Origin of the sequence: Pseudomonas sp. efr-133-TYG-103a, assembly GCF_030209235.1 — a bacterium.
In the GTDB taxonomy this organism is placed as follows: domain Bacteria; phylum Pseudomonadota; class Gammaproteobacteria; order Pseudomonadales; family Pseudomonadaceae; genus Aquipseudomonas.
Genome location: NZ_JARVSK010000012.1, coordinates 57,672 through 140,946 on the forward strand (window position 1 = coordinate 57,672; position 83,275 = coordinate 140,946).

Annotated in this window: 74 protein-coding genes; 30 read left to right on the plus strand and 44 right to left on the minus strand. The window is 61.5% G+C overall.

The window, feature by feature from the left end:
* Positions 1-108 precede the first annotated feature (108 nt).
* On the minus strand, positions 109-741 hold the full coding sequence (locus tag QRN36_RS11025) for a TetR family transcriptional regulator (RefSeq protein WP_093464970.1): 633 nt from the start codon (positions 739-741) through the stop codon (positions 109-111).
* A gap of 127 nt (positions 742-868) precedes the next feature.
* A complete protein-coding gene (locus tag QRN36_RS11030) occupies positions 869-1,138 on the minus strand; it encodes a hypothetical protein (RefSeq protein ID WP_285424111.1) in 270 nt (89 codons plus the stop codon).
* Between the two features lie 306 nt (positions 1,139-1,444).
* On the opposite strand from QRN36_RS11030, the gene QRN36_RS11035 reads away from it, so the two are divergent.
* Positions 1,445-3,511, plus strand: a complete 2,067-nt coding sequence (locus QRN36_RS11035) for an AsmA family protein (protein ID WP_285424112.1) — start codon at positions 1,445-1,447, stop codon at positions 3,509-3,511.
* A gap of 680 nt (positions 3,512-4,191) precedes the next feature.
* Here the strand turns inward: QRN36_RS11035 and QRN36_RS11040 are convergent.
* Together QRN36_RS11040 and osmE are read right to left on the minus strand one after the other, a co-directional pair.
* Entirely contained in the window at positions 4,192-4,728 is a 537-nt protein-coding gene (locus QRN36_RS11040) for a bacterioferritin (protein ID WP_373568733.1), read from the minus strand.
* A gap of 176 nt (positions 4,729-4,904) precedes the next feature.
* Positions 4,905-5,243, minus strand: a complete 339-nt coding sequence (gene osmE / locus QRN36_RS11045; protein ID WP_093464959.1) for an osmotically-inducible lipoprotein OsmE — start codon at positions 5,241-5,243, stop codon at positions 4,905-4,907.
* Between the two features lie 252 nt (positions 5,244-5,495).
* Here osmE and QRN36_RS11050 point away from each other — a divergent pair, with 252 nt between their 5' ends.
* Positions 5,496-6,386: a triacylglycerol lipase gene (locus QRN36_RS11050; protein WP_285424170.1), complete on the plus strand. Its 891-nt coding sequence runs from the start codon at positions 5,496-5,498 to the stop codon at positions 6,384-6,386.
* Positions 6,387-6,445: 59 nt separating this feature from the next.
* Positions 6,446-6,682, plus strand: coding sequence for a hypothetical protein (locus tag QRN36_RS11055; RefSeq protein WP_285424114.1), 237 nt, complete (start codon positions 6,446-6,448; stop codon positions 6,680-6,682).
* On the opposite strand, the gene QRN36_RS11060 is transcribed toward QRN36_RS11055, so the two are convergent.
* Complete coding sequence (locus QRN36_RS11060; RefSeq protein WP_285424115.1) at positions 6,683-7,576, minus strand: DMT family transporter; 894 nt, start codon at positions 7,574-7,576, stop codon at positions 6,683-6,685.
* Positions 7,577-7,725: 149 nt separating this feature from the next.
* Between QRN36_RS11060 and QRN36_RS11065 the strand changes: the two genes are divergently transcribed.
* Positions 7,726-8,016 (plus strand): PsiF family protein, encoded by a 291-nt coding sequence (locus QRN36_RS11065; RefSeq protein WP_285424116.1) that lies wholly within the window; start codon positions 7,726-7,728, stop codon positions 8,014-8,016.
* Positions 8,017-8,251: 235 nt separating this feature from the next.
* Positions 8,252-9,262: an AI-2E family transporter gene (locus tag QRN36_RS11070; protein WP_093464944.1), complete on the plus strand. Its 1,011-nt coding sequence runs from the start codon at positions 8,252-8,254 to the stop codon at positions 9,260-9,262.
* A gap of 126 nt (positions 9,263-9,388) precedes the next feature.
* On the opposite strand, the gene QRN36_RS11075 is transcribed toward QRN36_RS11070, so the two are convergent.
* Positions 9,389-10,654, minus strand: coding sequence for an Hsp70 family protein (locus QRN36_RS11075; RefSeq protein WP_285424117.1), 1,266 nt, complete (start codon positions 10,652-10,654; stop codon positions 9,389-9,391).
* Positions 10,655-10,952: 298 nt separating this feature from the next.
* On the opposite strand from QRN36_RS11075, the gene cbpA reads away from it, so the two are divergent.
* Positions 10,953-11,903, plus strand: coding sequence for a curved DNA-binding protein (cbpA, locus tag QRN36_RS11080; RefSeq protein WP_285424118.1), 951 nt, complete (start codon positions 10,953-10,955; stop codon positions 11,901-11,903).
* 2 nt (positions 11,904-11,905) lie between these two features.
* Positions 11,906-12,205: a chaperone modulator CbpM gene (locus QRN36_RS11085; RefSeq protein WP_285424119.1), complete on the plus strand. Its 300-nt coding sequence runs from the start codon at positions 11,906-11,908 to the stop codon at positions 12,203-12,205.
* Positions 12,206-12,686: 481 nt separating this feature from the next.
* Here the strand turns inward: QRN36_RS11085 and QRN36_RS11090 are convergent, their stop codons facing one another.
* From QRN36_RS11090 to cbiE, 21 genes are all read right to left on the minus strand, one after another.
* Positions 12,687-13,820: a sensor histidine kinase KdpD gene (locus QRN36_RS11090; RefSeq protein ID WP_285424120.1), complete on the minus strand. Its 1,134-nt coding sequence runs from the start codon at positions 13,818-13,820 to the stop codon at positions 12,687-12,689.
* A 200-nt stretch (positions 13,821-14,020) separates the two neighbouring features.
* Positions 14,021-15,721, minus strand: a complete 1,701-nt coding sequence (ureC, locus tag QRN36_RS11095) for an urease subunit alpha (protein WP_285424121.1) — start codon at positions 15,719-15,721, stop codon at positions 14,021-14,023.
* Positions 15,722-15,847: 126 nt separating this feature from the next.
* Positions 15,848-16,153, minus strand: a complete 306-nt coding sequence (locus QRN36_RS11100; protein WP_110951083.1) for an urease subunit beta — start codon at positions 16,151-16,153, stop codon at positions 15,848-15,850.
* Positions 16,150-16,686: a GNAT family N-acetyltransferase gene (locus QRN36_RS11105; RefSeq protein ID WP_285424122.1), complete on the minus strand. Its 537-nt coding sequence runs from the start codon at positions 16,684-16,686 to the stop codon at positions 16,150-16,152. Before QRN36_RS11105 ends, QRN36_RS11100 begins: the two co-directional genes overlap by 4 nt.
* Before the next feature lie 29 nt (positions 16,687-16,715).
* Positions 16,716-17,258, minus strand: a complete 543-nt coding sequence (locus tag QRN36_RS11110; protein ID WP_285424123.1) for a GNAT family N-acetyltransferase — start codon at positions 17,256-17,258, stop codon at positions 16,716-16,718.
* 28 nt (positions 17,259-17,286) lie between these two features.
* Entirely contained in the window at positions 17,287-17,589 is a 303-nt protein-coding gene (locus QRN36_RS11115) for an urease subunit gamma (RefSeq protein WP_093464911.1), read from the minus strand.
* A gap of 195 nt (positions 17,590-17,784) precedes the next feature.
* Positions 17,785-18,630 (minus strand): urease accessory protein UreD, encoded by an 846-nt coding sequence (locus QRN36_RS11120; protein WP_285424124.1) that lies wholly within the window; start codon positions 18,628-18,630, stop codon positions 17,785-17,787.
* 47 nt (positions 18,631-18,677) lie between these two features.
* Positions 18,678-19,376, minus strand: coding sequence for an urea ABC transporter ATP-binding subunit UrtE (gene urtE / locus QRN36_RS11125; RefSeq protein WP_093464905.1), 699 nt, complete (start codon positions 19,374-19,376; stop codon positions 18,678-18,680).
* A 143-nt stretch (positions 19,377-19,519) separates the two neighbouring features.
* A complete protein-coding gene (gene urtD, locus QRN36_RS11130) occupies positions 19,520-20,374 on the minus strand; it encodes an urea ABC transporter ATP-binding protein UrtD (protein ID WP_093464902.1) in 855 nt (284 codons plus the stop codon).
* Positions 20,371-21,450, minus strand: coding sequence for an urea ABC transporter permease subunit UrtC (gene urtC, locus QRN36_RS11135; protein WP_285424125.1), 1,080 nt, complete (start codon positions 21,448-21,450; stop codon positions 20,371-20,373). Before urtC ends, urtD begins: the two co-directional genes overlap by 4 nt.
* On the minus strand, positions 21,450-23,039 hold the full coding sequence (gene urtB, locus QRN36_RS11140; RefSeq protein WP_285424126.1) for an urea ABC transporter permease subunit UrtB: 1,590 nt from the start codon (positions 23,037-23,039) through the stop codon (positions 21,450-21,452). The genes urtC and urtB overlap by 1 nt, the downstream gene beginning before the upstream one ends.
* A gap of 210 nt (positions 23,040-23,249) precedes the next feature.
* On the minus strand, positions 23,250-24,515 hold the full coding sequence (gene urtA / locus QRN36_RS11145) for an urea ABC transporter substrate-binding protein (RefSeq protein ID WP_093464894.1): 1,266 nt from the start codon (positions 24,513-24,515) through the stop codon (positions 23,250-23,252).
* A gap of 357 nt (positions 24,516-24,872) precedes the next feature.
* Positions 24,873-26,249 (minus strand): PepSY domain-containing protein, encoded by a 1,377-nt coding sequence (locus tag QRN36_RS11150; protein ID WP_285424127.1) that lies wholly within the window; start codon positions 26,247-26,249, stop codon positions 24,873-24,875.
* A gap of 78 nt (positions 26,250-26,327) precedes the next feature.
* Complete coding sequence (locus tag QRN36_RS11155; RefSeq protein WP_285424128.1) at positions 26,328-26,738, minus strand: DUF2946 domain-containing protein; 411 nt, start codon at positions 26,736-26,738, stop codon at positions 26,328-26,330.
* 79 nt (positions 26,739-26,817) lie between these two features.
* Entirely contained in the window at positions 26,818-27,291 is a 474-nt protein-coding gene (locus QRN36_RS11160) for a copper chaperone PCu(A)C (protein ID WP_285424129.1), read from the minus strand.
* Positions 27,292-27,341: 50 nt separating this feature from the next.
* Positions 27,342-27,770 carry a DUF2946 domain-containing protein gene (locus tag QRN36_RS11165; protein WP_285424130.1) on the minus strand — a complete coding sequence of 143 codons (429 nt, stop codon included), beginning with the start codon at positions 27,768-27,770 and terminating at the stop codon, positions 27,342-27,344.
* Positions 27,771-27,829: 59 nt separating this feature from the next.
* The gene (locus QRN36_RS11170; RefSeq protein ID WP_093464882.1) at positions 27,830-28,153 is read right to left on the minus strand and encodes a DNA-binding protein; all 324 of its coding nucleotides are present in this window, start codon (positions 28,151-28,153) and stop codon (positions 27,830-27,832) included.
* Positions 28,153-28,491 (minus strand): type II toxin-antitoxin system RelE/ParE family toxin, encoded by a 339-nt coding sequence (locus tag QRN36_RS11175; RefSeq protein WP_093464880.1) that lies wholly within the window; start codon positions 28,489-28,491, stop codon positions 28,153-28,155. The genes QRN36_RS11170 and QRN36_RS11175 overlap by 1 nt, the downstream gene beginning before the upstream one ends.
* Before the next feature lie 93 nt (positions 28,492-28,584).
* Positions 28,585-29,331 (minus strand): cobalt-precorrin-6A reductase, encoded by a 747-nt coding sequence (locus tag QRN36_RS11180; RefSeq protein ID WP_285424131.1) that lies wholly within the window; start codon positions 29,329-29,331, stop codon positions 28,585-28,587.
* Positions 29,328-30,425: a cobalt-precorrin-5B (C(1))-methyltransferase gene (locus QRN36_RS11185; protein WP_285424132.1), complete on the minus strand. Its 1,098-nt coding sequence runs from the start codon at positions 30,423-30,425 to the stop codon at positions 29,328-29,330. Before QRN36_RS11185 ends, QRN36_RS11180 begins: the two co-directional genes overlap by 4 nt.
* Positions 30,425-31,627 carry a precorrin-6y C5,15-methyltransferase (decarboxylating) subunit CbiE gene (gene cbiE, locus QRN36_RS11190; RefSeq protein WP_285424133.1) on the minus strand — a complete coding sequence of 401 codons (1,203 nt, stop codon included), beginning with the start codon at positions 31,625-31,627 and terminating at the stop codon, positions 30,425-30,427. The genes QRN36_RS11185 and cbiE overlap by 1 nt, the downstream gene beginning before the upstream one ends.
* Before the next feature lie 369 nt (positions 31,628-31,996).
* On the opposite strand from cbiE, the gene cobG reads away from it, so the two are divergent.
* The 6 genes from cobG to QRN36_RS11220 all read left to right on the plus strand — a co-directional run bounded on the left by cobG (position 31,997) and on the right by QRN36_RS11220 (position 38,159).
* Positions 31,997-33,349 (plus strand): precorrin-3B synthase, encoded by a 1,353-nt coding sequence (cobG, locus tag QRN36_RS11195; RefSeq protein ID WP_285424134.1) that lies wholly within the window; start codon positions 31,997-31,999, stop codon positions 33,347-33,349.
* A complete protein-coding gene (locus QRN36_RS11200; RefSeq protein ID WP_285424135.1) occupies positions 33,342-33,968 on the plus strand; it encodes a precorrin-8X methylmutase in 627 nt (208 codons plus the stop codon). Before cobG ends, QRN36_RS11200 begins: the two co-directional genes overlap by 8 nt.
* On the plus strand, positions 33,965-34,699 hold the full coding sequence (locus tag QRN36_RS11205) for a precorrin-2 C(20)-methyltransferase (protein ID WP_373568734.1): 735 nt from the start codon (positions 33,965-33,967) through the stop codon (positions 34,697-34,699). Before QRN36_RS11200 ends, QRN36_RS11205 begins: the two co-directional genes overlap by 4 nt.
* Positions 34,699-36,411: a precorrin-3B C(17)-methyltransferase gene (gene cobJ, locus QRN36_RS11210; RefSeq protein WP_285424136.1), complete on the plus strand. Its 1,713-nt coding sequence runs from the start codon at positions 34,699-34,701 to the stop codon at positions 36,409-36,411. The genes QRN36_RS11205 and cobJ overlap by 1 nt, the downstream gene beginning before the upstream one ends.
* 228 nt (positions 36,412-36,639) lie before the next feature.
* Positions 36,640-37,452: a hypothetical protein gene (locus tag QRN36_RS11215; protein ID WP_285424137.1), complete on the plus strand. Its 813-nt coding sequence runs from the start codon at positions 36,640-36,642 to the stop codon at positions 37,450-37,452.
* Between the two features lie 71 nt (positions 37,453-37,523).
* A complete protein-coding gene (locus QRN36_RS11220) occupies positions 37,524-38,159 on the plus strand; it encodes a hypothetical protein (protein WP_285424138.1) in 636 nt (211 codons plus the stop codon).
* A gap of 1 nt (position 38,160) precedes the next feature.
* On the opposite strand, the gene QRN36_RS11225 is transcribed toward QRN36_RS11220, so the two are convergent.
* The 13 genes from QRN36_RS11225 to QRN36_RS11285 form a co-directional block, all read right to left on the minus strand.
* The gene (locus QRN36_RS11225; RefSeq protein WP_285424139.1) at positions 38,161-38,757 is read right to left on the minus strand and encodes a MarC family protein; all 597 of its coding nucleotides are present in this window, start codon (positions 38,755-38,757) and stop codon (positions 38,161-38,163) included.
* Between the two features lie 66 nt (positions 38,758-38,823).
* Complete coding sequence (locus QRN36_RS11230; RefSeq protein WP_285424140.1) at positions 38,824-41,619, minus strand: hybrid sensor histidine kinase/response regulator; 2,796 nt, start codon at positions 41,617-41,619, stop codon at positions 38,824-38,826.
* A 98-nt stretch (positions 41,620-41,717) separates the two neighbouring features.
* Positions 41,718-43,013 (minus strand): phosphoribosylamine--glycine ligase, encoded by a 1,296-nt coding sequence (gene purD, locus QRN36_RS11235; RefSeq protein ID WP_285424142.1) that lies wholly within the window; start codon positions 43,011-43,013, stop codon positions 41,718-41,720.
* A gap of 175 nt (positions 43,014-43,188) precedes the next feature.
* Entirely contained in the window at positions 43,189-44,796 is a 1,608-nt protein-coding gene (gene purH, locus QRN36_RS11240) for a bifunctional phosphoribosylaminoimidazolecarboxamide formyltransferase/IMP cyclohydrolase (protein ID WP_285424143.1), read from the minus strand.
* A 74-nt stretch (positions 44,797-44,870) separates the two neighbouring features.
* Positions 44,871-45,191, minus strand: coding sequence for a DNA-binding transcriptional regulator Fis (fis, locus tag QRN36_RS11245; protein ID WP_007907419.1), 321 nt, complete (start codon positions 45,189-45,191; stop codon positions 44,871-44,873).
* Complete coding sequence (gene dusB / locus QRN36_RS11250) at positions 45,188-46,201, minus strand: tRNA dihydrouridine synthase DusB (protein WP_285424144.1); 1,014 nt, start codon at positions 46,199-46,201, stop codon at positions 45,188-45,190. Before dusB ends, fis begins: the two co-directional genes overlap by 4 nt.
* A 282-nt stretch (positions 46,202-46,483) precedes the next feature.
* Complete coding sequence (locus QRN36_RS11255; protein ID WP_285424145.1) at positions 46,484-47,845, minus strand: DUF3426 domain-containing protein; 1,362 nt, start codon at positions 47,843-47,845, stop codon at positions 46,484-46,486.
* Between the two features lie 55 nt (positions 47,846-47,900).
* Positions 47,901-48,779, minus strand: a complete 879-nt coding sequence (gene prmA / locus QRN36_RS11260; protein WP_285424146.1) for a 50S ribosomal protein L11 methyltransferase — start codon at positions 48,777-48,779, stop codon at positions 47,901-47,903.
* Positions 48,780-49,082: 303 nt separating this feature from the next.
* Positions 49,083-50,447 (minus strand): acetyl-CoA carboxylase biotin carboxylase subunit, encoded by a 1,365-nt coding sequence (accC, locus tag QRN36_RS11265; protein WP_093464832.1) that lies wholly within the window; start codon positions 50,445-50,447, stop codon positions 49,083-49,085.
* Positions 50,448-50,464: 17 nt separating this feature from the next.
* Positions 50,465-50,926: an acetyl-CoA carboxylase biotin carboxyl carrier protein gene (accB, locus tag QRN36_RS11270; protein WP_093464829.1), complete on the minus strand. Its 462-nt coding sequence runs from the start codon at positions 50,924-50,926 to the stop codon at positions 50,465-50,467.
* Between the two features lie 80 nt (positions 50,927-51,006).
* The gene (gene aroQ, locus QRN36_RS11275; protein WP_074751988.1) at positions 51,007-51,459 is read right to left on the minus strand and encodes a type II 3-dehydroquinate dehydratase; all 453 of its coding nucleotides are present in this window, start codon (positions 51,457-51,459) and stop codon (positions 51,007-51,009) included.
* A gap of 152 nt (positions 51,460-51,611) precedes the next feature.
* The gene (locus tag QRN36_RS11280; protein WP_285424147.1) at positions 51,612-53,414 is read right to left on the minus strand and encodes a protein-disulfide reductase DsbD; all 1,803 of its coding nucleotides are present in this window, start codon (positions 53,412-53,414) and stop codon (positions 51,612-51,614) included.
* A gap of 132 nt (positions 53,415-53,546) precedes the next feature.
* Positions 53,547-55,211, minus strand: a complete 1,665-nt coding sequence (locus tag QRN36_RS11285) for a PleD family two-component system response regulator (RefSeq protein WP_285424148.1) — start codon at positions 55,209-55,211, stop codon at positions 53,547-53,549.
* 448 nt (positions 55,212-55,659) lie between these two features.
* Here QRN36_RS11285 and QRN36_RS11290 point away from each other — a divergent pair, with 448 nt between their 5' ends.
* From QRN36_RS11290 to QRN36_RS11310, 5 genes are all read left to right on the plus strand, one after another.
* Positions 55,660-56,751, plus strand: coding sequence for a DUF2333 family protein (locus tag QRN36_RS11290; RefSeq protein WP_285424149.1), 1,092 nt, complete (start codon positions 55,660-55,662; stop codon positions 56,749-56,751).
* 3 nt (positions 56,752-56,754) lie between these two features.
* Positions 56,755-57,300 (plus strand): NUDIX hydrolase, encoded by a 546-nt coding sequence (locus tag QRN36_RS11295; protein ID WP_285424150.1) that lies wholly within the window; start codon positions 56,755-56,757, stop codon positions 57,298-57,300.
* Positions 57,301-57,485: 185 nt separating this feature from the next.
* Complete coding sequence (locus QRN36_RS11300) at positions 57,486-57,857, plus strand: translation initiation factor Sui1 (RefSeq protein WP_285424151.1); 372 nt, start codon at positions 57,486-57,488, stop codon at positions 57,855-57,857.
* Positions 57,858-58,041: 184 nt separating this feature from the next.
* Positions 58,042-59,955 carry an arginine decarboxylase gene (gene speA / locus QRN36_RS11305; protein ID WP_285424152.1) on the plus strand — a complete coding sequence of 638 codons (1,914 nt, stop codon included), beginning with the start codon at positions 58,042-58,044 and terminating at the stop codon, positions 59,953-59,955.
* A gap of 227 nt (positions 59,956-60,182) precedes the next feature.
* A complete protein-coding gene (locus tag QRN36_RS11310; protein WP_285424153.1) occupies positions 60,183-61,400 on the plus strand; it encodes a contractile injection system protein, VgrG/Pvc8 family in 1,218 nt (405 codons plus the stop codon).
* On the opposite strand, the gene QRN36_RS11315 is transcribed toward QRN36_RS11310, so the two are convergent.
* Complete coding sequence (locus QRN36_RS11315) at positions 61,397-62,734, minus strand: MATE family efflux transporter (protein WP_285424154.1); 1,338 nt, start codon at positions 62,732-62,734, stop codon at positions 61,397-61,399. The genes QRN36_RS11310 and QRN36_RS11315 overlap by 4 nt on opposite strands.
* A gap of 149 nt (positions 62,735-62,883) precedes the next feature.
* Here QRN36_RS11315 and QRN36_RS11320 point away from each other — a divergent pair, with 149 nt between their 5' ends.
* Positions 62,884-67,806 carry an alpha-2-macroglobulin gene (locus QRN36_RS11320; RefSeq protein ID WP_285424155.1) on the plus strand — a complete coding sequence of 1,641 codons (4,923 nt, stop codon included), beginning with the start codon at positions 62,884-62,886 and terminating at the stop codon, positions 67,804-67,806.
* Positions 67,807-67,974: 168 nt separating this feature from the next.
* On the opposite strand, the gene QRN36_RS11325 is transcribed toward QRN36_RS11320, so the two are convergent.
* Positions 67,975-68,268 carry a hypothetical protein gene (locus tag QRN36_RS11325; protein ID WP_093464803.1) on the minus strand — a complete coding sequence of 98 codons (294 nt, stop codon included), beginning with the start codon at positions 68,266-68,268 and terminating at the stop codon, positions 67,975-67,977.
* A gap of 98 nt (positions 68,269-68,366) precedes the next feature.
* Here QRN36_RS11325 and pbpC point away from each other — a divergent pair, with 98 nt between their 5' ends.
* The 3 genes from pbpC to QRN36_RS11340 all read left to right on the plus strand — a co-directional run bounded on the left by pbpC (position 68,367) and on the right by QRN36_RS11340 (position 74,486).
* Positions 68,367-70,745: a peptidoglycan glycosyltransferase PbpC gene (pbpC, locus tag QRN36_RS11330; RefSeq protein ID WP_285424156.1), complete on the plus strand. Its 2,379-nt coding sequence runs from the start codon at positions 68,367-68,369 to the stop codon at positions 70,743-70,745.
* 327 nt (positions 70,746-71,072) lie between these two features.
* On the plus strand, positions 71,073-72,623 hold the full coding sequence (locus tag QRN36_RS11335) for a collagen-like triple helix repeat-containing protein (RefSeq protein WP_285424157.1): 1,551 nt from the start codon (positions 71,073-71,075) through the stop codon (positions 72,621-72,623).
* A gap of 186 nt (positions 72,624-72,809) precedes the next feature.
* Positions 72,810-74,486, plus strand: coding sequence for a ShlB/FhaC/HecB family hemolysin secretion/activation protein (locus tag QRN36_RS11340; protein ID WP_285424158.1), 1,677 nt, complete (start codon positions 72,810-72,812; stop codon positions 74,484-74,486).
* A 90-nt stretch (positions 74,487-74,576) separates the two neighbouring features.
* Here QRN36_RS11340 and QRN36_RS11345 read toward each other — a convergent pair whose 3' ends face one another.
* Positions 74,577-74,987, minus strand: a complete 411-nt coding sequence (locus QRN36_RS11345; RefSeq protein WP_285424159.1) for a response regulator — start codon at positions 74,985-74,987, stop codon at positions 74,577-74,579.
* A 55-nt stretch (positions 74,988-75,042) separates the two neighbouring features.
* Positions 75,043-75,237, minus strand: a complete 195-nt coding sequence (locus QRN36_RS11350) for a Flp family type IVb pilin (protein WP_285424160.1) — start codon at positions 75,235-75,237, stop codon at positions 75,043-75,045.
* 316 nt (positions 75,238-75,553) lie between these two features.
* Here QRN36_RS11350 and cpaB point away from each other — a divergent pair, with 316 nt between their 5' ends.
* Genes cpaB through QRN36_RS11390 form a run of 8 tightly spaced genes read left to right on the plus strand, consistent with a single transcriptional unit; the run spans position 75,554 to position 83,043 of the window.
* Positions 75,554-76,501 carry a Flp pilus assembly protein CpaB gene (cpaB, locus tag QRN36_RS11355; RefSeq protein WP_285424161.1) on the plus strand — a complete coding sequence of 316 codons (948 nt, stop codon included), beginning with the start codon at positions 75,554-75,556 and terminating at the stop codon, positions 76,499-76,501.
* Positions 76,502-76,522: 21 nt separating this feature from the next.
* Positions 76,523-77,779, plus strand: coding sequence for a type II and III secretion system protein family protein (locus tag QRN36_RS11360; RefSeq protein WP_306470336.1), 1,257 nt, complete (start codon positions 76,523-76,525; stop codon positions 77,777-77,779).
* The gene (locus QRN36_RS11365) at positions 77,776-78,972 is read left to right on the plus strand and encodes a pilus assembly protein (RefSeq protein ID WP_285424162.1); all 1,197 of its coding nucleotides are present in this window, start codon (positions 77,776-77,778) and stop codon (positions 78,970-78,972) included. Before QRN36_RS11360 ends, QRN36_RS11365 begins: the two co-directional genes overlap by 4 nt.
* On the plus strand, positions 78,972-80,234 hold the full coding sequence (locus QRN36_RS11370) for a CpaF family protein (protein ID WP_285424163.1): 1,263 nt from the start codon (positions 78,972-78,974) through the stop codon (positions 80,232-80,234). Before QRN36_RS11365 ends, QRN36_RS11370 begins: the two co-directional genes overlap by 1 nt.
* A gap of 19 nt (positions 80,235-80,253) precedes the next feature.
* Positions 80,254-81,138, plus strand: a complete 885-nt coding sequence (locus QRN36_RS11375) for a type II secretion system F family protein (RefSeq protein WP_285424164.1) — start codon at positions 80,254-80,256, stop codon at positions 81,136-81,138.
* Position 81,139: 1 nt separating this feature from the next.
* Positions 81,140-82,027, plus strand: coding sequence for a type II secretion system F family protein (locus tag QRN36_RS11380; RefSeq protein ID WP_285424165.1), 888 nt, complete (start codon positions 81,140-81,142; stop codon positions 82,025-82,027).
* Between the two features lie 9 nt (positions 82,028-82,036).
* A complete protein-coding gene (locus QRN36_RS11385; RefSeq protein WP_285424166.1) occupies positions 82,037-82,765 on the plus strand; it encodes a tetratricopeptide repeat protein in 729 nt (242 codons plus the stop codon).
* On the plus strand, positions 82,762-83,043 hold the full coding sequence (locus QRN36_RS11390; protein ID WP_285424167.1) for a DUF3613 domain-containing protein: 282 nt from the start codon (positions 82,762-82,764) through the stop codon (positions 83,041-83,043). The genes QRN36_RS11385 and QRN36_RS11390 overlap by 4 nt, the downstream gene beginning before the upstream one ends.
* Positions 83,044-83,275 lie beyond the last annotated feature (232 nt).

Genomic DNA, 83,275 nt, shown 5'->3' on the forward strand with positions numbered 1-83,275 from the left:
CGCAGGAGTGGGCTATCTTGGTGCTTTATGAAAACCAACGCACTGATCTGGGGCGATTGCTGAGTGAACGGGATTCACAGACAAGACGCATTGCTGCGACAGGCGGATTTACTCGGTGCTGCCCAACCCCTGCCAGCGCTTGGCGCCTATAAAGATGAAGCGTAACTGCTGGGTGATCTTGGCGCGGGGCGTCAGGTGCTCCGCCAGCGTAAGAGGGGGCGGGTCGATCAGTTCGGGCAGCATTGCGAATACGCTCTTGACCACCAGATCGGCCATCACGGAAAGGTCATCGGTGTTCAGGTGCTGGAACTTGGGCATCGACGCCAGATCGGTCGCCAGGTCGGCAATGATCGCTTCACGCAGCGTACCGAGCGCCTGACGCACCTTGAGCGAGCCGCCATATTGCTCGCGGGCGAGGAACAGAAACTGAGAGCGATTGGCTGCGACCACGTCAAGGAAGATGCGCACCGACGCATCGATGATGCCGCTGTTGATGTTTTCGTTGTGGCGCACCAGGCGAATGGTTTCGCGGAACGTCTGGCCGACCTCGCTGACCAGCGCCAGGCCCAGATGATCCATATCGTCGAAATGCCGATAGAAGCCGGTGGGCACGATCCCGGCGGATTTGGCCACCTCGCGCAGGCTCAGACTGCCGAAGCCTCGCCCGCTCTCCATCAGGCCCCTGGCTGCATCGAGCAGGGCGTGGCGGGTCTGCTGTTTCTGTTCGGCGCGGGGCAACATGAGGCGTGCGTATCTGAAGTAAGGATGGGCAGCACTCTAACAAATGCGTTTGCGCTGCGTCGAACCGGGTTTGTTCAGGCATGAAAAAGCCCGGCACACCGGCCGGGCTTTTCGGGAGACAGCAGACTCAGGAAACGCGCTGATATTGCTGAATCAGGCGATCAGGGCCGTTGTCGGCAACGCGCTGATAACGGCGAGCCAGGTTGTTGCAGTTATCGTCACCCGCAACACGTTGATATTGGTTGATCAAGCGGTCCGGACCTTCCTGAGCCAGGGTTGGCAGGCCAACCTGCTGAGCCGACTTCACTTCGCCGAGCACCGGCTGTTCGCTGGCAGGCATTGCGAATGCGCTCGAGGCGAGAAGTGAGAGGGTCAGGGCGATCAGTTGGCGTTTCATGAATTGGTGTCTCTAAAAGGGTGGTCAGTGAACATGTTGGCAATTTTACCGGGGCACTCCGGATAAAGAAGTTCAAAGAGCTGATGGTGACCATCGATAGAAATGATTCGGCCGCCGAGGCCTTGCAGGACGCGGCTTTCAGCGTTTTTGAAAAGCCCGCCTGGCAGCGGGTCGCGAGCGCGTACGGAACTTTGTGAGCAGTCATTTCCAGATTTCATCAAACCCACAGGGCTTTTGTCAGTCGAAGGGCTTAAGACGTGTAAGACGCAGCCAGGAAGGGGCGTCGGTATTTGGGGAGAAAACGCAATGACGCGAGGCCGTAAGATTTTCGCCTGGACAGCCGCCATTATGGTGCTTTTGCTGGCCATCCTGATCATTGTGATCGCCACTTTCGACTGGAACCGGCTCAAGCCGACCATCAATGAAAAGGTCTCTGCCGAGTTGCATCGACCGTTCGCGATCAATGGCAACCTGGCCGTGCTCTGGCGCCGCGAGCCTGACGAAGGCGGTTGGCGGGCCTGGGTGCCTTGGCCTCACATGTCGGCTGAAGACATTGCGCTGGGTAATCCCGATTGGTCGAAAAATCCGCAAATGGTCACGCTCAAGCGTGTCGAACTGCGCCTCTCGCCCTTGCCGCTGCTTGCCCAGCGCGTGGTGATTCCGCGCATTGATCTGACCGAACCCAACGCCAGAATCGAGCGGCTGGCCGATGGTCGCGCCAACTGGGTATTCGACCTGCCGAAAAGTGACCCGAACGCCGAGCCGTCAAGCTGGGTGCTGGATATCGGCTCGATAGGGTTCGACAAGGGGTTCGTCAGCTACAACGATCAGATGATCAACACCGCGGTCGACGTGGTGATCGATCCATTGGGCAAGCCGATTCCGTTCAGTGACATCGTCGGCAGCAGCGAAGCCAAGAAGGTCCAGGACAAAGGTGCCTCGGCTCAGGACTACGCATTTGGTTTCACCGCCAAAGGTCAGTATCACGGGCAAAAGCTCAACGGCACCGGCAAAGTCGGCGGCCTGCTGGCACTCAAAGATGCAGCCTTGCCTTTCCCGGTCCAGGCGGATGTCAGCGCGGGCAATACGCGCGTTGCAGTGGCCGGCACTGTCACCGACCCGCAAAATCTGGGCGAACTAGACCTGCGGCTGAAGCTCTCCGGCGACAGCCTGGGGAATCTGTACCCCTTGACCGGCGTGACGCTGCCCGATTCCCCACCGTACTCAACCGATGGTCGCTTGATTGCCAAGCTGCACGATGCGGCGGGTGCCTCGTTTCAGTACAAAGGCTTCAACGGCAAGATCGGCGACAGCGACATCCATGGCGATCTCGGGTTCGTCGCCAGTCAGCCACGGCCCAAACTCACGGGCGCCCTGGTTTCAAATCAACTGCTGATGGCTGACCTCAAGCCGCTGATTGGCGCCGATTCCAACGCCGAACAGAAAAGCCGTGGCGGCGAGAGCAAGCAGCCAGCGGACAAAGTCTTGCCTGTGGAAGAGTTCAAGACCGACCGCTGGAGCGCGATGGACGCCGACGTGGAATTTACCGGCAAGAAGATTGTGCAAAGTGCCGAGTTGCCGTTCACCGACCTTTACACCCACGTGGTCCTCAACGACGGGCAGTTGAGCTTGCAGCCACTGCGTTTCGGCGTCGCAGGGGGCAAGCTCGATGCCGATATCAAACTCAACGGCCACACCCAGCCGCTGGAAGGCCGCGCGAAACTGACGGCGCGCAACTTCAAGCTCAAGCAGCTGTTCCCGACGTTCGAGCCGATGAAAACCAGTTTCGGCGAGCTCAACGGCGATGCCGACATCAGTGGCAAGGGCAACTCGGTCGCGGCGTTGCTGGGGACCGCGAACGGCGAGCTGAAGATGCTGGTCAACGATGGTGCGATCAGCCGCGACCTGATGGAGATTGCGGGCCTTAACGTCGGTAATTACATCGTCGGTACGCTGTTCGGCGACAAGGAAGTGAAGATCAACTGCGCGGCATCCGATCTGGGCATCAAGGACGGGCTGGCAACGACCAAGCTGTTCGTGTTCGACACCGAAAACGCGATCATCTATATCGACGGCACAGCCAACATGAAGACTGAGCAACTGGACATGAAAGTCAGTCCCGAGTCCAAAGGCTTCCGCGTGTTCTCGCTGCGCTCGCCGCTGTATGTTCGCGGACCGTTCATCAAACCGAGCGCCGGCGTGCAATCAGGCCCGCTGCTGTTGCGCGGCGCGGGCATGGTTCTGTTGGGCGCAGCGGTAGGCCCTGCTGCCGGCTTGTTGGCGCTGGTCGCGCCGAGCGGCGGCGAACCGAACCAGTGCGCTCCATTGCTCGAGCAAATGCGTTCGGGCAAGGCGCCGAAGACTGTTCAGTAGTTTCGACATGTAGTTTCGACATGCGCCGATCCAGCTTCTGGGACTGAGCCAACTGTCTTACCGTCCCATCGATCGACGACGTACGCCTTCCCGGCTAAAGCCGGTCCTACGAAAAGCTAGCGGCGACCGTAAGACCGACATTAGCCGGGAAGAGCCGGTGCAGGCCGTTGAGATGTGGTTAGAAGTCAATCTTCGTCCGATGGCTGCCCTGATCAAGCTCAATCCCACAAGGGCATTGCGGCATGGCGTGGTCTCGCGCCAGGCACCCGAACCGGTGGGAGCGAGCTTGCTCGCGAGGGTTGACTTCCAGACGCTACATCTCCAACGAATGTACCGGCCTCTTCGCGAGCAGCTCCCCGCCGAGATATGCGGTGTCGGCTAACTCTGCGGACAAGCCGCAGTTGCGCAGGACGAACCAACAGCCGTGAATCCTGGCAGCAAGCCGCTTCTGCCGAAGGCGTAGGAGCGTCGCTTGCCCGCGATCTGCCGGGAACCGGCAGCAAAATCGGTGAATGCTGTTTGTCAGGCGTAATGCCGGGTCTGGTTTACACCTGCTGCGCAGCCGATTGCGGGGGCGTACAAGACAATTGGCTCTCTCCCACACTTTTGCAGCGTGCACATAGTTGCAACCCATAAAAAAGCCAGGACTCAGGTCCTGGCTTTCGCATTGCTGCTCGACGTTACAGACCGTCAAGAATATCCGCCATATCATCGGCGTGTTCTTCTTCCTGCGCCAGGATCTCTTCAAAGATCCGGCGGGTGGTCGGGTCTTTGTCGCCGATGTACTGGATGATCTCGCGATAGCTGTCGATTGCGATACGTTCAGCAATCAAGTCCTCGGTGACCATTTCTTTCAGCGTGTTGCCCGCGACGTATTGCGCGTGGGAGTTCTTCGACAACAGGTCGGGGTTGAGCTCGGGCTCGCCGCCCAGTTGCACGATACGTTCAGCCAGCTTGTCGGCATGCTCGGCTTCCTGCTCGGCGTGCTCCAGAAATTCGGCTGCCGCTACCTGGGCTTTCACACCTTTGGCCATGTAGTAATGGCGCTTGTAGCGGAGCACGCAAACCCATTCGGTCGCCAGCGATGCATTGAGCAGGCGAATGATTTCTTCACGGTCGCCATCGTAGCCTTCGGTCACGGCACCGTTTTCAACGTTGTGGCGCGCGCGCTCTCGCAGGGTGCTGATGTCGGTTAATTGCTGTACTTCGCTCATCATTATCTCCAGGGGCTAATCCGGTTGCCGTCTCGCTCTTGATGCCGCTGTCGTGTGATGCCTGACAGCGGCCCGGCAAGATCGGGTCTTAAGGTGTGAGTGGCGTGCGCGGGCAAAAGTTTTATTTGTTTTCGAGGTCGCCGCCGCGCTGCCACTCCAACCACTGGGCTTGCGTCGCGTTACATCGTTTTCTCGTTGGTTTCACGCTGCTCGCAGGTCATGAAGCCTTTGCTGTCCACGCGGCCATTGGCGTCGAAGTTCACGTAGTAGGCCTGCTGATGACCTTCTTTGTTGAGGATGTAGTTGTTGCAGGTGCCTGGATGCACCTTGCGCTGCAAGCGTGTGGACGGCTCGCCGCCGATGGTCAGAACCTGCTGCTCGGTCATGCCGGTGTCGACTTGCTTGACCAGCGGCTCATTGCGATAGGTCGCGAAGTCCACCGGGTTCTGCAGGGTTGTCGACGTACAGCCGGCCATTGCGGCCATTGCAAACACGACTGCCAGAGATTGCTTGTACATAACCGTCACTCCACAGGAAAGGCCACGTTGGCCGATGCAGTTATGAGCGGCGAGCAAGTGAAAGAGTTCGATCAAATTGATGGCGATGGGGCATTACACGCATTTGTCATCATTGAGGCATGGTTTGCGGCTAGTGTCTGTATGGGCGCGCTTTCTCACGCAGTTGTCGATGCAAGCGCAGCAAGCCGTGGCCGGCCAGAGGCCACCGCGGGCAAGCTCGCTTCTAAAATGCAGCACAAGGATCAGTCGCTCATGACGCAAGAACAGGCCACGCGTTATCCGATCGTGCTGGTGCCAGGTTTGTTGGGATTCGTGAAACTGGTGGTTTACCCCTACTGGTTCGGCATCGTGCCGGCGCTGCGCAAGGGCGGGGCCACGGTGATCCCGGTAATGGTCTCGGCGGTCAACTCCACCGAAATACGCGGCGAGCAACTGTTGGCGCGCGTACAGGAAATCGTCAGGGAAACCGGTGCTGCCAGGGTCAACCTGATCGGCCACAGCCAGGGCGCCCTGACCATCCGCTACGTGGCCGGGGTTCGTCCCGACCTTGTCGCGTCGGTCACTTCCATTGCGGGACCCAACCATGGCTCGGAGCTGGCGGATTATCTGGAAGCGCACTATCCCCCGCACACCGTAAAAGGACGTCTGGTCAACGCAGCGATTCGCCTGACCACTTTGCTCATGGGCCTGCTGGACACCGGCTATCGCGGAACCCGGCTGCCCACCGATGTCGACGCCGCGCATCACTCGCTGACCACACGCGGCGTGGCACGCTTCAACAGGTTGTTTCCTCAGGGGTTGCCGAAAACATGGGGCGGGCAGGGCGCGGAGCTGGTCAACGGCGTGCGCTATTACTCCTGGTCCGGCACCTTGCAGCCAGGGCGAACGGATCGCGGTAAGAACCGGTTCGATACCACTAATCTCACCTGCCGAATATTCGCTCGCACGTTCACGAAAGAGCGGGGTCAATCTGATGGCATGGTCGGGCGATTCAGTTCGCACTTGGGCACTGTCATCGGTGATGACTACCCGCTCGACCATTTCGATATCGTCAACCAGCACCTCGGTCTGGTGGGCAAGGGAGCCAATCCCGTGGGGTTGTTTCTCGAGCACGCCGCACGTTTGAAAGCCGCTGGTCTTTGACATTGCAGCCGTTGTTCGTGATCAGTCGATCCATCAGGGATCGCTAAGGAAGTGAGGCGATGAGCGAAAGAGAAACGTACGAAATCGAATACACACTGGCGGGCGAACATCATGTCGATGTGATCGACGATCTGGATGTGCCCATCATCGAGGTGGTCCACGAGCTGGCGCACAAGCACCATGTTGCGGTCGATGACGATCCGCTGGATGCAGGCAACCCGCACGTGGACCTGCCCCATGTGGCGGGAATCACCGACGTCTCGATTCACGCTGCCGGCAGCGCCGACGAAGCCTGATCATTCAGGGCTGCGGACAGGCTTTGTGCGCAATGGCGTGGTCCAGCGTTCCGCCAGGATCACGCCGCCAAGCGTCAGGGCTCCGCCGATGAAGTGATACGACGCCAGTTGCTCGCCCAGCGCCAGCGCCGCGACCAGCGCGGTAAGGATCGGCACCAGGTTGAAGAACAATGTCGTGCGGCTCGGGCCCAGAATGCCGATGGCCTTCATCCACAGGAACGGCGCCACCATTGATGTCGGGATGCACGCATACAGCACCAGCGGAATGTTGCTGGGGTTGAGCCCGGTTTTTGGCGACAGCGCAAACAGTGGAAACAGCGCGACGATGGCCACCAGTATCTGCAGGTAAAGCAGCTGCAGCGGCGGCAAGCGCAGCTGCCACTTCTTCAGCAGCGTGCTGTAGGTTGCGTAGGCAAGGGTCGCGACCAGCATCATCAGATCACCCAGATTCACGCCGTGCGCGATCAGTACGCCCCAACTCCCCTGAGAAACCACCAGCAAAACGCCTGCAAAAGAGACGATCGCGCCGATCAACGCCCCGGCAGTCAGTGCCGTGCCGAGCGTGGCGATCGACATGCCCAGCGTCATGACGGGCACCAGGGACAAGATGATCCCCATGTTGGTGGCCGTGGTGATGTTGGCGGCGTAGTACGCCAGGCTCTGATAGATCGCCATGCCCAGCACGCCGAGAATCGCGATCTTGCCGATCACCGGTTTGATCTTCGCGCGATTGCGCAGCACAGGTCCGAGAAGGAACGGGGTGAACAGCAAACCGGCCAGCACCCAGCGATAAAATCCGATCTCCGCAGGGAATATTCGACCTGCAGCCGCTTTGGTAATGACGTTATTGCCTGCCCAGATCATGACCGTGAGCAGTGGATAAAGGTATTGCATGGCGGCGCCGCGAGTTGAATGAGGCGCCATTATCGGCTTGTCACAACGGGCGTCCAGTCCAGGGTGCGGATTGCTTGAAATATACCGCAACATTTTTGACTACACTCCTCAGAAAGCTGCGCGGGGCGCGGCGGTCCTGGAGAAAGTCGATGAAAATGCTGCGTGCTCCATTGCTGGTCATGGGCTTGCTGATGTGTGTTCAAGGTTATGCCGCCACCGCGCAACAGCAGAAAATGACCACCTGCAACGCCGATGCGACGGCCAAATCGTTGAAGGGCGATGAACGCAAGGCCTTCATGAGTACCTGCCTGAAGGCCGCGCCAGCGCCCGCCGCGACTCAGCAGGAAAAGATGAAAACCTGCAACGCCACCGCGTCGACACAGGCGTTGAAGGGCGATGAGCGCAAGGCTTTCATGAGCGATTGCCTGAAGAAAAAGTGAGGCATTTGTCACCCGATTATTGCTACGGTGCAGGGGCTGAGAGTGCGAATTCGTTCGCCTGGCGGCATTGAAACCGATGCGGGTGTGTTGCCCGCAATGGCCGATGGCAAATGAAGTCGCGTCCACAGGTCGCTGCATGACAGTCTGTGCGACTAACGACGCGTCTCGACGCTGGTTCTCGACCGGGAAGGCTGGCAGACTGCCCATCTTTTCAAGCCGCTCGTTTTGAGGCTGTATGCCAACGTTTTCGCCGCGTCATGTGTATCTGGCCAGTTGCATCCTGGTGTTCGGTGGTCTGCTGCTGGTGTTACCGCTCAAACTCCTGCCCAGCCTTCTCGCCGGTTTGCTGGTTTACGAACTGGTCGACATGCTCACCCCGCAACTGCAACGTCTGATCGCCGGCGAACGGGCGCGTTGGCTGGCAGTGGCATTGCTGGGCACGCTGGTGGTCAGTGTGCTGGCGTTGCTGTTTGCCGGTGCGATCAGTTTCGTGCTGCACGAAGCCGAGAATCCGGGCGCTTCGCTGGACAAATTCATGATTCTGGTTGATCGCGCACGCGGTCAGCTGCCCCCCTTCATCGACAATTACCTGCCCGCCAGCGCCACCGAATTTCAGGTGTCGCTCAGCGCCTGGCTGACCAAGCACATCGGCGAGTTGCAGTTGCTGGGCAAGGGCGCTGCGCACATGTTCGTCACTCTGCTGATCGGCATGGTGCTGGGCGCAATCATCGCGCTGCAACGCATTCCCGATGTCACCAAACGCAAGCCACTGGCCGCCGCGCTATTCGAGCGTCTGCACCTGCTGAGCCAGGCGTTTCGCAACATCGTTTTTGCACAGATCAAGATATCGCTGCTCAACACCGCGTTCACGTCGGTTTTCCTGGCGGTGATTCTGCCGTTGTGTGGCGTGCACCTGCCGCTGACCAAGACGCTGATCGTCCTGACCTTCCTGCTCGGGCTGCTGCCGGTGGTGGGCAACCTGATGTCCAACACGCTGATTTTCATCGTCGGCATGTCGCTGTCGATCTGGGTCGCGCTCGCGGCGCTGGGTTACCTGATCGTGATCCACAAGGTCGAGTATTTCCTCAACGCACGGATCGTCGGCGGGCAAATCAGCGCCAAGTCGTGGGAGTTGCTGCTGGCGATGTTGATATTCGAGGCAGCGTTCGGCCTGCCGGGCGTAGTGGCCGGGCCGATCTATTACGCGTATCTGAAAAGCGAGTTGCGCAAGGCCGAGCTGGTCTGACTGCCGGATAACACTGCCTGTAGGAGCGCGCTTGCCCGCGGTCGGGTTCTGTCAGGCGACATCCATGTCGCCGGTTCAGACCTCTTCGCGGGCAAGCGCGCTCCTACGGTTCCGTGCAGTGGCGTCTCAGCCGTAGCGCTTCTTCGCTTCGATCGCCAGGCCGCTGCCGATACTGCCGAAGATATTGCCTTCGACATGTCGGGCGTTGGGCAGCATGGCCGACACGCTGTTGCGCAGCGCCGGAATGCCGCTCGAACCGCCGGTGAAGAACACCGTGTCGACATCCGTCACACCCACCCCGGCATCGCCCAGCAGGCGGGTGACGCTCTCGCGCACACGCTCCAGCAACGCATCGATCGATGACTCGAACAGCTCGCGGGTCAAATCGACGTTCAGGCCGGTTTCGATGCGGTCCATCGGCACGACGCGATTGGCAGCGTGGGTGAGCTGAATCTTGGTCTCTTCCACTTCCATCGCCAGCCAGTGCCCGGCGCGCTGTTCGATCAGTTTAAACAGGCGATCGATGCCCAGCGTGTCCTCGATGTCATAGCGCATGCTACCCAGCGCCAGCTGCGACTTCTGCGAGTACACCGAGTTGATGGTGTGCCAGGTGGCCAGGTTCATGTGCGTGCTGGTGGGCATGTAGGCGCCGCTTTTCATCCGGCTGCCGTAACCGAACAGCGGCATTACACCTTGCAGGCTCAGTTGCTTGTCGAAATCGGTTCCGCCGATGTGCACGCCGCCGGTGGCCAGGATATCGCTCTGGCGGTCATCGACCCGCCGACGCTGCGGGGACAGGCGTACCAGCGAGAAGTCCGACGTACCCCCGCCGATGTCGACGATCAGTACGAGCTCTTCACGCTCAAGCGTCGACTCATAGTCGAAAGCCGCCGCAATAGGCTCGAACTGAAACGAGACCTCCTTGAAGCCAATCTTGCGTGCGACCTCGGCCAGGGTGTCCTGGGCTTCCTGATCGGCCGCAGCGTCGTCGTCGACAAAATGCACCGGCCGACCCAGTACCACGTGCTCGAACGACTGACCGGCCGCCGCTTCCGCGCGCTTTTTCAGTTCGCCGATGAACAGCCCGAGCAAGTCCTTGAACGGCATCGCGGTGCCCAGCACGCTGGTGTCGTGCTTGATCAGCTTGGAACCGAGCAAACTCTTGAGCGAGCGCATCAGGCGGCCGTCATACCCTTCCAGGTATTCATGCAGGGCCAGCCGGCCATAGACCGGGCGGCGCTCTTCCATATTGAAGAACACCACCGAAGGCAGGGTGATCTTGTCGTCCTCCAGCGCGATCAGCGTTTCCGCTCCTGGGCGCAGCCAGCCGACCGTGGAGTTGGAGGTGCCGAAGTCGATGCCAAGGGCACGGGCTGGGGATGGGGTGCTCATGTTCTGCGTTCCGGTCAAAAAAACGGCCGCGCAGTGTATGCGAGTGGGCGCCGGATTCGTAGGGCGCGACGTCGGTTTTTCGCGCAACAGGCGTCTATTTCACAACGACAGCTTGAATCAGCGCCTGGCACCCCCAATCTTGCAGGCAACTCTTCATTGCATTCGGCCCGGTTTGAAACCCGTTTCAAGCACGTGAGGCCGTGTGCCGATAACCTTGCAACATTCAGCGCGACCGGCGTTCTCATCTGGTAACGCGGTACGCAACTGTGCTGGATACTCCGGAATGGGTGACCGTTAGATGGACTTCAAAGACTATTACAAGATTCTTGGCGTAGAGCCGACGGCGGACGAGAAAACCATCAAGACCGCCTATCGCAAGCTCGCGCGCAAGTATCACCCCGATGTCAGCAAAGAGCCTGGCGCTGAAGACAAATTCAAAGAAGCGTCCGAGGCCTATGAAGCGCTGAGCGACCCTGAAAAGCGCGCCGAGTACGACGACATCCGCAAGTACGGCCAGCAGGGCCGGTTCCAGCCGCCTCCAGGGTGGCAGGGGCGCGGCGCGGGAGGCGGCGGATTCAACAGCGGCGGTTTCGAGGGCGGAGACTTTTCCGACTTCTTCAGCTCGATCTTCGGCAATCGTGGGCAACAGGGCGGGCGTACGCGCAGCACCGGCCGTAGAGGGCAAGACGTGGAAATGGAACTGGCTATATTTCTTGAGGAAACGCTGTCGACCGAGTCCAAGCAGGTCAGCTTCAAGGTGCCGCAGCACAGTGCCAATGGTCAGCGGATGGCCGATATCACCAAGACCCTGAACGTGAAGATCCCGGCCGGCGTCACCGATGGCGAGCGCATCCGGCTCAAGGGCCAGGGTGCACCGGGCATCGCGGGCGGTGAGAACGGCGACTTGTACCTGACCATCCGATTGGCGCCGCACCCCAAATTCGATGTCGAAGGCCACGACCTGATCATCACGGTGCCCCTGGCGCCGTGGGAAGCGGCGCTGGGCGCGAAAGTGGCGGTGCCGACGCTGACGGGCAAGATCAACCTGACCATTCGTCCGGACAGCCAGAGCGGCCAGCGACTGCGGGTCAAAGGTAACGGTCTGTTGAATAAGCAGGGCCAGCGCGGCGATCTGTTTGCGCAGTTGAAGATCGTCATGCCCAAGTCCACCGATGACGCCACCAAAGCCCTTTGGGAGAAGCTGGCCGACAAGGCCGCATTCGATCCGAGGGCTCACTGGAGTAGCTGATCATGAGCGATACCCTGGTCGTAGACATGCAGGAATTCTGTCAGGTGGTCGATTTGCCGGCCGCCTTCGTCATCGAGATTGTCGAGCACGGCATTCTCGAGCCCCAGGGACAGCGACCGGACGATTGGGTGTTCGACACCTATTCGTTGTCGGTTGCCAAGCGCGCGGTCAAGCTTCACAACGATCTGGAACTGGAATGGGACGGGGTGGCGCTGGCGTTGAATCTGTTGGACGAGCTCGAACAGGTGCGCGCCGAAAACCGCATGCTCAAACAGCGGCTGGGACGGTTTCTGGAAGGCTGAGGCGTTCTGCTTCCTGTCCTGAAGCCGGACCGCCTTCAGCCGGGAAGTGGCCGGTTGGCGCACCCTTATATTCGCGGCGTGACGCCCTGCGCTTTCCCGGCTGAAGCCGGTCCTACAGGTCGAGCACGGTGCTGTTGGATTATGCGGCATAGCACCGCAGTTGTGCGCGGGACATGCGTTGTAGGACCGGCTTCAGCCGGGAAGAGGCCGGTTGGCGCACCATCACATTCGCGGCGTAACGCCCTGCGCTTTCCCGGCTGAAGCCGGTCCTACATTCGAGCGCGGTGCACTTGGGTTACGCGGCATAGCACCGCAGTTGTGCGCGGGACATGCGTTGTAGGACCGGCTTTAGCCGGGAAGAGGCCGGTTGGCGCACCCTCATATTCGCGGCGTGACGCCCTGCGCTTTCCCGGCTAAAGCCGGTCCTACATTCGAGCGCGGTGCACTTGGGTAATGCGGCGCAGAGTGCGCGTTTTCCAGGTCAGGCTCTCTTCGGCAACACCACCATAAAGGTGGTCCCGTCGCCGAAGTTCGACGTCACGGTGATGCTGCCGTTATGAGCGTTGACCACTTCCTTGACGATGTAAAGCCCCAATCCAAGGCTGGTGGAGGGGTTGCGGGTGCCAGCTTCTTCGTTGAGCGAGCGCACCAGCGGATCGAAAATGCTGCCGATCGCCTCTTGAGCGATGGGCTCGCCATCGTTGTGCACTGAAAGGCTGACGTGGCTTTCGCTGCCCACCAAGGACACCGTGATCTTGTGGGTCGAGGCGCCGTGTTGCAGGGCGTTGCCGATCAGGTTCTGCAGCATCTGATCGATCCGTGAGCGGTCCCAGTCGCCTTGAGTGTCGCCGCTGCTGGTGAAATCGGGATCGCAGCCCGGATGCCCCGCGCTGGCTTCATCGATGGCATCGCGGCAGGCCACGGTCATCTCCATCGGCTTGCGCTCGATGGGCAAAGACACGCCCAGTCGACTGCGGACGAACTCCAGCAAGTCGCTGACCATCGTTGCCATGTGTCGGCTGCTGCTCTTGATCCGGGTCACGTACGCCATGTCGGCATCGCTCAAACCGGCTTTGCGCATCAGGATTTCCGACGACATGCTGATGGCCTGCAGGGGCGCGCGCAGGTCGTGACCGAGAATCGCGAGAAAGATGTCCCGAGAGCGCGTGACGCGATCGGCGTAGGCCGCGGTGGATTCGGCCAACGCTTCGTCGATGGCCTCGTTGAACCGGATCATGTCGGAAAAATGGCTGATCTGTGGCGCGCCCAGGCTTTCGACCCAGAAACGAATCACGGTGGCGCGCAAGTGCCGGAACTCGGAAGTCATCTGCACCAGATCAAAACCGACCGTGTGACGAAGCTCGCCATGACTGGCGGCTGCCTGATCCAGCGTGGGCGACTTGCCGACGTCCTCTCCCTGAGCCTTGGCGATCTGTTCGGCCTGGGTCTGGGCGGTATTCATGTCCCGCGCCGCAGCAAGCAGGATCGCCTTGGCGTGGTCGCGCAGCTCCACCGAGCTCATCGAATCGGCAGCCGGCGTCAGCGTTGCGGCAAACGTTTCCCATTCGTCGACGATACGGTCCACGTTCCCAACAATGAAATCGGAAAGACGCATGGGGGACTACCTTGCTGGTGGGGCGATGAGGGGCGAGGCGGCCATCTTAACGCCATGTTGTTGCAGGAAGTACAGGGGATTTGTGCATAACCCCCTACATGCACCTGTAGGCCGCGCTCGCCTGCGAGTCGGACTGTCCTGACATGGACGGTGCCGACTTATCGCCATCGCGGGCAAGCGCTTTTGCAGAGAGCTGAGCGTCAGAACAGAAAGTACCGCTGCGCCATCGGCAGTACGTCAGCAGGCTCACACCACAACAACACGCCATCTGCCTTGACCTGGTAGGTCTGCGGATCGACGTCGATCCTGGGCAGATAATCGTTGTGGATCAGGTCCGCCTTGGTGACGCTGCGGCAGCCTTTGACCACGCCGATCTGTTTCTTCAGGCCCAGTTGCTCGGGAACGCCTGCGTCCATTGCCGCCTGGCTGATGAAGGTGATGCTGCTGGCGTGCAGCGAGCTGCCGTAACTGGCGAACATCGGGCGGTAGTGGACGGGTTGAGGTGTCGGGATCGACGCGTTGGCATCGCCCATCAAACTGGCGGCGATGGAACCCCCTTTGAGGATTAGCGTCGGTTTGACGCCGAAGAACGCCGGGCGCCAGAGCACCAGGTCGGCCCATTTACCGACTTCGATCGAGCCCACTTCGTGACTGATGCCGTGGGTGATTGCCGGGTTGATCGTGTATTTGGCGATGTACCGCTTGGCGCGGAAGTTGTCGTTGCCTTCGCCGTCGCCCGGCAGCGGCCCGCGCTGGCGCTTCATTTTGTCGGCGGTCTGCCAGGTGCGCATGATCACCTCGCCGACGCGGCCCATGGCCTGACTGTCAGAGCTGAGCATCGAGAACGCGCCCAGGTCGTGAAGAATGTCTTCGGCGGCAATGGTTTCCCGACGGATGCGGCTCTCGGCGAAGGCCACGTCCTCGGCGATGCTCGGGTCCAGGTGATGGCAGACCATCAGCATGTCCAGGTGCTCGTCGATGGTGTTGCGGGTGAACGGCCGGGTCGGGTTGGTCGAACTCGGCAGCACGTTGGGGAAGCCGCAGGCCTTGATGATGTCCGGCGCGTGACCGCCACCGGCGCCTTCGGTGTGGTAGGTATGGATGGTGCGATTCTTGAACGCGCCAAGGGTGGTTTCGACGAAGCCGGACTCGTTCAGGGTGTCGGTGTGAATCGCCACCTGAACATCGTATTGATCGGCAACGCTGAGGCAGTTATCGATGGCCGCAGGCGTTGTGCCCCAGTCTTCGTGGAGTTTGAGGCCGATGGCGCCGGCTTTCACCTGCTCGATCAACGGCTCTGGCAGGCTGACGTTGCCCTTGCCGGTGAAGCCGATGTTCATCGGGAAGGCCTCGGCGGCCTGGAGCATGCGTTTCATGTGCCACGGTCCGGGCGTGACGGTCGTTGCGTTGGTGCCGGTTGCCGGCCCCGTGCCGCCGCCGATCATGGTGGTCACGCCACTCATCAGCGCTTCTTCGATCTGCTGCGGGCAGATGAAGTGGATGTGCGTGTCGACGCCGCCTGCGGTGAGGATCATGCCTTCGCCAGCGATGACTTCGGTTGCGGCGCCAATGGCGATCGTGACGTCCGGCTGTATATCGGGGTTGCCCGCTTTGCCGATTGCAGCGATGCGGCCGTCCTTGAGGCCCACGTCAGCTTTGACGATGCCCCAGTGATCGACGATCAGCGCGTTGGTGATCAGTGTGTCGACCACTTCGGCGGCGAGTAACTGGCCTTGGCCCATGCCGTCCCGAATGACTTTGCCGCCGCCGAATTTGACTTCTTCGCCATAGACAGTGAAGTCCTGCTCGACCTCGATCCACAGCTCAGTGTCCGCCAGACGCACACGGTCGCCGACGGTAGGGCCGAACATGTCGGCGTAGGCTTGTCTGGAAATTTTCATGCTGCATCCTTAGATGTGTTCTGGTTGACCGCAGCGCGGCCTATCGCGAGCAAGCTCTCCTACAGGGCGTTATGTGACTTGTAGGAGTGAGCTTGCTCGCGATGACGTCAGTTCAGAGGACGGAGATCAGAGATTCCCCATCACGCGTCCGGCAAAACCGAAAACCCGCCTCAATCCGGCCAGGTCCACCAGCTCGACCTCGCGCGCCTGACCCGGCTCGAAGCGCACGGCGGTGCCGGCGGGAATGTTCAGGCGCATGCCGCGACTGGCCGCTCGGTCGAAGGTCAGCGCGTCGTTGGTTTCGAAAAAATGGAAATGCGAGCCAACCTGGATCGGCCGGTCGCCGCTGTTGGCCACGCTGAGGGTGATTGTCCGGCGTCCGGCGTTGAGCTCGATCTCGCCGGGCTGGATCTGGTATTCACCAGGAATCATGCGCTCTTCCTCGACAGTAACTTGTAGTAAATGGCGGTGGCGTGATATTCGCCGTCCGGGTTGCAGGCGTAGTCCGGGAGTTTGCCGGACAGCTCGTAACCCAGCGCGCGATAGAAATCTTCCGCAGGCGAACCCGCGAGGGTATCCAGATACAACAGGCCGCGCTGGTGCTGCTGCGCGGCCTGCTCGACAGCCTGCATCAGTTGCGTCGCCAGCCCTCGACGGCGCGCGTGATGGAGCACGAGCAATTTCTGCACTTCGGCGCGGTTCAGGCCATTGGCCTTTTGACAGAGGGCCAGTTGCACCGTGGCCAGGACCTGTTCTTCCTGCACCACCACCCACATCAATACCTTGCCGTGTTCCACCTCTGTCTTGATGTCTTCCCACCAGCCATAGGCCTCGTCGGCGCCCAGGTCAGCCATGAAACCGACTGACGCGCCGTGATGCACTGCGTCAAGTAACAGCGCCACCAGGCCGTGGCGATAATGCGCAAAGCTTTCACTGGTGACACGTCGGAGCTGAGCGGCGTTCATGAGCAGAAGTCCTTTCAGAGGGGAACGGATCAGGTGTTTGCAGGGGCCTGCGAAGGCGGGGCGGACGCACCCGGCGACAGGTTCAGTTGCATGAAAGTCAGGTCCAGCCAGCGCCCGAACTTGGTACCGACCTGCGGCATCTGGCCGGTGGTGATGAAGCCCTGGCGTTCGTGCAGGGCGATCGACGCTGCATTCCCGCTTTCGATGGCGGCGACCATCATGTGTTTGTCGCAGGCGCGGGCCCGCTCGATCAGTGCGCTCATCAGCAGCGGACCCAATCCTTTGCCGCGTTGATCGGCGCGCACGTACACCGAATGTTCGACGGTGTGACGAAAGCCCTCAAAGGGGCGCCAGTCGCCGAATGACGAATAACCCACCACCTGTTGAAGGTCATCGATTGCTACCAGAATCGGGTAAGCCTGGGCCTGACGCGCGGCGAACCAGGCCTCGCGATTGGCCAGGTCCACGGGCTGTTCGTTCCAGATCGCGGTGGTGTTGAGAACGGCGTCGTTGTAGATGTCCAGCACGGCAGGCATGTCAGTCAGCAGTGCGTCACGAATCGTATAAGTCATGTTCGTTTTCACTTGTTCCAGAGACGTATCAGGCAATCGGTTGGTGCACGGTGACCAGTTTGGTACCGTCCGGGAAGGTCGCTTCCACCTGAATTTCCGGGATCATTTCAGGGATCCCGTCCATCACTTGTTCGCGGGTCAGCAGCGTGGTGCCGTAGTGCATCAGTTCGGCGACGGTCTGGCCATCGCGCGCGCCTTCCAGCAGGGCTGCGGAAATGAATGCCATCGCTTCCGGGTAATTGAGCTTCAGACCCCGTGCCAGCCGCCGCTCGGCGACCAGGCCGGCGGTGAAAATCAGCATCTTGTCTTTTTCGCGTGGAGTCAGGTCCATGTTGTTTTCCGTTTCAAAACCAAATAAATGAAAGCGCTGCGACCTCTGTAGGAGCGTGGCTTGTCCCGCGATCGGTTGCGAAGCAATCGTAAGTCCTACTGGCCGGGTATGTCTGACACACCGCGCTTTCCGGGCTTGCTGCCGGTCCCCGGCAGATCGTGGGACAAGCCACACTCCTACAAGGGAACGGTGTCGTTACGTACTCCAGATCCTCGGCGCCACCGCCTCCCGGCCCAGCAGGGCAGGGCGCAGCAGCTTCCATAGTTCGATCAGCCAGGCCCGCGCATGGAGGGCTTCGTCGGCCAGACAGCGAGCAACGATCAAGCCCGGCAGCTGGCTCAAGTCACCGCGTACAGGCGAATGGTCAGCCAGCGCGCGGCAACGCTCCATCAATTCAGCATCGATTTCGCCAGTCACGATCAGCGTCGCAAACACCGGTTTACCGCCAAGGCCAACGGGAGAGTCCAGCAGTCCATCGTCGCCGGTGATGCGCTGGCGCTCGTGCCACAGCAACTTGCCGTCGCGGCGAATATCCAGATGCGCCTGAAAGTGGCCCTGATCGAAGCGCTCGCCACTGGCCGGGCGCCCCAGTGCAACCACGTCCCAGTAAAGCAGACGAGCATCGCCCTCAAGATCGATCTGCGTCGTGAGTTCGGCCTTGGCCTGACTGAAAACGATCGTCTCCTGCGGCAGCCATTCCAGCGTCGCGCCCGCGGCCACACGGATGTTCAGTTGTTGATACGCCGGGCCCGCTGCGCGATACCACTTGGCAGCGCCCGGGCTGGTCAGTTGCGCCCAGGCATTGGCGCCGACGCTGGCGCTGATGTCCAGACGGTCGCCACCGGCAATGCCTCCGGGCGGATGGACGATGATGTGCTGACAGACTTCCGGACCTTCGGCGTACAGGTGTTTCTGCACCCGAAGCGGACCTTTGTGGCGACGCTGAACAGGTCGCGTGCTGTCGCCGAAGCGCCCATAGCCCAGCTCCAGCTCGGCATGCCAGCTGGGAGTGAACAGCGCGGTGTGGGCAGGAAGATTCATGGATTCATTATCGTTTTAGCGGGCGTCTACCTTATCCGATCGGCGCGTCAAATGGTGACCAGACCACGCACGCCTTCGGCCTCCATGTTTTCGCCGCGGCCTTGCTGGATGATTTCGCCTCGGGACATGACGATGTACTGATCGGCCAGCTCAGCGGCGAAGTCGTAGAACTGTTCGACCAGCAGAATGGCCATGTCGCCCCGGGCAGCCAGCTTCTTGATCACGGCGCCGATTTCCTTGATGACCGATGGCTGAATCCCTTCGGTGGGCTCATCGAGAATCAGCAAGCGCGGGCGGCTGGCCAATGCGCGACCGATCGCCAGCTGCTGTTGCTGACCCCCTGAAAGGTCGCCGCCACGGCGTTGTTTCATCTGCAAGAGCACGGGAAACAGTTCGTAGATGAACGCCGGGACTTCCTTGGCTTCGGAGCCGGGGAAGCGCGACAGCCCCATCAGCAGGTTTTCCTCGACGGTCAGGCGACCGAAGATTTCACGCCCTTGCGGCACGTAGGCAATGCCCGACTGCACGCGCTGATGCGGCTTGAAACCGGTAATCGGCTTGCCTTCCCATTGCACCACGCCTTCCTTGGCGGGCAGCAGGCCCATCAACACCTTGAGCAGCGTGGTCTTGCCTACGCCGTTTCGGCCCAGCAGGCACGTGACCTCACCGATCTTCACGTCAAAGGACAGACCGCGCAGGATGTGGCTGCCGCCGTAGTACTGGTGAAGCTTTTCGATCTGGAGCATGGCTTGTTACCCAGAAACTTGATGATCGTTCCCACGCTCTGCGTGGGAATGCCGCAATGGACGCTCTGCGTCCCCTCTCTGACGCGGAGCGTCAGCGGATGCATTCCCACGCGGAGCGTGGGAACGATCATCCGTGTTGTCACTCACCTGCCGAGATAAACCTCGATCACTCGCTCATCGGCCTGCACTTCTTCAAGCGACCCCTCGGCCAGCACGCTGCCCTGGTGCAGCACGGTGACGTGGTCGGCGATGGTGCCGACAAAGCCCATGTCGTGCTCGACGACCATCAGCGAATGCTTGCCCGCCAGCGTCTTGAACAGCTCGGCGGTGAACTCGGTCTCGGCATCGGTCATGCCCGCCACCGGCTCGTCGAGCAGCAGCAACTGCGGGTCCTGAACCAGCAGCATGCCGATCTCCAGAAACTGCTTCTGGCCGTGGGACAACAGACCTGCCGGGCGCGAGACCGACGCGGTCAGGCGAATGGTTTCCAGCACTTCGTTGATGCGGTCGCGCTGTTCACCGTTGAGCCTTGCCCGCAGACTGGCCCACACCGATTTATCGGTTTTCTGCGCCAGTTCCAGATTCTCGAACACGCTCAGCGCCTCGAACACGGTCGGTTTCTGGAACTTGCGGCCAATCCCCGCCTGAGCGATTTCCACCTCGCTCATCTTCGTCAGGTCCAGCGTCTCGCCGAACCAGGCGGTGCCGTGGCTTGGGCGCGTCTTGCCGGTGATCACGTCCATCAGCGTGGTCTTGCCCGCACCGTTGGGCCCGATGATGCAGCGCAGCTCACCGACACCGATGTACAAATGCAGATCGTTGAGCGCTTTGAAGCCATCGAAGCTGACGCTGATGTTCTCCAGCGTCAGGATGGTGCCGTGACGAGTGTTCAGGCCCGGGCCTGCGACCTGACCCAGCCCGATGGCATCGCGACTGGTGCCGGCGTCGCTGTTAGGGTCCAGCACCGGATCGAATGCCGGAGTCGGAGTGCTTTTCATTGCTCGCCCCTTTTCTTGATCAGGCCGATAACGCCTTTGGGCAGGTACAACGTCACGACGATGAACAGCGCGCCGAGGAAGAACAGCCAGTATTCAGGGAACGCCACGGTGAACCAGCTTTTCATGCCATTGACCAGACCTGCGCCCAGCAGCGGCCCGATCAACGTGCCGCGTCCGCCCAGCGCCACCCAGACCGCCGCCTCGATGGAGTTGGTGGGCGACATCTCGCTCGGGTTGATGATGCCGACTTGCGGCACGTAAAGCGCGCCCGCCAGGCCGCACAACACCGCGCTCAAAACCCAGACGAACAGCTTGAAGCCACGCGGGTCGTAGCCGCAGAACATCAAGCGGTTCTCGGCGTCGCGCACGGCCGTCAGCACGCGGCCGAACTTGCTGCGCGCCAGCTTCCAGCCCACGAACAGACTGCCCGCCAGCAATGCCACCGTGAGCAGGAACAACACGGCGCGAGTGCCTTGGGAAGTGATGCTGAAGCCCAGAATGCTACGGAAGTTGGTGAAACCGTTGTTGCCGCCAAAACCGGTCTCGTTGCGGAAGAACAGCAACATGCCAGCGAAGGTCAGCGCCTGGGTCATGATCGAGAAATACACGCCCTTGATGCGCGAGCGGAAGGCGAAGAAACCGAACACCAGCGCCAGCAGGCCTGGCGCCAGCACCACCAGGCACATGGCCCAGAGGAAATGCTGAGTGCCGACCCAGTACCACGGCAGTTCGGTCCACGACAGAAAGGTCATGAACGCCGGCAGACTGTCGCCGGACGCTTCACGCATCAGGTACATGCCCATGGCGTAGCCGCCCAGCGCGAAAAACAGCCCGTGACCCAGCGACAGCAAACCCGCGTAACCCCAGACCAGGTCCAGCGCGAGGGCAACGATGGCGTAACACAGAATCTTGCCCACCAGCGTCAGCGTGTAGGCCGAGACTTGCAGCGGGTTGCTTTCGGGCAGCAGCGACAGCAGCGGCAGGGCGATCAGCAGGGCGAGGATGACCACGCCCACTGAGATCGTGACTTTGGTGCCAGCGCGTTGCGCGGCGGTGACCATCATTGGCTGGTTCATCAGTCGATCACCCGTCCTTTGAGTGCGAAGAGGCCTTGCGGACGTTTCTGAATGAACAGAATGATCAGCGCCAGGATCAGGATCTTGCCCAGTACCGCACCGATCTGCGGTTCGAGAATCTTGTTGGCGATGCCCAGGCCGAAGGCCGCCGTCACGCTGCCGGCCAGTTGACCGACGCCGCCGAGCACCACCACCAGGAACGAGTCGATGATGTAACTCTGGCCGAGATCCGGGCCCACGTTACCGATCTGGCTCAGGGCCACGCCGCCCAGACCTGCGATGCCGGAGCCAAGCCCGAACGCCATCATGTCGATGCGGCCGGTTGGCACGCCGCAGCAGGCGGCCATGTTGCGGTTTTGGGTCACGGCCCGGACGTTCAGGCCCAGGCGCGTCTTGTTCAGCAGCAGCCAGGTCAGCAGCACCACGAACAGCGCGAAGCCGATAATGATGATCCGGTTGTACGGCAGCACCAGATTCGGCAGCACTTGAATCCCGCCGGACAGCCATTCCGGGTTCGCCACCTCAACGTTCTGTGCGCCGAACACCACGCGGATCAGCTGAATCAGCATCAGGCTGATGCCCCACGTTGCCAGCAAGGTTTCCAGCGGGCGGCCGTACAGGTGACGGATGACCGTGCGCTCCAGCGCCATGCCGATGCACGCGGTCACGAAGAACGCGACCGGCAGCGCCACCAGCGGATAGAACTCGATCGCGCCGGGCGCGTATCGCTGGAACATGATCTGCACGACGTAAGTGGCGTAGGCCCCAAGCATCAGCATCTCGCCGTGAGCCATGTTGATCACGCCCAGCAGACCGAACGTAATGGCCAGACCCAGCGCCGCGAGCAGCAGAATCGAGCCCAGCGACATGCCGCTGAACGCCTGGCCGAGAATCTCGCCGATCATCAGTTTGCGTTTCACTTGGGCCAGACTGGTTTCTGCCGCTAGGCGCACCGTGGGATCGGTTTCGACATTGGGCTCCAGCAGATTTTCCAGCCGCGTGCGGGCCAGCGGATCGCCGGTTTCACCCAACAGGCGCACTGCGGCCAAGCGTACCGTCGGGCTGGTGTCGACCAGCTGCAGGTTCGCCAGCGCAAGGGTCAGTGCCGAATGCACCGCATCATCCTTCTCGCTGGCGACTTGTTGCATCAGCAGTGGAAGCTGCGCCGGACGCGCGCTTTTTTGCAGGGTCAGCGCTGCGGCCAGACGCAGTTTCGCGTCGGCCGCAAGCAATTGGTGACTGGCCAGCGCGGTTTCAACCAGACCGCGCAGGCGGTTGTTCAGGCTGATCGTCTCAGGTTGGTCAGGGTTCGGGGCGTCGGCCAGCGCCGGTGCATTGGGGTCGACCGCCGTGAAGGCGTCGCCATTCTGGATGAAGGCGCGATTGCTGCTGTCAGCGGCGACACGGCCTTCCTGCAGGGCAATCAACAATTCAACGCGCGCCGGATCGGGCCTGGCCGCCCAGTTTTCCAGCAGTTCGGCGCGTTGCGAGGATTCGGCCGCGACAAAGTCACCGGCGTCGCTTGCATGGGCTGCCAAGGGCAGCAACAGGCACAGCGCGAGGATAAGGTGGTGGATATATCTGAGCATATCGGTGTCCTGAAAGCACCCGCATGACATGACGCCGCGGGAAACTCTGTAGAAGCGAGGCTTGTCCCGCGATCGGCGGACCCGTCGTAAAACCTGCAAACACGGTATGAGAGATACACCGCATGTGATGGATTTACTGCCGCTTCGCGCCAGATCGCGGGACAAGCCGCGCTCCTACAGGAGGTGTCGGGCGCGGGGCCCGACAATGTGTCAGTTACTCTTCACCGCGTAATCAGGCTTCTTGTCGTTGCCTGGAATGAACGGGCTCCAAGGCTGGGCACGGATTGGCTCTTTGGTCTTCCAGACGACGTTGAACTGGCCGTCGGATTTGATCTCGCCAATCATCACCGGCTTGTGCAGGTGGTGGTTGGTCTTGTCCATGGTCAACGTGAAGCCCGACGGCGCTGCGAAGGTCTGGCCGGCCATGGCTTCGCGGACTTTGTCGACGTCAGTGGACTTGGCTTTCTCAACCGCCTGGGCCCACATGTGGATGCCGACATAAGTGGCTTCCATCGGGTCGTTGGTCACTGCCTTGTCAGCGTTCGGCAGGTTGTGGGCTTTGGCGTACGCCTTCCAGTCTGCGACGAACTTGGTGTTGACCGGATTCTTGACCGATTCGAAGTAGTTCCAGGCAGCCAGGTTGCCCACCAAAGGCTTGGTGTCGACGCCGCGCAGTTCTTCTTCACCGACGGAGAACGCAACCACCGGAACATCGGTCGCTTTCAGACCCTGGTTACCCAATTCTTTGTAGAACGGTACGTTGGAGTCGCCGTTGACGGTGGAGATCACAGCGGTTTTGCCGCCTGCGGAGAACTTCTTGATGTTCGCCACGATGGTCTGGTAATCGCTGTGGCCGAACGGGGTGTAGACCTCTTCGATGTCGCTGTCCTTCACGCCTTTGGAGTGCAGGAAGGAGCGCAGAATCTTGTTGGTGGTGCGCGGATAGACGTAGTCGGTGCCCAGCAGGAAGAAGCGCTTGGCTGCGCCGCCGTCTTCGCTCATCAGGTACTCGACCGCAGGAATCGCCTGCTGGTTAGGCGCAGCGCCGGTGTAGAACACGTTCGGCGACATCTCTTCACCTTCGTATTGCACCGGGTAGAACAGCAGGCCATTGAGCTCTTCAAACACTGGCAGTACCGATTTACGCGATACCGAGGTCCAGCAGCCGAACACCACTGACACTTTGTCCTGAGTGATCAACTGACGGGCTTTCTCAGCGAACAGCGGCCAGTTGGACGCAGGGTCGACGACCACCGCTTCCAGTTTCTTGCCGTTGACGCCACCTTTGGCGTTGATTTCATCGATCGTCATCAGCGCCATGTCCTTGAGGGACGTTTCGGAGATGGCCATGGTGCCGGACAAAGAATGCAGAATGCCGACCTTGATGGTGTCAGCGGCCTGAGCCGTCCAGGTCAAACCCATCGCGGCGATCGATGCGGACAAGGTGAACGCTTTAAGCAAACTACGACGCTTCATTGGCTAGCTCCATTCTTTGATTTTTTAATAATGACGGCTGTTGGCGGTGCAGATGTTGAGTCTGCTTAGGCTTTAGCAAAGGCTGGGCCAAGCGTGTAAACGTCGCAAAATCGAATGAAAGCGTCGCGAAAGCGGCGCCGGTCGCACCAATCTGGGGTCTGGCTGGCGGGATGGTGCGCAAGGTGCGCTGAACTGGTGCGCAGATGTTGTCCGGGTCGACAGGTTTTTACGGCATCAGGAGCGTGATACGCGCCGCATCAGTGAGCGGGCAAAGAGAAGGGCGGGGCCTGAAACCGGAAATGAGGAGGAATTCATCACTAAACCACCCAAAAGGTACCAGGCCCCGCAGGACGCAATCTAAGCTGTTGTCGCCGTTTTGGCAAAGCGCGAAATGGCTATCCGATCGAGCAACCATATTGCCATCATGGAAATCCCGACGAGCGGAAAGGCTACGCCGAGGATCACCATCACGGTCGTCGCGATTTTCCAGCGAGGAAGGTCATGGCGCAGCGGCGGAACACCGAACCCGTTTTGTGGGCGACGCTTCCACCAGATGACGATGCCACTCACCGAGCTGAGCAGCACCATCAGGCAGATGAACAGAATGATCGCCTGATTCACCCAGCCGAACATCTTGCCCTCATGCAGCATGACGCCCAGTTCGGTCGCTTTCGACACCGCGCTGTAATCGGTGTATCGCACGTCCGCCAATACCTTGCCGCTGTATTGGTCCACATGCAGCGTGGCGTCGTTGCGCGGGTCGTCGGCAAAGACGGAAACGGTGAAGACGCCATCGGCCGTTTTCGGCGCTGTAATGCTGTAGCCAGGCTCAATGGCGCGCTCGCGCGCGATGTCGACGATACGCTGCAAGGTGATCGTCGGCGCGGCGGGGGCGCTGGACGTACCGTGATGATGCATGTGTTCGGCATGGTCGCCCCCGGCAGAAACCGGCATCGGGGTGTTTTCCATCGCCCAAGGCACGGTCTGGACGCTGGCGTTGTTCAGATCCCCTGCCTGCTTGTCAGATTTCGGCACCTCGTTCCACATGGCGGCCGGGAAGGTGTTCCAGACATCGGCGTACATTTTTCCCCACATGCCGGTCCAGGTCATGCCGCTGAGGAGCATGAACAGCAGCGCCACCGAGCCCCAGAATCCGGTTACTGCGTGCAGGTCTCTCCACAGCACACGGCCCCGGGCCGAGACGCGTGGCCACAGCACGCCGGCCGACGAGCGTCCGCGCGGCCACCACAGGTACAGACCGGAAACCACCAGCACGATCCCCCAGCCCGCTGCGAGCTCCACCAGCCGATCACCGACAGTGCCGATCATCAGTTCGCCGTGCAGCTCGCGGGCGATGGCTTGCAGATTGTCCTTGGCATCCTGGGTGCCGAGAATCTTGCCGGTGTAAGGGTCGATGAACAGGTTAACGTCACGCCCCTCGCGCTTGATCACGAACTGGGCACTGCTCTGGGCATTCACGGGCGGCAGGTACTTGCTGATCGGCGCATCAGGGTAGGCTTCAAGGACCCGCTTCTGCTGATCATCGGCCGTCAGCATGTGGTGACCGGGTTTGACGGTCAGCAGCTCGCCGTACATCAACGGATCCAGCTGCGGCTTGAACAGGTAAATGATCCCGGTCAGCGCCAGCAGGATCATGAAAGGCGCGACGAACAGACCGGCATAAAAATGCCATCGCCACGCGAGGTTGTAGAACGACACATTTGTTCTGGACATGGTGAAGCGCTCCCGTCAGGGATAAACACGGCGCAATACGCCGTGCCCTGATGGGGCAGCGATTGCGGATTGTTCGAATCAGGTGACTGACGAAAGCGGAGGGGCGCGGCTGCGTGCGTTCGCGAAGACATTGCGCTGGGCATGGCCCCGTTGCGGAACGGCGTTGTAGAAATCGGCGGGTCTGGGTGGAACCGGTGCGACGACGGCCAGCGTCTGGGTCAGCGCCGGGCAACTGAACAACAGCGTGCAGTATCCGCACTTGGCCCAGATGACATGATCGATATCGGCGGCGGCGTCGTTGCTCTGTTGGTGTGCGCTGTGTTCGCTTGCGCCCATCTCCATCGCGCCGGGCATGTCCATGCCTGACGGCATCGACATGTCCATCGTGGCGGGCATCCCGGGGTGATGTTCCATCGGCATCGACTGGGAAATCAGCGGCCCGATGAAGATCATGAGCATCGCAAACAGGCTCAGCCACGCGCCCTGCATTCTGCGAGGAGCGTTGGCTGTTCGGTTGCGTGCTGCGGGTGTGGTGCTCAAGCGTTTTCAGAGCCAGCGTGGTGAAGCGTTAATGGGCGTGGGTCGCAGCAGTGCTATCCGGGGCCTGCTTCTGCACCTGAACGTCGACGGTCACATCGCCGCTCTTCTCGAAATGCAGGGTCAGCGGGAAGCGCTGACCGTCAACCAGTCTGGAGCGGTCTTTGAGATCCAGCAGCATGACGTGGTAGGCCATCGGCGCGAACGTGACCTGACCTGCGGGCGGGATTTCGACGGTCTCGACGTGCTGCATTTTCATCAGACCGTCCTTGCTCACGTGCTCGTGCAACTGAGCGGATCCTGCGATCGGGCTGTCCACGCCGGTCAGGCGATCGGCCGCACCGGTGTTACTGATCACGAAGTATGCGGCCACGGTAGGCGCATTCGGCGGCAGCTCCATCGACCAGGGCGAGGCGATCGTCAGCGGGCCCTTCGTAAAATCATGAGCTTCGGCATAGCAGGTCGGCAACAGCAATGCCGCCAACAGCGTGAATATCTTCAACACAACGCAGTCTCCATTTCATTCAGTACGCAGGTTACAGCGCGAGCGAACGGTCAGACTCTTGGAGACGCACGCGGATTGAGCGTCGGCCACTGCAGGCGCGGCGGGGCATGAAAGACCACCACCGCCGTCGGGAAGCGTACGGGTTCAACGAGTGAAAACAATCCGAAACCCATGCCCGTCGGGACCGCGACCATCGTCAGAGAGCCTGAGCAGCAGGCGCAGTGCTGCATGATCGTGTGGGGCTGATTGGCAGGGAGGTGCTGATCGCCGGTACTGATTTGCGTGGCGAGCACACGGGAGCCGCCACTGCCGGTACAAAAACTGCCCCATGCCCATTGTTCGCCCTGCGAACGCGGCATGGTCGGCGTCATCGGCATCGCCAGCATCCCGAACAGCAGCGCGAAACACGCAATCCAGGCGATAGCTCGGCGACGTTTAAGGCGTATGACGTTCTTTTGTTGTTCTTTCATGTCGGCCATTTAGCCTGAACGGTCTTGATAAGTAAAAAACTGAGGTGCGGCGTTGTGTCGCACATTGCTCATTGGGCTGGCACAGCGGTCACGCGAATCTCGACGTTGAGCCAAGAACGCATCGCCCCGAATATCGCTGCCAGATTATCCATGCTGGGGTTGCCGTGAGCAGAGAGCATCCGGTGCAGACTTTTGCTGGGCCTCTCGGTTTCCTTCGCCAGTGCCTCGAATCCCAAGGTTGCGTTGACCAGATCACGGAGCAAGATCCGGGCTACTTCCGGCTCGCCATTGAGAAAAAGGGTCGCGGCCTCATCGAGCAGCCCTTGGGCAAACTCGGGGTCGCGCTGACTTCGCTCGATTGTGGTGGTTCTGTAGCTGCGGGTCAGAGCCATCAGGCGCCTCGCTCATGTCTTTGCTTTTTATGGGCCTTGAAGTCCGCAATCATTGTTCGGGCGCGCTTGATGTCCGCGCTTTGCCCTGACTTCGTCCCGCCTCCGAACAGGATGATCAATCGCTCGCCTTCCCGGATCAGGTAAATTCGATATCCAGGCCCCCAGTTGATCCGGTATTCCCCTAATCCATCGAGCCATTTGATGTTTGAAGTGTTGCCGGACTCCATTCGCGCCAGTGCTGTACTGACTTTCACCGCAGCCGCGGCTGGGAGAGTAGAAAACCAGGCGTTAAACGGGCTTTTCTGATCGTTGGTTAAGTATTCTCGAACATCAATCATCGAAGTGATGGTAACGCTTAAGTTACCTTTCCGGCCATCTGCTTTTTGGGAAGTGAGTGTCTCCTCAATCGATCAGTTCGGTGCGGTACATATTTATTGTCTTGCCAAAAAGCTGTCCAACGCCTCCCGCAACGCCCCTACATCTCCAAACATGCTGTCCGCCTCAGGCAAGTCCGGTCGCTTGAGTATCAGCACTGGCAGCCCGCGTTCCCGTGCGACTTCAAGCTTGGGTTCGGTGGCGCTGCTTCCGCTGTTTTTGCTGATGAGCACGTCGATGTCGCGACGCGCAAACAGATCTCGCTCATCGGCCAGAAGAAACGGCCCGCGCGCCCCGATCACTTCGCATCGTGCGTTGCCAGGGCAGGCTTCGAGCGCCCGCATCGTCCAGAATTGATGCTCCGGAATCTCGTGGATGTGCTGCAACGGTTCGCGGCCGAGGGTGAACAGCGGACGCTGGAAAGGGGCGAGGGCGGTCATTAATTCTGCCCAGTCGCCGACCTCTCGCCAGTCATCGCCAGGACCCGCCTGCCAGGCGGGGCGGCGTAGCGCCCAGCACGCGATGCTGGCGATCCGGGCAGCGGCCACGGCGTTGCGGCTGATCTGCGCGGCGTAAGGATGAGTGGCATCGACTATCAGATCGATCCCCTTGGCGCGGATGAATTGCGCCAGACCTTCTGCGCCTCCGTATCCGCCCACGCGCACCTGACACTGCAGATCGTTCGGTACTCGCCCGACGCCCGCCAGGCTGTAGATGTGCCGCGGGCCCAAGGTTCGGGCGATGGCGAGTGCTTCGGTCACGCCGCCCAGCAATAACACGCGTTTGTCTGCCCCGGCGCTCACTGGAAAGCTCCGGCGCGGCCGACGATGCCGCCCTGGCGATCGATGGCGAACACTTCGACCTGAACCTGCGCCGGCACGACGCTGCGGGCAAAGGCCAGGGCGTGCTGGCAAACCGCATCCCCCAGCGCGATCCCCGCCGCGCTCGCCATCGCCAGCGCCTGTTGGCTGGTATTGGCTTCACGGATGTTCAATTGCAGCGTCTGATCAGCCCCGACATCGGCGGCCCACTGCGCCAGTTGCTCAAGATCGATGCTGGAGTGCCGGCTGTGCAGGTCCATATGCCCGGCAGCCAGTTTGCTGATTTTGCCGAAGCCTCCGCACAGGCTGAGTTTGTCCACGGGCACTTTGCGCAGGTGCTTGAGCACCGCGCCGACGAAGTCGCCCATCTCGATCAGTGCGATGTCAGGCAGCGCATACACGCGGCGCATGGTGTCTTCGCTGGCGTTGCCGGTACAGGCGGCAATGTGCGCATACCCATTGGTCTTGGCGACATCGATGCCCTGATGGATCGAGGCGATATAGGCCGCGCAGGAAAACGGCCGAACGATGCCACTGGTGCCCAGGATCGACAGGCCGCCGAGGATTCCCAGTCGAGGATTCATGGTCTTGAGCGCCAGCTCGCTGCCGTTTTCGACGCTGACCGTGACCTCGAAGCCTGCGCGATAACCGGATTCGTCCGCCAGGCGCGTCAGGTGTTCAATCATCATTCGGCGTGGCACCGGGTTGATCGCCGGTTCCCCGACGCCCAGCACCAATCCCGGCCGGGTGACAGTTCCTACGCCCGGACCCGCGACAAACCGCACGCCGGGTTCAGGTATCAGACGAACCCTTGAAGACAGCAGGGCGCCATGGGTGACATCGGGATCATCACCGGCGTCCTTGATCGTTCCGGCTTCGGCGCCATCGGCAAGCAGGCGACAGAACTCCAGGCGCATCTGAACCTGCCTGCCCTTGGGCAGTGTGATGTCGATGCCGTCGTGCGCTTGCCCCGTCAGCAGCAGTTGCGCGGCAGCCAGCGACGTCGCGGTGGCGCAGCTTCCCGTGGTCAGGCCGCTGCGCAGCGGCGCAGGTTGCTCGCCGGTCTCTTCGCGCATCAGGGCTTGATCGCTTCGAGCAGGGTGATAGGCAGCGCCTGACGCCAGGTGTCGAACTCGCCCAACGGCCTGGCGTGCGCCACGTGGATGCGGGTCAGCTCGCCGCCGTGGCGTTCGCGCCAGTTGACGAGCATCGCTTCGCTTTGCAGCGTGACGGCATTGGCGATCAGCCGACCACCGGAGCGCAGTTGCTGCCAGCAGGCTTCCAGCACGCCCTCGCGGGTGACGCCGCCGCCGATGAACACAGCGTCCGGCGGCTCGAGGCCCTGCAGTGCGTCCGGCGCTCGACCACGCACCAGCTGCAGGCCGGGAACGCCCAGCGCATCGCGGTTGTACTCGATCAGCTGCTGACGGCCCTCGTCGGACTCGATCGCGACCGCGCGGCAACCCGGATGTGCTCGCATCCATTCGATGCCGATCGAGCCGCAACCCGCGCCGACATCCCATAACAGTTCGCCTGGCACAGGTGCCAGGCGGGCAAGCGTGATGGCGCGGACGTCGCGCTTGGTGAGCTGGCCGTCGTGGCGAAAAGCCTCATCCGGCAAACCGCCCACTCGCGAAAGACGCATGGTGTCTGGTTGTGCGCGGCAGTCGATCGCGACCAGATTCAATGCCGCGATTTCGGGGTTTCCCCACTCGCTGGCGATTGCGTCAACGCGTCGCTCGGCGTCGCCGCCCAGATGCTCCAGTACGCTCATTTGACTCGGCCCGAAGCCACGTTCGCTCAGCAGCGCGGCAATGGCCGCCGGGCTCTGGCCATCATTACTCAGCACCAGCAGGCGTACGCCGTCATGCAGATGGGCACTCAGCGCTGCCAGTGGCCGGGCGACGACCGACAGCGTCACGACGTCCTGCAACGCCCAGCCCAGGCGGGCGGCGGCCAGAGAATAGGAAGAAGGCGCGGGAATCACGCGCATCTCATCCGCGGGCACCTGGCGTGACAGGCTGACGCCCACCCCGAACAGCATCGGGTCGCCGCTGGCCAGCACGCACAGCGGTTCGCCGCGCTGCTCCAGCACAGGCTGCAAGGAAAAAGGACTGGGCCACAAGCGACGTTCAGCCTGGATGCAGAGCGGCAAAAGGTCGAGCTGGCGCGAGCTGCCAAACACCTGACGCGCCTGCAGCAGCGCGTGCCGGGCATTCCTGCCCAACCCTTTGTAGCCGTCTTCTCCGATTCCCACGACTGTCAGCCACGGCGCCATGTATTGCCCTCAAACCCGTTGCATGCGAAGGGCCTTTTACAGGACCTGCGAATAAGGTCGGCATGATACCGCGCCGACTGGCCCGATTCGTAAGGCTTTATGTACGCCGAAGTGGGTGATTTCCGAAACTTTCGTAATCGGGCCGGTTGGCGAGCGGTGTTTGCTGACGTCACACACGGCGCTTTCCTATCGTCCATCGCTCTTGGAGCAGCAGAACCCTGAAGCCATGTCCGAACCTGAGCGTTCATCACCACGATTACGCCCCATCCGACAGACCGTCTTTTCATGCCTGCATCCAAAGCAGGCATAATACGGCCCCTGTAACCATCCGTTTCACGACTGCCCAGTCCGATCCCATCAGGTGAACCCTTGACCGAGCCGCTGTCCGCTCGCCCGCTTGCCGCACCCCTACGCCCCTCGGCCTGTCCGGGGTTGTTGCGTATCGTGCCGGCGCTGGATGGCGGGATCTGTCGGATCAAACTGCCCGGCGGGGTGATTTCGGCTGAGCAGGCGCAGGCTGTCGCTGACGCCGCCGAGCGGTTTGCAGGCGGGGTGATCGAGGCAACCAATCGCGCCAACTTGCAGATTCGCGGCATCGGAACGGACGCCGACAGTTTGATTGTGATGCTTCTGGCCGCCGGTCTTGGGCCCAGCAATCCTGCCAGCGATGACGTGCGCAATCTGATGCTCAGCCCAATGGCTGGCGTCGATCCGCGGCAGGTGCTTGACGTCCGGCCACTGGGCGCTCGCATTTTGCAGTCATTGGAAAATCACCCGCGCCTGCACGAACTCTCGCCCAAGTTTGCGTTGTCGCTGGATGGCGGTGAAGGCTTGGCGATGCTCGAACATTCGCACGATCTGTGGATGTCTGCGCTGGTCATCGGCGGCCAGACGCGCATTGGTTTCGGCCTTGCCGGTTGTCCGGCGAGCCATTCGCCGCTGGCGGCCGTGACGCTCGATACGGCGCACGAAATGGTCATCGCCGTGCTCGAATTGTTCCTCGATCAGGCGCGTCCCGATCAGGTCCGGATGCGAGATCTGCTCAAGGACATCGGCGCGTCGCGTTTCATCGAGCTGCTCGCCGCGCGATTGCCACAGCCGCTTGATACCGACCCGCGTATCACCGGCTGGCAACGGCGTCCCGCCCAGACCAACGCCCACATCGGTGTTCAACCTCAGTTACAGCCGGGCCTCACCTCCGTGGGCGGCGTCGTGCCTTTGGGGCGTTTGACGCCGTCCATGTTGCGCAGCACAGCGAAGCTGTCTGTCGAGCTGAGCGACGGCACGCTGGCCATGACGCCGTGGCAGAGCGTCATGCTGCGCAATGTCCCGGCGCACCTGTCAGGGTCGGCACTCGACGGCCTGCGGGCCGCGGGCCTGTCGTGCGACGCCGATGAGCCGCTGTCGAAACTCATCGCTTGCACAGGCTCGGCGGCGTGCGCAAAGGGGCTGGCGGACACCAAGGCCGACGCCCTGAAGCTGGCAGCCTTGTTGCAAAGCAACGGCGTCAGTCAGGCGATTCACCTGTCCGGATGCACGCGCTCATGCGCCGCTGCGCACGTCGCGCCGGTGACCTTGCTGGCCGTTTCCGACGGCCGCTACGACCTCTATTTTCGTCACGCAGACCAGCCGGGATTTGGCCAGCTGCGTGAGCGTGACCTCACTATTGAAGCAGTTGGCGCGTTGTTGATCGCCGACTCACGGAGCAGCACCGATGATTGATTACATTCGCGACGGTCAGGAGATTTATCGCAACTCCTTCGCGATCATTCGCGCCGAAGCCCGGCTTGAGCACATCCCGGCCGATCTGGAAAAACTCGCCGTACGCGTGATTCACGCCTGCGGCATGGTCGATGCGGCCGAAGGTTTGCGCTTCTCTCAAGGCGCGGGCGCGGCGGGGCGTAGGGCTTTGGCCGCTGGTGCTCCGATTCTGTGCGATGCGCACATGGTTGCCGAAGGTGTCACTCGCGCGCGGCTGCCGGCCAATAATCAGGTGATCTGCACCCTGAAGAACGAAAGCGTTCCCGAGCTTGCTCGTGAGCTGGGCAACACCCGCTCGGCGGCGGCGCTGGAGCTGTGGCGTCCTCATCTGGAGGGCGCGGTGGTGGTTATCGGCAACGCGCCCACCGCGCTGTTCTATTTGCTGGAGATGATCGACGCCGGGGCGCCGAAACCTGCCCTCATCCTGGGCTTTCCGGTGGGCTTCGTCGGCGCGGCCGAGTCCAAGGACATGCTTGCGGCAGACAGTCGCGGCGTGCCTTACGTGATCATGCAGGGGCGCCGCGGAGGCAGCGCCATGGCGGCCGCCGCCGTCAACGCCCTCGCGACGGAGATCGAATGATGCAGGCTCGCGGTCGTTTGATCGGACTGGGTGTCGGGCCGGGTGATCCGGAGCTGATCACCGTCAAGGCGCTGCGTCTGCTGCGCGAGTCGCCGGTGGTGGCGTACTTCGTCGCCAAGGGCAAGAAGGGCAACGCCTTCGGGATCATCGAGGCCCACCTGCAGGCCGCGCAGACGCTCATGCCGCTGGTGTATCCGGTGACCACCGAAACGTTGCCTGCACCGATGTCCTACGAACAGATCATCAGTGATTTCTACGACACCGCCAGCCTGGACGTTGCCGCGCACCTGGATGCAGGTCGCGATGTGGCGGTCATTTGCGAGGGCGATCCGTTCTTCTACGGTTCCTACATGTACCTGCACGACCGGCTGGCCGAGCGATACGAAGCCGAGGTCGTTCCCGGTGTGTGCTCGATGCTTGGCGGCGCTTCGGTATTGGGCGCGCCGTTGGTGTACCGCAATCAGAGCTTGTCCGTGCTCTCTGGCGTGCTGTCGGCCGATGAGCTGAAGCGCAAGCTGGTGGACGCCGATGCGGCGGTGATCATGAAGCTGGGTCGCAATCTGCCGAAAGTGCGCCAAGTGCTGGTCGAGACCGGGCTGGCCGAGCGGGCGCTGTATGTCGAGCGCGCGACCATGGCGAACCAGAAGGTCGTGCCGCTGGCGGAAGTCGATCCGATGTCGTCGCCTTATTTCTCGCTGATCATCGTCCCGGGCGAAAGGTGGCAAGGTTGATGGGCGCCTCTGACGGCAAGGCGCCGGCAATCGTCGTGTTGGGCAAAGGTGCGTTGGCCACGGCGCGACGAATTCAACAGCTGTATCCGGACGCGCTGATCCACGGCCTTGCCGAGCGTGTCGACGGCGTGGACCGCACCTATTCGGAGTTCGGCGCAACGCTGCGGCAGCTGTATCAGCAGGACACGCCTATCGTCGCTTTGTGCGCGGCAGGCATCGTCATCCGCACGCTTGCGCCGGTCTTGCTGGAGAAGGGCGCCGAGCCGCCGGTCCTGGCGGTCGCTGAAGATGGCACCGCTGTGGTACCGCTGTTGGGCGGGCTGGGCGGGGTCAACGTCATGGCGCGGGAAATCGCCGCTGCGCTGAACACCTCAGCTGCGATTACCACCAGTGGCGAGCTTCGGTTCGGCACTTGCCTGCTGAACCCGCCTCCAGGCTACGCGCTGGGCGATCTGGAACTGGGCAAGCGATTCGTCAGCGATCTGCTGTCCGGCGAAAGCGTCCGCATCGAGGGTGCGGCGCCGTGGCTGGCGCAGGCTCAACTGCCTGAAGACGAACATGCCCAGCTTGCGATTCATGTCGATTACCGCGAGCGCGACCCCTCAACTCGTGAGTTGCTGATTTATCCGCGCAACGTTCTGGTCGCCGTGGATGGATCGCTGCCCGATCCGGCCGATGCGGTGAAGACTGCGCTGCACGATTCGCGCATCGCATTGCAGGCGCTCGCCTGTCTGGTGGCGAACAGCGGCGAGATGGCGAATGCTGCGCTGCACGCCGCCGCTCACGCACTGGGCGTACCGCTGCGCTTCGTGGAGCAGGCGTCGGCCAGCGAGATGGCGCAACAGGCGTTGCCGCAGCTGTTGCCCCCGTTGACGCCGTTGAAAGGGCTCGCGATCGCAGTCGCGGCACAGCCGCTGGATGTTCAACGGATAGGCCGTAGCCGTGGCCGCCTGGCTGTCATCGGCCTCGGCCCGGGCGCTGCTGAGTTCATGATCCCTGCCGTGAAGGCCGAACTGGCGCGTGCGAATGACGTGCTGGGCTACGAAACGTACGTGCGCATGGCTGGTCCGTTTCGCGCCGATCAGGTGCTTCATTGCACGGACAACCGAGAAGAGATGCAGCGCGCCCGGCATGCCTTCGAGTTGGCCGCGCAAGGCCGTTCGGTGGTTGTCGTTTCATCCGGTGACCCCGGTGTCTTTGCGATGGCGGCGGCCGTGCTTGAAGCGCTGCATGAATCCGATAACAGCGAGTGGCACGCGGTCGATCTGGCAATCCTGCCGGGCGTATCGGCCTCGCTGGCGACCGCGGCTCAGGCTGGCGCGCCGCTGGGGCACGACTTCTGCGTGATGTCCCTGTCCGACAACCTCAAGCCTTGGGGCATCATCGAAAAGCGCCTGGACCTCGCCTGTCAGGCCGATCTCGCACTGGCGTTCTACAACCCGATCTCCCGTTCTCGTCCCTGGCAACTGGGGCGGGCGCTGGAAATCGTGCGTCAGCACCGTAGCCCGCAGACCCCGATCACGCTGGGCCGAGACATAGGCCGCCCGGGGCAGACGTTGCGCATCATCACCTTGGGAGAGCTGACGCCCGAGCAGGTCGATATGCGCACGATGGTGCTGGTGGGTTCATCGACCACGAGCGTGTTCCCCCGCGCCGACGGCTCGCACTGGGTCTACACGCCACGTTGGTATGGCGATAAACCGGTCAAGTGAGCACGTGACCCGCAATGGGTGAGGGGCTCTCAACTGCGGAAGGGGAAACGACTGGTGTTTCTGTAAGCCGTTACCCTGACTTGCGAAGGACAAAAGACCTGCGTCCGTAGGCCGGAACAGCGGTAAGCGTCTGCTAAGAATTGGTGACATGTGGAGGGTGGAGTGCGTGGGTGGTGTTTGTTAGCTTGAGCCCACCCATGAAGGGCAATCTGCTAAAAGGACTTTTTTATGATTCACACCCTGTACGATCGTCAGCCCCTTGACCTCGACACTACCCGCCACCCATCAGCCCTGGATGCAATCGATGCTTCATCCGGACGCCTGAGCCCAAGCTTCGACTCGTCCGAGAGCAGCGGTCCGCAAAGTGCGGTGGTCGCTCCAGAACATCTCATCATTTTCAGTGGCAACATGTCGGCCGAGCATAAGGACTACGTCACCAACTCGCTGCTTTATTCGGACCTGGCCGCGGTGCATCGCACGCGTAAGATCGCCAACCTCTCCGAGCGCCGCAAGGCGTGGTACAAAGACAAGACCGACATCATGAAGGGCCTGGGATGGGCGGGTTTTGCTGATTCCATGCGCGCGCACTCCGCAAGCTCACGCAAGTTCACAATGGACCAGGTTGGCCTGGAAATCCTCGCCAACGCGCTCGCCGCGGCTGCCGTTCCGGGCATATCCACTGCAGTACTGCTGAATCTGGCGTCAGATGCGGTCAACAGCCTGCGTCAGGGCGGCGAGCCGCTTCGTTTGTTCCAGAAAGAGTCCCGTACTCATCAGGATGGCAAATTCAACATCGCTGTCTGCATGGAGTCTCCACAGGGCGACGTGGTATTGGTCAGCACCAATATCTACTTCATTACATCCCACAGCGTCTCGAACGTTCTGTTCTGGGAATGGCAGTCCAGCGATGTGGATGTGGCGTCAGCGGGTGACAAGCTGGTGCTGAACGAAGGGCGGTTTCAAAGGGGCAAGCAGCGACTGGCAGACCGCCTGGATGACTACATGTTCGATAACATCCTGAACCTGCCGCTGGGTGGCTGACATGTGCGAGCGCATGGTGCCACCGGCTGGCCCATGCGCCTTCTTTGCCGACAACACCAGGAAGGTGTGCAATGGCTTCACAGCGCGTAGAAGCCGCGTTTGCTTACGGTAACCTCATGACCTTTTCCCCCGGCATGTCGGCCGAGGAGAAAAGCTCGATTCTGAACGTGATCACCGTGGCAGACATGGCGGCCAGCAACACGTACGACAGGGATGAATTCTGGTCGGTCTGGATGCACGTCTATACCCAGCGGCTGGCAGCCTACGGCTTGCAGCGCACCAGCTTCATTACCCCCGAATCCAGAGTCCTCGGTCATCCAGACGATTGGGCCGACGAGCTCTTTCAGATAGTGGGCTCTTACGGGTCGGGGCAACTTGCTCAGATGGTCCGCAGGTGTTTTTCCGCCGCCCGGCTGAATCGCACCGTGAGCGCTTTTTTCGATCACTCGGCCGTGGCCGGCAAGGGGCGATTTTTGCAGCTGGCGCCTTGCGAAAAAACCACTGGCGGAGAGGTCGTGGTGCTGATGTGCGGCGTTTATCTGAGTTTCAATACCGATGCGGTGCACGTCGGTGGCAAGCGGGTGATTCTGCACGTCAAAGGAGGCCGGTATGTGCTCAACCGAGACATCAACCAGGGTCGGCGCGACGAGTTGGCGCGCTACCTCGACAATCGGCTGGAGCACGTGCTCACCCGCGCTCTGGTGTGAACTACGGCAGCAGGTAACCCCTGATGCCGGTAAAGATGATCTGCGCGGCCAAGGCGCAGACGAACAGCCCCATCAGTCGGCTGACGATTTGCAATCCCTGGTCGCCGAGGATGCGCTCGATGCTGTTGGACAGATACAGCACGACGCCGACGGTCAGGCTCGCCAGCGCGATACTGACGATGGCCGTGAGCTTGTCATCCCAATGAGGCTGGCTCACGCCCATGACCAGCAATGCCCCGATGGTCCCGGGGCCCACCGTGATAGGAATGGTGAGCGGAACGATCGCCACGTCCTGCTGGACGTTGTCGGTCTGGACCCCTGATTTGCCTTGTGCCATGCCCAGTGCGGAAATGAACAGCACGCTGCCGGCGCCGATTCGGAAGGCGTCCGCGGTAATGCCGAAAACGCCGAAGATCACACGCCCGAAGAGGTACAGCAACACGCTGGAGACCAGGGTCGCGAGGGCGATTTTCCACGCCAGGTGACGACGCTCCTTACGTGAATATCCGCGGCTCAGAGTGATGAAGCAGGAGAGGACGAAGAATGGGCTGTAGAGCACCAGCATCTTCAAATAAACGCTGAACAACACGTGAAGCATGGTTTTGGCTCATCGCGGCAGACTGGGACGGGGGCAAGTCTATCAGGCGCCACAGCCCGTTGAGCGTCAGTTTTGCTGATAACGGTCTTCGTCGTGCGCCTGTCGGGCTGCCTGGTTCAGGGCACGTTGCTCGACCCAGTACTCCACCAGCTCGCGCAACTGAGACAGTTCGACCGGTTTGGACATATGCCCGTCCATTCCCGACTGGCGCGCGCGGTCCTTGTGTTCGGCGAGAATATGCGCCGTCAGCGCGACCACGGGCGTACGCACTCGCTGGTTGCCCATCTCCCAGGCGCGCAGCTGTTGAGTCGCCGAAAAACCATCGAGAATGGGCATTTCGCAGTCCATCAGCACCAGGTCATAGCGCTGGGCTTTCATGGCGCTCAGGGCTTCTTCGCCATTGCTGGCGGTGTCGGGCTGCAGGTTCAGCTTGCCGAGCATGCCGCGGATGACTTTGGTGGAGATGCTGTTGTCCTCGGCCACCAGAATCCTGAAATCCGAAGGCACGTCGACTTCGTTGTTCACGGCCGCAGCAGGCTGGTAGGTCGCGTTGCCTTTGTTGCGCTGGTTCAACTCATCGGCCAGCGTGGTCTTCAGGGTATAGCCCGCCACCGGCTTGGCGAGAATGCGTTTCACGCCGGCATTGCGGGCGATAACCTTGCTCGGCGCGTTGCTGATGCCGGTCAACATGATCAGCAGGATGTCGTGGTTGAGGCTCGGGTCTTCCTTGATCTTCGCGGCCAGTTGCATGCCGGTCATGCCGGGCATGTTCTGATCGAGCAGCACGATGTCGAAATAGTCCCGCAGGTGAGCCTTGGTTCTGAGCAGCGCCAGCGCTTCCTTGCCCGACGGCACGGCGCTGACGTTCAGCCCCCAGGCGCTGCATTGCTGCACCAGCACCTTGCGGCACGTGTCGTTATCGTCGACCACCAACACCCGCGCGCCCTTGAGCGGGCTGTCCAGGTCCGCTGCCGGTTGCTCCAGACGTTCGGCGTCCAGCGGCAGGCTCAGCCACAGCGTGCTGCCCTGATTGGTACCGCTTTGAATACCGAATTCGCCATTCATCAGCAGGATCAACTGCCGGGCGATCACCAGCCCGAGATGGCCGCCGACTTTACTGGCCGCCAGGAAATTCTTGCTGTGCAATTCGGCGTGCAGCAGCGCGTCGCGCTCCTTGGGTGTCAGTGGTGTGCCGCTGTCCTGCACGGCGATGCGAAGGCGCGGTTTTCCGCCGCGTGAGTCGAGGGCGACGACCAACAGAATCTCGCCCTCGTCGGTCTTCTTTAACGCGTTCTCCAGCAGGCTGAGCAGGGTCTGTCGCAGGCGCGTGGGGTCACCGCTGATCACCCGCGGGACCTGAGGCTGGATGAAGCTGATCAGCTCGACACTCTGCTGCTCGGCCTTGGCGCGGAAGATACTCAGGCAGTCTTCGATCATGGCGTTGAGGTCGAACTGAACGTCATCCAGCTCGATCTGCCCCGATTCGAGCTTGGTGATGTCGAGGATTTCGTTGATCAGCGTCAGCAGTTCGTTCCCGGCGCTGTGGATCGTCTGCACGTAATCGCGCTGTTTGACTGACAGCGGCGTACCCAGAAGCAGCTCGGTCATCCCGAGCACGCCGTTCATGGGCGTGCGGATCTCGTGGCTGATCTTGGCGAGAAACTCTGCTTTGGCGTTGATTTCGGCTGTGCTGGCCGCCAGTTCGCGGCTGATGCTGAAATTGTTTTCGGTGATGCTGCGATGGCGCTCGCTCAGGGCAATGCTCATCAGCAGGCCGCACAGGCAGAAGACGGCCAGCACAGCAATGATCAACGTCTGCGCCGCGATGCTGGTCAGCCACAGCATCGCGGGCAGTATCACCAGATTGCCCAGGTTGAACACGATCATCGCGATGACAAAGGGACGCGCCGGTGAATAGCCCTTTTGCAGGTGGAAAACCGAGACCAGCGTGATCGTCACGGTCGTCAGCGCCACCAGCAGGAAGGTCAGAATGTTCAATGGCAGGGTGTCGACGAACAGCACCAGCAGCGCGCCGAAGCCGACGATCAACAGCACGCTCATCAACAAGCGGTTAAGCGCTTCGACGCCACGCTGAACGAAGAAACAGTAGGCGAACATCAGGCCGGTGGCAGCGGCGAGCAGCAGCGCAAGGTGCGCGCTGGGTGTCTGGGCCAAATGCCAATGAGGCAACCAGGGCGCCTGCAGGTTGAGCAATAGCAGCGCGCTGAGCCCCAAAAACGTTTCGCAGGCCGCCAGCCACAGGCTGCTGACCGATCGCGATTGGGCGAAGCGCGTGATGTTCTGCACGATCAGCATCGCCAGGGAGCCAAAGAAGAGCCCCAGCAGCAGCGGGCGTCGTTCATCGGCTGCGCTGGAGACGGCTGATTCCAGCGAAATATTGGGACGCAGCTCCTGCTCGGACTTCAGCCGCAGATACACATCCAGCGGTTTGTCGCTGAGCGGGACGGGGAGTAGAAAGTCCACGGAAGGTAAAGGTTGCGCCTCGCGCGGCACCTTGTTGCCGGAGCGTGAGTGGCCGATCAGGCTGTCGCCCTCGAGCACATACATGTCCACGGTGGCGAGGTCCGGCGCGAAGATGCGCACCAGTTTTTCGTGATTCGAGGGGGCCAGGCGGTAGCGCAGCCAGAGTGCGGCGTCACGCTCGGTGGCGCGAACCTTGTCGAGCTCTACCGGGCTGAATTGGGAATCGTAATGGGAGGAGCGGATGTCGCTGAGTTGCAGGTTCGCCTGATCGTCGACAAGCGCTGACCATCCTGCGCTGACCTCGGCCGATGCCGATGATATCCAGAGCAGGGTCAGCAGGGTAACTGTCAAACGTGTGGCAATCCTGAGCCAGCGCACGGCGAAATCCCTTCGTGAATGAAGCCAGTTAACTCTGGAGGCCACCGCAAGAGCGGGCAGTCATCTGCGATAACAGAGATGGCTGCCCGAACCGAGACTTACTCCAGATGTTCGCCGCGTTCCCGGGCAATGGCACGGTAGCCAATGTCCTTGCGGTAGAAACAGCCTTGCCAGTCAATCTTTGCAGCCAGTTCGTACGCGTGTTTCTGAGCGTCGCCTACGCTGTCGCCCAGCGCGGTCGCGCACAGAACCCGACCACCCGAAGTCACGACCTGACCCTCTTTCAGAGCGGTACCGGCGTGAAACACTTTGCCCGACAGCTGGGCTGCCGCATCCAGACCATTGATCTGCTCACCCTTCGCGTAATCGCCAGGGTAGCCGCCTGCGGCCAGTACGATTCCGAGGCTTGGGCGTGGATCCCACTGAGCTTCGGTGGTATCCAGCGTTTGCGCCAATGCTGCTTCGACCAGCTCGACCAGGCTCGACTGCAGGCGCAGCATGACCGGCTGGGTTTCAGGATCGCCAAAGCGGCAGTTGAATTCGATGACCTTCGGATTGCCTGCCTTGTCGATCATCAACCCAGCATAGAGGAAGCCGGTGTAAACGTTGCCTTCGTCGGCCATGCCTCTGACGGTCGGCCAGATGACCTGGTCCATCACGCGCTGATGCACATCGGCGGTCACGACCGGAGCAGGGGAGTAGGCGCCCATGCCGCCGGTATTCGGGCCGCTGTCGCCATCGCCGACACGTTTATGGTCCTGGCTGGTGGCCATTGGCAACACGTTCTTGCCATCCACCATGACGATGAAGCTGGCTTCTTCGCCATCGAGGAATTCCTCGATCACGACGCGTGAGCCGGCATCACCAAAGGCGTTACCTGCGAGCATGTCGCGCACGGCTTCTTCTGCTTCCTGGAGCGTCATGGCGACGATGACGCCTTTACCCGCAGCAAGGCCATCGGCCTTGATCACGATAGGCGCGCCTTTTTCACGCAGATAGGCCAGGGCAGGCTCGATCTCGGTGAAGTTCTGGTAGTCGGCGGTGGGGATCTTGTGGCGCGCCAGGAAATCCTTGGTGAACGCCTTCGAACCTTCCAGTTGCGCCGCGCCCTGGGTCGGGCCGAAGCATTTCAATCCACGGGCGCGAAACAGGTCCACGACACCGGCGACCAACGGGACTTCCGGACCGACGATGGTCAGTGCGACGTTCTTCTCGGCGAAGTCAGCCAGTTGTTCCAGCGCGAGGACGTCGAGGGCGACGTTCTCGCACTTGGCCTCGATGGCGGTGCCAGCGTTGCCCGGCGCGACGAAGACCTTCTCGACACGAGCGTCCTGCGCGACCTTCCAGGCCAGAGCGTGTTCACGGCCGCCGCTGCCGATGATCAAAACATTCATTTCAAAAACCTCGATGACGCTAATTCTGTGGGTGTCGCTGGCACGTCGACGATCTGAGCGTCGCGTACCAACTCTGGGGGAGCGAGCTTACTCGCGAAAGCGGTGTGTCAGACGACATGGTGTCTCTGACCGATTGCATTCGCGAGCAAGCTCGCTCCCACAGTTAATCGCTGTATCAATGGCGGAAGTGGCGCATGCCCGTGAACACCATTGCAATCCCGGCTTCATCGGCAGCGGCAATCACTTCGTTGTCACGCATCGAGCCGCCTGGCTGGATCACCGCAGTGATGCCGACCTTGGCCGCGTTGTCGATGCCGTCACGGAACGGGAAGAATGCGTCCGATGCCATGACCGCGCCCTGAACCTGCAGACCGGCGTGCTCAGCCTTGATGGCCGCGATGCGCGCAGAGTTCACACGGCTCATCTGGCCTGCGCCGACGCCGATGGTCTGGCGATTCTTTGCGTAGACGATGGCGTTGGATTTGACGTACTTGGCCACTTTCCACGCGAAGATCAGGTCATGGATTTCCTGCTCGGTTGGCGCGCGTTTGGTCACGACTTTCAGGTCGTCCGCGGTGATCATGCCGATGTCGCGGCTTTGCACCAGCAGGCCGCCGTTGACACGTTTGTAGTCCCACGCCGGGGCGCGCTCGGCATCCCACTGGCCGCTGGTCAGCAGACGCACGTTGGCTTTGCTGGCGACGATGGCCTGAGCTTCGGCGCTGACGCTCGGGGCGATGATCACTTCGACGAACTGGCGCTCGACGATGGCCCTGGCGGTCTCGGCGTCCAGTTCGCGGTTGAAGGCAATGATGCCGCCGAATGCCGACTCGCTGTCGGTGGCGTAGGCCAGTTCGTACGCCTGGCGAATGCCGCCTTCAGCGTCAGGGCTGACCGCCACGCCGCACGGGTTGGCGTGCTTGACGATGACGCATGCCGGTTTGACGAAGCTCTTCACGCACTCGAGCGCTGCGTCGGTATCGGCGACGTTGTTGTAGGACAGTTCCTTGCCTTGCAACTGAGTCGCTGTGGCGATGCCGACTTCGGCCGGTTTGGCTTCGACATAGAACGCCGCGCTCTGATGCGGGTTCTCGCCGTAGCGCATTTCCTGCGCCTTGATGAACTGGGTGTTGAAGGTGCGCGGGAACTCGCTGCGGCCTTCGGTCGACAGGGTTTCAGCGCTCTGATCGACGCTGCCCAAGTAGTTGGCGATCATGCCGTCGTAGGCCGCAGTGTGTTCGAAGGCCTTGAGCATCAGGTCGAAACGCTGAGCGTAGGTCAGGCCGCCAGCCTTGAGGCTTTCCAACACTTGGCCGTAATCGCTGGCGTTGACCACGATCGCGACGTCTTTGTGGTTTTTTGCAGCCGAACGGACCATGGTCGGGCCGCCGATGTCGATGTTCTCGATGGCGGTCGGCAGGTCGCAGCCTGGCTTGGAAACAGTCGCTTCGAACGGATAGAGGTTGACGGCAACCAGGTCGATCGGCTTGATGCCGTGTTCGGCCATGATGGCGTCGTCGGTGCCGCGACGGCCCAGGATGCCGCCGTGGATTTTCGGATGCAGGGTCTTGACGCGACCGTCCATCATTTCTGCGAAGCCGGTGTAATCCGCGACTTCTACCGCTGCGACGCCGTTGTCCTTGAGCAGCTTGAAGGTACCGCCGGTGGAAAGGATCTCGACGCCGAGGGCTTCGAGTTCACGGGCGAATTCAAGGATCCCGGTCTTGTCGGATACGCTGATCAAGGCGCGGCGGATCGGCAGGCGGGTAGTCTGGTCGGTCATCTCAACTTCCATCAAAAGCAAAAGAATTCAGCAAAAAAGCGACCCGGTCAGGTCGCTTTTTGTGTTTTGGATGCTTACAGCAGATCGTACTGCTTGAGTTTCTTGCGCAGGGTGCCACGGTTCAGCCCCAGCAGCTCGGACGCCTTGGTCTGGTTGCCCTTGACGTAGTTCATCACGCACTCGAGCAACGGCGCTTCGACTTCCGAGAGCACAAGGTTGTAGACATCAGTGACGGCAGCACCTTCAAGGTGAGCGAAATAATTGTGCAACGCCTTCTCGACGCTTCCGCGCAGGGTCTGGCCCTCTTCGCTTGGCGTATTCAGGTGTTGTTTCAAATTGACGTTGTCGCTCACGGGCGTTGTTCCACTCACTAAAGTCTCTGTCATCATCGTCATGCGGCCACCTCTTCTTCGTTCCCTGCTTCCGGGCTTTTATCGCGTTGGGAGAAGAACTCCCGAACGTTGGCGCACTGTGCTTCCGTATCTTCCAAACGATTGAAATGGGCGCGAAACTCCCTGGCGCCCGGCAAGGTTGCGAGATACCAGCCGACATGCTTGCGTGCGATCCGCACGCCCATCACATCGCCATAGAACGTGTGGAGCCCGGCCAGATGCTCTAGCAGAATGCGTTCCACTTCACCCATTGGCAGCGCAGGAAGTTTCTCCCCGGTGCGCAGGTAATGTTCTATCTCGCGAAAAATCCATGGGCGCCCCTGGGCGGCCCGGCCAATCAACAACCCGTCTGCACCGGTCGCGTCGAGGACGTGCCGGGCTTTTTCCGGTGAATCGATATCGCCGTTGGCAAATACCGGAATCGACACCGCCTGCTTGATCGCCGCGATCGTGTCGTACTCGGCTTCGCCGGTGTAGAGATCCGCGCGGGTCCGCCCATGTACCGCCAATGCCTGTATTCCGGCTTGTTCGGCGATCCGGGCTACCGTCAGACCATTTTTGTTCGCCCGGTCCCAGCCGGTGCGAATCTTCAGGGTGACCGGTACCTCGACTGCTGCAACCACTGCATGCAGGATTTCGGTCACCAACTGTTCATCTTTCAACAGCGCGGACCCAGCGGCCTTGTTGCAGACCTTCTTTGCCGGACAGCCCATGTTGATATCGATGATCTGTGCGCCAAGTTCGACGTTGGCACGTGCTGCATCCGCAAGCATCTGCGGGTCTCCGCCGGCGATCTGGACCGAGCGTGGCTCGGGATCACCTTCGTGAATCATGCGCAGCCGGGATTTGCGGCTGTTCCACAGGCTCATGTCACTGGTGACCATTTCCGAGACCACGAGGCCCGCGCCGAGCTGGCGGCAAAGCTGCCGGAAGGGCTGGTCGGTGACGCCCGCCATGGGGGCGAGGATCAAGCCGTTTTGCAATGTGTATGGGCCGATGCGTACCGCCGACATAGGGTGACCTGTTGTGGGGCCGAATCACGAGGTCTGGTCCGAAAAGTGCTTCTGCACCCAATCAGACGGGACCCAGAGTATGAAAAAGGGTGGGCATGATACCCGCTCTCGATGACTGGATAAAGGCTGAATTGGATAAAATCTGAACAGCTGCTTTCTTATCGCGAACAGTTAGGTTCGGGTGCGCATTGTCATAAAACTGTCGTCGGATTTCGGGCGGCGCTGGCCTGATCGCGCTGCCGCATTTCAGTGCGTGGGACAGGCGGCCATCAAACCCGGATTTTACTCCGGCGAGCGAAAACTCAAACTGTAATTCACCGCCTTCGCTCCCGGATCGAGAATGTCCAGCGCGATGTGAATAGGCGTCTGCGGCGGCATTTCATCCTTGCCGGCGAGTTCGCCGCTCAGGTATTCGCCGGGCTTGAACCGACGACTGGCAATCAGCTGACCACTGGCATCGGCAAATCGCAGTTCGAGCAGCGGGAAGGGCTGCGAGAACGATGCGCGATTGTAGATGATGGCGTCCACCACCAATGCGCCCTGGAATTCAGGATGGCTGCGCACCACCAGATTGCTGCTCTTGAGCAGCTTGATATCGACTTTCGACGGAACTTTACACCCCACTTCCGGGCAGATCTGCTGGAACCAGGGACGATATTGATCCTGCCGCGCGAGCTCATCGAAGTGATACCAGATGTACTGGCCCGCCAATGCGGCCAACGCGATCAGCACCAGGAACATCCACAGTATGCGCCGGCCCCAGCGGGGTTTGGGTTTCTGCCAGGCAAGTTGCAGCGGGTCATCCGTCAGATCCAGCAACGCCTGATCGCGCAGCCCGGGTTCGCTTCGCCCACGTTTGCCGTGAGGCGGCTCTGGGTGGTCGTCTTCTTCATGGTCATGGCGATCTCGCTCGTCATCATCGTCCAGAGCAGAAAAGCGCTCGGAAGTGTGCGGCTCGTCAGGCTCGACATCGTTCCGCAACCGTTGAGCGTGGGCGGGCTCGTCGTCCAGGTCATCGTCAGGAGTCAATGAGAAGGAAGGCTCGGTGCGATGGTCTTCGTGCTCATCGACGTGCGGATCTGCCCGGTCTTCATGGAGGTCCGGGCCGTCGTGGTCTTCGATCACCTCTGCGCGCAGCTCGGGCAGCTGGCTGACATCGTCGTGGCTGAGGCCCTGATCCCACGATTCCTGACCGACATCCGGCTCATCACGGCGCGCGCTGAATGATTCGACGGCGTCGTGATCGCGGGGCTGGCTCGCGCGCCCGAAGGATTCCGGCAGCTGGATTTCCCGCTGTTCGAGACGGGCGAGCTCGACATCCAGATCATCCAGGTCAAGGCTGTCGAGGTCGACCGGGCGTGGGTCCTGCCTGACCGGCAAAGGCGCGGGCGGAGCAAGCACGACCGACTGCGGCGCAATGACTTCGGGCCTGGCCTCGACTGGCTCCGGCGGCGTTACCCCTGATTCGGTGGTTTGAGCAGTGTTCTGCGCCCCGGCGCGTTGTTCCAGCAGTTGTCTGGCAGCGTTGAACACTTGCAGGCACGAGCCGCAGCGAACCATGCCTCGTGCCACGCTCAACTGGGCGTGGCTGACACGGAAGCTGGTCTGGCAATGCGGGCACTGAGTGACGAAACTGTCGGTCATGCGGGTATCCGGGGTTAACGAGCGCCTGAAATCGGGATCTTAGGGCAAATGGTTTCTAGCGACGACGACCGGTGATCCGCACCCAGCCATCGCGGTTGGCGATCGGGTCAAGGTCGAATGTGTCGGCATAGGCGGCAGCCACTTCATCGCCTTGCTCGGCAAGAATACCGGACAGCGCCAGGCGGCCACCGGGTTTGACCAGGCTGGCCAGCTGAGGTGCCAGAGAAACCAGCGGTCCGGCCAAAATATTCGCGACCAGTACGTCAGCCGGTTCTTGCGGCAGGTCTTCAGGCAGGTACAGCGGGAATTTTTCCGGCGCGACATGGTTGCGTCCGGCATTGTCGCGGGAGGCTTCCAGCGCCTGAACATCAATGTCCGTGCCTATGGCGTGCGGGGCGCCCAGCAGCAGCGCAGCGATGGCGAGAATGCCTGAGCCACAGCCGAAATCCAGCACGTTGCAATTGCTCAGGTCCTGACCGTCGAGCCATTCCAGGCACAAGGCCGTGGTCGGGTGTGTGCCAGTGCCGAAAGCCAGACCCGGGTCGAGCAGCAGATTGACTGCGTCCGGCTCAGGCGCGGCGTGCCAGCTGGGCACGATCCACAGGCGCTGACCAAAACGCATCGGCTGGAAGTTGTCCATCCAGCTGCGTTCCCAATCCTGATCTTCGATGACTTCGTGCGTATGTTCCGGTAGCTCGGCGCCTGTGAGCAGGGTCAGGTGGGCCAGCACCTGATCAGCGTTGGTGTCCGCTTCGAACAGCGCGAGCAGGTGAGTGTGGGACCACAGTGGCGTGGTGTTCAGCTCGGGTTCGAAGATCGGCTGGTCCTCGGCATCCATGAACGTGACCGATACGGCGCCGACTTCGAGAAGGGCGTCTTCGTAGGTTTCGGCTTGTTCTGGGCTGATGGCGAGACGGACTTGCAGCCAGGGCATGGCGGGTTACCTTCGAATTTGAAAAGAATGAGCGGCGCAGCGCCACGAAAGACCGGCAAGTTTACGGGGTTCGCGGGGAAACAACAAAGTGGGTGTCGCGATCTGTGAGGTGCCTGTGATCTGGCGGGGTGGTGAACACGCATGACCGGCTTTGGCCGGGAAAGCGTCAGGCGTCGTAACGCAAGGTTGATGACGTCTACACCGAGGGCTTCCCGGCTGAAGCCGGTCCTACGGGATCGCGCCCCTCAAACACAACAAAGCCGCTCGAAAGCGGCTCTGTGGTCTGTGGCACGTGCTGGCGGATCAGTGTTTCTCACCGGCCAGTTTGTGTTCCAGGTAGTGGATGTTGACGCCGCCTTTGCAGAAGCCTTCATCACGGGTCAGATCACGGTGCAGCGGAATGTTGGTCTTGATCCCGTCTACCACGATTTCGTCCAGGGCGTTGCGCATGCGCGCCATGGCTTCGTCGCGGTCCTTGCCCCAGGTGATCAGCTTGCCGATCAGCGAGTCATAGTTCGGTGGAACCGCATAACCGCTGTACAGGTGCGAATCGACGCGAACGCCGTTACCGCCCGGTGCGTGGAAATGCTTGACCGTGCCTGGGCTCGGCATGAAGGTTTTCGGGTCTTCGGCGTTGATCCGGCACTCAAGCGCGTGACCGTGAATCTTCACGTCATCCTGGGTGTACGACAGCGGATTGCCAGCAGCGATGCTGAGCATCTCCTTGACGATGTCGATGCCGGTGACCATTTCCGAAACCGGGTGCTCGACCTGTACGCGGGTGTTCATTTCGATGAAATAGAACGCGCCGTTCTCGTAGAGGAATTCGAACGTACCGGCACCGCGGTAACCGATGTCGATGCACGCCTTGACGCAGCGAGCCAGCACTTCGGCGCGGGCTTTCTCGTCGATGCCCGGAGCCGGCGCTTCTTCAAGCACCTTCTGGTGGCGGCGTTGCAGCGAGCAGTCGCGGTCGCCCAGGTGGATGGCGTGGCCCTGGCCATCGGACAGTACCTGAACTTCCACGTGACGTGGGTTGGTCAGGAACTTCTCCAGGTAGACCATCGGGTTGCCGAACGCTGCACCCGCTTCGCTGCGGGTCAGTTTGGCCGAGGCGATCAGGTCCTCTTCCTTGTGCACCACGCGCATACCGCGACCACCGCCGCCGCCAGCGGCCTTGATGATCACCGGGTAGCCGACCTTGCGGCCGATACGCAGCGCTTCTTCTTCGTCTTCCGGCAGTGGGCCGTCAGAGCCCGGAACGGTAGGCACGTTCGCTTTGATCATTGCGTCCTTGGCCGAAACCTTGTCGCCCATCAGGCGAATGGTGTCGGCTTTGGGGCCAATGAAGGCAAAACCGGATTTCTCGACCTGCTCGGCGAAATCGGCGTTTTCAGCCAGGAAGCCATAGCCAGGGTGGATCGCCGTGGCGCCGGTCACTTCGGCAGCCGCGATGATCGCCGGGATGTGCAGGTAGGACTGAGCAGCCGATGCCGGACCGATGCAGACGGATTCGTCGGCCAGACCCAGGTGCATCAGGTCCTTGTCAGCCTTGGAGTAAACGGCGACGGTCTTGATGCCCAGCTCTTTGCAGGCACGCAGGATCCGCAGGGCGATTTCACCGCGGTTGGCGATCAGAACTTTTTCCAACTTCGCAGGTTTCAACATCGTTGGCTCTCCGCGGTTCAAACGATGGTGAACAGCGGCTGGTCATACTCAACCGGCTGGCCGTCTTCGACGAGGATGGACTCGATCACGCCGCTGGTTTCGGCTTCGATGTGGTTCATCATTTTCATCGCTTCGACGATGCAGAGGGTGTCGCCTTTCTTCACGGTCTGGCCGACTTCAACGAAGGCTGGCGAGGATGGCGAAGCTTTGCGGTAGAACGTGCCGACCATTGGCGAGCGGGCAACGGTGCCGTTGAGCTTGGCTGCGGCTGGCGCTTCGGCAGCGGCAGCGGCGGCTGGAGCAGCGGCCGGAGCAGGTGCAGCAGGCGCTGCGACCGGGGCCGGCGCGTAGTACTGCTGTGCCGGAGTCTTGCTGTGACGGCTGATACGAACGGATTCTTCGCCTTCACGGATTTCCAGCTCGTCGATGCCAGACTCTTCCAGCAGTTCGATCAGTTTCTTGACTTTACGGATATCCATTAATCATCAACTCCCAGGGGACGGTCAGGGGTATTCGGTAGCCGGTTCAGGCTGTGTGGCTCAGTGCGAAACTGCGCCGTTCACGCCTTTGAACGGGTGGCCAGTTGTTCCAGGGCGGCCTCCAGGGCCAGTCGGTATCCGCTGGCGCCAAGGCCGCAGATCACTCCTACAGCGACATCTGAAAAGTAGGAGTGATGGCGGAAAGGTTCGCGTTTGTGCACGTTCGAGAGGTGCACTTCGATGAATGGGATGCTCACTCCCAGCAACGCGTCACGTATTGCAACACTTGTGTGAGTAAAAGCGGCCGGATTGATCAGGATAAAGTCCACGCCTTCATCGCGGGCAGCGTGGATGCGGTCGATCAATTCGTACTCGGCGTTGCTCTGCAGATACATCAGATGGTGACCGGCTTCGCGCGCACGCTTTTCCAGATCCTGGTTGATGTCGGCCAACGTGATCGAGCCATAGATGCCCGGTTCCCGGGTGCCCAGCAGGTTCAGGTTAGGTCCGTGGAGAACCAGAAAAGTCGCCATCGTGTGTTCCTTGTTGGGTGCGTTTTCGACGCTCGCATCAGATGCGAGCCGTTGATGCGCAGCGACTATGCCGGAAACCGCAATGGACTGTCCAGTTACCGGCAATATTCAGCACGATGTCCGATATTCACGCAAAGTTTGTGACTATGAGGCTAAATTTGGTCATTTGCTCTAGACAGGCGCTCAGAGAAGGCCTGAACGTTGATTTCGCCGACGACACGAACATTTTCCAGCTCGTTTCCATCTTTTCCGAAAAACAGCAGTGCTGGCGGTCCGAACAATTTGTAACGGTCGAGCAGCGCGCGTTGCTCTTCATTGCTGTCGGTCATGTCAAAGCGAATCAGGCGAAACCCCGTAAGCTGGCTGACGATCTTCGGGTCCGGCAGCACGTCATGTTCGATCACTTTGCAACTGATGCACCAGTCGGCGTACCAGTCCACAAGCACCGGTTGTCCGGCGTTTTTCGAATCTTCGAGGATCTGTTCCAGCTCACTCGTCTTATTGATTGTCTGCCAACGGCCGGTCATATCCGGGGCGGAAGTCTGTGGTCCCGAGGCCGCCTTGTCGTTGCCCAGGGGGCGCAACGGGTCGGTGCGCCCACTCAGCGCGCCGTACCAGCAGGACAGAGCGTAGACCAGCAAAAACAGGCCCAGCAGTTGCGCAAGACGGCCACGGGTGGATTTTTCGCCGAACTCCAGCGCACCCAGAAACAACGCGACGCCCGCCCACAGCAGGCCGATCAGCAGCAAGGTGGCCTGGCCGGGAATGACCCGACTGAGCAAGCCGATCGCCAGCGCCAGCAGTAAAACGCCAATCGCGTTCTTGACCGTGACCAGCCAAGGCCCGCTCTTCGGCAGCCAGGCCGCGCCACCCGTCGCGACTAACACCAGCGGTGCGCCCATGCCTAGCCCGAGCGCGAACAGTTTCAGCGCGCCGCCCACGGTATCGCCGCTGGCACTTATATAAAGCAGCGCGCCCGCCAGCGGAGCCGACACGCAAGGCGAAACCAGCAGACTCGAAACCACGCCCAGCACTGCGGCGCCCCACAGCGAGCCGCCCTGCGTGTTGCCGGCGATGCGGTCCAGACGATCGTTCAGGGCGCGAGGCAGACGCAACTCGAACGCGCCGAACATGGCGATGGCGAATATCACGAAGAACAGCGAAAAAGGGACCAGCACCCAGGCCGATTGCAGTCGTGCCTGCAAATTGAGGCTTGCGCCGAACATGCCCATCAGCGCGCCAAGCATGGCGAAACAGATCGCCATCGGCAGCACGTAAGCGAGTGAGAGCGAGAACCCGCGCAGGCCGCCAATCTGCCCGCGCAGTACCACGCCGGAAAGAATCGGCAGCATCGGCAACACGCACGGCGTGAAGGTCAGGCCGATTCCGGCGAGGAAAAACAGCGCGAGTTGTTTCCAGCTGAAGTCCGCCGCGCCTGCGCTCGGGGGTAGCGAAGGGTCCGATTTGGCAGCGGTTGCCCCTGCGATGCTCAGGCGTTCTGTTTCCGGCGGGTAGCACAGGCCTTTGTCGGCGCAGCCCTGATAGGTCACGACCAGCGTGAAGGGGCGTGTGTCGCCAGCTTTGCGCGGCAGGTTGATGTCCAGAATGCCGTGATACACCTCGACATCGCCGAAGTACTCATCGTGCTTCTTCTCGCCGTCGGGTAACTGGGCCGCACCCAGGCCAATGTCGGCCGGTTCGGTGCGGAACTGAAAGCGGTGGCGATAGAGGTAATAGCCTTCGGTGGCGACGAATTGCAGCTTGATCGACTCGGCAGTGCTGTCGATGAGGTTGAGCTGGAATGCCTCACGGACCGGGAGAAAGTCCTTGCTGTTGTCGACGGCGCTGCCCAGTGCCGGGCTGCCGAACGTCGAGCCAGGCCTGTTATCCAGCAGACTCGCGCTGAAGGCGGGCAGGGCGAAGGTCAGCAGTATCAGACAAAACAGGCGGCGCATGGTGGTCTCGCATGACAAAAGTCCGCGCATGATAGCGGAGTGTTTGCAGGCGTGCAGGCGCACCGAGTCGTGCGGGATATTTGCGTGCGGCCGAAGCCCGTGGCGCGGGCTCGCTGGCGATGGCGCGGGTGACTAAACGATATCAACCTGCGTGTGCTTGCTCGCGCCGGACGAGGTGAATCCTTCCTGCAACCCATGCACCTGATTGCGGCCGGCCTTTTTCGCCCGGTACAGCGCCTCGTCGGCCTGAGACGCCATCATCAGTGCATCGTCGTGTTCGCCCAGCTCGACGACACCGGCGCTGAACGTGCAGAACAGGTCGACAGGCTGAGCGGGGTAATGGATTTCGGCGAAGCGACGACGGATTTCATCGAGGACGTCATGAGCGGCCTGCAGATCGGTGTCGGGCATGACGACGGCGAATTCCTCACCGCCGTAACGACCGATGTAGTCAGTCTTGCGCAGCCGCTGCTTGAGAAACAGCGCGAGGCTTTTGATCACCCGATCGCCCATGGGGTGGCCGTGGCTGTCATTGACCTTCTTGAAATGATCGATATCGAGCATCGCAAAGCTCAGCGGCTTGCTTTCGCGACGCGCCCGAAAGCTGCAGTCTTCCAGCAATTGCAGGATGTGCGTGTGGTTGTACAGCCCCGTCAGACTGTCGCGCACCATCCGTGCCTTGAGGTTGCGCGCTCGCGCGGCGCGGTTGCGAACAGTGGTGATCAGATGACGCGGCTTGATCGGTTTGGTCAGGAAGTCGTCGCCGCCTTCGCTCATGGCGTCGAGTTGTTTGTCCAGATCGTCTTCGGCGGACAGATAAATGATCGGCACGCTGACGTAGCGATCGTTGTGGCGAATGACCTTCGCCAGTTCGGTGCCCGTGCAACCGGGCATGTACATGTCGAGAATGATCAGGTCAGGCTGGAAGTCCGCCAGCTCGGCCATCGTCTGGATGGGATCGAACAATGTCCGCGTGACGATCCCGGCGCTGTTGAGCAGGCGCTCGGTGTGCGTGGCCTGGGCGCGGGAGTCATCGATCACCAGCACCTTGTAGGGCTCATATTGGGCCACGCGGGTGAGGATTTCGATCTTCTCCAGCAGGCTCGAGGCTTCGAGTGTCCCGGTCAGAAACTCTTCGCCGCCTGCGCGGACGGCGGCCAGTCGCGTCGGTGTGTCGGTCTCGTGATGACTGAAAAACAGCAGCGGCAGTTTCTGCTCAAGCCCTTCCTGCATTTTCGACGCGAGCTTGAGGCCTTCGCCGACGCCGCCGAAGTCCACGTCCATCACCACCGCCGCAGGCAATCGCTCGGCTAGCGTTGCGTGGAAGGCGTTGACGCTGTCCAGCGACTGCGCGCTCAGGCCGAAGAATTCCAGCTGTTTGGCCAGCCGTTCGCCTCGTTCGTGGTCTTGCAACACGATGTAAATCGGTTTGCGAAGGGGCGGCAAGGAAGTCTGATCCAGTCGATCGCCATGCCTCAGACCGGTGCGGGACAGCCGCTGCATCAGGCGATTGAGGTCCGTGATCAGTACGCTGCTCAGCCGGCCGCGATTGGCTTCCACATCGGCCAGCGACTGCCCGATTGCCATCGCCAGCTGCGCATGCTCGAACTGCTCGAAGCGCTCCGCAAAGCGCAATAGCCGCTGATTGGCCTCGCTCAATTCCGCCATGTCCGACGCCGACCATTCGCTTTGCTGCAGGCGCTGCCATACCTCCAAGATCTGACGTGCCTGGTGGATGACGCGCTGGGCGAAGTGGTGTTTGAGGCGGTCGCGGCTCGGATCTTCTGCTTCAGTCATAACCTGACTACTTATAGGGGAAACCCCGATACAAATGCTGGCGCTATGCTAGCACTACTTTTATCGCCCAAGTGCACCGCAAGTCATTTTGTTGTCATTTTTTCAGGCCTTGGGGCGTCAATTTTCCAGCTTTCATTGCGAGTTCTGTGCCAGCGCTGACGGAAATTTGATGAGTGGCACGTAAAAACAGGCGCCTCAGCTTTCCGGCTTGACCCGGGAAATCCCTGAGTTCATGCGAAGAGCGTCGGGCAGGCCCCGGTCTGACTAACGGCCCAGCAGCTTCGCTTTGCGTCTGATGGAACATGCAGGTCTCCATGCGCAGGCGCGACGATGACGTTCCCGGACGCGTCGGTAACGCAACTGGACAACGGGTCGCGTTCCTGCCAAACGCACCTTGCTGTAAGGTTGCGGTCAGAAGCACTGAATTCGTGACTGAAAGGACAAGGCCATGCTGGATTGGAAGAAGCGCTCGGGCAGCGCGGGAACTGAACGCGTTGACGAGAAGCCGGTGGGCAAGGCGCCTCGGGGTTATTGGGGCGGTCTGTTCTTCAGCCGTGCGGTGGGCGCGGTGGTTGGCATCTATCTGGTCGTGACCATCGTGCTGGGTATCTGGTGGAGCAGCGAACCGGCGCTGTTCCCGGTTCAGCAGCAGGCGCAAGCGGCCGCTGAGCGCGAAGGCAAGCAGATGGTGATCGGTTACACCACCGTTGAAACCCTCAAAACCGTCGCTTCGACGCTGCTGGACAAGCCCGGCGGCTACATTTCCAACGACCGTTTTCCTCCGGGATTGTGGATGGACAACACGCCAAGCTGGGAATACGGCGTGCTGGTTCAAGTCCGTGACCTGAGCCGGGCCCTGCGCAAGGACTTCGCCCGCTCCCAGTCGCAGTCGGCTGAAGATGGCGATCTGGCGCGCGCCGAACCGCTGTTCAACTTCGACAACAAAAGCTGGGTGCTGCCTTCGAGCGAATCGCAGTACCGCGATGGTATCGCTGCATTGAGCCGATATCAGGCACGCCTGTCCGACCCGAACCAGAAAGGCGCACTGTTCTACACCCGTGCCGACAACCTCAATAACTGGCTGGGCGACGTGGGCACGCGCCTGGGTTCGCTGTCTCAGCGTCTGTCTGCCAGCGTTGGCCGCGTCAAACTCAACAGCACGCTGAAAACCGAAGCGCAGTCCACCGTGACCGTGAAGCCGGGCGAAGTGCCGCAGGTGGACGAAGAGATCGTCGAGACCCCATGGATGCAGATCGACAACGTGTTCTATGAAGCACGTGGTCAGGCCTGGGCGCTGTCGCATCTGCTGCGTGCAATCGAAGTGGACTTCGCTGACGTGCTGGCGAAGAAAAACGCAACGGTCAGCGTGCGTCAGATCATTCGCGAGCTGGAGGCTTCGCAGGAGCCGATGTGGAGCCCGGTGATTCTCAACGGCAGCCCGTTCGGCGTGTTCGCCAACCACTCTCTGGTCATGGCCAATTACCTGTCGCGAGCCAACGCGGCGGTTATCGACCTGCGCCAGTTATTGTCCCAGGGCTGATCGGTGCCGGTTTCGGATCAGGAAGTGGCTCATCGTGCGGCCTCCGATGCCGAGCTGATCGCGTGGGTTGATCGGCAGGATCAACTGCTCGGTGCGCTGCCGCGTGCCGAGTTGCGCGAACGAGGACTGATCGGGCGTGGCACCTACATCCTGCTGTTCAATTCCTCCGGGGAACTTTGCGTGCACCAGCGCACGCTGAGCAAGGCGATCTATCCGGGCTACTGGGATGTGGCGGCCGGAGGCATGGTTCAGGCGGATGAAACGTACGCGGAGTCCGCCGCGCGGGAGCTGGAGGAAGAGTTGGGTGTGTCGGGCGTCGAACTCACGGCCCACGAGCGGTTCTTCTTCGATCAGCCAGGCAACCGTTTGTGGTGCGCGGTGTTTTCAGCGGTCTGGGACGGACCGTTGATATTGCAGCCTGAGGAAGTTATCCAGGCGCGGTTTATCGGCATCGAGCAGGTGCTGCTCGAAACCGTCGAAAAGCCTTATTGCCCGGACTCTCTGGCCGCGTTGAAGCGCTATTTGGGCGACGTCGCAAATGTCCCGTAAATTGGCGCATATTTGCACTTAGCAACGCCGCTTTTTGCCGTTACACTGCGCGACTTTTCAAGCTGGACCGCCCTTGCGGTCCAGTAGCGCTGCCCCTGCCTGAGTGGGGCTTCGCGGTCGGCCCGCAGACTGGTGTTCTGACGCTCTGCCCGACCAGACTTTGGTCCTCAAGAAGAGGATTGCCAGTGGCCAAAAAAGCCGCATCGTTCGCCGCCCTCGGTGGCCTGGTATTTTCAACCGACGCCGGTCGGCATTGTCCCGAATGCCGTCAGCCTGTCGACGCCTGCACCTGCAAAACGTCGGTCATCCCGCAGGGTGATGGCATCGCCCGTGTTCGCCGCGAAAGCAAAGGCCGTGGCGGCAAGACGGTGACGACCATCACCGGCGTGCCACTGGCCGAAGACGCGCTCAAGGAATTGGCGACTACGCTCAAACGTCGATGCGGCACCGGCGGCGCGCTCAAGGATGGCGTGATCGAGATCCAGGGCGATCACGTCGAGACGCTGCTGGCTGAGCTGGTCAAGCAAGGCTTCAAGGCGAAAAAGTCGGGCGGCTGAGTCGTCTGGTCTTCCCGCCCCGGTTTCCGCTGTCGGTCTGGCGCTGCCCCGTTAAAGCAAACTCTGTCTGTTCTCGTGGGTCTACTGCCCCATGCGAGCTGGCGCCAAACCGTCATTTCCACTCTTTACACTGCGCCCAGCCGGTCATGGCTGGCGCTTTATGACTTCTATATAGGGGACTTCGATGTCCGTACGACGCACACGCAAAGACGATGGCAGCCAATGGACCGTGGCGGACAGCCGCAGTGTCTACGGAATTCGTCATTGGGGGGCCGGTTACTTTGCAATCAACGAAGCCGGCCGCGTTGAAGTTCGCCCCAATGGCCCGGGCAGTTCGCCCATCGACCTGTACGAGCAAGTCGACGAGCTGCGCAAAAGCGGCTTGTCTCTGCCGCTGCTGGTCCGCTTTCCTGACATCCTGCAAGACCGCGTGCGTCAGTTGACCGGTGCGTTCGACGAAAACATCGCGCGCCTCGAATACCAGAGCAAGTACACCGCGCTCTACCCGATCAAGGTCAACCAGCAGGAAGCGGTGGTCGAGAACATCATCGCCACGCAAGACGTTTCCATCGGCCTGGAGGCCGGCTCCAAGCCAGAACTGATGGCAGTGCTGGCGCTGGCCCCCAAGGGCGGCACCATCGTCTGCAACGGTTACAAGGACCGCGAGTTCATCCGTCTGGCATTGATGGGTCAAAAGCTGGGCCACAACGTTTTCATCGTCATCGAGAAAGAATCCGAAGTCGAGCTGGTGATTGAAGAGGCCGCTGAGCTCAAGGTGGCGCCACAGGTCGGGCTGCGCGTGCGCCTGTCGTCGCTGGCGTCGAGCAAGTGGGCTGACACCGGTGGTGAAAAATCGAAGTTCGGCCTGTCCGCCGCGCAATTGCTGTCGGTGGTCGAGCGCTTCACCAGGGCGGGCCTGGACCAGGGCATTCGGCTGTTGCACTTCCACATGGGTTCGCAGATCGCCAACCTGGCGGACTATCAGCACGGCTTCAAAGAAGCGATTCGCTACTACGGCGAGCTGCGCAATCTGGGCCTGCCGGTGGATCACATCGACGTGGGCGGCGGGCTGGGTGTGGATTACGACGGTACGCACTCGCGCAATGCCAGCTCGATCAACTACGACATGGATGACTACGCCGGTGTCGTAGTGGGCATGTTGAAAGAGTTCTGTGATGCCCAGGGTCTGCCGCATCCGCACATTTTCTCCGAAAGCGGCCGCTCGCTGACGGCGCACCACGCGATGCTGGTGATTCAGGTCACCGACGTCGAACGTCACAACGACGAAGTGCCGGAAATCACTGACAAGGAAAGCCTGCCCGAAACCCTGCAGTGGCTGGTTGACCTGCTCGGCCCGACCGACATCGAGATGGTCACCGAAACGTACTGGCGTGCAACGCACTATATGAGCGACATCGCGGCGCAGTATTCGGACGGCAAGATCACCCTGGCGCAAAAAGCGTTGGGCGAGCAGTGTTATTTCGCGGTCTGCCGTCGCCTGCACAACTCGCTCAAGGCGCGTCAGCGTTCGCATCGTCAGGTGCTGGACGAGCTCAATGACAAGCTGGCCGACAAGTACATCTGCAACTTCTCGGTGTTCCAGAGCCTGCCGGACACCTGGGCGATCGATCAGGTACTGCCGATCATCCCGCTGCACCGTCTGGACGAAGAGCCGCTGCGTCGCGCGGTGTTGCAGGATCTGACCTGTGACTCCGACGGCAAGATCAACCAGTACGTCGACGAGCAAAGCATCGAAACCAGCTTGCCCGTTCACGCTTTGAACGAAGGCGAAGACTATCTGCTGGGTGTGTTCCTGGTGGGCGCGTATCAGGAAATTCTGGGCGACATGCACAACCTGTTCGGCGATACCGACTCGGTGAACATCTACCAGAATGCCGACGGCAGCGCCTACTCGGCCGGTATCGAAACCCACGACACCATCGAAGACATGCTGCGTTACGTGCACCTGTCGCCGGAGGAGCTGATGACCCATTACCGGGACAAAGTCGCGAGCGCCAAGATCAGCCCGCGCGAGCGCACTCAGTATCTGGACGCGCTGCGTCTGGGACTGACGCGGTCCTCGTACCTGTCTTCCTGACACGCCTGCCGGCTGAACGAAACGGGCCCTTCACGGGCCCGTTTTTTTTGGCTGCCGATGATCAAATGCGACGTTGGCTGAGCCGAAAGGAAAGCGACTCCTACAGATTTTTCCTGCATTGCTGTCCTCTGCTGTAGGTCCTTTCCTGTTCTGCATTTGTGCCCTCTACTTGGTGCATTTTCTCCGCCAGAATCCGCGGCCACTCATCAGCCGAGGTCATCCGCGCCATGCAATCCCTTGTCAACGCCACGCGTCTGCGTCTGGACATTCAGCGCCCCAAACGCTCATTCGAGGTGCTGTCATGCAAGGGCGCCGAGCCGTTCAACCGCCCTTACTTCTTTGAGCTGCAGATCATCACCGAGCAAGGTCCGCTGGACGCGCACGAGTTCCTGTTCAGCGCGGGCTTCCTGCATCCGCACCCCAGGCAACCCTGTATCCACGGGCACATTCAGAGCATCGTGCGCAGCAGCGGCGGGTCAGGGCAATCCCAGTCGCCAGGGCAGGCGCCGATCCGATACGACATTACGTTTGGTCCTCGACTGGGCCTGATGGCTTTCCGGCACAACCGCCGGATCTTTCAAGGCATGTGTGCCAGAGCAATCATCGCGCAGCTGTTGCACGAGCATGGCATCGCCGACGGCCTTTACCTCTGGCAGCGCGCTCAGCCCTGCGCAACTCGTGACTACTGCGCGCAGTATTTCGAGAGCGATCTTCAGCTGCTTCAGCGGTTATGCGAAGAGGAGGGCGTGCACTATCGCTTCGAGCATTCGCCGAAGCGGCACGTTGTCATCTTCGTCGATGCGCCGCCTGATCGTCCGAGTGCGCAGCCGCCCCGCGCAAGCAGTCGATCGCGTGGCCATGCGGCCGGCAAAACCGCCTCGCCCCTGCGCAGGCGCGCCACCCTGCAACGCGCCTGTGTGGCGGGCGAGCTGTTTTCGCTCGCCACACACGATGAAAAGGGCCGGATAAAAGTGCGTTTTGAGTGGGGCCATCAGGGCGAGGGCGCGCGTTTCAACGATTGCTGGATCGTGCTGGCCGACCACCTTGATCGACGCCCCGAGCAGTGGTGGGGCGGGATGGAGGTCGTGGTTGATTTCGTCGATGGCGATCCGGATCGTCCTTACATCAGCGACAGACTGTGGGACCCCGACATCAATCCGCAGACATGCCCCGATCCGGACGCATCACGGCGCATGATCACCACGCGGATCAACCCTTCCATGCTGATGGGTGACACGAACGAAGTGTGCGTCGACGACAGACTGGTCGTGCGCATGGCCGAACATTCGGAAATGCGTTTTCGGGTCGGCAACAGCGAAGTGACTATCGATTCAAAGAGCATTTCCCTGAGCGGGCTGAGGATCATGCTGACCTCCATCGCCGATGCCGCCGAGCGCCGCAATGACCACACGCCATTTCCAGGCTCGGGCGCGGGACCGTGTTAATCGAACCATCCGCCGCTGCTGTTCAGGCGTCTGGCGATGTACCCCAGCGTCAGCGCACGCAGCGTCATGAACAGCAGGAAAACCAGCCATAGCCCGTGATTGCCGAAGCCGCTCGCCATCCAGGCGAACGGGACGGTCAGCGCTGCGGTGACCAGCATTGCATTGCGCATTTCCCGGGCGCGGGTGGCGCCGATGAACAGGCCGTCCAGCAGGTAACTCCAGACGGCCAGCAGCGGCAACACGGCCAGATACGGCAGGTAAACGAAGGCGATTTGACGCACGGCTTCGATGTTGGTCTGCATCTCGACGAACAGGTGCCCGGCGAACAGAAAAATCACCGCGAAGGCGACACTGCAGATCAACGACCAGCCACCGGCGACATTCAGCGAGCGACGCAGCGCGTCCCGATCCTTCGCCCCGATCGCGTGTCCGCAAAGCGCTTCCACCGCATGGGCCAGGCCGTCCAGTGCGTGGGCCATTACCAGCAGCCCGTTGAGCAGCAGCGCGTTGGCGGCCACGGTCGCATCACCCAGCCGCGCACCCTGCACCGTGACCAGGAAGAACACCGATTGCAGCACCAGGCTGCGAATGAAGATGTCGCGGTTCACCGCCAGCAGGGGCCGCCAGCTTTGCCAACGCTTGAGGGCCGACAGCGCCAGTTGCCCCGGATAGTCGCGCAGGCCCTTGTGTGTCAGCGCCAGGCCGAGCAGCGCGCCGACCCACTCAGCCAGCACCGACGCCCGCGCGCTGCCGACGACGCCCCAGTCCAGTCCGATGACGAACCACAGGTTCAGGGCGATGTTGACCGCGTTGGTGGTGAGCAGAATCACCAGCGGCGCCCGCGCGTTTTGCAGTCCGAGGAACCAGCCGACCAGCGCATAGCTGGCCAGTGCAGCTGGCAGGCCGAACAGGCGCGTGTGAAAGAACTCGCGGGTCAGGTCGTCAAGGTCGGGCGAGGGCTGCATCATTCCGAGCGCCAGATGCTGGAAGGGCAAACCGATCAGGCCCAGCAGAACAGCGAACCCCATCGCCAGCAGCAGCCCTTGCAGCAGGACCTGGCGCAGCGCCGTGCCGTCGTTGCGGCCTGCCGCCTGCGCAGCGAATCCGGTGGTTCCCATGCGCAGAAAGCCCATGGCCCAGGCCAGAAAGCTGTACAAGGTACCGCCCACCGCCACGGCACCCAGCTGATGGGCGTGCGGCAGGTGGCCGATCACGGTGCTGTCCACCAGCGAAACCAGTGGCACCGATATATTCGACAGAATCATGGGCGCCGCCAGCGCCCACACCTGTCGGTGAGTGACGCGGTCGCGCCAGTCAGTGATGAAATTGAACATGAAGACTCCCGCAGAAGGCCGGCATTGTAAGCCGACTGGCATGAGAACGAACGCACAAAGCCACGGTCTATTCCGGCGCCGCGCTTCACGAACGGGATTGCGGTGCTATAACTTCTGCTCCCTCATCACTGCCGCCCAATGAGTGCCTCATGCTTAACAAAGGATTGTTCCTGGCCTGCGCGCTGGTACTGCTCAGTGCCTGCGATTCCTCCACGTCCGATAAACCCGCACCCGCCCCGGCCCAGCCTGCGGCCCCTCAAGCAGCGGCGGTCGAAACCGCGAAACCCAAACCTGCCGTCGACCTTCCTGCGCTGAGCAAGCGTTACGCCGGACGCGAGCTGACCGTGGTCGATGTCTCGGAAGTTCAGCTCGACGGCGCCAGCACGCTGTCGTTGAGTTTCTCGGTGCCCCTGAATCCGGATCAGAAATTTGCCGAAAAGGTGCACCTGGTCGACAGCAAGGACGGCAAAGTGGATGGCGCATGGGAGCTGTCCGACAACCTGATGGAGTTGCGACTGCGGCACCTGGAGCCCAAGCGCAAGCTGGTGCTGACGATCGATCCTGGCTTGGTGGCCGTGAACAACAACGCGCTGGCTGCCGAGTATTCGGCCCGGCTCGAGACGTCCGATCTGCAAGCCACGGTCGGGTTTGCCAGCCGCGGCAGTCTGCTGCCGACGCGCCTGGCGGAAGGTCTGCCAGTGATCGCGCTGAACGTCGACAAAGTGGACGTTGAATTCTTTCGCATCAAGCCTGATTCATTGCCTGCATTCCTGAGCGCGTGGGAAGGTTCGTCCAGCCTTCAGAGCTACGAGTCCCAGGAACTGCTGCCCATGGCCGATCTGGTCTACGGCGGCCGGTTCGACCTCAATCCTGCGCGCAACACCCGTGAAACGGTGTTGCTGCCAATCGCGGGCCTCAAGCAACTGCAGCAGCCCGGCGTCTATCTGGCGGTGATGCGCGCGTCGGGCACTTACCACTATTCCCAGCCCGCGACGCTGTTCACGCTCAGCGATATCGGCTTGTCGGCGCATCGCTACGCCAACCGGGTGGACGTCTTCACTCAGGCGCTCGAAGGCGGCAAAGCGCTCGGCGGCGTCGATCTGGAACTCTACGACGACAAAGGCCGGGTGGTCGGCCAGGGCAAGACTGACAACGCAGGTCATGCTGAACTGCCGCTGCCCGCCAAGGCTCAAGTGCTGCTCGCTCATCAGGGAGAACAAACCAGCCTGTTGCGTCTGAACACCGCTGCGCTGGACCTGGCCGAATTCGATATCACCGGCCCGCAGGCCCATCCGTTGCAGTTCTTCATTTTTGGCCCGCGCGACCTGTATCGGCCGGGCGAAGTGGTGTTGCTCAACGGTCTGCTGCGCGACAGCGACGGCAAAAGCGTGAAACCGCAGCCGATCACAGTGGAAGTGCGTCGTCCGGATGAGCAGGTCAGTCGCAAGTTCGTGTGGGACGCCGATCCTTCCGGACTGTATCAATACCAACTGCAGTTGTCGGAAGAAGCCCCGACCGGTCGCTGGCAACTGGTCTTCGATCTGGGTGACGGCAAGCCGCAGCTTTACGAGTTCCAGGTTGAGGATTTTCTGCCAGAGCGCATGGCGCTGGAGCTCAAGGGCAGCGAAACGCCGTTGACGCCTGACGCGCCGCTGGACGTGGCCATCAATGGTCGCTATCTCTACGGTGCCCCGGCATCGGGCAACCGGCTGACTGGCCAGCTGTACGTGCGGCCGCTGCGTGAAGCTGTTCCGGCGCTGCCGGGTTATCAGTTCGGTTCCGTGACCGAAGAAGACCTCAAGCAGGATCTCGAGATCGAAGACAGCACACTGGACGCCAACGGCAAGCTCGATCTGAGTATCGACAGCCAGTGGGCCAAGGCTCGCTCGCCGCTGGAGCTGGTGCTGCAGGCCAGCCTGCAGGAGTCGGGCGGTCGGCCGATCACACGGCGCCTGACTCAGCCGGTCTGGCCGGCTGAAACCATGCCGGGCCTGCGCGGGCTGTTCGACGGTGAGGCCACCGACGGTGACGCTCCGGTGGAGTTCGAAGTGCTGATGGCCGATGCCCAAGGGCACAAGCTGGCTGCCGACAACCTCAAGGTGCGCCTGGTGCGCGAGCGTCGTGACTACTACTGGAATTATTCCGACAGCGATGGCTGGAGCTATCACTACAACGAGAAATTCCTCAATCTTTCCGAAGAGACCCTCAGCGTGAAGAAGGACTCGACGGCAAAGATCAGTTTCCCGGTGGAGTGGGGCCCGTATCGCGTTGAAGTCGAGGATCCGGCCACCGGTCTGATCAGCAGTGTGCGGTTCTGGGCCGGTTATCGCTGGCAGGACAACGCCGAGGGCGGCGCGGTGCGGCCTGATCAGGTCAAACTGGCGCTGGACAAACCGGCCTACGCCGACGGCGACACCGCGAAGGTGACAGTGACGCCACCCGCTGCGGGCAAAGGCTACCTGTTGGTCGAGTCCAGCGAAGGCCCGCTGTGGTGGCAAGAGATCGACGTGCCGGCTGAAGGCAAGGCCTTCGATGTTCCGCTGGACAAGAAATGGGCGCGGCATGACCTGTACGTCAGCGCCCTGGTGGTGCGTCCCGGCGAGCGCAAGGCCAACGTCACGCCCAAGCGCGCCGTGGGTGTCCTGCACCTGCCGCTGGACCGTTCGCAGCGCAAGCTGGCAGTCAATATCACCGCGCCTGAGAAGATGCGGCCCAAGCAGCCGCTGAAACTCAAGGTCAACGCGAAGAACGCCGATGGCTCGATTCCCAGGGATGTGCACGTGCTGGTTGCAGCGGTGGACGTCGGCATTCTCAATATCACCGAATACGCCACGCCGGATCCGTTCGCCAGCCTGTTCGGGCGCAAGGCGTATGGCGCCGACCAACTGGATGTCTACGGCCAACTGATCGAAGCCGGTCGCAATCGTCTGGCGAGTCTGGCGTTCGGCGGCGACGCTGCGCTGGCCAAGGGCGGCAAGCGTCCCGAAACCAGCGTGACCATCGTCGCGCTGCAAAGCGCGCCCGTGACGCTGAACGAGCAAGGCGACGCCGAAGTGAGCGTCGACATTCCCGACTTCAATGGCGAACTGCGGATCATGGCGCAGGCCTGGACCGACGAGCGCTACGGCATGGCTGAGGCTAAAACGGTCGTCGCAGCGCCGCTGATTGCCGAGCTTTCAGCGCCGCGCTTCCTGGCCGGAGGCGATCAGACCAAGGTCGCGCTGGACCTGTCGAACCTGTCTGGCAAGGCTCAGAAGCTCAACGTGCAGGTGACTGTCGACGGTCAGTTGAGTCTGGCCGAAGGCGAAGGCAGCAAGGCACTGAGCCTGAGCCAGGGGCAGCGCACGACGTTGCAGATTCCGGTGAAGGCCCAGGGCGGTTTCGGCCAGGGCGTGATCAGAGTCACTGTCAACGGGCTGGATCTGCCGGGCGAGAACCTGCCGGCGTTCACCCGCGAATGGACCCTGGGCGTGCGCCCTGCATACCCGGCGATGCTCAGGCAGTATCGCGCGGTGCTCAAGGATCAGGCGTGGAGCTTGCCGGAAGGCGCACTCGAGGCGTTCGAACCCGCGGGGCGCGAAGCCTTGCTGTCGGTGTCCAGTCGTCCGCCGTTGAACCTCGGTGAGCAGATTCGCGCCCTGAAAGCTTACCCCTACGGATGTCTGGAGCAGACCACAAGCGGCCTGTACCCGGCACTGTACGCGGATGCCGCGACGCTCAAGCGTCTTGGTCTGGAAGGTGAGTCCGATGCCGAGCGCAAACGCAAGATCGAGCTTGGCATCGAGCGCCTGCTCGGCATGCAGCGTTATAACGGCAGCTTCGGCTTGTGGGGCGCGGACGGCGAAGAGGAGTACTGGCTCACGGCCTACGTCACCGATTTCCTGTTGCGGGCTCGCGATCAAGGCTACGCGGTGCCGCCGGATGCCCTGAAGAAGGCCAACGAGCGCCTGCTGCGTTATCTGCAGGAGCGCAATCAGATCGAGGTCAATTACAGCGAAAACGCCGATCACACTCGCTTCGCGGTGCAGGCCTATGCTGGCCTCGTTCTGTCGCGCAGCCAGCAGGCGCCGCTGGGTGCGTTGCGCAGCCTGTTCGAGCGCCGCACGGACGCTCGCTCTGGCTTGCCACTGGTGCAGCTGTCTATCGCGCTGGAAAAAATGGGCGACAAGCCGCGCGCCGATCAGGCACTGATGGCCGGTCTGGCGGCGGGGCGCAAGGCCGATGACTGGCTGGCCGACTATGGCAGCCCGCTGCGTGATCAGGCGCTGATTCTGGCGTTGCTCGAAGAAAACAAACTGGCGTCCAACAAGGTCGAGGAGCGGCTGTTCGCACTGTCCGATCAGGTTGCCGCTAGCCGCTACCTGTCGACACAGGAGCGCAACTCGCTGTTCCTCGCCGGGCGTGATCTGCTCGGCAAGCCGGAAGGCCAGTGGGCCGCGACGCTCAATAGCGGCAGCAATAATCGTGAACTGAGCAACGACCAGCCTGGCGTCAAACTCGACAGCTCCGTGCTGGCGTCGCCGTTGACCGTGCAGAACGGCGGCAGTCAGACGCTCTATCAGCAGATGACGATTTCCGGCTATCCGTCCCAGCCTCCCGTGGCGGGCGGCGAGAACCTGGGCATCCGTCGCGAGTACCTGGGCATGGATGGCGAGGCGTTGAACCTCAACGCGCTGAAAAGCGGTGAGCTGGTGCTGGTGCATCTGGAGGTCAAAGCCAAGGAGCGTGTGCCGGATGCGCTGGTCGTGGACCTGCTGCCCGCAGGTCTTGAGATCGAGAACCAGAATCTTGCGCAAAGCTCCGCCAGCCTCGAGGACGCCAGCGAGTCTGTGAAACAGTGGCGTGAGTCCATGGAGAACGCGGGGGTCAAGCATCAGGAATTCCGCGGCGATCGCTACGTTGCGGCGCTGGACCTGCAGGGATTCAACACCGTGCACTTGCTGTACCTGGCGCGAGCTGTGACACCGGGCACCTACCGTGTGCCGCCGCCGCAAGTGGAGTCGATGTACCGGCCAAACTGGCAAGCACTGGGCGATGCGCCTGCTCAGTTGGTGGTGAAAGGGAAGAAGTAGGACGCGCAGATGCGATGTTCTGTTGGAGCGTGGCTTGTCCGGCGATCGGCGACGAAGTCGTCGTAACCCTGTGAATGCGGAGTCTCAGACAGACCCCGGCGCAGGGTTTGCTGCCGGTTCCCGGCAGATCGCGGGACGAGCCACGCTCCTACTGGGCAAATCTGTTGATCAATGAATAATCCAGCTCAGCAGCCACAGCCCGAGAAACAGCCAGATGATCCCCATGATGATCGAGGCGCGCATGAAGGCGCGGATGGCCGAGTAGAGCAGCATCAGGCCGATGATCAGCGCGACGATGCTGATCAGCGACGTGTCCATGCCAAGCGTACGCGACAATCCTTCGACAAAATTGCCACCGGCATGAGTGAACATGTTGAACAACCAGCTGAGCCCGTCGACGACGAAGCGGATCACGGCACCGATTACCTGGCCGAGCCATTCGAAAACGCTTTCTACCTGCATATCTGCTTCCTGATGAAAAAGAGGGATCGAAACAAGGACTGTTCGCTTTGGCCGTTCCTGCCCGTGGCGAGTTCCGTGAAGCATAAAGGCAGTCGGGCATGAAACGCGGATTTCTTGTGAACGGCTGCAGGACGTCGAATCTCTGGCTGGCCTCTCGTCGCGCACTGCGGTGGGCTGTTGCAGGGTTTTTGCTGGTATGTCTGCTGCTCTGGCTCGCGGACCGCATCTGGCCGCTGCCGCTGCCCAAGGACGATCTGGCGCGCGTGGTGCTGGCTGAAGACGGCACTCCCCTCTGGCGTTTTGCCGATGCCAACGGCGTCTGGCGCTATCCGGTGACGATCGATCAGGTCTCGCCGTATTACCTTGAGGCGTTGCTGACTTACGAAGACCGCTGGTTCTACCAGCATCCGGGGGTGAACCCGATGGCGCTGGCGCGGGCGACCTGGCAGAACCTCAGCGGCGGTCACGTGGTGTCTGGCGGCAGCACGCTGTCGATGCAAGTCGCCCGGCTGCTCGATCCTCATTCACGCACGTTGCCCGGCAAGTTGCGCCAGTTATGGCGTACTGCGCAGCTGGAGTGGCACCTGTCCAAGCAGGACATTCTGCTGCTGTATCTCAATCGCGCGCCCTTCGGCGGTACTTTGCAGGGCGTCGCCGCAGCGAGCTGGGCGTACCTTGGCAAATCGCCCCGGCAATTGACCCGCGCCGATGCCGCCCTGCTGGCCGTGTTGCCGCAGGCGCCGAGCCGGCTGCGTCCCGATCGGCATCCGCAACGTGCCCAGGCCGCGCGGGACAAGGTGCTCAGACGCCTCGCCGAGTTTGGCACCTGGCCGCAGCAGGCGGTCGACGAAGCGCTCGAAGAACCCTTGTTGCTGGCGCCGCGGCAGGAGCCGAGTCTGGCGCCGCTGCTGGCCCGTCGCTTGAACCGACCCGACAGCCCGCCGCTGATTCGCACCACGCTCGACGCCGGCTTGCAGCGCAGGCTCGAAGACCTGCTGATGGGCTGGCGTGCGCGGCTGCCTGAGCGGACTTCGGCGGCGATTCTGGTGGTCGAGGCGCAGAACATGGCGGTGCGAGGCTACGTCGGTTCAGTGGACATCGGCGACGCCAGACGCTTCGGTCATGTGGACATGGTCAGTGCCCTGCGCTCGCCCGGCTCTACGCTCAAACCCTTCCTGTACGGCAAAGCCATGGACGCCGGGCTGATCCACTCCGAATCGCTGCTGCAGGACGTGCCGAGGCGATATGGCGATTATCGGCCGGGCAACTTCTCTTCAGGTTTCAACGGGCCCGTCGCCGCCAGTTCGGCGCTGTCGATGTCGCTCAACCTGCCCGCGGTACAGCTGCTCGAAGCCTACGGCCCGAAGCGCTTTGCGGCCGAACTGCGCAACGGCGGCGTGCCATTGACCCTGCCGCCACTGGCCGAGCCTAATCTCGCGTTGATTCTCGGCGGCGCGGGCAGTCGTCTGGAAGATCTGGTCGGCGGTTACAGTGCGTTCGCGCGAGGAGGGCGCAGTGCCGATATCCGCTTGCAGCCCGACGATCGCCTGCGCGACCGACCCATGATGTCGCCGGGTGCGGCGTGGATCATCCGGCGCATATTGAGCGGTCAGTCACGCCCTGATCTGGACCCGCACGCAGCGCTCGTACAACGTCCTCAACTGGCGTGGAAAACCGGCACCAGTTATGGCTTTCGCGATGCGTGGTCGATCGGCGTGGGCCCCAGATTTCTGATCGGTGTCTGGATTGGCAGGCCAGACGGCACACCTGTGCCGGGGCAATTCGGGCTCGCCTCGGCTGCACCCTTGATGTTGCAGGTTCACGACCTGCTGGTTAACCGCGATGCTCAGCGCAACATTGCTGCGCCGGTGTTGCCGGTGCCGTTGAGCGTGGGCGTCGCGGCGGTTTGCTGGCCGCTGGGGCAGCCGATGAGCAAGAGCGACCCGAACTGCCGACGTCAGCGTTTTGCGTGGACGTTGGACGGCACGACGCCGCCGACGCTGCAGGCGACCGACCAGCCACTGGGGTTGGGCCTGACGGAAAAAATCTGGGTGAACCCGGCCGGCCTGCGCGTCGCGGCCGGGTGTCCACAGGCGCAGCCACGCGAGGTCGCGCTCTGGCCTTCGGCGCTGGAACCGTGGTTGCCCAAGGCCGAGCGGCGAGAGGCGCGCTTGCCTGCCAGTGATCCCGCCTGCCCGCCGCAAGGTTTGAGCCTTGCGCCGGCGCTGTCCATCGTCGGTGTCCGTGAGGGCGATCAGTTGCGCTTGCCGGCCGGCAGTCAGCAATTGCTGCGTCTGAAGTTGTCGGCGCTCGGCGGCACGGGTCGCCGCTGGTGGTTCATCGATGGCGCGCCGGTTGGCGACACGGCGAACCAGGACAGCTACAGCCACACGTTCACCCGGCTGGGGCGATATCAGTTGAGCGTCCTGGATGAGAGCGGGCAGACGGCGCGGGTAGAGTTCAGCGTGGTGGATTGAAGCTGCGCTCATCGTGACGGCCGACGAACCCATGCAATGGTCATCGGCCGCCGGCATCACTTTTTTAGCCTCTTCGGCTAGTCAATTACGACTATATAACTTTCGTTCGATCCCCTTCCTGAAGGCTCGTTGACTTTATCTATCTTGCTGATTTCGTTGGACAAATGTTCGTCAGGCGTTGCTGTCATGCGCATTCATACAAGTTGTTAATACCAAGTTATGGATTGCTGGATCCGCGCCTGAGGGCTGATATGAGCCCCAAGGGTAAATGCTTTTCGGCGGGCGTCGGAGAGCAGGATAACGATGCGTTAAGGAAGGATTCTCCCTATGAAAACCCGGATGTTTTATGCCTCATCGGCATTGGCGCTGGTTCTCGCAGTCAGCCTTGGAGGCTGCAGCAGTGGCGGGGGTGGCTCCAAAAGCCACGTCAACGGATCTTCAGCAACCACGGATACGTCTGGAGGCACTGCCGGCGGCGGCAGTGGCAGCGGTGGAGGTGGCAGCACGGGCGGGGGCGGAACGGGCGGAGGTGGAGGCACCACCACGCCAGGCACGCCGGTCGTACGCAGCACTACTGCGCAGACCAGTATCGATCTGGGCACCGTACTCGGCCAGGTCGGCGATGCGGTGGTTGGCGCAGGCGAGGGCGTTTCGTCTCTTTCAATCGCAGGCACCGGTGACCTGACGGCTGGCGCCGGTGGTCTGGTGTCCTCGGTGGGACACGCCACCAACAGCGTGAGCAGCGGCCTGGTGGACGGGCTGGGCACGCTGGGCACCGACAGCAATGCCCTGGGCACAACGCTTTCCAGCGTCGGCGGCGCGACCGGCGAGTTGGGCGGCGGCGTGTCGTCGTTGGGTTCCGGCGTCGCACGGTTCGCCCGCAATTCGGCCATCGAACAGGTGCCGCTGGTGGGCACAGTGGTCGGCGGCGCAGGTGATCTGGTCGACGGCGTCGGCCAGAAAGTCACGATGCTCGGCGACACGTTGAGCGTCGCCACCACGACAGGTCCGCTGGGTTCTGCCACCCACGCGCTTGGCGACAAACTGGTGCCTGTGGTTGCGATGCTTGAGTCGACCACCACCAAAGTCGGCGCCGCCACGGGCCTGGGCCAGCCGGTCAACGGCCTGCTGCAGAACGTCAAGGGCACGCTCAATAACGTCGGCAATACCCTGAAAGACGGCGCGCAGAACAACCCGGTGACCGGTGGCTTGGGCGGGTCGCTCAGTGGAGTGGGTGACGTGCTCGGCACCGCCGCAGGGTATGTCCACGCCAATGCGGGTTCCGGCGGCAGCGGCAGTTTGCCGGGCTTGCCAGGCCTGCCTGCCTTGCCGTCGCTGGGTGGTGGCCTGCTGGAAAATGTCGGCGGTGTCGTGGTTGCCGCTGGCAGCGGGCTGACGGCAGGCTCGGGCGGCAATCTGCTGGGTGCGGTCGGCCTCAACGGCAGTGCTGGCGGGGTAACGGTGGCTTCGCTGGGACCGATTCTGGGTGGCAACGGCGTGGCGAACACTGCGATCGGTGCGCCGGTGGCAGCGCTGACTCAGAACGTATCCGTTGGCGTGACACCCGTGCTTAACGGCGTGACCGGCCTGACCCAGAACGTCGGCGCAGCCACAGGCCTGGGTGGCCCGGTAAGCGGCCTGCTGGGTCAGGTAGGCGGTGCCGTCAGCGGCCTGGGCGGACAGATTGGCGCCAGCAACGGCAGCCAGGTGACGACCGCGCTCGGCGCAACGGTTTCAAGTGTCGGCAATACCGTGGCGCAAACCGGCGGCGTGGTGAACGGCACAGGCACGAATGCGGGTGGGCTGGGAGGTCTGCTCAACGGGGTTACAGGCGCTTTAGGCGGCGGTTTGAACGGTGCGTTGGCTAACCGCAAGTAAGTAGTGCTGGGCAGTGTGAGAACTATCGCGAGTCCGTTGTCCGCGATGCAGTGTTCTTTCTCCAGCTTGCTTGGGTAGCGACTTCTCGTACAACGCCTACGCTTGTTTCAGACAGGGGAGTCGGATGATCCCCTGTCTTTTTTATGCCTGTGCAATGCCGCTGCTGTATGGCCATGGAGTGTCCTCATGCGTGCTTGTATGCCTGTGCTGGTGCTGGGTATTTGCGTCGCTCCGGTAGTCGCGAATGCCGAACCGCTTCCTGCTTTCCTCAACAGCAACGACCGCGAACGAACCCTTCCTGTACCCAACCTGCCCGCTGACGCTTATCGTCCGCAGACGCCCGCGCTGCAAGTCCCGACGCCTCCCGCCGACGCAACGCCGCTGATGATGGGCACCAGGGTGGCGGTGCGCAAAATCCGCATCGAGGGCGGTACGGTCTACCCGCTGGAGCAATTGGGCGCGGCCTATCAGGCATTGATCGGTCGCGATGCGACGCTGGCGGAACTGATCGACGCAACTCGCGCGATCACCCGGCGTTATCAGGAGGACGGCTATCTGTTGTCGTACGCCTTTCTGCCGCAGCAGGGCTTTGAGGAGGGCCTGGTGCGCGTGGTGCTGGTCGAAGGCTACGTGCGGGATTACCGGCTCGACGGCGACGTGGGTAACGTCGCGGGTTATCTGCAGCAACTGGTGGACAAAATCAGACAGGAGCGGCCGCTCACCCGCAAAACCTTCGAGCGTTACACCGCATTGATGAGTCGCGTGCCAGGCCTGACGCTGCAAGCTCAGGTGCCGCCTCCGGGAACCACCGATGGCGCGACGACGCTGCTCGCGCAGGCGGCGCGCAAACCCTTCACCAGCACGTTGAGCACCACGGATGACAGCCGCGACGGCTTGCAGGCGTTGCTTGGTCTGAGCAGCAATGCGCAGACCTCGATGGCCGAGCAGTTGACCCTCAGCGGGCTGTTTCCGCCGGGCGATGACAAGGAGCATTACTACCGCCTCGACTACACGCAGTACCTCAATGCCGAAGGCACGCAGCTCAGCGTTTCAGGCTCGCGCTACCGCAGCGAGCCCAGCACCCGTGTAGCGCTGGACAACGGGCTTGAGCTCAGGCAACGCCGCGACAACGATCGTTTTTCCGTGGGCGTCACTCATCCGTTGATCGCCGCGCAGAACGAGTGGCTGAGCGCCGGCGCGCGTCTTTATGCCGTCAATGACAAGACCCGCTACAGCGTCATCGGCGCCCCTCTGAGCGTTGAAAGCAAGACCGACATTCGTGCGCTGGCGATCGAGGGCGACTGGCGCAAATCCACGGATCGCCAGCTGCGTATTCTCAGCGCGGGTGTCTATCAGGGCATCGATGGCATGGGCGCGAAAACCGATGACAACGTCTACGACCTGGATTTTCTGCGCGCGAGGCTTTCCGGCGTGCAGAGCGACAAGTTCTTTGAAAACTGGCAGGGGGTATTTTCAGCGGCGCTGTACTGGAGCGATGACACCTTGCCGGACAGCGAGCGTGCGCAGTTCGGCGGGCAGAATTTCGGGCGTGGCTACCCCACCGATCAAGCGTCGGGCGACAAAGGCTGGGGGGCGGCGTATGAGGTCAACTACAGCTTCAAGCGAGATGGCGACTGGGTGAAAGTGCTGCAGCCCTATGTCGTGCTGGATGCGGCGCGCAGCTGGTTCAACGACCTGCCGGTCAAGGATTCGAAGCTATCGTCATCGGCCGTGGGGCTGCGGTTCGGCGATGCCCGCTACTACAACATCGCGCTTGAGGCCGCCAAGCCGATGTCCGACGTGGGCCTGGACAGTAACAACCGCAACCCCAGGTTCACACTGAGCTTCAGTTATCAGCTGTAAGAAATGCACCTTCTCTCACTCGGCCGGCAGGCGAGTGAGAGGATGCGGAAACGGAGACTGCGAACCGACAGACGCTCAAAGAATCAGGCGCTATTGGCCGACTTGATAGACCTTGGGTTCTGGAAACAGATTGTTGAGCGTTTCCAGCAAGCGAACGTGATAGATGGGTTTGCGGAACAGGTCGAGCACCTGCAGGCGCAGCAGGTCGCTGACGTCCTCCATGTCTGCATGGCCCGACGTGACGATCACGGGCAAATGCTGGCGCGATGTGTGTTCGCGCAGTCGCTTGATCAGCGAGATGCCGCTTTCTTCCGGCATCCGCAGATCGGTGATCACCAAGGCGATATCCGGATGAGCGGTCAATAGCTGCAACGCGATTTTGACGGACGACGCCGTGAAGCAGCAAAAGCCTTCGCCCTCCAGCAGCTCGGCCAATTCCTCGTTGGCGTCCTCTTCATCGTCAACGAGCAGTAATTGTTGGCGTGTGGGCTTGGAGAGCATCGTCATTACCTTGCCGGGAACATGGAAGCGTAAACCTGAGTGGGGCGCTGAATCGCTAGATAGTCTTCCCGCCGAGGCCTTTGACTATATCGTTGAATTTGTCCTTTACCGCGTCGCCCAGCGGCGTGACAAAGCTGATTACCACAATAGCGACCATCGTCGCGATCACGGCGTACTCGATGGCGGAAGCCGCTTCTTCATTCTTCACGAAACGGCGAATGTGTGCGGAAATATATAACCAAAGGAACATCAGACTTCTCCTCGGCGCCAGGGGGCGCGGCAAAACACGCGTGAAGCGTTTAACAATCCGTCGTGCTGACAGCATTGACCCCGTTGCGCCACTACACAATCACGAGAAAGCATTAATCAGAAAGTATTAGTGGCCAGGACCGGCCTATGCCTTACTGCCTTCGAACGGATTCCCTCAGCGGAAATTTCCTACATCTGATGGCGTTTTGGATGACGTGAACTAACGTTGATATCGAAATGGATGAATGTTCGAAGCCCACTGAGTGACAGATGGACTGCCAACGTTTTCGAAGTTGTAGTAGGCACGGGAGGGCCGTATGAACAGTCGCGTCACCATGGGGCTTGCTGTGCTGTTCTTGCTGGGCGCCCTGTTCGCAGGGTATTGGGGACTGGTACTGAGCCGCCAGACTGCGCCTGCTCCTCAAGCGCCGCTGGATCCGGCCGCCGCGCCTGCTGCCACTCCCGTCGTTGCGGAAAAACCCTCGGAAGATCCCACGCGTCAGTCCGTTCTGGTTCTGGGACGGGATGTCCCTGCCTACCAGCCGATCACTGCTGACGATCTTATCGTCGAACGCCTGAAGGTCGCGCCGCCCGGCAGTTTCAGCAAACCCGAAGACGCCGTGGGGCGCATGTCCTGGCGGCCACTGTCAGCCGGCACCTGGTTGACCGACAGCAGCTTCGAGGCCGGCGGCACCCTGGCCCGGATGATTCGCCCGGGCGAACGCGCGCTGGCCCTTGGCGTCGATGAAATCATCGGGGCGGGAGGGCAGTTGAGCCCTGGCGATTACGTTGATGTGCTGCTCTATCTTCCGCCCGATCCGGCAAACAACGACCGCAGCGCGCAGACCGTCGTCCCGGCGTTGCGCGTGCTGACCGTCGGCGCCTTGATGGGACCTGTGAATCCGGGCCAGGACGATCTGAGTGTCAGTCGGCAGGATCATGAACAACAGCAGACCCTCAGGTCCAATGCCCGCAGCGTCGTGCTTGCAGTGCCGGAACAATTGCTTAACCGGCTGATGCTCGCCTCGCAGGCCGGGCCGCTGCGGCTGGCCGTGCGCAGTGCCGAGGAGAAGAACCTGCAACGTTACTGGGCGGGCGACGGCAACATTGCCACGCAGCGGGATACCGCCAATCGCAACATCACCCACTTCAATCAACTGAGCCTGGGCTCAACGCGCGGCACTTCCGTGACTGACGGAGCGCCCCGTGGCCCGCGCCCGGTCGAGATCATTCGCGGCAACCAGACTTCGCAGCAAACTCCCTGATCGAGCAAGGATTGCACATTCATGAGCAGCCGTTTCAAGCCGGTTTTAAAGCACTTCGCGTTAGCCTTTTTATCTGTCGGGGGGTATCAGGGATTTGTCGTGGCCGCGCCCAGCGGCTGCGCGGCACTGTCATCGGCGCCTTCGGTCATGGAGATCGGCCAGGGCGTCCAGCAGGACATTCGTTCGCCGGTCGCGATCACGCGTCTGGCGGTGGGCGATCCGAAAATCGCCGATGTCCACGTCAACGGCAATGACAACGGCGGCTTTCTGTTGACCGGCGTTGGTGCGGGCACCACCAGCCTGATGGTCTGGACCGCCTGTTCGTCCTCGCCGCGTCAGAGCATGGTGTTCGTGCGTGGGACGGCCATTTCAGCGATGACCGACCCCAATCTTCCTCCCTCCGAGGATCCGCTGCTGCCCAGTCAGGTGCAGACGGACATCCGCTTTGTCGAAGTCAGTCGCAACAAACTCAAGGAGGCGAGCACGTCGATCTTCGGCAAAGGCTCCAACAACTTTCTGTTCGGCTCGCCGGGCACCGTGCCCGGCGTCACCGTTACGCCCGGAACGGTCAGCGGCACGCGCCCGGCGATTCCGTTGAACAACAATAATTTCAACATCGTCTGGGGCGGTGGCAGCAGCAAGGTGCTCGGCATGCTCAACGCGATGGAAAGCAGCGGGTTCGCTTACACCCTGGCGCGACCGAGCCTGGTGGCCCTGAGCGGACAGAGCGCGAGCTTTCTGGCGGGCGGCGAATTCCCGGTGCCGGTACCCAATGGCGAAGGCAATGGCATCTCCATCGAATACAAGGAATACGGCGTGCGCCTGACGTTGACGCCGACGGTGGTCGGCAGCAATCGCATTGCCCTGAAAGTCGCGCCGGAGGTGAGCGAGCTGGACTTCTCGAACGGCGTGACGATCGCCGGCACCACCGTGCCGGCGCTGAACGTGCGTCGCACCGACACGAGCATCTCACTGGCGGACGGCGAAAGCTTCGTCATCAGCGGCCTGATCAACACCCGCAATGTCGCGAGCGTGGACAAATTTCCAGGCCTGGGCGACCTGCCCATTCTCGGCGCGCTGTTTCGCAGTTCGCAGATCAACCGTGATGAGCGCGAACTGTTGATGATCGTCACGCCGCACCTGGTTCAGCCGCTGGCCGCCAACGCGCAGTTGCCGACACTGCCAGGCGAGGGCCTGCGCAATTACGATCCGAACTTCTTCAAGATGTATTTCCTCGAGAACGGCAATTTCGATCGCCGGGGCGGGTTATCGCAATGAGTCAGGGACCGAGCCTGAGCCAGACATTTCTGGCCATTACCCGCAATCCCACGGATTTCGAGTGGTTGCAAGGCGCGCTGGCGCCCTTGGGACAAGTCGTCAGTGCCGGCACCGGCAGCCTCGATGAACTGCTGGCGTTGGTGGACGTGACCTTCGCCAGCGTGGTGTTCGTGGGGCTGGATCGCGAGCATCTGATGAACCAGAGCGCGTTGATCGAAGGAGCCCTGGAAGCCAAGCCAATGCTTGCCATCGTGGCGCTCGGCGACGGTATGGACAATCAGTTGGTGCTCAACGCCATGCGCGCAGGTGCTCGGGATTTCGTTGCTTACGGCTCGCGCTCAAGTGAAGTGGCCGGCCTCGTGCGACGCCTGAGCAAGCGCCTGCCGGCGGTAATGCCAAACCCCAATATGGGTGGATTGACGGTCATTTACGGTTGCCAGTGTGATGGCGATGGTGCGCTGGTGTCGGCGCATCTGGCGCTGGTGGCGCAGCAAAAAGGGCAGCGCACGCTGTTGCTGGATCTGGGCATGCCGCGAGGCGACAGTCTGGCGATGCTGAGCCTGGAGTCGTCGTTCAATTTTGGCGACGCCGTGCGCCACCTGCGTCGGCTCGATTCGACCCTCATCGACAGCGCCTTCACGACCCACCCCAGCCAGCTGCGCATTCTGGCGTACGCCGAAGATGATCAGTCGCTCGAGCACACCAGCGCCGCCGAGTTGTACATGCTCCTCAGCGCGCTGCGTCAGCATTTCCAGCACGTCGTGGTCAATCTCGTCGGTCAGCCGGACAGCGAATCGCTGCGCACCTTCGTCGCTCACTGCGACCAGCTGCTGTGGTACACCGACCAGAACATCATCGAGTGCCGACGCAATCTGGCGATCCTCAACCTGTGGCGTGAGAAGGGACTCAAGCTGCAACACGCAGGCCTGCTCGTGGACAAGTACTTGCGCCAGGTCACGCCTAATTCCGACGCGCTGGAAAAGACCTTCGGCCTGCCGGCCATGGCGGTGCTGCCGCTGAGTCCCGAGCTGCGGCTCAACGCCAAGAATCAAGGCCTTTCGTTGTTCGAGCTGTCGCCGCGCGAGTCGCTCAGTACCGGCCTGCGTCATCTAGGAGAGCGTCTGGCGACGCATTCCGAAGCTGCCGACAAGCCCCGTGGCGGCTGGCTCAGTCGACTGTTGAGGAGCAAATAATGAAAGGCGAAAAGCTGTTCGGCGTGTCCTCAAGACCTCAGGAAAGCGGTGGCGACGGGCAAGGCCTGAAGCTGGTCCTGCACCGCTACATCATCGACGCCATTGAGGAGAGCGGACGCAACCTGCTGGAAGGAACGCGTCCGGCGCTGGCGCAGTTCGTCACTGACAAGGTTGCCGAATACGTCGCCCGCCTGCGTCTGGCCATTTCTCGTTACGAGATGGAGCGTCTGGCTGAGGAGCTGGTCGACGAACTGACCGGCTTCGGCCCGCTGGAGGTGCTGCTTCGAGACAAGTCGGTCACTGAAATTCTGGTCAACGGGCCCAACAAGGTGTTCATCGAGCGTGAGGGCGTCCTGCATCATTCCGACCTGCGCTTCATCGATTCTCACCACGTCGAACGGGTCATTCAACGGATTCTGGCGCCAATGGGCAGGCGTCTGGACGAGTCGTCGCCGATGGTCGATGCGCGTCTGCCCGATGGCAGCCGGGTCAACGCAATCATCCCGCCCATCGCCCTGGACGGGCCCTGTGTGTCGATCCGGAAGTTTCGCAAGGACATGCTCAAAAGCGCAGACCTTGTGGCGATGCAGACGATCGACCAGCCGATTTTCGATTTCTTCGAGAGCGCCGTGAGCAAGCGCTGCAACATCCTGATCAGCGGCGGGACGGGCACCGGGAAGACCACCATGCTCAACGTCCTGAGCCAGCTGATCAACACTCAACAGCGTCTGGTGACGATCGAGGACGTCGCCGAATTGCAACTGGCGCATCCTCATGTGGTGCGGCTGGAGACCCGTCCGCCCAATGCCGAAGGTCACGGCGAAGTGCGCGCCAGCGATCTCATCCGCAACGCCCTGCGGATGCGCCCGGACCGCATCATTCTCGGCGAAATCCGTGGCGTCGAAGTCCTCGACGTGCTGACCGCGATGAACACCGGCCACGATGGCTCCATGAGCACGGTGCACGCCAACAACGCCCAGGATGCGCTGTTGCGTCTTGAGACACTGGTGGGCCTGACCGGGCGGCACATTTCCGAGAAAACGCTGCGGCAGATGATTTGCGCGGCGCTCGACGTGATCATCCAGCTGACGCGCATGCCCGATGGCCGCCGCTGCGTCAGCGAAGTGGTGGAAGTGGTGGGCACGCGCGACGACGTCTACGTCACCAACACCCTGTTCAGACTGGACCGGCGAAGCGGCTTCGGCTTTCTTCGCGAGGCCATCAATCCGGCCGGCGACAAGCTGCGCCAGCTCGATTACTAGCGGGCAGGGGAGACTGAAGGTGAAGGGAGCCATCGTCCTCGGACTGATTTTCATGCTGCTGATGGGCGTGTCGATGTACCTGTTTTATCGCGGCCTGAGCAAAGGGGCGAACGAGCGGATCATGGCACGTCTGGCTTTCGGGCAGCCTGAGCCCAAGACTGCCCGGCCCGGCCTTGCACGGCTGGAACGGGCGTTTCTGCGTGCAGGCCTGGGCAAACCCACTGAACGGCTGCCGCTTGCGCTGTCAATCTGGCTGGCCTCGGTGCTGTTGGGGTATCTGCTCTACGACGGCTTCGGTGCGGTGCTTGGGGTGTTGCTGCCCGTGATTGCGCTGCGCTTTTTCGTCGGCATTCGTTATCAGCGCAGGACGCGCCGTATGGTCGCGCAGCTGCCGCAGTTGCTCGACCATACGGTGCGCAGCCTGAAATCAGGCCGCACGCTGGGTGATGCGGTGTTGCTCGGCATCGACGCATCGGCCAGTCCCTTGAGTGACGCGATGTCCCGGATCAGACGCAACGTGCAGATGGGCATCAGCCTGCCCGATGCCGTGCAGGACTTCGCCGACCTTTACGAGCGTGAGGAATTCCGCCTGTTCGCGTTGGGGCTGAGGGTCAACCACCGTTATGGCGGTAACGCCAGTGAGCTGCTGGAAAACCTCATCAGGCTGATCCGCGAGCGCGAGCAGGGCGCCCGCCAGCTGCGCGCCGTGACCGGTGAAACACGCATGAGCGCGGTGGTGCTGGCGTCGCTGCCGGTGGCGATGGTGGGTTACTTCATGGTGGTCAATCCCAGTTATCTGCTGCACATGTGGAACGACACCACCGGGCAGAAAATGCTGATGGTTGCGTTCGCAATGCAGACGCTGGGTTGTCTTGCGCTGTGGCGCATGTTGAAGAGTATCTGACATGGCCTTGCTGCTCAGCGCCTTCCTGTTCGCCGCCGCCGGTTTCTTTCTTCTGCTGTCGGTCGCCCGGCAACGGCGCAACGACCGTCACGTCATCTCCCGTTTGCAAGGCAAGGTCGCGCGCGACAGCCGGGTCGGCAGCCTGCTGCGGCTGTTGGGCGACAGCCGCTTCGGGCAGCGCTCGGTCAGTCTGGACAGCGAAACGCAGATCCTGCTCAACCGGCTGGGCTGGCGTCGTGCGAGCCAGCGTTCGCTGTTCGCGGCGCTGCAGATCGGTGTGCCGATTGCGGCGGTGTGTGTGGTGATGCTGGTGCAGACGCTGTTTTTCGCTGACACCGCTTACCCGCTTATGGCACCGATGTTCGCGCTGGGGCTTGGGTATCTGGCGCCCAAGCGCATTCTGGCCTCGGCCGCTGCACACCGGCAGAAGCGAGCAGGTGCTGAAATCGGTACGTTCATTCCTTTGCTGCGCATTCTGTTCGAGTCCGGTATGGCCGTGGAACAAGCCCTGCGCGTGCTCAGCAACGAAGGGCGGGAATTGCTTCCGGTGCTGTCCTCGGAGCTGCGCGTGTTGCTGGTGCGTGTCGATTCCGGGCTGGAACTGGGCGAGGAGTTGAACAAGATCGCGGCCATGCTGGCGGTGGATGAGTTCAGCGACACCTGCGTGATCCTCAATCAGCTGATCCACCAGGGCGGCGGCGCGATGAAGTCGCTGCTGTCGCTCAAGGACCTGATCGACGATCGCCGCCTGACCCGCTTGCAGGAGTACATCTCCAAGCTCTCGGGAAAGATGTCGGTGGTAATGATGGTGTTTCTGTTTCCCGCCCTGCTGATCGTGATCGCGGGGCCGGGATTCACTGCAATCGGCAAAGCGCTGTCTGCCAATTAGGGAGCTCGTATGAAGAGTGTCATCGCGATATTGGGATTGGTCCTGCTCAGCGGCTGCGCGAGCGATGGCAGCGCGCGCTGGCTGGCGGGGACGAATGCGGGCGGCTGTGGCAAGCCGACGTCCGACCAGGAGCTGGCGCTGAACATGGCTCAGGACATGGCCGACGAAGGACGCCTGCACGCCAGCCTCGCGCATCTGGAAAGCCTACCGCCGGACCTTGCCGACGTCAGGCTGCGCAAGGCCCGGGTGCTGCGTCTGTTGGGCAGCAACGAGGCCGAGCCGCTGTACAAAAGCCTGCTCGGCACCTGTCGCGCGGCTGAGGGCGAACACGGTCTGGGGCAACTGGCGGCGGCGCGCGGGGACAACGGTCAGGCATTGATGCACCTGCAGGCCGCCGTGAAGCTGTCACCCACCGACGAGAAAATTCGCAACGATCTGGGCGTCGTTTACCTCAACCAGTTGAAGCTGGAACAGGCACGGTTTCAGTTCCTGACCGCCATCGAACTGAAGCAGTCGGACTCGCTCGCCGCACTGAACCTGGTGACGTTGCTGATCTACCAGGATGACTGGACGCATGCAGCCGAACTGGTGTCGCGGGCAGGGCTGACACCCGATCAGGTCAATGCCGCGCAGGCGCGTGCCGACCAGCTCAAATCCGCTCCCGGCAGCTCGCCCGTCAAGGCCGACAAGGTGGCAGCCATGATTGATTCCACCGTCGTTGCAGGGAGACAGCCATGAGAGGCGTTACATTGCTGGGATGGTGCCTGCTGGTTTCGGCAGGCTTGGTGCACGCCATTGAGCCCGGGCCGTCCTCCGACACGCAAAAGCAGACCGATGCCTGGCTGCAATTGCAGGCCAGCGGCAGGGCGGCGTCCCCCATCCCACAGCCTTCCAGTCCGGTCGAACGCGACCTGAGCATGCAACGCTGGCTGAACAGCTATCAGCATCCGATTCCTGATTTCTTCAAACAGGACACAGGTGGACAAGTGTCGAATGGCGGCTCCGGCGGCAATTGACTTGATTCAGATAAATCTAAAGCCGGCCCTACGAAAACACCCCCTTCGAACTACGCGTACCACCCGACGCTTTCCCGGCTGAAGCCGGTCCTACGGAGAGCTTGAGATATCTGTAGGACCGGCTTCAGCCGGGAAGAGGCCGGCATAGGCTGTGGAGAGGCAGCAGGCGTGAATCTTCGCGAGCAAGCTCACTCCCACAGGATTTGTGCTGGCCGGGGAATTCGGGAGGCCC

Bases quoted from the DNA above. Each gene is read 5' to 3' on its own strand.
- QRN36_RS11025 (WP_093464970.1), bottom strand. From the start codon at position 741: ATGTTGCCCCGCGCCGAACAGAAACAGCAGACCCGCCACGCCCTGCTC.
- QRN36_RS11030 (WP_285424111.1), bottom strand. From the start codon at position 1,138: ATGAAACGCCAACTGATCGCCCTGACCCTCTCACTTCTCGCCTCGAGC.
- QRN36_RS11035 (WP_285424112.1), top strand. From the start codon at position 1,445: ATGACGCGAGGCCGTAAGATTTTCGCCTGGACAGCCGCCATTATGGTG.
- QRN36_RS11040 (WP_373568733.1), bottom strand. From the start codon at position 4,728: ATGATGAGCGAAGTACAGCAATTAACCGACATCAGCACCCTGCGAGAG.
- osmE (WP_093464959.1), bottom strand. From the start codon at position 5,243: ATGTACAAGCAATCTCTGGCAGTCGTGTTTGCAATGGCCGCAATGGCC.
- QRN36_RS11050 (WP_285424170.1), top strand. From the start codon at position 5,496: ATGACGCAAGAACAGGCCACGCGTTATCCGATCGTGCTGGTGCCAGGT.
- QRN36_RS11055 (WP_285424114.1), top strand. From the start codon at position 6,446: ATGAGCGAAAGAGAAACGTACGAAATCGAATACACACTGGCGGGCGAA.
- QRN36_RS11060 (WP_285424115.1), bottom strand. From the start codon at position 7,576: ATGCAATACCTTTATCCACTGCTCACGGTCATGATCTGGGCAGGCAAT.
- QRN36_RS11065 (WP_285424116.1), top strand. From the start codon at position 7,726: ATGAAAATGCTGCGTGCTCCATTGCTGGTCATGGGCTTGCTGATGTGT.
- QRN36_RS11070 (WP_093464944.1), top strand. From the start codon at position 8,252: ATGCCAACGTTTTCGCCGCGTCATGTGTATCTGGCCAGTTGCATCCTG.
- QRN36_RS11075 (WP_285424117.1), bottom strand. From the start codon at position 10,654: ATGAGCACCCCATCCCCAGCCCGTGCCCTTGGCATCGACTTCGGCACC.
- cbpA (WP_285424118.1), top strand. From the start codon at position 10,953: ATGGACTTCAAAGACTATTACAAGATTCTTGGCGTAGAGCCGACGGCG.
- QRN36_RS11085 (WP_285424119.1), top strand. From the start codon at position 11,906: ATGAGCGATACCCTGGTCGTAGACATGCAGGAATTCTGTCAGGTGGTC.
- QRN36_RS11090 (WP_285424120.1), bottom strand. From the start codon at position 13,820: ATGCGTCTTTCCGATTTCATTGTTGGGAACGTGGACCGTATCGTCGAC.
- ureC (WP_285424121.1), bottom strand. From the start codon at position 15,721: ATGAAAATTTCCAGACAAGCCTACGCCGACATGTTCGGCCCTACCGTC.
- QRN36_RS11100 (WP_110951083.1), bottom strand. From the start codon at position 16,153: ATGATTCCTGGTGAATACCAGATCCAGCCCGGCGAGATCGAGCTCAAC.
- QRN36_RS11105 (WP_285424122.1), bottom strand. From the start codon at position 16,686: ATGAACGCCGCTCAGCTCCGACGTGTCACCAGTGAAAGCTTTGCGCAT.
- QRN36_RS11110 (WP_285424123.1), bottom strand. From the start codon at position 17,258: ATGACTTATACGATTCGTGACGCACTGCTGACTGACATGCCTGCCGTG.
- QRN36_RS11115 (WP_093464911.1), bottom strand. From the start codon at position 17,589: ATGGACCTGACTCCACGCGAAAAAGACAAGATGCTGATTTTCACCGCC.
- QRN36_RS11120 (WP_285424124.1), bottom strand. From the start codon at position 18,630: ATGAATCTTCCTGCCCACACCGCGCTGTTCACTCCCAGCTGGCATGCC.
- urtE (WP_093464905.1), bottom strand. From the start codon at position 19,376: ATGCTCCAGATCGAAAAGCTTCACCAGTACTACGGCGGCAGCCACATC.
- urtD (WP_093464902.1), bottom strand. From the start codon at position 20,374: ATGAAAAGCACTCCGACTCCGGCATTCGATCCGGTGCTGGACCCTAAC.
- urtC (WP_285424125.1), bottom strand. From the start codon at position 21,450: ATGAACCAGCCAATGATGGTCACCGCCGCGCAACGCGCTGGCACCAAA.
- urtB (WP_285424126.1), bottom strand. From the start codon at position 23,039: ATGCTCAGATATATCCACCACCTTATCCTCGCGCTGTGCCTGTTGCTG.
- urtA (WP_093464894.1), bottom strand. From the start codon at position 24,515: ATGAAGCGTCGTAGTTTGCTTAAAGCGTTCACCTTGTCCGCATCGATC.
- QRN36_RS11150 (WP_285424127.1), bottom strand. From the start codon at position 26,249: ATGTCCAGAACAAATGTGTCGTTCTACAACCTCGCGTGGCGATGGCAT.
- QRN36_RS11155 (WP_285424128.1), bottom strand. From the start codon at position 26,738: ATGCAGGGCGCGTGGCTGAGCCTGTTTGCGATGCTCATGATCTTCATC.
- QRN36_RS11165 (WP_285424130.1), bottom strand. From the start codon at position 27,770: ATGGCCGACATGAAAGAACAACAAAAGAACGTCATACGCCTTAAACGT.
- QRN36_RS11170 (WP_093464882.1), bottom strand. From the start codon at position 28,153: ATGGCTCTGACCCGCAGCTACAGAACCACCACAATCGAGCGAAGTCAG.
- QRN36_RS11175 (WP_093464880.1), bottom strand. From the start codon at position 28,491: ATGATTGATGTTCGAGAATACTTAACCAACGATCAGAAAAGCCCGTTT.
- QRN36_RS11185 (WP_285424132.1), bottom strand. From the start codon at position 30,425: ATGCGCGAAGAGACCGGCGAGCAACCTGCGCCGCTGCGCAGCGGCCTG.
- cbiE (WP_285424133.1), bottom strand. From the start codon at position 31,627: ATGGCGCCGTGGCTGACAGTCGTGGGAATCGGAGAAGACGGCTACAAA.
- QRN36_RS11200 (WP_285424135.1), top strand. From the start codon at position 33,342: ATGATTGATTACATTCGCGACGGTCAGGAGATTTATCGCAACTCCTTC.
- QRN36_RS11205 (WP_373568734.1), top strand. From the start codon at position 33,965: ATGATGCAGGCTCGCGGTCGTTTGATCGGACTGGGTGTCGGGCCGGGT.
- cobJ (WP_285424136.1), top strand. From the start codon at position 34,699: ATGGGCGCCTCTGACGGCAAGGCGCCGGCAATCGTCGTGTTGGGCAAA.
- QRN36_RS11215 (WP_285424137.1), top strand. From the start codon at position 36,640: ATGATTCACACCCTGTACGATCGTCAGCCCCTTGACCTCGACACTACC.
- QRN36_RS11220 (WP_285424138.1), top strand. From the start codon at position 37,524: ATGGCTTCACAGCGCGTAGAAGCCGCGTTTGCTTACGGTAACCTCATG.
- QRN36_RS11225 (WP_285424139.1), bottom strand. From the start codon at position 38,757: ATGCTTCACGTGTTGTTCAGCGTTTATTTGAAGATGCTGGTGCTCTAC.
- purD (WP_285424142.1), bottom strand. From the start codon at position 43,013: ATGAATGTTTTGATCATCGGCAGCGGCGGCCGTGAACACGCTCTGGCC.
- purH (WP_285424143.1), bottom strand. From the start codon at position 44,796: ATGACCGACCAGACTACCCGCCTGCCGATCCGCCGCGCCTTGATCAGC.
- fis (WP_007907419.1), bottom strand. From the start codon at position 45,191: ATGACGATGATGACAGAGACTTTAGTGAGTGGAACAACGCCCGTGAGC.
- dusB (WP_285424144.1), bottom strand. From the start codon at position 46,201: ATGTCGGCGGTACGCATCGGCCCATACACATTGCAAAACGGCTTGATC.
- QRN36_RS11255 (WP_285424145.1), bottom strand. From the start codon at position 47,845: ATGACCGACAGTTTCGTCACTCAGTGCCCGCATTGCCAGACCAGCTTC.
- prmA (WP_285424146.1), bottom strand. From the start codon at position 48,779: ATGCCCTGGCTGCAAGTCCGTCTCGCCATCAGCCCAGAACAAGCCGAA.
- accC (WP_093464832.1), bottom strand. From the start codon at position 50,447: ATGTTGAAACCTGCGAAGTTGGAAAAAGTTCTGATCGCCAACCGCGGT.
- accB (WP_093464829.1), bottom strand. From the start codon at position 50,926: ATGGATATCCGTAAAGTCAAGAAACTGATCGAACTGCTGGAAGAGTCT.
- aroQ (WP_074751988.1), bottom strand. From the start codon at position 51,459: ATGGCGACTTTTCTGGTTCTCCACGGACCTAACCTGAACCTGCTGGGC.
- QRN36_RS11280 (WP_285424147.1), bottom strand. From the start codon at position 53,414: ATGCGCCGCCTGTTTTGTCTGATACTGCTGACCTTCGCCCTGCCCGCC.
- QRN36_RS11285 (WP_285424148.1), bottom strand. From the start codon at position 55,211: ATGACTGAAGCAGAAGATCCGAGCCGCGACCGCCTCAAACACCACTTC.
- QRN36_RS11290 (WP_285424149.1), top strand. From the start codon at position 55,660: ATGCTGGATTGGAAGAAGCGCTCGGGCAGCGCGGGAACTGAACGCGTT.
- speA (WP_285424152.1), top strand. From the start codon at position 58,042: ATGTCCGTACGACGCACACGCAAAGACGATGGCAGCCAATGGACCGTG.
- QRN36_RS11310 (WP_285424153.1), top strand. From the start codon at position 60,183: ATGCAATCCCTTGTCAACGCCACGCGTCTGCGTCTGGACATTCAGCGC.
- QRN36_RS11315 (WP_285424154.1), bottom strand. From the start codon at position 62,734: ATGTTCAATTTCATCACTGACTGGCGCGACCGCGTCACTCACCGACAG.
- QRN36_RS11320 (WP_285424155.1), top strand. From the start codon at position 62,884: ATGCTTAACAAAGGATTGTTCCTGGCCTGCGCGCTGGTACTGCTCAGT.
- QRN36_RS11325 (WP_093464803.1), bottom strand. From the start codon at position 68,268: ATGCAGGTAGAAAGCGTTTTCGAATGGCTCGGCCAGGTAATCGGTGCC.
- pbpC (WP_285424156.1), top strand. From the start codon at position 68,367: ATGAAACGCGGATTTCTTGTGAACGGCTGCAGGACGTCGAATCTCTGG.
- QRN36_RS11335 (WP_285424157.1), top strand. From the start codon at position 71,073: ATGAAAACCCGGATGTTTTATGCCTCATCGGCATTGGCGCTGGTTCTC.
- QRN36_RS11340 (WP_285424158.1), top strand. From the start codon at position 72,810: ATGCGTGCTTGTATGCCTGTGCTGGTGCTGGGTATTTGCGTCGCTCCG.
- QRN36_RS11345 (WP_285424159.1), bottom strand. From the start codon at position 74,987: ATGCTCTCCAAGCCCACACGCCAACAATTACTGCTCGTTGACGATGAA.
- QRN36_RS11350 (WP_285424160.1), bottom strand. From the start codon at position 75,237: ATGTTCCTTTGGTTATATATTTCCGCACACATTCGCCGTTTCGTGAAG.
- cpaB (WP_285424161.1), top strand. From the start codon at position 75,554: ATGAACAGTCGCGTCACCATGGGGCTTGCTGTGCTGTTCTTGCTGGGC.
- QRN36_RS11360 (WP_306470336.1), top strand. From the start codon at position 76,523: ATGAGCAGCCGTTTCAAGCCGGTTTTAAAGCACTTCGCGTTAGCCTTT.
- QRN36_RS11365 (WP_285424162.1), top strand. From the start codon at position 77,776: ATGAGTCAGGGACCGAGCCTGAGCCAGACATTTCTGGCCATTACCCGC.
- QRN36_RS11370 (WP_285424163.1), top strand. From the start codon at position 78,972: ATGAAAGGCGAAAAGCTGTTCGGCGTGTCCTCAAGACCTCAGGAAAGC.
- QRN36_RS11380 (WP_285424165.1), top strand. From the start codon at position 81,140: ATGGCCTTGCTGCTCAGCGCCTTCCTGTTCGCCGCCGCCGGTTTCTTT.
- QRN36_RS11385 (WP_285424166.1), top strand. From the start codon at position 82,037: ATGAAGAGTGTCATCGCGATATTGGGATTGGTCCTGCTCAGCGGCTGC.
- QRN36_RS11390 (WP_285424167.1), top strand. From the start codon at position 82,762: ATGAGAGGCGTTACATTGCTGGGATGGTGCCTGCTGGTTTCGGCAGGC.